General features: G+C 69.4%; 98 protein-coding genes, 2 tRNA genes and 5 pseudogenes (1 of these 105 running past the window's edge). 44 read left to right on the top strand and 61 right to left on the bottom strand.

The window, feature by feature from the left end; all coding sequences use genetic code 11:
* From IOE58_RS03220 to rpmH, 8 genes are all read right to left on the bottom strand, one after another.
* Positions 1-630 carry the 5' portion of a ParB/RepB/Spo0J family partition protein gene (locus IOE58_RS03220; protein WP_193864997.1) on the bottom strand. The gene continues 1152 nt to the left of window position 1, outside the view, so 630 of the gene's 1782 nt are visible here — the first part of the coding sequence; the start codon lies at positions 628-630; its stop codon lies beyond the left edge, outside the window.
* Between the two features lie 86 nt (positions 631-716).
* Positions 717-1580 carry a ParA family protein gene (locus IOE58_RS03215; protein WP_193865175.1) on the bottom strand — a complete coding sequence of 288 codons (864 nt, stop codon included), beginning with the start codon at positions 1578-1580 and terminating at the stop codon, positions 717-719.
* 52 nt (positions 1581-1632) lie between these two features.
* The gene (rsmG, locus tag IOE58_RS03210; protein WP_193864996.1) at positions 1633-2325 is read right to left on the bottom strand and encodes a 16S rRNA (guanine(527)-N(7))-methyltransferase RsmG; all 693 of its coding nucleotides are present in this window, start codon (positions 2323-2325) and stop codon (positions 1633-1635) included.
* An 8-nt stretch (positions 2326-2333) separates the two neighbouring features.
* A complete protein-coding gene (locus IOE58_RS03205; protein WP_431831690.1) occupies positions 2334-3065 on the bottom strand; it encodes a Jag family protein in 732 nt (243 codons plus the stop codon).
* A gap of 69 nt (positions 3066-3134) precedes the next feature.
* Complete coding sequence (gene yidC / locus IOE58_RS03200) at positions 3135-4241, bottom strand: membrane protein insertase YidC (protein WP_193864995.1); 1107 nt, start codon at positions 4239-4241, stop codon at positions 3135-3137.
* A gap of 86 nt (positions 4242-4327) precedes the next feature.
* A complete protein-coding gene (gene yidD, locus IOE58_RS03195) occupies positions 4328-4606 on the bottom strand; it encodes a membrane protein insertion efficiency factor YidD (protein WP_228018767.1) in 279 nt (92 codons plus the stop codon).
* Between the two features lie 11 nt (positions 4607-4617).
* The gene (gene rnpA / locus IOE58_RS03190) at positions 4618-4995 is read right to left on the bottom strand and encodes a ribonuclease P protein component (RefSeq protein WP_193864993.1); all 378 of its coding nucleotides are present in this window, start codon (positions 4993-4995) and stop codon (positions 4618-4620) included.
* Between the two features lie 26 nt (positions 4996-5021).
* Positions 5022-5159: a 50S ribosomal protein L34 gene (rpmH, locus tag IOE58_RS03185; RefSeq protein WP_193864992.1), complete on the bottom strand. Its 138-nt coding sequence runs from the start codon at positions 5157-5159 to the stop codon at positions 5022-5024.
* 426 nt (positions 5160-5585) lie between these two features.
* On the opposite strand from rpmH, the gene dnaA reads away from it, so the two are divergent.
* The 7 genes from dnaA (at position 5586) to IOE58_RS03150 (ending at position 16967) form a co-directional block, all read left to right on the top strand.
* Positions 5586-7286 carry a chromosomal replication initiator protein DnaA gene (gene dnaA / locus IOE58_RS03180; protein WP_193864991.1) on the top strand — a complete coding sequence of 567 codons (1701 nt, stop codon included), beginning with the start codon at positions 5586-5588 and terminating at the stop codon, positions 7284-7286.
* Positions 7287-7692: 406 nt separating this feature from the next.
* Positions 7693-8817 (top strand): DNA polymerase III subunit beta, encoded by a 1125-nt coding sequence (dnaN, locus tag IOE58_RS03175; RefSeq protein WP_193864990.1) that lies wholly within the window; start codon positions 7693-7695, stop codon positions 8815-8817.
* Positions 8818-8837: 20 nt separating this feature from the next.
* Complete coding sequence (gene recF / locus IOE58_RS03170; protein ID WP_193864989.1) at positions 8838-10103, top strand: DNA replication/repair protein RecF; 1266 nt, start codon at positions 8838-8840, stop codon at positions 10101-10103.
* Complete coding sequence (locus IOE58_RS03165) at positions 10100-10957, top strand: DciA family protein (protein ID WP_259890418.1); 858 nt, start codon at positions 10100-10102, stop codon at positions 10955-10957. The genes recF and IOE58_RS03165 overlap by 4 nt, the downstream gene beginning before the upstream one ends.
* A 378-nt stretch (positions 10958-11335) precedes the next feature.
* Entirely contained in the window at positions 11336-13432 is a 2097-nt protein-coding gene (gene gyrB, locus IOE58_RS03160) for a DNA topoisomerase (ATP-hydrolyzing) subunit B (protein ID WP_193864988.1), read from the top strand.
* Between the two features lie 97 nt (positions 13433-13529).
* Entirely contained in the window at positions 13530-16487 is a 2958-nt protein-coding gene (gyrA, locus tag IOE58_RS03155; protein ID WP_193864987.1) for a DNA gyrase subunit A, read from the top strand.
* A 3-nt stretch (positions 16488-16490) separates the two neighbouring features.
* On the top strand, positions 16491-16967 hold the full coding sequence (locus tag IOE58_RS03150) for a DUF3566 domain-containing protein (RefSeq protein WP_259890416.1): 477 nt from the start codon (positions 16491-16493) through the stop codon (positions 16965-16967).
* 18 nt (positions 16968-16985) lie between these two features.
* Here IOE58_RS03150 and IOE58_RS03145 read toward each other — a convergent pair whose 3' ends face one another.
* The gene (locus IOE58_RS03145) at positions 16986-17459 is read right to left on the bottom strand and encodes an aminoacyl-tRNA deacylase (protein WP_193864986.1); all 474 of its coding nucleotides are present in this window, start codon (positions 17457-17459) and stop codon (positions 16986-16988) included.
* 204 nt (positions 17460-17663) lie between these two features.
* Between IOE58_RS03145 and IOE58_RS03140 the strand changes: the two genes are divergently transcribed.
* The 3 genes from IOE58_RS03140 to IOE58_RS03130 all read left to right on the top strand — a co-directional run bounded on the left by IOE58_RS03140 (position 17664) and on the right by IOE58_RS03130 (position 18053).
* Positions 17664-17737 (top strand) — tRNA-Ile (locus IOE58_RS03140).
* Between the two features lie 20 nt (positions 17738-17757).
* Entirely contained in the window at positions 17758-17946 is a 189-nt protein-coding gene (locus IOE58_RS03135) for a DLW-39 family protein (protein WP_193864985.1), read from the top strand.
* 34 nt (positions 17947-17980) lie between these two features.
* Positions 17981-18053, top strand: a tRNA-Ala gene (locus IOE58_RS03130).
* 117 nt (positions 18054-18170) lie between these two features.
* Here the strand turns inward: IOE58_RS03130 and IOE58_RS03125 are convergent.
* From IOE58_RS03125 to IOE58_RS03105, 5 genes are read right to left on the bottom strand one after another with little or no spacing between them, the layout of a single operon-like run.
* Complete coding sequence (locus tag IOE58_RS03125) at positions 18171-19061, bottom strand: magnesium transporter CorA family protein (protein WP_193864984.1); 891 nt, start codon at positions 19059-19061, stop codon at positions 18171-18173.
* Between the two features lie 9 nt (positions 19062-19070).
* Positions 19071-19316, bottom strand: a complete 246-nt coding sequence (locus tag IOE58_RS03120) for a PIN domain-containing protein (RefSeq protein ID WP_193864983.1) — start codon at positions 19314-19316, stop codon at positions 19071-19073.
* A gap of 3 nt (positions 19317-19319) precedes the next feature.
* Positions 19320-20327 carry a ferredoxin family protein gene (locus tag IOE58_RS03115; protein ID WP_193865172.1) on the bottom strand — a complete coding sequence of 336 codons (1008 nt, stop codon included), beginning with the start codon at positions 20325-20327 and terminating at the stop codon, positions 19320-19322.
* Positions 20328-20332: 5 nt separating this feature from the next.
* Positions 20333-21622: a cupin domain-containing protein gene (locus IOE58_RS03110; protein ID WP_193864982.1), complete on the bottom strand. Its 1290-nt coding sequence runs from the start codon at positions 21620-21622 to the stop codon at positions 20333-20335.
* Complete coding sequence (locus IOE58_RS03105; RefSeq protein ID WP_193864981.1) at positions 21619-21873, bottom strand: hypothetical protein; 255 nt, start codon at positions 21871-21873, stop codon at positions 21619-21621. Before IOE58_RS03105 ends, IOE58_RS03110 begins: the two co-directional genes overlap by 4 nt.
* Before the next feature lie 291 nt (positions 21874-22164).
* Here IOE58_RS03105 and IOE58_RS03100 point away from each other — a divergent pair, with 291 nt between their 5' ends.
* On the top strand, positions 22165-23016 hold the full coding sequence (locus IOE58_RS03100) for a uroporphyrinogen-III synthase (RefSeq protein ID WP_193864980.1): 852 nt from the start codon (positions 22165-22167) through the stop codon (positions 23014-23016).
* A 786-nt stretch (positions 23017-23802) separates the two neighbouring features.
* Here IOE58_RS03100 and IOE58_RS03095 read toward each other — a convergent pair.
* Both IOE58_RS03095 and IOE58_RS03090 read right to left on the bottom strand, forming a co-directional pair.
* Positions 23803-25278: a SulP family inorganic anion transporter gene (locus tag IOE58_RS03095; protein WP_193864979.1), complete on the bottom strand. Its 1476-nt coding sequence runs from the start codon at positions 25276-25278 to the stop codon at positions 23803-23805.
* 402 nt (positions 25279-25680) lie between these two features.
* Positions 25681-26100, bottom strand: coding sequence for a MerR family transcriptional regulator (locus tag IOE58_RS03090; RefSeq protein WP_228018765.1), 420 nt, complete (start codon positions 26098-26100; stop codon positions 25681-25683).
* A gap of 84 nt (positions 26101-26184) precedes the next feature.
* Here IOE58_RS03090 and IOE58_RS03085 point away from each other — a divergent pair, with 84 nt between their 5' ends.
* From IOE58_RS03085 to IOE58_RS03045, 11 genes and pseudogenes are all read left to right on the top strand, one after another.
* Positions 26185-26682, top strand: coding sequence for a flavodoxin domain-containing protein (locus IOE58_RS03085; protein WP_193864978.1), 498 nt, complete (start codon positions 26185-26187; stop codon positions 26680-26682).
* Positions 26683-26966: 284 nt separating this feature from the next.
* Positions 26967-27977 carry a Gfo/Idh/MocA family protein gene (locus IOE58_RS03080; protein WP_193864977.1) on the top strand — a complete coding sequence of 337 codons (1011 nt, stop codon included), beginning with the start codon at positions 26967-26969 and terminating at the stop codon, positions 27975-27977.
* The gene (locus tag IOE58_RS03075; RefSeq protein WP_228018764.1) at positions 27971-29086 is read left to right on the top strand and encodes a Gfo/Idh/MocA family protein; all 1116 of its coding nucleotides are present in this window, start codon (positions 27971-27973) and stop codon (positions 29084-29086) included. Before IOE58_RS03080 ends, IOE58_RS03075 begins: the two co-directional genes overlap by 7 nt.
* A gap of 92 nt (positions 29087-29178) precedes the next feature.
* Positions 29179-30045 (top strand): annotated as a pseudogene (locus tag IOE58_RS14840) (DUF3100 domain-containing protein); the annotation flags it as partial.
* Positions 30046-30241: 196 nt separating this feature from the next.
* Positions 30242-30775 (top strand): hypothetical protein, encoded by a 534-nt coding sequence (locus IOE58_RS14140; protein ID WP_228018917.1) that lies wholly within the window; start codon positions 30242-30244, stop codon positions 30773-30775.
* On the top strand, positions 30775-31608 hold the full coding sequence (locus tag IOE58_RS14135; protein WP_228018810.1) for an NAD(P)-dependent oxidoreductase: 834 nt from the start codon (positions 30775-30777) through the stop codon (positions 31606-31608). The genes IOE58_RS14140 and IOE58_RS14135 overlap by 1 nt, the downstream gene beginning before the upstream one ends.
* A gap of 91 nt (positions 31609-31699) precedes the next feature.
* On the top strand, positions 31700-33157 hold the full coding sequence (locus IOE58_RS03065; protein ID WP_228018762.1) for an aldehyde dehydrogenase family protein: 1458 nt from the start codon (positions 31700-31702) through the stop codon (positions 33155-33157).
* 421 nt (positions 33158-33578) lie between these two features.
* Positions 33579-35120 carry a DUF3375 domain-containing protein gene (locus IOE58_RS03060; protein WP_193864975.1) on the top strand — a complete coding sequence of 514 codons (1542 nt, stop codon included), beginning with the start codon at positions 33579-33581 and terminating at the stop codon, positions 35118-35120.
* Positions 35107-35850: a DUF4194 domain-containing protein gene (locus tag IOE58_RS03055; protein WP_193864974.1), complete on the top strand. Its 744-nt coding sequence runs from the start codon at positions 35107-35109 to the stop codon at positions 35848-35850. Before IOE58_RS03060 ends, IOE58_RS03055 begins: the two co-directional genes overlap by 14 nt.
* Positions 35847-39200 (top strand): SbcC/MukB-like Walker B domain-containing protein, encoded by a 3354-nt coding sequence (locus tag IOE58_RS03050; RefSeq protein WP_193864973.1) that lies wholly within the window; start codon positions 35847-35849, stop codon positions 39198-39200. Before IOE58_RS03055 ends, IOE58_RS03050 begins: the two co-directional genes overlap by 4 nt.
* A complete protein-coding gene (locus IOE58_RS03045) occupies positions 39187-40401 on the top strand; it encodes a Wadjet anti-phage system protein JetD domain-containing protein (RefSeq protein WP_193864972.1) in 1215 nt (404 codons plus the stop codon). Before IOE58_RS03050 ends, IOE58_RS03045 begins: the two co-directional genes overlap by 14 nt.
* Before the next feature lie 80 nt (positions 40402-40481).
* Here IOE58_RS03045 and IOE58_RS03040 read toward each other — a convergent pair whose 3' ends face one another.
* From IOE58_RS03040 to IOE58_RS03025, 4 genes are all read right to left on the bottom strand, one after another.
* Positions 40482-41654: a toxic anion resistance protein gene (locus IOE58_RS03040; RefSeq protein ID WP_348981849.1), complete on the bottom strand. Its 1173-nt coding sequence runs from the start codon at positions 41652-41654 to the stop codon at positions 40482-40484.
* A gap of 125 nt (positions 41655-41779) precedes the next feature.
* Positions 41780-42679: a hypothetical protein gene (locus IOE58_RS03035; RefSeq protein WP_228018760.1), complete on the bottom strand. Its 900-nt coding sequence runs from the start codon at positions 42677-42679 to the stop codon at positions 41780-41782.
* Between the two features lie 68 nt (positions 42680-42747).
* A complete protein-coding gene (locus tag IOE58_RS03030) occupies positions 42748-43251 on the bottom strand; it encodes an SRPBCC family protein (protein WP_193865168.1) in 504 nt (167 codons plus the stop codon).
* A 36-nt stretch (positions 43252-43287) separates the two neighbouring features.
* Positions 43288-43989 (bottom strand): DUF899 family protein, encoded by a 702-nt coding sequence (locus IOE58_RS03025; RefSeq protein ID WP_193865167.1) that lies wholly within the window; start codon positions 43987-43989, stop codon positions 43288-43290.
* Between the two features lie 90 nt (positions 43990-44079).
* Here IOE58_RS03025 and IOE58_RS03020 point away from each other — a divergent pair, with 90 nt between their 5' ends.
* The 3 genes and pseudogenes from IOE58_RS03020 (at position 44080) to IOE58_RS03010 (ending at position 47540) form a co-directional block, all read left to right on the top strand.
* Entirely contained in the window at positions 44080-44754 is a 675-nt protein-coding gene (locus IOE58_RS03020) for a TetR/AcrR family transcriptional regulator (RefSeq protein WP_259890397.1), read from the top strand.
* A 268-nt stretch (positions 44755-45022) separates the two neighbouring features.
* A pseudogene (locus tag IOE58_RS03015) lies at positions 45023-46413 on the top strand (IS1380 family transposase).
* 236 nt (positions 46414-46649) lie between these two features.
* Positions 46650-47540, top strand: a complete 891-nt coding sequence (locus IOE58_RS03010) for an FRG domain-containing protein (RefSeq protein WP_193864970.1) — start codon at positions 46650-46652, stop codon at positions 47538-47540.
* A gap of 147 nt (positions 47541-47687) precedes the next feature.
* Here the strand turns inward: IOE58_RS03010 and IOE58_RS03005 are convergent, their stop codons facing one another.
* Positions 47688-49100, bottom strand: coding sequence for an IS1380 family transposase (locus IOE58_RS03005; protein ID WP_193864963.1), 1413 nt, complete (start codon positions 49098-49100; stop codon positions 47688-47690).
* Between the two features lie 266 nt (positions 49101-49366).
* On the opposite strand from IOE58_RS03005, the pseudogene IOE58_RS03000 reads away from it, so the two are divergent.
* From IOE58_RS03000 to IOE58_RS02990, 3 genes and pseudogenes are all read left to right on the top strand, one after another.
* Positions 49367-50299: pseudogene (locus IOE58_RS03000) on the top strand (ISL3 family transposase); the annotation flags it as partial.
* 113 nt (positions 50300-50412) lie between these two features.
* Positions 50413-51954 carry an IS1634 family transposase gene (locus tag IOE58_RS02995; RefSeq protein ID WP_119933836.1) on the top strand — a complete coding sequence of 514 codons (1542 nt, stop codon included), beginning with the start codon at positions 50413-50415 and terminating at the stop codon, positions 51952-51954.
* Positions 51955-51982: 28 nt separating this feature from the next.
* Positions 51983-52423, top strand: a pseudogene (locus IOE58_RS02990) (ISL3 family transposase); the annotation flags it as partial.
* A gap of 58 nt (positions 52424-52481) precedes the next feature.
* Here the strand turns inward: IOE58_RS02990 and IOE58_RS02985 are convergent.
* Entirely contained in the window at positions 52482-54113 is a 1632-nt protein-coding gene (locus tag IOE58_RS02985; RefSeq protein WP_193864969.1) for a M81 family metallopeptidase, read from the bottom strand.
* A 103-nt stretch (positions 54114-54216) separates the two neighbouring features.
* Between IOE58_RS02985 and IOE58_RS02980 the strand changes: the two genes are divergently transcribed.
* The 3 genes from IOE58_RS02980 to IOE58_RS02970 are packed head-to-tail and all read left to right on the top strand — an operon-like array spanning position 54217 to position 56435.
* Positions 54217-54498, top strand: coding sequence for a hypothetical protein (locus IOE58_RS02980; RefSeq protein WP_017823480.1), 282 nt, complete (start codon positions 54217-54219; stop codon positions 54496-54498).
* Positions 54495-54839, top strand: coding sequence for a type II toxin-antitoxin system RelE/ParE family toxin (locus IOE58_RS02975; RefSeq protein WP_193864968.1), 345 nt, complete (start codon positions 54495-54497; stop codon positions 54837-54839). Before IOE58_RS02980 ends, IOE58_RS02975 begins: the two co-directional genes overlap by 4 nt.
* A 57-nt stretch (positions 54840-54896) precedes the next feature.
* Entirely contained in the window at positions 54897-56435 is a 1539-nt protein-coding gene (locus tag IOE58_RS02970; protein ID WP_193864967.1) for an alpha-L-fucosidase, read from the top strand.
* A 7-nt stretch (positions 56436-56442) separates the two neighbouring features.
* Here IOE58_RS02970 and IOE58_RS02965 read toward each other — a convergent pair whose 3' ends face one another.
* From IOE58_RS02965 to IOE58_RS02940, 6 genes are all read right to left on the bottom strand, one after another.
* Positions 56443-57684 carry an ATP-binding protein gene (locus IOE58_RS02965; protein ID WP_193864966.1) on the bottom strand — a complete coding sequence of 414 codons (1242 nt, stop codon included), beginning with the start codon at positions 57682-57684 and terminating at the stop codon, positions 56443-56445.
* A gap of 143 nt (positions 57685-57827) precedes the next feature.
* The gene (locus IOE58_RS02960) at positions 57828-58517 is read right to left on the bottom strand and encodes a hypothetical protein (RefSeq protein WP_193864965.1); all 690 of its coding nucleotides are present in this window, start codon (positions 58515-58517) and stop codon (positions 57828-57830) included.
* A 350-nt stretch (positions 58518-58867) separates the two neighbouring features.
* Entirely contained in the window at positions 58868-59683 is an 816-nt protein-coding gene (locus IOE58_RS14740; protein ID WP_193864964.1) for a DUF3427 domain-containing protein, read from the bottom strand.
* 276 nt (positions 59684-59959) lie between these two features.
* Entirely contained in the window at positions 59960-61372 is a 1413-nt protein-coding gene (locus IOE58_RS02950) for an IS1380 family transposase (protein ID WP_193864963.1), read from the bottom strand.
* A gap of 75 nt (positions 61373-61447) precedes the next feature.
* Positions 61448-63715: a DEAD/DEAH box helicase gene (locus IOE58_RS02945; RefSeq protein WP_228018737.1), complete on the bottom strand. Its 2268-nt coding sequence runs from the start codon at positions 63713-63715 to the stop codon at positions 61448-61450.
* The gene (locus IOE58_RS02940) at positions 63712-64143 is read right to left on the bottom strand and encodes a (deoxy)nucleoside triphosphate pyrophosphohydrolase (RefSeq protein ID WP_348981847.1); all 432 of its coding nucleotides are present in this window, start codon (positions 64141-64143) and stop codon (positions 63712-63714) included. The genes IOE58_RS02945 and IOE58_RS02940 overlap by 4 nt, the downstream gene beginning before the upstream one ends.
* Positions 64144-64270: 127 nt before the next feature.
* Between IOE58_RS02940 and IOE58_RS14600 the strand changes: the two genes are divergently transcribed.
* Together IOE58_RS14600 and IOE58_RS02935 are read left to right on the top strand one after the other, a co-directional pair.
* On the top strand, positions 64271-64393 hold the full coding sequence (locus IOE58_RS14600) for a hypothetical protein (RefSeq protein WP_284690630.1): 123 nt from the start codon (positions 64271-64273) through the stop codon (positions 64391-64393).
* 184 nt (positions 64394-64577) lie between these two features.
* On the top strand, positions 64578-65414 hold the full coding sequence (locus tag IOE58_RS02935) for an aldo/keto reductase (protein ID WP_193864961.1): 837 nt from the start codon (positions 64578-64580) through the stop codon (positions 65412-65414).
* A gap of 90 nt (positions 65415-65504) precedes the next feature.
* On the opposite strand, the gene IOE58_RS02930 is transcribed toward IOE58_RS02935, so the two are convergent.
* From IOE58_RS02930 to IOE58_RS02915, 5 genes are all read right to left on the bottom strand, one after another.
* Positions 65505-66203 carry a hypothetical protein gene (locus tag IOE58_RS02930; RefSeq protein WP_228018735.1) on the bottom strand — a complete coding sequence of 233 codons (699 nt, stop codon included), beginning with the start codon at positions 66201-66203 and terminating at the stop codon, positions 65505-65507.
* 311 nt (positions 66204-66514) lie between these two features.
* The gene (locus IOE58_RS02925; protein WP_193864959.1) at positions 66515-67768 is read right to left on the bottom strand and encodes an ATP-binding protein; all 1254 of its coding nucleotides are present in this window, start codon (positions 67766-67768) and stop codon (positions 66515-66517) included.
* A gap of 228 nt (positions 67769-67996) precedes the next feature.
* Positions 67997-69235 (bottom strand): family 4 glycosyl hydrolase, encoded by a 1239-nt coding sequence (locus IOE58_RS02920; protein WP_431831689.1) that lies wholly within the window; start codon positions 69233-69235, stop codon positions 67997-67999.
* Entirely contained in the window at positions 69127-69486 is a 360-nt protein-coding gene (locus tag IOE58_RS14735; RefSeq protein WP_348981846.1) for a hypothetical protein, read from the bottom strand. The genes IOE58_RS02920 and IOE58_RS14735 overlap by 109 nt, the downstream gene beginning before the upstream one ends.
* Positions 69483-70253 carry a DeoR/GlpR family DNA-binding transcription regulator gene (locus IOE58_RS02915; RefSeq protein WP_193864958.1) on the bottom strand — a complete coding sequence of 257 codons (771 nt, stop codon included), beginning with the start codon at positions 70251-70253 and terminating at the stop codon, positions 69483-69485. The genes IOE58_RS14735 and IOE58_RS02915 overlap by 4 nt, the downstream gene beginning before the upstream one ends.
* 449 nt (positions 70254-70702) lie before the next feature.
* Between IOE58_RS02915 and IOE58_RS02910 the strand changes: the two genes are divergently transcribed.
* Complete coding sequence (locus IOE58_RS02910; RefSeq protein WP_193864957.1) at positions 70703-71827, top strand: carbohydrate kinase family protein; 1125 nt, start codon at positions 70703-70705, stop codon at positions 71825-71827.
* 124 nt (positions 71828-71951) lie between these two features.
* Here the strand turns inward: IOE58_RS02910 and IOE58_RS02905 are convergent, their stop codons facing one another.
* From IOE58_RS02905 to IOE58_RS02800, 22 genes are all read right to left on the bottom strand, one after another.
* Complete coding sequence (locus IOE58_RS02905; RefSeq protein WP_193864956.1) at positions 71952-72734, bottom strand: SDR family NAD(P)-dependent oxidoreductase; 783 nt, start codon at positions 72732-72734, stop codon at positions 71952-71954.
* A gap of 14 nt (positions 72735-72748) precedes the next feature.
* Complete coding sequence (locus tag IOE58_RS02900) at positions 72749-73486, bottom strand: glutamine amidotransferase (RefSeq protein ID WP_193864955.1); 738 nt, start codon at positions 73484-73486, stop codon at positions 72749-72751.
* Positions 73483-75300, bottom strand: coding sequence for an ATP-binding cassette domain-containing protein (locus IOE58_RS02895; RefSeq protein ID WP_193864954.1), 1818 nt, complete (start codon positions 75298-75300; stop codon positions 73483-73485). Before IOE58_RS02895 ends, IOE58_RS02900 begins: the two co-directional genes overlap by 4 nt.
* On the bottom strand, positions 75297-76997 hold the full coding sequence (locus IOE58_RS02890) for an ABC transporter substrate-binding protein (protein ID WP_193864953.1): 1701 nt from the start codon (positions 76995-76997) through the stop codon (positions 75297-75299). The genes IOE58_RS02895 and IOE58_RS02890 overlap by 4 nt, the downstream gene beginning before the upstream one ends.
* On the bottom strand, positions 76994-78115 hold the full coding sequence (locus IOE58_RS02885; RefSeq protein WP_193864952.1) for an ABC transporter permease: 1122 nt from the start codon (positions 78113-78115) through the stop codon (positions 76994-76996). The genes IOE58_RS02890 and IOE58_RS02885 overlap by 4 nt, the downstream gene beginning before the upstream one ends.
* Positions 78112-79053 carry an ABC transporter permease gene (locus IOE58_RS02880; protein ID WP_193864951.1) on the bottom strand — a complete coding sequence of 314 codons (942 nt, stop codon included), beginning with the start codon at positions 79051-79053 and terminating at the stop codon, positions 78112-78114. The genes IOE58_RS02885 and IOE58_RS02880 overlap by 4 nt, the downstream gene beginning before the upstream one ends.
* Positions 79054-79346: 293 nt before the next feature.
* The gene (locus tag IOE58_RS02875; RefSeq protein ID WP_193864950.1) at positions 79347-80066 is read right to left on the bottom strand and encodes a DUF998 domain-containing protein; all 720 of its coding nucleotides are present in this window, start codon (positions 80064-80066) and stop codon (positions 79347-79349) included.
* A 217-nt stretch (positions 80067-80283) separates the two neighbouring features.
* Positions 80284-81822, bottom strand: a complete 1539-nt coding sequence (locus IOE58_RS02870; protein WP_193864949.1) for an SDR family oxidoreductase — start codon at positions 81820-81822, stop codon at positions 80284-80286.
* Between the two features lie 197 nt (positions 81823-82019).
* The gene (locus IOE58_RS02865; protein ID WP_193864948.1) at positions 82020-82919 is read right to left on the bottom strand and encodes a dihydrodipicolinate synthase family protein; all 900 of its coding nucleotides are present in this window, start codon (positions 82917-82919) and stop codon (positions 82020-82022) included.
* A gap of 96 nt (positions 82920-83015) precedes the next feature.
* A complete protein-coding gene (locus IOE58_RS02860; RefSeq protein WP_193864947.1) occupies positions 83016-84215 on the bottom strand; it encodes a glycoside hydrolase family protein in 1200 nt (399 codons plus the stop codon).
* On the bottom strand, positions 84215-85099 hold the full coding sequence (locus IOE58_RS02855; RefSeq protein ID WP_193864946.1) for a carbohydrate ABC transporter permease: 885 nt from the start codon (positions 85097-85099) through the stop codon (positions 84215-84217). Before IOE58_RS02855 ends, IOE58_RS02860 begins: the two co-directional genes overlap by 1 nt.
* Before the next feature lies 1 nt (position 85100).
* A complete protein-coding gene (locus IOE58_RS02850) occupies positions 85101-86051 on the bottom strand; it encodes a carbohydrate ABC transporter permease (protein WP_193864945.1) in 951 nt (316 codons plus the stop codon).
* A 96-nt stretch (positions 86052-86147) separates the two neighbouring features.
* Positions 86148-87464, bottom strand: coding sequence for an ABC transporter substrate-binding protein (locus IOE58_RS02845; RefSeq protein WP_193864944.1), 1317 nt, complete (start codon positions 87462-87464; stop codon positions 86148-86150).
* Between the two features lie 82 nt (positions 87465-87546).
* A complete protein-coding gene (locus tag IOE58_RS02840; protein WP_193864943.1) occupies positions 87547-88446 on the bottom strand; it encodes a dihydrodipicolinate synthase family protein in 900 nt (299 codons plus the stop codon).
* Positions 88443-89195 (bottom strand): FadR/GntR family transcriptional regulator, encoded by a 753-nt coding sequence (locus IOE58_RS02835; RefSeq protein ID WP_193864942.1) that lies wholly within the window; start codon positions 89193-89195, stop codon positions 88443-88445. Before IOE58_RS02835 ends, IOE58_RS02840 begins: the two co-directional genes overlap by 4 nt.
* 134 nt (positions 89196-89329) lie before the next feature.
* A complete protein-coding gene (locus IOE58_RS02830) occupies positions 89330-90556 on the bottom strand; it encodes an amidohydrolase (RefSeq protein ID WP_193864941.1) in 1227 nt (408 codons plus the stop codon).
* Positions 90557-90640: 84 nt separating this feature from the next.
* Positions 90641-92353 carry a sugar phosphorylase gene (locus tag IOE58_RS02825; protein WP_193864940.1) on the bottom strand — a complete coding sequence of 571 codons (1713 nt, stop codon included), beginning with the start codon at positions 92351-92353 and terminating at the stop codon, positions 90641-90643.
* Positions 92350-93699, bottom strand: a complete 1350-nt coding sequence (ggh, locus tag IOE58_RS02820; RefSeq protein WP_193864939.1) for a glucosylglycerate hydrolase — start codon at positions 93697-93699, stop codon at positions 92350-92352. Before ggh ends, IOE58_RS02825 begins: the two co-directional genes overlap by 4 nt.
* Positions 93696-94760: an ABC transporter ATP-binding protein gene (locus IOE58_RS02815; protein ID WP_193864938.1), complete on the bottom strand. Its 1065-nt coding sequence runs from the start codon at positions 94758-94760 to the stop codon at positions 93696-93698. The genes ggh and IOE58_RS02815 overlap by 4 nt, the downstream gene beginning before the upstream one ends.
* A 48-nt stretch (positions 94761-94808) precedes the next feature.
* A complete protein-coding gene (locus IOE58_RS02810; RefSeq protein ID WP_193864937.1) occupies positions 94809-95690 on the bottom strand; it encodes a carbohydrate ABC transporter permease in 882 nt (293 codons plus the stop codon).
* On the bottom strand, positions 95687-96592 hold the full coding sequence (locus IOE58_RS02805; protein ID WP_259891014.1) for a carbohydrate ABC transporter permease: 906 nt from the start codon (positions 96590-96592) through the stop codon (positions 95687-95689). The genes IOE58_RS02810 and IOE58_RS02805 overlap by 4 nt, the downstream gene beginning before the upstream one ends.
* 2 nt (positions 96593-96594) lie before the next feature.
* Positions 96595-97908 (bottom strand): ABC transporter substrate-binding protein, encoded by a 1314-nt coding sequence (locus IOE58_RS02800; protein ID WP_193864936.1) that lies wholly within the window; start codon positions 97906-97908, stop codon positions 96595-96597.
* A gap of 160 nt (positions 97909-98068) precedes the next feature.
* On the opposite strand from IOE58_RS02800, the gene IOE58_RS02795 reads away from it, so the two are divergent.
* Positions 98069-99247 carry an ROK family protein gene (locus IOE58_RS02795; protein ID WP_193864935.1) on the top strand — a complete coding sequence of 393 codons (1179 nt, stop codon included), beginning with the start codon at positions 98069-98071 and terminating at the stop codon, positions 99245-99247.
* A 49-nt stretch (positions 99248-99296) separates the two neighbouring features.
* On the opposite strand, the gene IOE58_RS02790 is transcribed toward IOE58_RS02795, so the two are convergent.
* The gene (locus IOE58_RS02790; protein ID WP_193864934.1) at positions 99297-101009 is read right to left on the bottom strand and encodes a nuclease-related domain-containing DEAD/DEAH box helicase; all 1713 of its coding nucleotides are present in this window, start codon (positions 101007-101009) and stop codon (positions 99297-99299) included.
* A 303-nt stretch (positions 101010-101312) separates the two neighbouring features.
* Between IOE58_RS02790 and IOE58_RS14595 the strand changes: the two genes are divergently transcribed.
* The 3 genes and pseudogenes from IOE58_RS14595 (at position 101313) to ppk2 (ending at position 102783) form a co-directional block, all read left to right on the top strand.
* Entirely contained in the window at positions 101313-101435 is a 123-nt protein-coding gene (locus IOE58_RS14595) for a hypothetical protein (RefSeq protein ID WP_284690629.1), read from the top strand.
* A gap of 159 nt (positions 101436-101594) precedes the next feature.
* Positions 101595-101783 carry a DUF4352 domain-containing protein gene (locus IOE58_RS02785; RefSeq protein ID WP_412021040.1) on the top strand — a complete coding sequence of 63 codons (189 nt, stop codon included), beginning with the start codon at positions 101595-101597 and terminating at the stop codon, positions 101781-101783.
* Positions 101784-101904: 121 nt separating this feature from the next.
* Positions 101905-102783, top strand: a pseudogene (gene ppk2 / locus IOE58_RS02780) (polyphosphate kinase 2).
* Between the two features lie 31 nt (positions 102784-102814).
* On the opposite strand, the gene IOE58_RS02775 reads toward ppk2, so the two are convergent.
* Genes IOE58_RS02775 through IOE58_RS02765 form a run of 3 tightly spaced genes read right to left on the bottom strand, consistent with a single transcriptional unit; the run spans position 102815 to position 104474 of the window.
* The gene (locus IOE58_RS02775) at positions 102815-103219 is read right to left on the bottom strand and encodes a (deoxy)nucleoside triphosphate pyrophosphohydrolase (RefSeq protein WP_193864933.1); all 405 of its coding nucleotides are present in this window, start codon (positions 103217-103219) and stop codon (positions 102815-102817) included.
* Between the two features lie 5 nt (positions 103220-103224).
* The gene (locus IOE58_RS02770) at positions 103225-103827 is read right to left on the bottom strand and encodes a hypothetical protein (RefSeq protein ID WP_193864932.1); all 603 of its coding nucleotides are present in this window, start codon (positions 103825-103827) and stop codon (positions 103225-103227) included.
* The gene (locus IOE58_RS02765; protein WP_193864931.1) at positions 103824-104474 is read right to left on the bottom strand and encodes a hypothetical protein; all 651 of its coding nucleotides are present in this window, start codon (positions 104472-104474) and stop codon (positions 103824-103826) included. Before IOE58_RS02765 ends, IOE58_RS02770 begins: the two co-directional genes overlap by 4 nt.
* Positions 104475-104559: 85 nt before the next feature.
* On the opposite strand from IOE58_RS02765, the gene IOE58_RS02760 reads away from it, so the two are divergent.
* Genes IOE58_RS02760 through IOE58_RS02745 form a run of 4 tightly spaced genes read left to right on the top strand, consistent with a single transcriptional unit; the run spans position 104560 to position 111334 of the window.
* Positions 104560-105558 (top strand): dihydroxyacetone kinase subunit DhaK, encoded by a 999-nt coding sequence (locus IOE58_RS02760; RefSeq protein ID WP_193864930.1) that lies wholly within the window; start codon positions 104560-104562, stop codon positions 105556-105558.
* Between the two features lie 11 nt (positions 105559-105569).
* The gene (locus IOE58_RS02755; protein WP_193864929.1) at positions 105570-106310 is read left to right on the top strand and encodes a DAK2 domain-containing protein; all 741 of its coding nucleotides are present in this window, start codon (positions 105570-105572) and stop codon (positions 106308-106310) included.
* Between the two features lie 30 nt (positions 106311-106340).
* On the top strand, positions 106341-108770 hold the full coding sequence (locus IOE58_RS02750) for a glycoside hydrolase family 3 protein (RefSeq protein ID WP_193864928.1): 2430 nt from the start codon (positions 106341-106343) through the stop codon (positions 108768-108770).
* Between the two features lie 50 nt (positions 108771-108820).
* Positions 108821-111334, top strand: a complete 2514-nt coding sequence (locus tag IOE58_RS02745) for a glycoside hydrolase family 2 protein (protein WP_348981845.1) — start codon at positions 108821-108823, stop codon at positions 111332-111334.
* Between the two features lie 21 nt (positions 111335-111355).
* On the opposite strand, the gene IOE58_RS02740 is transcribed toward IOE58_RS02745, so the two are convergent.
* Together IOE58_RS02740 and IOE58_RS02735 are read right to left on the bottom strand one after the other, a co-directional pair.
* Entirely contained in the window at positions 111356-112489 is a 1134-nt protein-coding gene (locus IOE58_RS02740) for a glucose-1-phosphate adenylyltransferase family protein (RefSeq protein WP_193864927.1), read from the bottom strand.
* A 197-nt stretch (positions 112490-112686) separates the two neighbouring features.
* Positions 112687-113685, bottom strand: coding sequence for a helix-turn-helix transcriptional regulator (locus IOE58_RS02735; protein WP_193864926.1), 999 nt, complete (start codon positions 113683-113685; stop codon positions 112687-112689).
* Positions 113686-113828: 143 nt separating this feature from the next.
* Here IOE58_RS02735 and IOE58_RS14730 point away from each other — a divergent pair, with 143 nt between their 5' ends.
* Together IOE58_RS14730 and IOE58_RS02725 are read left to right on the top strand one after the other, a co-directional pair.
* Entirely contained in the window at positions 113829-114656 is an 828-nt protein-coding gene (locus IOE58_RS14730) for a mycothiol transferase (RefSeq protein ID WP_348981844.1), read from the top strand.
* Positions 114608-115147, top strand: coding sequence for a DinB family protein (locus tag IOE58_RS02725; protein WP_348981862.1), 540 nt, complete (start codon positions 114608-114610; stop codon positions 115145-115147). Before IOE58_RS14730 ends, IOE58_RS02725 begins: the two co-directional genes overlap by 49 nt.
* Positions 115148-115343 lie beyond the last annotated feature (196 nt).

Raw genomic sequence — 115343 nt, 5'->3', positions numbered from 1 at the left:
CGCCTGCTGCGTGCCTGCGGGATCGGCGGGCTTGGGGGAGGTGGAACGACCGGGCTTCGTCGTGGTGGACGTCGTGGCCCGGGACGAGGAGGTGCCCTTCTGTCCAGCAGTGGACGTGGTGTCACGGCGGGACTTCGATGCACCGGCCTTGGAGGTCCCCGCCTTCGATGCCCCCCCTTTCGACGTCCCCGCCTTCGACGCACTCTTCGTGGCGGTTCCCTGCCTCGAGGATCCGTCCTTGGAGGACTCGGACTCGGTGGCACCTGACCCAGCGGATGCGCCCGCGGGGGAGGATTTCGCGGTGCGGGTCCTTCGCGCGGGTGACGAGGTGCTCCTGCTGGTCGCCGTACCTCCGGCGCCGCGCCCGCGGCGCTCCGCGGCGGCGCGCGCCATGTCTCCGGCGAGATCCTGCTTGGCTGCGCGTTCGCGCTGGGGCCGGTCGGAGTCCGAGTGCACCGGTTCACCGGAGAAGAACATGTCCACCGGCCTGGTCGAGGAGCCCTTCTCCCCGGCCTCCGGCGAGGTGCGCGGGTGCGAACGGGTGCGCAGATCCTGGCCGGGTGCAGGTGCGGTGCCGGCGCCCGGGATCAGTGCGCCGAGGCCTCGACCGAGTCCGCGCTTCTGCGTCATGTGCGTCGTCCTTCCGGGTGGGTCGTCCACCGAGAGCAGGGGAACCGTTCCGCTGGGGGCGTCGTCGCCATCGGCGGATCGGGGGGTCAGGGGGCTGGGCGAATGGTGAGTTCGTGGGCTGCGGCGCGGTACGCGAGGGCGCCGCTCGACCCCGGGTCGTAGGTCAGGACCGTCTGCCCGTAGCTGGGGGCCTCGGAGATCCGGACCGAGCGCGGGATGGTGGTGGAGAAGGTCTGCTCCGGGAAGTGGTCGCGCACGTCCTGGGCCACCTGGGCGGCCAGTCTGGTACGGGCGTCGTACATCGTCAGCAGGATCGAGGAGACCACCAGCTCCGGGTTCAGGTGCTGGCGCAGCAGCTCGATGTTGTTCAGCAGCAGGGTGAGGCCCTCGAGCGCGTAGTACTCGGCCTGGATCGGGATCAGCACCTCTCGGGCCGCGACCAGGGCGTTCACGGTCAGCAGGCCCAGGGAGGGCGGGCAGTCCACCAGCACGTAGTCCAGGCGCGGGAGGCCGGCCGATTCGCGCTCGGCCAGCAGATCGCGGATGGCGCCGCGCAGCCGGTTCTCCCGGGCCACCATCGAGACCAGCTCGATCTCGGCACCGGAGAGGTTGATGGTCGCGGGCGCGCACAGCAGCCCCTCCATCTCGGGGACCGGCTGGATCACCTCTTGCATGGGGGTGGACTCCACCAGCACCTCGTACATGCTGGGCACGTCCGCGTGGTGGTCGATGCCCAGGGCCGTGGAGGCATTGCCCTGCGGGTCCACGTCCACCACCAGCACGTCCAGCCCACCCATGGCCAGGGCGGCCGCCACGTTCACGGTGGTGGAGGTCTTGCCCACCCCGCCCTTCTGGTTGGCCACCGTGATCACACGGGTGGCCTCCGGAGCAGCGAACTCGAGCCCTTCCAGCTCGCGGCGTCGAGCATGGTCACGGGCCAGTTCGCGCATCAGCGGAGTGTCGTCCAGACCGCCGCCTGCGGGCGCGGAGTCCTCGCGCTGATCAGCCACGTCGGCCTCCCTTCCTGGTCGCCTGGGGGGTGCGGAGCACGTGGACCACTGTAGTGGGAACCTCCACCTCGCCGTCCCCGTACCGCTCGATGCGGGCATCGGTCCCGCCCAGACGGCGCAGCACCGGGGCGGCCTTGTCGATCTCCTCCGCCGCGGAGCCGCCCTTCATGGCCAGCAGCGTGCCGCCCGCGGTCACCAGGGGCAGGGTCCACTTGGCCAGTTTGTCCAGCGCGGCCACGGCGCGCGCGGTGACCAGATCGAAGTCACGCTCGCCGTGCAGCTCCTCGGCACGGGCGCGCACCACCTCGATGCCCAGGCCCAGTTCCGCGTTCACCTCGTCGAGCCAGGTGGTGCGACGCTGCATGGTCTCGATCAGGGTGACGCGCAGCCCGGGCCGCGCGATCGCGATCACGATGCCCGGCAGTCCTGCACCGGAGCCGACGTCGGCCAGGGTGCCGACGGGCCGGTCAGTCGCGCCCACCTCGTCGATCGCGTCGGCCAGCAGGGCGCAGTTCAGGACGTGCCGCTCCCACAGCCGATCCACCTCGCGCGGACCGATGAGACCCCGCTCGGGGCCCTGCTCGGCGAGCATCCCGGTGAAGCGCTCGGCCAGGTCGAGACGGTCGCCGAAGAGCCGCTCGGCCGGGCCGCGCAGCTGCTCGGGAACGGTGGAGGAGGGGGCCATCCGGGACCTCAGGACGCCGGGTAGATCACGACGTGACGGTCCTTGCCATCACCGTCGGACTCCGAGCGCAGTCCCTCGCGCTTGGCGACGTCGTGGACGACCTTGCGCTCGAAGGGGTTCATGGGGCGCAGCGGCACCGGGGAGCCCCCGGACTTCGCCTGCGCGACGGCATCGGCGGCGAGATCCTCCAGGGACTCCTTGTGCTGGGCCCGGAAGCCGCAGATGTCCAGCATCAGGCGGGAGCGGTCGCCGGTGCGGGTCTGCACGGCCAGTCGAGTGAGCTCCTGCAGGGCGTCCAGCAGCTCGCCGCGCGGCTCGTTCATGCGCTTCAGCTTCTCGGCCCCGCGGATCTCCACGGAGGCACGGTCGCCGTCCACGTCGATGTCGATGTCGCCGTCGAGATCGGCGATGTCCAGCAGCTCCTCGAGGTAGTCGGCGGCGATGTCGCCCTCCTCCTCCAGGCGCTTCAGACGCTCCTGGCGGGACTCACCGGAGTCCTCGGCAGCCGGAGCACCTGCCAGGGCCTCCTGGTCGGCGGCGAAAGATGCATCACCGGTGGATGCGACAGCCTCAGCGGAGCGGGCGGGCTCTGGGGTGCCGGCGGCCTGGGCGGCCTCGCCCTGCTCCTCGAGGGTGATGATCTCGGCATCCATCGCGGTGGGATCCGGGGTGGTGCGGTCAGCGGCGGCGCCTGCGTGGCCGCCCTCGCCCGAGGGGGGCTGCGGGGTGGTGTCGTTCATCGGTGGTCCTCCTGGAATGCTGCGGGAAAAAGGATGTCCCGGGAGCAGCAGTGCTCCCCTCGGACACGGTCACTTGTGGCGCTTGGAGCCCTTCTTGGAGCCCTTGGATCCCTTGTTCAGGGGCGAGGTGGACGGCGCGGGCTTCTCCTGGGCGGCGCGGGCCTGCTGGGCAGCCCGGCGCTGCTCCTGCGCCTTGGCGCGGGCGGCGCGGGCCTGCGCCAGCTTCTCCTGATCACTGAGGCTCTTGTTCTTCTTGGGCTGCACGCGGATGGGGGCAGCCTCCTCGGGCTCCTCCACGACCTTCTTCTTCGGCGTGAAGTCCAGGGGCTCCAGGCCCTTCTTCTCGCGCTTGGCGTTGATGCGGGCCTGGCGCTGCTTCTCCGCATCGGAGCCCGGGGTGGGGGTCGCGCGGATGACGATGTACTGCTGGACGAAGGTCCACACGTTGGTGGTGAGCCAGTAGATGAGCACACCGATCGGCATGCCCGGTCCCGTGATCACGTAGATGAACGGGAGCATGTACAGCATCATCTTCTGCGTGCTGGCCATCGGCCCCTCGAGGGCTGCCTTGGGCATGTTGCGCATGGTCAGCTCCTTCTGGGTGATGAAGGTGACCGCGCACATGAGAGCGATGATGATGCCGGAGACGAGCTTGGTGGTCAGACCGCCGGCGCCGGACTGCAGGAAGCTGTCGGCGATGGTGACGTTGCCGAGGAAGGTACCGGTGTAGGCGCTGTGGGCCAGTTCCGGGGTGAGCGGGCCGAAGCCCTCACCCCCGGCGGCCTGGGGCAGCTTGGTGAACAGCACCCGGAACAGCGCGAAGAAGATCGGCATCTGCAGCAGGATCGGCAGGCACGAGGAGAACGGGCTGGCGCCGGCCTCCTTGTAGATGGCCATGGTCTCCTGCGCCATCGCCTGGCGGGACTCCGGGTCCGTCTTGCCCTTGTACTTCTTCTGCACGGCCTGCAGCTCGGGGCTGACCATCTGCATCGCCCGGGAGGCCCGGATCTGACGTACGAACAGCGGGATGATCAGGGTCCTGATCACCACGGTGAGGCCCACGATCGACAGCGCCCAGGTCCAGCCGGAGTCGGGGTCCATGAACACGGACAGCAGCCTGTGGAACTGCACCATGATCCATGCCACGGCCCATTCGATGGGATACAGAGGGTTCATCGGCCTGGTTCTTCCTGCCGCCCGGATGCGCATGACGTCCATGCGATGTGACGGCTGTGGGTCGGGGTTCTGGACAAGGGTAGGCCCTAGCGGGCCGGTCTCCGCAGTCGACGTGGATTGGTCCACATCCCCGGGGCGGGAACCGGATCGGGGCCGCCGCGGGTGAGCGGGTTGCAGCGCAGGATGCGCCACGCGGTGAGCAGGGTCCCCTTCACGGCGCCATGGACGCGCAGGGCGTCCATGCCGTACTGGGAGCAGACGGGGTAGAAGCGGCAGGCCGGCGGCGTGTACGGCGAGATTCCCACCTGGTAGGCCCGCACCGGCAGTGCCAGCAGGCGGCGCGGCAGGTGCCTCACGGTGCGCATTGAAGTGCCCATCAGAGCGCCGCCTCTCCAGCGGAGCGCCGGGAGAGCTTGCGGGTGGCTGAATCGAGCGCACCGGCCAGATCCGCCTCGAGCTGGTCGAAGGCCAGCGCATCGATGCCCGGCAGGGCGCGCACCACCACGGCGGCGGTCGGGGGCAGCTGCGCCAGCAGCGGCCGGATGATCTCCCGCATCCGACGGGTCACGCGGTTGCGCACCACGGCGTTGCCGATCTTCTTGGACACGACGAATCCCACGCGGGGTGCCTCCGGCCCCTCCGGCAGGAGGGCCAGATGCACGACCACGTGGGATCGGGCGCTGCGCACGCCACGGCGGGTGACGGCGCGGAAGTCGTCGCCGGTGCGGAGCCGGTGACGGGACCAGGGGGTCACGGTCCCGACGCTGCCGGCCTGCGGCCTCAGGCCGACAGTTCGCTGCGGCCCCGGGCGCGACGCGCGTTGACGATGGCGCGGCCTGCGCGAGTGCGCATGCGGGCGCGGAAGCCGTGCTTCTTGGCGCGACGACGGTTGTTCGGCTGGAAGGTGCGCTTGCTCATCGGTTCTCCTCGATCATGGGCACGGACGTGCCCCTCGCGGTGGCATGTGGTCTGCTGCGCGGACGGGCTGATCGGGCGCTCGCGCGGATGACGGAGCGGCTGCCGGGTGACCGGACCGACCAGGACGACGTCCCGGTGACGTCTACAGGTCGGCTCGCAGCGCTGACTGCACGATCCTAGGGGCGGGGCGTCGAGGGGTCAACGGCTGAGGCGCAGGTGAGCGCCGGTGTGGCCGGTTTCTCACTGCGCGCCGTATGCCCACGGGCGTCTCCACGGCGGTAGCGGACGGCGGTGAGGGGACGCACATCCCGGGAACCGCCCGCCCCGACCAGGTGCGGCCACCCGACGCCCCACACATCCACACCAGCGATCCACACGATTGTGGATCATGTGGAAAACTACCTGGACTGCTGCCTTCCACCGGAGATGATCATGAATGACACGCGGATCGACGTCGAGGTGATCTGGGACCGCACCCTTCAGATCCTGCGCCGTGACGAGACCGTGTCCCCCCGGGTGATGGCCCTGCTCACCCTGTCCCGACTGATGGCCGTGGTGGCGGACACCGCCCTGCTGGCAGCCCCCTCCACCTCTGCGAAGGAGCTGTTCGAGCACCGGATCGTGGACTCCCTCAAGAGTGCGCTCAGCGAGGCCGCCCAGCGCGAGATGCGCTTCGCGGTGACCGTGGACGAGTCCCTGCTGCTGGAGGGGGACGACGAGGATCCCGCCCCCGCCGGTGCGGTGATCTCCCGTCCCACCAGCGCCGGTGCACACTCTGTGGACAACTCTGTGGATGGTTCTGCGGAGGATGTCCACATCGGCCCCTCCGACGGTGGATTCACCCGTGCAGGCAGCGGTGACCGGTCAGGGACCGCAGGTGGCACAGGCAGCATCGCCCCGTCGGCCACCGCCGCGCACTCCTCGACCCCGCCGGCCCAGTGGGGCCCGAACTCGGCCCGGCCCATTAGCAGCACCTCCCCTGCCGGTAGCCGATCCCTGTGGTCCCCTCCCACCGCGGATTCCCCGGCGCCGGCACCGCGGGCCCCGCTCGCCGAGACCACGCTGGTGGGCGATTCGCGCCTGAACGGCAAGTACACCTTCGACACCTTCGTGATCGGCTCCTCGAACCGTTTCGCGCAGGCAGCCTGCTCGGCCGTGGCCGAGACCCCCGCCAAGGCATACAACCCGCTGTTCATCTACGGCGGCTCCGGCCTGGGCAAGACCCACCTCCTGCACGCCGTGGGCCACTACGCCCAGAGCCTGTACCCGGAGATCGTGGTGCGGTACGTGAACTCCGAGGAGTTCACCAACGACTTCATCAACTCCGTGCAGTCCGGCCAGTTCGGCAAGGCCCAGGAGTTCCAGCGCCGCTACCGCGACATAGACATCCTGCTGATCGACGACATCCAGTTCCTTCAGCGCGCACCGGAGACGATGGAGGCGTTCTTCCACACCTTCAACACGCTGTACAACTCGGACAAGCAGATCGTGATCACCTCGGACCTTCCCCCCAAGGAGCTGGGAGGCTTCGAGGACCGCATGCGCTCGCGCTTCGAGATGGGCCTGATGACCGACGTCCAGCCTCCGGATCTGGAGACCCGCATCGCGATCCTGCGCAAGAAGGTGGCCCAGGAGAACACCGGCGAGGTGCCCCACGACGTGCTGGAGTACATCGCCAGCCACATCGCCACCAACATCCGCGAGCTCGAGGGCGCACTGATCCGGGTCCAGGCGCTGCACTCCCTGTCCCGGCAGCCGATGGACGTCACACTCGCCCAGAGCGTGCTGAAGGACCTGCTCAGCCACGACGACGGCACCCAGATCACCGCCTCCACGATCATCGCGCAGACGGCCACTTACTTCGGTCTTTCGGTCGAGGAGATCATCGGCACTGGGCGCTCGCGGCGCCTGGTCTCGGCCCGGCAGATCGCGATGTACCTGTGCCGTGAGCTGACCGACATGCCGCTGATCCGCATCGGCGAGGAGTTCGGCGGCCGCGACCACACTACCGTGATGCACGCCAACAAGAAGATCAGCGAGCTGATGAAGGAGCGCCGCGCGATCTTCAACCAGGTCACGGAGCTGACGGCACGGATCAAGAGCTCCAATTCCAGCTCCCGGCACTGAGGGATCACACGCGGGAGAGGGCCCTGCTCCTCCCCAATGTGGACAACTCTGTGGATGGTGTGGACGGATTGGCATCCATGCAGGAGATGGTGTGCATGGCGGAATCACAGGAATCGGCTGTGAGGGCTTCGTCCTGCACAGTCCGACCACGCCGGAACGCGTGTGATTCACACTCCGTCCATCTGTCGCTCATCGGTGATGACCTGCGAGGACGGTGGTTGTCCACGGAATCCACAGCCGTGATGAAGAGGACTGCAGTTATGTGCTCGACGGGGATGTGGATGGGGCGCCGGGGGCGGGCACCAGGGAAGTCAAGGATCTCAGCCGGTGTGTCGGCGGAAGGGTCACGGAGCGGATACGCTGGGTCCCGATCGTGAATGACGACCCTTCCGAAGGAGTGGCAACGGTGAAGTTCCACCTCGACCGCGGCGTTCTGGGCGACGCCGTCTCCTGGGCCACCCGCACCCTCCCCGTGCGACCGGCGATGCCCATCCTGCAGGGTGTGCGGATCGTGGCCGACGCCGGCGGTGAGCTGCAGCTGTCCACCTTCGACTACGAGGTCAGCGCGCAGATCACCATCGACGCCGAGGTGGACCAGCCCGGCGAGGTGCTGGTGCAGGGCCGGATGCTCTCGGACATCGTGAGGGCCCTGCCCAACAAGGACGTCACCGTCGCCCTCGAGGGGACCAAGCTCCAGGTCCGCTGCGGCAGCGCTCGCTTCGCCCTGGCCACCCTGCCGGTCGAGGAGTACCCACAGCTGCCGGCCATGCCGCCCGTGGCCGGATCCGTCCCGGCCGACGTGTTCGCCGAGGCGATCTCCCAGGTGACCGTGGCCGCCTCCAAGGACGACACCCTCCCCCTGCTCACCGGCGTGAAGATCGAGATCTCCGGCGAGACCATGACGCTGATGTCCACCGACCGCTACCGGCTGGCGATGCGCGAGCTCACCTGGAACCCGGCCAGTCCCGGCACCGAGCTGACCGCCCTGGTGCGCGCCCGCACCCTGCACGAGGTGGCCCGTTCCCTGGCAACCGGGGGCAGGGTCGACATCGCCCTGTCCCAGGAGGGTTCGGCGAACCTGATCGGCTTCGAGGCCGGCGGCCGCCGCACCACCTCCACCCTGGTCGACGGCGACTACCCGCCCGTGCGCCGCCTGTTCCCCGACTCCACCCCGATCACCGCCGTGGTCGCCACCGGGCCGCTCATCGACGCGGTCAAGCGCGTGTCCCTGGTGGCCGAGCGCAACACTCCCGTGCGGCTCTCCTTCACCGAGGGTCAGGTGGCTCTGGAGGCCGGCGCCGGTGACGACGCCCAGGCCAGTGAGGTGCTCGAGGCGCAGCTGGACGGCGAGGACCTGGTGGTCGGATACAACTCCGGCTTCCTGCTGGACGGTCTGAGCGCCCTGGGCACCGAGTTCGCGCGGCTCACCTTCACCGACTCCATCAAGCCCTCCGTCATGGCCGGCCAGGAGTCTCTCGAGGGCAGCCCCAGCAGCTCGTACAAGTACCTGATCATGCCGATGCGGATCTGAGCGGCGGGGGTGACCCCTCCGTGCTGCTGACCTCCCTCGAGCTCACCGACTACCGCTCCTACCCCCGGCTGTCCCTGGCCGTGAAGCCCGGGATCACCGTGCTGGTGGGACGGAACGGCCAGGGAAAGACGAACATCGTCGAGGCCGTCTGGTACCTCGCCACCCTCTCCAGCCACCGTGTCTCCCACGATGCCGCGCTGGTGCACCGCGGCGAGAGCACCGCCATCATCCGCGCGAGCTTCCTGCGCGCCGGCCGCCCCCTGCAGGTGGACCTCGAGATCACCCCGGGCCGCTCCAATCGTGCCCGCGTGCAGGGCAGCGGCCTCAGTCGGCTGCGGGACCTGCTGGGAGAGGTGCGAGCGGTGCTGTTCGCCCCGGAGGACCTGGGCCTGGTCAAGGCCGATCCCGAGGGCCGGCGGCGGTTCCTGGACGAGCTGCTGTTCGTCATCGCCCCGCGCTACGCCTCGGTCAAGGCCGACTACGACCGGGTGCTCAAGCAGCGCTCCAACCTGCTCAAGCAGATGCGGTCCATGAGACGCGGCAGCAGCGGCCGGTCTGTGGGCGGGCTGGACCCCGCCGAGTCCGCCGAGTCCACCCTGGTGGTGTGGGACCAGCAGCTGGCCCGACTGGGTGCGGACCTGCTGCGTGCGCGACTGCACCTGGTCAATCGCCTGCGCCCCCATGTGGGCTACTCCTACCTGCGGGTCTCCTCCGACGAGGGTGCCGAGGAGTCCCTCTCCCTGCCCCCGGACCAGCGGCCCGAGGTGAACTCCCCGGCCGATGTCGCCTACCGCTCCGCGGTGCTCGACGAGCTCGGTGCCCTGCCCGGCACGCTCCCCACCACCGTCGAGATCCACGATGTGATGCTGCGGATGCTGGGCGAGAGGCACGACGAGGAGATCGACCGCGGCGTCACCCTGGTGGGCCCCCACCGCGACGACATGGAGATCCGTCTGCACGACTTCCCCGCCAAGGGGTATGCGAGCCATGGCGAGAGCTGGTCGCTGGCCCTGTCGCTGCGCCTGGGCTCCTACGACCTGCTGCGACTGGAGGAGGGGGATCTCGGCGACGGCGAGCCCATCCTGATACTCGACGACGTGTTCAGCGAGCTGGACGTGCACCGCCGTGAGCGCCTGGGACGCATCGTCACCGGCGCCACCCAGGTGCTGATCACCACCGCCAACGACACCGACATCCCCACCTCCCTGCACGGGGACATGCACCTGGTGGACGTGACGCTCGGCGAGGCGGTGCCGCGCAGCAGCAGCGCCGGGAGCAGCTGGTGAGCGGCCGCATGACTCCGCGCCGCGGCGGGTCTGCGCCCGGCGGTGGCAGCGCAGCTGACGGTAGGCGTCGCACCCCGCCCCCGACCCTGCCGCGACCGTCGCTGGCGAACCCCTACGACCTGTCCACGTGGCGCCGGGACGACACATCGGCGCAGCGCCTCGGTGCCGCGCATCTGCCGCAGGAGCCGCCGACCGAGCAGACCCGCGCCCAGCGCCAGGCGAGCTGGCCGGAGCCGGGTCCCGGTCCCGACCAGGGGGCCGATGACCAGCAGTGGGTCGACGACCGCGATCCCGAGCCGGAACCGCCTGCCTACGACCCGGTGGACCTGCCCACCCCCGCTGATCCCTTCGAGCTCGCCCGCCGCACCGTCAACCGCTCCCGGGCCGCGGCGCGAGACCGGGGCCTGTTCCCGATCTCCGCCAAGACCCAGGCCCGCGACGTGCGCGACCGATCCACTAGCGCGCCGGGCTACTCCGGCGCGCGGCCCGATCCCCGGGACCCGCAGGGCGTGCAGCTGGTGCTGCGCCGCGTGCTGGGCGACCTGGGATGGAGTGCCGGCATGAGCGCGGGACGCGTGCTCGAGGAGTGGGAGGAGATCGTCGGCGACCGGCTGGCTGTCCATTGTCGCCCGGTCTCCTTCGAGGACGGGGTGCTGGTGGTCAGCGCCTCCTCCTCCGCCTGGGCCTCCCAGCTGCGCATGCTCACTCCCCAGCTGATCACCACCATCGAGGAGCACGTGGGTTCGCACGTCGTCTCCGAGCTGCGAGTCACCGGGCCCGCCGCCGCGCAGCGCAGCTGGAAGAAGGGCCGCCGCACCGTCACCTGGCGGGGCCCGCGCGACACCTACGGGTGAGATCCCTGCGCGGCCCCGTGGCGGGAGATCACCCCTCGGCGCGTACCGGACCCCACGGGACGGCGTCCGAGTCGTTCCACGGGGGGTTCTCGGGCCTCCTGGGGGCACTTCCGCGTCGTGTTGTCCACATGATCGGGGCGTCGAATAGGTTCACGGGCCTGATTCCGATAGAATCGACCAGGTTCGACCGGCAACCCGGCGCACTGCTTCCTGTTCCCGGCCCCGAGGTCAGCGGCCTGTGGGCCCTCGCGCGCGTGCGCGAGGCGCGTCGGGCCGTTCGCGTGCCAGGCCAGGATACGTTCCGCGCCGCCACCAGGTCGAACTCCCTCGGCGCTCCACCGGAGCCGAGGGCCCCCGGACTGCGAGGAGCTGCACCACGTGAGCGACAGCGACCACCCCACGCCCGATCAGGCAGTGACCCAGGCCCAGGCCGAGCCCCCCGCGCCCAGCGCCGCGGAGAGCGCCGCTCACGCACCTGAGCACTACGAGGCCTCGGACATCACCGTTCTCGAGGGCCTCGAGGCCGTCCGCAAGCGCCCCGGCATGTACATCGGCTCCACCGGTGAGCGCGGGCTGCACCACCTGGTGTGGGAGATCGTCGACAACTCCGTGGACGAGGCCCTGGCCGGCCACGGCGACTCGATCGAGGTCACGCTGCTGGAGGACGGCGGCGTCAGGGTGGTCGACCACGCCCGCGGCATCCCGGTGGACATGCACCCCACCGAGGGCAAGCCCGCCGTGGAGCTGGTGCTCACCGTGCTGCACGCCGGCGGCAAGTTCGGCGGCGGCGGGTACGCCGTCTCCGGAGGTCTGCACGGCGTGGGATCCTCGGTGGTCAACGCCCTGTCCCGTCGGATGGAGGTGGAGATCCGCCGTCAGGGCCACGTGTGGCGCCAGGCGTACCAGCGCGGCATCCCCGAGGCCCCGCTGGACAAGGGCGAGCAGACCGAGGAGACCGGCACCACCATCAGCTTCTGGCCGGATGCGGAGATCTTCGACGCCACCGTGTTCGACGTCGAGGTGCTGCGCAAGCGCTTCCAGCAGATGGCGTTCCTGAACAAGGGCCTGGCGATCACCCTCACCGATCTGCGTCCCGCCGTCGTGGAGGAGAGCGAGGAAGACCTCGTCGACGTCGAGCTGGAGGGCGAGGGCGAGGACAAGCCCACCGGCCCCCCCACCTGGACCTACCGCTACGACCGCGGCCTGCAGGACTTCGTGGAGTTCATCAACAAGGCCAAGCGGGCCGAGGTGATCCACCCCGAGATCATCGCCTTCGAGGCCGAGGACACCGAGGTGAAGATCTCCGTCGAGGTCGCCATGCAGTGGACGGGTGCCTACTCCGAGTCGGTGCACACCTACGCCAACACCATCAACACCCACGAGGGCGGCACCCACGAAGAGGGCTTCCGCACGGCGCTGACGGCGATCGTGAACCGCTACGCCCGCGCCCAGGGCATCCTCAAGGAGAAGGACGCCAACCTCACCGGTGAGGACATCCGCGAGGGCCTGACCGCTGTGGTGTCCGTGAAGCTGGGCGAGCCGCAGTTCGAGGGCCAGACCAAGACCAAGCTGGGCAACGCCATCGCTCGCACCTTCATGGTCAAGGTGATGAACGACCAGCTGGTGGCCTGGATGGAGTCCCACCCTCAGGAGGCCCGCTCCATCGTCACCAAGGCGCAGGCCGCCGCGATGGCCCGCGAGGCCGCCCGCAAGGCCCGCGACGCCACGCGCCGCAAGTCCCCGCTGGAGACGGGCGGCATGCCCGGCAAGCTGCGCGACTGCTCCTCCCGCAACCCCGCCGAGTCCGAGATCTTCATCGTGGAGGGCGACTCCGCCGGCGGCTCGGCCGTCTCCGGTCGCGATCCGCGCACCCAGGCCATCCTGCCCATCCGCGGCAAGATCCTGAACGTGGAGAAGGCCCGGCTGGACCGCGCCCTGGACAACCAGGAGGTGCGCTCGCTGATCACCGCCTTCGGCACCGGCATCGGTGAGGACTTCGACGCCACCAAGCTGCGGTACCACAAGATCATCCTGATGGCCGACGCCGACGTCGACGGCCAGCACATCTGCACCCTGCTGCTGACCCTGCTGTTCCGCTACATGCGGCCGCTGATCGAACTGGGCCACGTGTTCATCGCGATGCCGCCGCTGTACCGCCTGAAGTGGTCCAACTCACCGCACGAGTACGTGTTCAGCGACGAGGAGCGCGATCAGCGCCTGGAGGCCGGCCGCGCGGCCGGCAAGCGGATCCCCAAGGAGAACGGGATCCAGCGCTACAAGGGCCTGGGCGAGATGGACTGGAAGGAGCTCCAGACCACCACCATGGACCGCGACGTGCGCACCCTGAAGCAGGTCACCGTGGACGAGGCCGCCGATGCGGACACCATCTTCTCGGTGCTGATGGGCGATGACGTCGACGCGCGCCGCCGCTTCATCCAGGAGAACGCCAAGGACGTCCGCTTCCTCGACATCTGACGGCCCGGGCGCCGCGCACCCCCGGTGCGCGCCCATCGGCCCGCCCCACCCGCTGCCCGTGGATCCCTCTGGATCCGACGCGAAAGGTCCTTCCCGCATGAGCGACATCCCGAACGACCCCACCACCCCCGAGGAGAACAGCGGCCTGCCCGCCGACCAGGGCGCCGGTGGGACCGGCCCCGAGCCGACGGGCACCCCGTCCGGCGCCGATGACGTCCTGCTGGAGGGCGCACCGGCCGGCCAGGTCGCCCCCGAGGGCACCACCCAGGTCACCGCCTCCGAGGCCGTCGATCGCACCGTGACGCTGGTGGACCCGCTGGACGAGAGCGAGGTCGACAAGATCAGCCAGGTCGACCTCAACCAGGAGATGCAGCGCTCCTACCTCGACTACGCGATGAGCGTGATCGTCGGCCGCGCCCTGCCGGACGTGCGTGACGGACTCAAGCCCGTCCACCGCCGCATCGTCTACGCGATGTACGACGGCGGCTACCGCCCCGACCGCTCCTTCTCCAAGTGCGCGAAGGTCGTCGGCGAGGTGATGGGCAACTACCACCCCCACGGCGACTCGGCGATCTACGACGCGATGGTGCGCCTGGTCCAGCCGTGGTCCATGCGGTACCCACTGATCCTGGGGCAGGGCAACTTCGGCTCCGCCGGTGACGACGGCGCGGCCGCCCCGAGGTACACCGAGTGCAAGATGGCACCGCTGGCCCTGGAGCTGGTGCGGGACATCGAGCAGGAGACCGTCGACACCGTCGGCAACTACGACAACACCATCCAGGAGCCGTCGATCCTGCCGGCCCGCTTCCCGAACCTGCTGGTCAACGGCTCCTCGGGGATCGCCGTGGGCATGGCCACCAACATCCCCCCGCACAACCTGCGCGAGGTCGCAGGGGCCGTGCAGTGGCTGCTGCAGAACCCCGAGGCCACCAAGCCCGAGCTGCTGGAGGCCTGCCTGCGGTTCATCAAGGGCCCCGACTTCCCCACCGGCGCCACCATCGTGGGCACCAAGGGCATCGAGGAGGCCTACCGCACCGGCCGCGGCTCCATCACTCAGCGCGCCGTGGTCAACACCGAGGAGGTGGGCGGGCGGATGGCCCTGGTGGTCACCGAGCTGCCTTACCAGGTCAACCCCGACACCCTGGCCCGCAAGATCGCCGAGCTGGTCAAGCTGGGCAAGGTGCAGGGCGTCGCCGACATCACCGACGAGACCTCCGGCCGCACCGGCCAGCGCCTGGTGCTCACCCTCAAGCGGGACGCCGTGGCCAAGGTGGTGCTCAACAACCTCTACAAGCACACCCAGCTGCAGGAGAACTTTTCCGCCAACATGCTGGCCCTGGCCGGTGGGGTGCCGCGCACCCTGTCGATCGACTCGTTCGTGCGCGAGTGGACCCGCCACCAGATCGACGTGATCGTGCGGCGCACCCAGTACCGCCTGCGCAAGGCCGAGGAGCAGATCCACATCTACCGCGGCTACCTCAAGGCGCTGGACGCGCTGGACGAGGTGATCGCCCTGATCCGGCGTTCCCCGGATGCCGACCAGGCCCGCGAGGGACTGATGGAGCTGCTGGAGATCGACGAGATCCAGGCCAACGCCATCCTGGCGATGCAGCTTCGCCGCCTGGCCGCCCTGGAGCGCCAGAAGATCATCGACGAGCACGACCGCCTGCAGGCGATGATCGAGGAGTACAAGGCGATCCTGGCCGATCCGGCCCGGCAGCGCAGCATCGTCTCCGAGGAGCTCGCCGAGATCGTGGAGAAGTACGGCGACGACCGCCGCACCCAGATCCTGCCCTTCGACTCGGACATGTCGATGGAGGACCTGATCCCGGAGGAGGACGTGGTCGTCACCATCACCAAGGGCGGCTACGTCAAGCGCACCCGCACCGACCAGTACCGGGCGCAGAAGCGCGGCGGCAAGGGCGTGCGCGGGGCGGCGCTGCGGGCCGACGACGTGGTGGAGCACTTCTTCACCACCACCACCCACCGCTGGCTGCTGTTCTTCACCAACCAGGGCCGCGTGTACCGCTCCAAGGGCTACGAGATCCCTGAGGCGCCGCGCGATGCGAAGGGCCAGCACGTGGCGAACCTGATGGCCTTCCAGCCGGAGGAGCGGATCGCCTCGGTGCTGTCCCTGGACACCTACGAGGACGCCGAGTTCCTGGTGCTGGCCACCCGCTCGGGCCTGGTGAAGAAGACCCCGCTGTCGGCCTTCGACTCCAACCGCACCGGCGGCATCATCGCCATCAACCTGCGCGAGGTGGATGGCCCCGACGGGCCCCGTCAGGACCGCGTGATCGCGGCCCGTGCCGTCAACAGCGACGACCACCTGCTGATGGTCTCCCGCAACGGCCAGTCTGTGCGCTTCCCCGCCGCCGACGACGTGCTGCGCCCCATGGGCCGCGCCACCTCCGGTGTGACCGGCATGAAGTTCCGCAACCAGGACGAGCTGCTGGCCATGGACGTGGTGCGGCCGGGCACCTTCGTGGTCACCGTGACCGACGGCGGCTTCGCCAAGCGCACCAGCATCGACGAGTACCGCCTGCAGGGTCGCGGCGGCCTGGGCATCCGGGTGGCGAAGCTGCCGGACGACCGCGGCCACCTGGTCGGTGCGGCCGTTGTGCAGGAGAGCGACGAGCTGCTGGTGGTGATGGAGCGGGGCAAGGTGGTGCGCTCGCGCGTGGACGGCGTGCCCGCCAAGGGCCGCACCACCATGGGCGTGGTGTTCGCCAAGCCCGACAAGGGCGACCACATCATCCTGGTGACCACCACCTCCGAGGCCGAGGTGGACGAGGAGATGGAGGCCGCTGAGGGCGCTGAGTCACAGGCCGCCGCTGGTGAGGCCGCGATCGCCGAGGCGATGGAGGGGACCGAGACCGCCACAGAGGCCGCCCGGGAGGACCTTCCGGCCGATCCCGATGGCGAGGCCGGTTCCGCAGATCCTGTGGAGGCTTCGCCCGCGGACGCGTCGCAGGGGACGGTCGACGGCGGCGATGATCTAGGCTCGGAGCCGTCCGACCCGTCGTCCGACGACGACACCCAGACCGAGGAGTGACCCGTGACCACGAGCAACGCACAGCGCGATTCGGCGTCGTCCGGCGGCTCCTCCAAGGGCGCCAGCCGCAGCCCCGTGAAGTCGGCCTCGGTCGGCAGCGCCAACGAGCGCGAGCGGCGCGGGCCGCGGCGCGTGCGCCTCACCCTGGCGCGGCTGGACCCGTTCTCGGTGATGAAGCTGTCGTTCCTGATCGCGATCGCGATCGGCATCTCCACCGTCGTAGCCGTGGCACTGCTGTGGAACCTGGTGGATGCCATCGGCCTGTGGAATCAGATCGACCAGCTGGGACGTGACCTCAACGGTGGCGACCCGCTGCCCTTCATGGATTTCTTCAGCTTCTCGAAGATGGTCAGCTACGGCACCGTGGTGGCCGTGGTGAACGTTGTGCTGATCACGGCGCTGGGCACCCTGCTGGCGTTCCTGTACAACCTGGTGGCGGCACTGCTGGGCGGGCTGAAGCTCACCTTCACCGACGAGTGAGACCGGGGTCTGTGGCCCTCAGTGCAGTTCGGTGACGTCCGCGACCTGCGCGGTCAGCGCTTCGAGGGTGGCCTCGGCGTTCACCGTGACGGCCACGCCGTGCGCTCCGGCGCCCAGGGAGATCTCGCGATCCGGGTCCCCGACCAGGGAGGCATCGGCGATGACAGGCCAGGCGGTGGTGGAGCCGAAGGGCGTGATGGTGCCGCGCTCGTAGCCGGTGGCCTGCATGGCCACGTCCTTGTCCGGCATCGACAGGCGGTTCACGCCCAGCAGGGAGCGCAGCTTCGGCCAGGAGATCTCCCGGTCACCGGGCACCAGCACGAAGAGGAAGTCGCCCTCGGCGCGGCGCACCACCAGGGTCTTGATCAGGTCGCGGGGCTGGAGGCCGCGGGCAGCAGCGGCCTCGGCCAGGGAGGAGACTCGGTCGTGGCGAGTGACGGTGTGGTCCAGTCCCAGGGACTCCAGGGCGGTGATGGCACGATGCTCGCTCATGGCCTCACCATAGGGGCGGATCTGGTCACGAGGGGCCGGCGATCGAACCGAGACCGGGGGACGGGGCCCGCTGTGACCTCCCGTACAACCATCCGGGCCGGTTGGACGTGGAGGCGGGAGGGGCTGTAGCGTAGTGCGTCGGTGGCACGCCGCCGCACGGTTCTCCGGGCCCGCCTTGAAGTACCGTGCAGGGATCGCCATCATGGGCCTATAGCTCAGTCGGTTAGAGCGCTGTCCTGATAAGACAGAGGTCACTGGTTCAAGTCCAGTTAGGCCCACTTCGAGGATCGGAGGACTCGTGAAGAAGTTCGCGCAGATCGCAGCAGTCCTGATCAGCAGCACCGTCGCCGGCGTTCTCGTCTGGCGCAAGGTGGAATCGGATCGGCTCCGCAACGACCTGTGGAACGAGGCCGAGGCCATCTCCGCCGAGCAGGACCAGGCACAGGCCGCCCCCAAGGCCCAGCCTGTTCCCGCGCAGCGGGTGTGAGGTCTACAATCGATCCCGCGCCACCGGCGCACCCGGGGACTTAGCTCAGTTGGTAGAGCGGTAGCTTTGCAAGCTTCAGGTCAGGGGTTCGACCCCCCTAGTCTCCACAAAGCAGCACGTCAGAGGCCCTCTCCCGTCAGGGAGGGGGCCTCTGACGTGTGATCAGCCGTTCGCCGGAGTGCGAGCCCTGCCCACAGCTGCGATGACGGGTCGCCGTCCCGTTCTCAGGACGAGCGCGCCACCCGGTGGGTGAGCACGATGGTCACCAGGACCAGCAGCAGCGGCAGGGCCACGCCGAGAGCGAGGAAAGCGCTGAGGGAGCCGATCCTGTCCACCAGCCAGCCGAAGTTCGTGCCGAAGAATCCCGCGGCCAGGTTCAGGGGCAGGAAGATCGTGGCCACGAAGGTGAGGCGCTCGCTGATGATCGTCCCCTGCTGCTGGAGCACGTCGCCCAGGCGGGCGTACTGCTGGGTGGCTCGAGAGCGCACGGCGTCCACGGCGTTCGCACTGCGACGGAGCTGACGACGTTGGCCGGACGAGAGGCACTGCGCCAGGTCCCCGTCCGGTGCCATCAGGCGGTGCTGGGTATCGGAGATCTCCTGGATGGAGAACAGGTGGTTGCGCAGCTCGGCGATGGCCTTGCGCTCCGGCGCGGAGGTGAAGCCGGCTGCTCGCACCTCGAGCCGCCGGCTCCGCTCGACCATGTCGTCCAGGACGTCCTGGGTGTGGAGAGCCAACTGGTGCACGAGGTCGATCACGATCGCCCACAGGTCGGGGCTCGGTGAGGTGCTCGGCGCGTGGAGGCGGTCCCTGATGCGGTCGAGGTCATCACCGTCGGCGACGATCAGCATCCCGTCGCGCGCCACCAGCAGATGGATCGGTGACGGATCGCTGTCGGCTCTGAAGGTGAACAGGAGCAGATGCGCGGAGGCTTCCCCGATGCTCAGGGCGGGCCGGCGCGGGGTGCGCCCGTGCCGGGTGTGGGCGCGGATCGAGTCCGCGAGATCCAGCTGCCCGGCCGCCCAGGCTGTCAGTCGTGTGTCGAATCCGCGGGAGAGCGCGATGAACTCGCCGTCCTGAGCGGTCCTGGTGTCGTCGTCCTGAAGGATCTGCATGGGTGCACGCTAGACCTGCTGCGAGGCCGAACCGGGCGCGAGGACGGTGATGCCAAGGTCCTGCGCGGCTTCTGCCATCCGGTCGTCGTCGGTGGCCAGGCCATCGACGTCGTCCCCCAGTTCGAGAGCGGTGGCGAGATGGGACGCGTCGAGGGACCGCAGCGCCACTGGATCCAGCAGCCCGGTGCCCGCCCGTGCCTCTGCCGCGACGGCGGAGGCTTTCTGCTTGAGCGCACGGATCGCGATCTCGGCCATGAGCTACATCGTAGAACGTGGGGTGGTCCCTGGCGAGGGTCCGAGCAGCTCCCGGACGTGCTCCACGGTGAACGCGGCCGCGACCGCTTTCTGCAGCCCGCGGCAGGTGAGCTGGCGAGGCTCGGTGCGCGAGGCGCTGAGCTCCACCTCGAGCAGCTGCTGGGCAGCGAGCTCCTGCCGATCTTCTGCGCCCGCAGCCCGGACCTTAGTTCCCGCCCCTGAGCGCAGGCGACGTACTCGCACCCGCCACCGGCCGTCCTCGAACGCGGCGGAGTCGATGCGGTGGTCGAAGCGGCCGGCCGGGCCCCAGTGCTCGAGGGCGGCACTGACTGCCACTTGCTCCACCGGTGCCAGGTCCGTGTACCCCCGCAGGTGCTCGGCCCCGATGAGCCCCCACATGTGGTCCTTGATCACAGCGACAGTGCTGTCGGCCTCGAGGTTGCCGTAGTACACGCCGTCGGGCACCACCAGAACGTTCGCCGCGAACCTGTCGCCACCCACGTGCGAGCACTCCCAGACCGACTCCGGCCACCGCGCGGCCAGGGCCGCCGCGACGGGCCGCCCGCGCACCGCACAGCACACGTCGTGCTGACCATGAGCGCACACCAGCAGCACCGGATCCCCGCTGAGCCGGCCCGCGTTCGCCGGATCAGCCAGCTCCGTCAGGGCTTCCGGGATAACCCGCAGGTCCTCATCGTGCCGCCAGCGGCCCCAGATCTGCCGCAGGTCCCCAGGCCCGGCCAGGTGCATCACGCCCCAGCGGCCCGAGGCGGCCCGGGAGCGCCGCCCGTGCCGACGGATCAGCAGGATACGGGCCCGCAGCGCCTGCGCTGCCGCGAACACCTGTGCGTACACCTCAGCATCGAGATCCAGGCCGTCGAAGCCGTTGGGTGGCCAGCCCCCGCGATGCTCGACCAGCACCCAGTACGTGCCGCGGGGCGCGGTGCCGGCGATTCCGTCACCGCGCTCCCGGGCGGCATCGGCGCAGCGGAATGCGTGCTGTGGTGGCAGAGGGGTCACGTCTCAGTGCCGGAAGGTGTACCGACCCCGGGGCGCACTTCCGCGGGGACAGCATCGGCCGGCACCAGCACGCCGGAACGCACCAGGCGCTCCACCAGCTCACGACCGGCCTGGCCCGCGGTGATCGAGTCACCGGCCAGCGCCGCCTTCACGTGCGCGAGCTCCTCCTCGGTGAAGTCCAGCCAGCCCACCCGCGTCCACAAGCGAGATCCGTCCAGCCGCGCATCCAGGTGGCCGCGCAGCACGAACCGGGACGATCCTGCATCGTCTGCATCGTCTGTGTGGGCTTGCAGGCCCCGCAGGGCGGCGAGCTGTGCGAGCGGTCCCAATGGTGCCGGGCGTGCCTGCCCCCGACGGGTGCGGGCCAGGCCGGCGGAGGGGTCAGCATCGTCGAGAACGGCCGCGATCTTCTCCCGCACCAGGTCCAGCACCTCCCTGTCGGGCCCGTCGGACCCCAGCGGGAGGCTCTGCCGCATCTGCGGATCCTCCCGCAGAAGCGCCAGTACGGACTGGGTGACCTCCTCGGCCACGGCGTACCGGGTCCAGTTATGGATGCCGAGGGTCACGTGGATGGAGACCTCGCCCTGCGCTGTGGCCGAATGCAGCCAGCCCCGCGGCAGGTAGAGGGCGTCCCCGGGTTCGAGCACCGCGTCGATGTACGGCTCCTTGGCGGCGGCCTCGGCGACCGCGTCCCGGCGGTCGGTCCAGGGCTGGTCCCGCAGGGGTGCCTCCAGCACGGGAGGGCGCAGCACCCATCGCTTGGTGCCCTCGATCTGCAGCACGAACACGTCGTGCACGTCGTAGTGGTCGTCGAAGCCCTGATTCTGCGGGGGCGTGATGTAGGCATTGGCCTGCACAGGATTGCCCAGCTCGTCGGCGAGATCGGCAGTGAAGGCAGCGAGTGGCTCCCAGGTGCGCTGCAGGGCCTGCAGCACCAGGGTGGCGCCATCACGGAAGTGCCGCCACAGAGCGGTGTCATCCAGCTGGTCGCCGATCGTGGCACCCACACCGGCGCCAGACGTGAAGGAGGACACCGGCAGCGTCGCCCCGTCCTTCGCGACGCGCAGGAACGGCGAGCGCAGACCGCGGCGGGAGATCAGCTCGTCGACCGCGGCGGAGGAGAACAGGTCGGAGAAATCGCTCGCTCCCCGCGTCAGCAGAGCCTTGCGCCCCCACACCTCGGCGGCGAACTCCTCGCGGCCGACGTCGATCAGGCGCGAGGCCAGCACCCCGGCCCCGTCACGGGAACCGGGGTGCTGGTCATCGGTCGAAGGACAGGTGGTCACCGATCAGCTCCACCGTCGGCGCCGCCGTCCTGCTGGCCGGGGACGCCGGAGGCACCGCCGTCGGCCGGACCCTCAGCACCGCCGTCAGCGCCACCGTCCTGCACGCCGGGAACGCCCGAGGCGCCACCGTCCGCAGGGCCCTCCGCGCCGCCGTCGGCACCGCCGTCCTGCACACCGGGAACGCCGGCGGCTCCGCCGTCGGCCGGGCCCTCGTTCTCGTTCTCCAGGGGATCCTTCGTCGTGTCGGTCATGCTTCCTCCTCAATCGGGGACATGGAGGGCGGGCCGTTCGGCCGACCGGTGCGCCGGCCATGGCCGATCATCACCGGGTACCCGGTGACCCGCCTCACAGGAGGCTATCGGTCCGGGCCGACGGACGGAACCGCGCGGACCGATCGTTTCAATGCCGCCGGCCCGTTCCCTGCGGTCAGCGCCCAGTCTCCTGCCGCCACCGGCCCGTTCCCTGCGGACGCCGGCCCGTTCCCTGCCGCCCCCGGCCAGTTCCCTGCGGACGCCGGCCCGTTTCCTCCGTACCCTGAGGTCATGACCACCTCTCCGGACGCGCACCGTCTCTCCGACGCCCTCGACGGCCGCCGTATCGTGCTGGCGGTGGACCGCCGCACGGAGGAACTGGCGGCCGCTCTCGAACGGCACGGCGCCGAGGTGTCGGTGGCCGCAGCCCTGACCAACATCCCGCACGTGGACGACGAGGCCCTGCTGTCCCGCACCCGGGAGCTGATCGCCGATCCACCCGAGCTGCTGGTGATCACCACCGGCATCGGGATGCGCGGCTGGTTCGAGGCGGCCACTGCCTCCGGGATCGCCGAGCAGCTGCGCGAAGCACTGTCCGGTGCCACGATCCTGGCGCGCGGCCCCAAGGGGCGCGGCGCGATCCAGCAGGCGGGCCTGACCGCCCACTGGGTGGCCGAGTCGGAGACCGCCGCGGAAGTCGCCGACCACCTGCGCACCATGGATGTCGCCGGGCGGCGGGTGGCGGTGCAGCATCACGGTTCGGGGGCCGACGGGCTCGACGAGCTGTTGGACGAGATGGGTGCTGAGGTGGCGAGCCTGACGGTGTACCGGTGGGGCCCTCCTCGCGACCCCGAGGCCGTGCGCCGCTCCGTGCACGACGCCGCGACCGGCCGGATCGACGCCGTGGTCTCCACCGCCGCGCCGGGTGCTGCCCGCTGGTTGGAGGTGGCCCGCGAGGAGGGCGTGCTGGACGGTATCCGTGAGCGAGCGCAGGCCGGCGACCTGGTGCTGGCGGTGGTGGGCCCGGTCAACGCGGGACCGTACGAGGACCAGGACATCCCCGTGCTGCAGCCGGAGCGGATGCGCCTGGGGTCGATGGTCAAGGCCATCGTGCAGCACTACGGGCAGCAGCCCCGCAGCTGACCCTCCGAGGTCGAGTGCCGAGGATCGGGGGTCGAGGATCGTGGGTCGTAGGTCGTGGACCGCGGGTCAAAGATCGATGTCCAGGCGCCAGCGAGCCCGGGGCTCGTGCGGAGGACCTGAGAGCGGAGCGCGTCTGAGAACCAGGATTGGTTCTCAGACGCGCGCGGGTCTCAGGAGCACGGAGATCGCTCCGGCGGTGCCGTCGGCGGGCCGGCAGAACCGTCGCTGCTCCCTCACTCTTTCCTATGACCTGCGCCTATGCGCACTCAACGCCCCCGGGCATCCCATGGTTGGAAAACGATCTGCGGCGCCCGACAGAGCGATCCCGTTCCCGGGAGTGGGGTCGATGACCGCGCGTACGCCCTGACGCGGCGTGCACCCAGCGCCACCCTGGCGGGAAGGCATCGGATGAATCCGGCGCGAACAGGACGTAAGCCCCCGCTGCATGGCGCCGCTCCGGGGGAGACTGTCTGTAATTCGATTGACACGCGGCGGAGACCGCTCTGGCCAAGACCGCTCCGTCGGCGCGCCCCACCCCAGGCCGCTGCCCGCGAGCGGATCACGAGAGAACCCATCTCCCATGGCCTATCGCGTGATCTTCAACCAGACTGGCTACCTCGGTCGAGGCGCCGTGCAGGAACCGGTGCCCGAGCTGCGCCGCCGCGGCTACACGAAGCGACGCCTTCGCCGACGTGTGCACCCCGGGCAACCCGCGGCCCGCCACCCGTGACGAGATCCGCGAGCTGTACGCCTCCTTGCTCTGAGCGTCTGCGTCCGCCCCTACTGTCAGTGCCCCTGCCCGAGGTTCCCCGAGAGGCGCTCCAGGCGCTCGGCACCGGCACCCTCGAGGCCGATGATGCGGGCCTCCTTGCCGCGGGCGGCGTACTTCGACTGCACCGCGTCCAGGGAGGCCACCGTGGAGGCGTCCCACACGTCGGCGTCGGTGAGGTCGATGATGACCGTCTCCGGGTCGCCGGCGTAGTCGAACTGGTACACCAGGTCGTTGCTCGAGGCGAAGAACAGCTGGCCGATCACCCGGTAGCGGCGGATGTCCACGCTGCCGTCGCCGTCCACATCGGTCTCCCACACCTTCTCGATGCGGGTCAGGTGCGCCACCCGCCGGGCGAACATGACCATCGCGCACACCACGCCCAGCACCACGCCGATCGCGAGGTTGTCGGTGACCACGGTCGCGATCACGGTGGTGGCCATGACGGCCGTCTCCGACAGCGGCATGCGTCGCAGCGTGGAGGGGCGGATGCTGTGCCAGTCGAAGGTGCCCACCGAGACCATGATCATCACGGCCACCAGTGCGGCCATCGGGATCAGGCCCACGATGTCGCCGAGGGCCACCACCAGGATCAGCAGGAACACGCCGGCCAGGAAGGTGGACAGCCGCGTGCGGGCGCCGGACTCCTTCACGTTGATCATGGTCTGGCCGATCATGGCGCAGCCGCCCATGCCGCCGAAGAAGCCGGTGACCACGTTGGCCACGCCCTGGCCCCAGCTCTCGCGGGTCTTGTCGGAGTGGGTGTCGGTGATGTCGTCCACCAGCTTCGCGGTCAGCAGCGACTCCATCAGCCCCACCATGGCCATGGCCAGGGCGTACGGGGCGATGATCCGCAGGGTCTCCAGCGTGAAGGGCACATCCGGGATCAGCAGCTGGGGCAGGGAGTCGGGCAGCTCGCCCTGGCTGCCCACATCGGGCACCCGCCATCCCGCCGCCACCACCAGCACGGTGAGCACCACGATCGCGATCAGCGGGGCGGGAACGGCCTTGGTGAGCCGGGGCAGGGCCACCAGCATCAGCAGGCCCGCGGCCGTCAGCGGGTACACCAGCCACGGCAGGTCCGGGCCGATCAGGTGCGGCAGCTGGGCGATGAAGATCAGGATCGCCAGGGCGTTGACGAAGCCGGTCATCACGGAGCGGGGGATGAACCGCATCAGCTTCGCCACCCCCAGCACCGCCAGCAGGATCTGCAGCAGGCCGGCCAGGATCACGGTGGCGATCAGGTGGTCCACCCCGTGCTCGGCCGCGACGGGAGCGATCACCAGCGCCACGGCACCGGTGGCCGCGGAGATCATCGCGGGGCGCCCTCCCACGAAGGCGATGGTCACGGCCATGGTGAAGGAGGCGAACAGGCCCAGCCGCGGGTCCACGCCCGCCAGGATCGAGAAGGAGATCGCCTCGGGGATCAGGGCCAGGGCCACCACCAGCCCGGCGAGGACCTCGGTCTTCAGTCGGCGAGGATCGCGCAGCACCTCGCGAACGCGGGTGGGCTGCTGCTGGGAGTGCTGCGGATGCGGTGCTCCGGAGTCGGGCGCGGCAGGATCGAGCGTGGGGGGGGAGGCGGGCCTAGGGTCCTCGGGGAGACGTGCGCGGGGGCTCGGGATGTCGGGCTGCGTCAGCGATGCGGCAACGGGTGCGGGCCGACGGGCCGGCCTGTCGGTCCGGCCGGAGGCCTGCAGACGGGAGATCTGCAGACGGGAGATCGGCAGACGGGAGATCGGCGGCGCTGTGCCTCGCGGCGCCATGACGGACCACGGGCCACGACGCCGACCCTCACGCTACGTCATGGTTGGGGAACTGTGCGTGCGTCGTGCCTCACAGGGGCTGCTTCGGCATGTGGGTCCGTCTCAGGGTGCTTCGGCGTGCGGGGTGCCTCAGCGGCCGGTCAGATCGCGCAGTCGGGCCAGGAACTCGTCGGCCATGACCACCTGCTTCTCCAGGGCTCGGCGTCGCTCGATCGCCGACTCCTCGAAGGCGCGCAGGCGGTCCACTGCATCGGCAGGTGCGTCAGCGGAATCGGACGCATTCGTCGTATCGGGCGCGGTCACGGCGTCGGTGATGTCCAGCAGCTCCTGCATCTGCTGGAGGGTGAACCCGAGCGGTTTCATCCGCCGGATCAGCAGGATCCGCTCCACATCGGCCTCGGTGTACAGGCGGAACCCGCCCTCGCTGCGGGCCGACGGGGTCACCAGGCCGATCTCGTCGTAGTGACGCAGCGTGCGCAGGCTCAGCTCGGTGCGTTCGGCAACAGCACCGATGTGCATCAGGTCCTGGCCGTCGCGCACTCCGCTCATGTGCCCAGTGTGCCGCACGCCCGCGCGCCGCAGATCGTCCCGGAGTCCCTCGACCCGGCCCCTCCCCGGTGCGATAGTGATCGCATGACCGTTCTCGTCACGTACGCCACCCACTCCGGCGCCACCCTCACGCTTGCCGAGACCATCGCCGAGACCCTGACCGCCGCAGGCGTCGCCACCGAGGTGGTGGACGTGAACGAGGGACCCGACCCCTCCCGCTACGACGCCGTGGTGCTCGGCACCGGCGTGCGCATCGACGCCGCCGAGAAGCCCGCCACGAACTGGGCCAAGACCCACCGCGAGCAGCTGTCCTCCCGTCCCATGGCCTTCTTCACCTGCTCCGGCTCCGCAGCCGATCCCGCCAAGGGCGGCCGCCAGAAGGCCGCCGACGCCTTCCTGGAGATGCTGGGCTTCTCCCCGGTGGCGGTCAAGAACTTCCCCGGCTGGGTGATCATGGACAAGATCCCCGTGCACGAGCTGCTGCTGCTGAAGTCCATGCGCACCCCCACCGGAGATTTCCGCGATCTGGACGCCGTGCGCGACTGGGCGCAGGAGTTGGCCCCGCTTCTGCGCAAGAACTGACCCGGCCGCTGCGCACGACACGAACCGACCAGGCTGCTGCTCGCGGGCTGACTCGGTTGCTGCGCAAGGATTGATCCGGCTGCTGCGTGCAGGCTGACCTGGCCAGCTCGGCCCCCGGTCTGGTTGCCGCACATGAACTGCGACGACGTCAACGTGAACGTGCACGGATCGGGCTAGGATCGATGGCGACGCCGAACCGGACGTGCAGCAGGCGCCGAACCGGACCTGCAGCCACCGACTGGCCCCGGCGAGCCCATCGACCCCTCCCGCGACGGAGAGATGACATGCCCCACCAGGACCCGACTCCGAGCAGAGGCCCAGCCGCCGCCCTGCGCGTCGGCATCATCGGCACCGGTGGGATCTCCCACCAGCACGCACCCGGCTGGCTCGAGCTCGGCGTGGACCTGCACTGCTACAGCCACTCCGGGGCCGATCGCTTCGCCGAGCAGTACGGCGCCACCGTGCACGGCACCCTGGACGAGCTGCTTGCCGCGGTGGACGTGGCGGACGTGTGCACCCCCACCCCGGCTCACGCCGAGATCGTCCACGCCGCCCTGGACGCGGGCGTGGACGTCGTGTGCGAGAAGCCGCTGACGCTGACCGCGGAGGACTCCCGTGCCGTCGTCGAGCACGCCGAGCGGGCAGGCCGCCACCTGTATCCCGCCCACGTGGTGCGCTACTTCCCCCAGTACGCCGCCGCGAAGAAGGCCGTGGAGAACGGTGCCGTCGGCACCCCCGCAGTGCTGCGCTACGAGCGCACCGGGGCGGCGCCGGGACAGGACTGGTACGCCGATGACGAGGCCTCCGGCGGCATCATCATGGACCAGATGATCCACGACCTGGACCAGGCGATCTGGATCGCCGGGCCCGTCAGCAGCGTGTATGCCCAGCAGTTTGCGGGGACGGGCCCCGACCTGGTGCGCACCGGCCACGTGGTGCTCACCCACACCGGCGGCGCCATCAGCCACTGCCGCGGCCTGTGGGGGCCGCCCGGCACCGCCTTCCGCTACACCTTCGACATCGCCGGGGACGCCGGCCGCCTCCAGTACGACTCCGACGGCGACCCGGCCGTGCAGCTGGACGCGGTGGCCTCGGCCCGCAGCCAGGGCGACGGCGGGTACCTGCCCGACGTCAGCTCCATGCGCAGCCCCTACACCGAGGAGATCCTCGAGTTCACCGCCGCGATCACCAGCGGTGCCCCCACGCGAGTCTCCGCGGCCGACGGCGCCTACGTCGTGGAGGTCTCCCGCGCCGCCCTCGAGTCCCTGCGCACCGGACGGAGCATCCCATGCTGAACGACCACGCCCATGACACCGACGCCGCCTCGCCCGGCCCCACAACCCCCGTCGGCGCCGTCACACCCGACGCCGCCACCTCGGCCGACGCCGCCTCGCCCGGCCCCACGAGCCCCCAGGCCGGACGCTTTAAGGTCGCGATCCTTAGCATCGCCCACACCCACGCCCACGCGTACGCCGCCGCCCTGGAGGCTCGCGGGGACGTGGACCTGGTGGTCTCGGACCCGGAGGGATACGGCGAGTACCGCACCCGGCCCGGAGGCCGCCTGGTCTCCTCCGACGAGGAGGCCTGGAACGCCTGGCCGGGCGGCCCCGACGCCGTCATCGTCACCAGCGCCAACGCCCACCACCGCGATCAGGTGCTGGAGGCCGCCCGCCGGGGCGTGCACGTGCTGTGCGAGAAGCCGCTGGCCACCACCGTCGCCGACGCCGAGGCCATGGTGGACGCGTGCCGCGAGGCCGGGGTGGTGCTGATGACCGCGTTCCCCGTGCACTTCGCTCCCGCTGTCGAGCAGCTGCGCACCGCGGTCGCCGAGGGTGCGCTGGGCCAGATCGTCGGCCTGACCGGCACCAACAACGGCAAGCTGCCCGGTGGTCGAGCCTGGTTCAGCGACACCGAGCTCTCCGGCGGTGGCGCGCTGGTGGACCACACGGTGCACCTGGCCGAGATCCTCGACTCGATGTTCGGCCTGCCCCGCACCGTCCACGCCGTGGCCAACCGCATCCTGTGGGCGGACACCGCCGGCGAGGGAGCGGAGACCGGCGGCCTGGTCACCCTCACCTACGACTCCGGCATGGTCGCCACCATCGACTGCTCCTGGTCCCAGCCCAAGGACGCCCCCACCTGGGGCGGGCTCACCCTGCAGGCCCTGGGCACCGGCGGGCAGATGCACATCGACGCCTTCGCCCAGCACGTCGGCGGCCAGGGTCAATGGCATCCCTACGGGCCGAACTACGACGCCCTGCTGATCGACGCTTTCCTCGATGCCGTCCGCACCGGCGAGGCCGTGGAGCCGACGGGGGAGACGGGCCTGCGCACCGTGCGCATCGTCGCCGCCGCGCAGGAGTCGGTGCGCACCGGGCAGCCGGTCACCCTCGAGAAGGACTGACCGGTCACCCTCGAGAAGGACTGAACCGCTGCTCGTCATAGGCAGCAGCATCCTCGGCAGGCAGCGCCTGCGGTCCCAGGCACGAGGCCACCATGCCGATCCGAGTCCGGGAGACGGACGTCCCTGGCGCATCCCCTCGTGCCCGCCTACGCTCCGGGGTAACCCTGCCGCAGGAACGGCCTGGTCGCGTCGAGGATGACCTGACCGCCTGGGGCCCGTCCCCGAGGAGCACCCCCATGGAGACCGCCCGCGGTTTCGCCAGGCTCTGGCCGCTGCACCTGCTGGTGCTGGTCGTCGGCATCCTGGCCCAGTTGATCGGGGTGCGCCGCATCCCCATCGGTATCGGCACCGTGCTGCTGCTGCCGATGCTGTACGCCTTCGTGATCGCCCTGCTGCTGAACCCCAACGTCGCGGGGTACATGAAGAAGGTGGTCTCCCGGGAGCGGGCCGCTGCTGCCGGGCCGCTGATCGTGGTGGCGCTGATGCCGTTCATCGCCCGCTTCGGTGCGGACATCGGCCCCGGCATCGAGCTGGTGATCAAGTCCGGGCCCGCCCTGCTGCTGCAGGAGATCGGCAACCTGGGCACCATCATCCTGGCGTTCCCGATCGCCGTGTGGATCCTGCGGATGGGCCGCGAGTCCGTCGGTGCCGTGCACTCCATCGCCCGCGAGCCGAACATCGCGATCATTGCCGACCGCTACGGGCTGCGCAGCGCCGAGGGCACCGGCGTGCTGGGCGTGTACGTGATGGGCACCCTGTTCGGCACGTTCATCTTCGCGGTGCTGGCCTCACTGTTCTCCACCTCCGGCCTGTTCAGCGTGGAGGCCCTGGCCATGGCGTGCGGCATCGGCTCCGGCTCCATGATGGCCGCGTGCGCCGGGGCCCTGTCGGCCGCTGACCCCGCCGCCACCGAGACCATCACGGCGCTGGCCGGCTCCTCCAACCTGCTCACCTACGCCACCGGCATGTACGTGAGCCTGTTCGTGGCCCTGCCGCTGGTGGAGTGGATGTACCGCTGGGCCAGGCCCGACGACCCCGGCAACCCGCCCACCCGTCGTGAGCGCCGGGCTGCCGCCGCGGCCGCCCACCCCGCCGCCACCGCCACCGGCCCGTCGGCCGATCCCACCCCCCCACCAGCGGGAAGGACGAGCTGCGATGACCACCGCCGACGCCACCCCCACCGGGCCCGAGCTGCCCAAGGACGACCTGTCCGACCTCGACTTCGCCGCCGGCGACGAGAAGCAGATCCAGCTGCTGCCCACCCTGCGCGACGTGGCCATCGTGTCGCTGATCGCGGTGCCGATCCAGATGCTCGCCACCGACCTCTCGGTGATCGACATCGTGATCGGCCTCGCGGTGCTGTACGTGATGTGCATCGGCGGGCTGCTGCTGACCAAGTACGTGCCGCTGCGCCTGCCGTCGGTCGCATGGATCTCGCTGGTGGCGATCCTGTTCACCCTGCCGATGCTGCCGTGGAGCGGGACGATCCTGCCGCTGGTCAGCGGGATCGACTTCCTGGCCCTCGCGGTGCCGCCGCTGGCGTACGCCGGCTTCGCGATCAGCCGCATGGAGCTGGACGTGATGTGCCGCTCCGGCTGGAAGATCCTGATCATCGCGCTGCTGGTGTTCACCGGCACCTACGTGGGCTCCGCCCTGATCGCCGAGATCACGCTGCGGGTCACCAGCTGATGAGCGCATTCGCCGTAGTGGGCCTGGGCCACATGGGCGGCGGCATGGCCGCCACCCTGGTGCGCGCCGGCCACCGCGTGCTCGGCGTCGACCCCGGCCCCGGCCCCACGCCCGACGGGGTGGAGCGCATGGAGCTGGCCGAGGCGCTCGCCGGGGCCCGCACCGTCGTGCTGTCCCTGCCGGGCACCGAGCAGGTCGACCAGATCCTGCCCGCCCTCGACCAGGCACCCCACCAGCTGCTGGTGATCGATGCCAGCACCTGCCCGCCGGACGACACCCGACGCCGCGCCGAGCACCTCGCCGAGAACGGCCACGTGCTGGTGGACGCCCCCGTCTCCGGCGGGCCCTCCGGCGCCGCCACAGGACAGCTGACCGTGTTCCTGGGCTGCCCCGAGCAGCACCTGCCCGCCGTGCTGGAGGCCCTCGAACCGCTGGCCACCAACGTGAATCACGTAGGGGAGGTGGGCGCCGGCAACACCGCGAAGCTGATGAACAACCTGCTGTGCGGCATCCACCTTGCCGCCGCCCAGGCCCTGCACGGCGTCGCGGAGAACTCCGGCGTGGAGCTGGAGCGCCTGCTGGCGGCGATCAACACCGCCTCCGGTCGCAGCGCCGTCACCGAGGTGAATCTGCCCCGCTGGGTTCTCACCGGTGACTTCGACTCCGGTTTCCCGGTGGGCCTGATGGCCCGGGACGTGGCCCTCGCCGCCGAGATGGTGGCCGAACAGGGCGCCTCCTCCCCACTGGTGGAGGCAGCCGAACGAATGTGGGCCGGCCTGCGCGAGCAGGTGGGCCCTGCCGACGACTTCAACAGGATGGTGACCACCCGATGACCGCCCCTGACCACGCCCCCGGACAGCACGACACCTCTGAGCAGGCCGACCCCAGCCGCCCGCCGCCCCCGCCCCCGCACTGTGGGCCCAGTTGCTGGGCTCCGACGCCGTGGGCAGCTGGATCGACGGCGTCGTGCACAGCGGCGACGGCGACGAGGTGCCGCTGATCGACCCCGCGACCGAGCAGGAGCTGTTCACCTACCGCGACGGCGGCGAGGAGGCCGTGGATGCCGCGGTGCGATCGGCCCGCATCGCGCAGCAGCGCTGGTGGGGGATGACCGCGTCGGACCGCGGCCAGGTGCTGTGGCGCATCGGCCAGCTGGTGCGCGAGCAGCTCGAGCCGATCGCACGGCTGGAGGCGCGCACCGGCGGCAAGATCCTGGGCGACGCCCGCGCGGAGACCACCAAGGTCGCCGAGATGTTCGAGTACTACGCGGGCTGGGCGGACAAGCAGCACGGCCAGACGATCCCCGTGCCCACCAGCCACCTCACCTACACCCTGCGCGAGCCCTACGGGGTGGTCGCCCAGATGACGCCGTGGAACGCGCCGGTGTTCACCGCCGGCTGGCAGCTCGCTCCGGCGCTCGCCGCCGGCAACGGTGTGGTGCTGAAGCCCTCCGAGCTCACTCCCCTGACCTCGATCGTGCTGGCTTCCCTGGTGGAGCAGGCCGGTGCCCCGCGGGGCCTGGTGGCGGTGATCGCCGGGCTGGGGCCGACGGCCGGGCAGCGCCTGGTCACCCATCCCGGGATCGGCAAGGTGGTGTTCGTGGGGTCACCCGCCACGGGCAGGCGCATCGCGGCTGCGGCCGGTGAGGCGCTGATCCCCTGTGTGCTGGAGCTGGGGGGCAAGAGCGCCAACATCGTGTTCGAGGATGCGGACCTGGACCGCGCCGTGGGCGGGGCGACCGCCGCGATCTTCTCCGGTGCCGGGCAGAGCTGTGTGGCCGGGTCCCGGCTGCTGGTGCAGCGCTCGGTGCATGACCAGGTGGTGGAGCGGCTCGGGGAGCTGGCCCGCAGCATCCAGCAGGGTGACCCGTTGGCGGCCGACACCCAGGTGGGGCCGGTGCAGAACCGCGCCCAGCTGGAGCGCATCACCGAACTGGTGGACGCCGCGGCCGGGACAGCGCAGGTGGTCGCCGGTGGTGCCCGCCTGGACCGTGAGGGGTTCTTCTTCCCGCCCACGCTGCTGGCAGGGGTGTCCAACACCGATCCGATCGCCCAGCAGGAGGTGTTCGGGCCGGTGGTCGCCGCGATCCCCTTCGACACCGAGGCCGAGGCGATCGAGCTGGCCAACGCCACCGACTTCGGCCTGGCCGGCGCCGTGTGGACGGGAGCCGTGGACCGCGCCCACCGGGTGGCGCGGCAGTTGCGGGCCGGCACCATCTGGGTCAACAGCTACAAGACCATCAACGTGATGGCCCCCTTCGGCGGCTTCGGCCACTCCGGCCACGGCCGCTCCAGCGGATGGGACGGCCTGCTGGAGTACTCCGAGCCGAAGGCCGTGTGGGTGGAGACCGACGACCAGGCGCCGCTGGCGTTCGGGTACTGATCCGCGGGCCGCTGAGCGATCCGAACCGAGTTCCGGGGGCCGCACAGCAGGGAAGAGCCCGGGTACCGCATAGGTTCGATGCGGTACCCGGGCCTCTCCGGGATTCAGTGCTTCGAGCAGTGCTCGCAGCAGTAGATCGCGACCGGGGCCCATAGCCCCCGTGGTCGGGCGCCGCCGCCTCGTTCATATTCGGCGACCGCGGGCAGCGCATGGTCGACGGCACCTTCGACCGCCGCGACGACTCCATCGTGTTCGAGGTGCTGCGGGGCCGGTGATTTCCGGGGTGGCCCACGTCTGTCGGTGCGGGTCCCTACTCTGTTCCTGGTGGAGTGATCCAGCTCCGACGCGAGTCCTGAATGCGCATGGTGCGCCTCTGCTGTGATGTTGCTGTGCCGCTCAAAGAACAGGAAGGAGACCGCTGATGTCCGCGATCGCCCGTGCACTGGAGAACCGGGACCTGTTCGGCGGGGAAGGCGTCCTCGCGCTGCTGCGAACCGACAACGCCCCTGTCACTCTCGGCCTCCTGGGAACGCATCTCGCGGGGGATGTGCGAACCCGTACCGCCGCTGACCTGTACGACCTCCTGTCTGCAGACCTCGCGGAACTGCGCTTCCACGGCATCGACCTGCCCCGCACGGCCCAGCAGTACTGTGCGACATGGGTAGAGCAGGGTTACCTCACACGCCGCGCTGCACGGACCGAACGGACGGAGGAATTCGCCCTCACCGAGAACTCTCAGAGCGCCCTGCGTCTCATCGAACAGCTGCACACCCCCCGCGATGCCGTGACACGCTCCCGGCTCACCCTGCTGACCGAACGGCTGCGCACCCTTGCCCGCGACACCGATGCTGACTCGGCTGGGCGGCTGGAGGCACTGCATACCGAGCGCGACCGCCTCGACGAGGCCATCGCACAGGTCATGGAACTGGGTGCAGAACCGCTTCCGGAGGCTCAGGCACTGGAGACGATCGACGAGCTGTACTCCCTGGCCTTGGACGTACCGTCCGACTTCACCCGGGTGCGCGGTGAACTGGAGAGGCTGCACCGGAGACTGCGCCTGGACCTGGTGGAGCACGAGGGCTCGCAGGGGGAGATCCTCGACCAACTGTTCCTGGGCGTCGACGCGATCGAGGACTCGGAGGCCGGACGCTCCTTCGCCGCGTTCCATGACATGGTGATCGACCCCGTCCAGGAAGCGAGGTTCCACGATGCCGTGGATGCGCTTGCCCCCCGTCCCTTCGCGCACCGGTTCGGTCGCGAACGGATCGTGTACCTGCAGTCGTACCTCGCCCGTCTGCAACGGGAATCCCACCAGGTGCGGCACGCCATGATCGACCTGTCACGGTCCTTGCGCGAATTCGTCCGCTCCCGGCAGTTCGAGGAGTTCCGGGCCCTTGCCGATCGGCTCCGCAGGCCCCAGCGCATCGGTCTGGAGATCGCGCCCCAGGTGAGGCCTCACACTAGGATCGGTGTGGAGCTGACGCTGTCGACCTTCACCCCGCGCTCGGTCGGCCAGCTGCATCTGCTCGTACCCTCGGACGTCACAGCGCAGGACGATCTCGAGCTCGCGTCGACCGAGGTGCTCGATCTCGAGGCGATGCGCGCAGCGATCCGTGAATCGGAGATCGATATGGCTGAACTGGTCGATGCAGTCGACGATGTCCTCTCTCGCCGCTCCACGGCGACTGTCGGTGAGGTGCTCGAGGAGCATCCTGCGACTCAGGGACTCGCCTCGATCGTCGGCCTGCTGGTCCTCGCCCATCGGCACGGTGAACGGGTCGAGGGGCCGTCCGACACCGTGGAGACGGTGCGATGGCGCCTGGTCGGGAGAAGAGCAGGTGCCGAGCGCGAAGCCGGTGTCGGACGAGCCGAACACAACGGCGGCAATGGCTGGCGCAGCGCTCGGATCAGTCGCAGCCGGTTCACCCGCCCCCTCGGAAAGGACAGTCATGTCGGAGAGTGACGATCGTGTGGTGCTGTGGCCCGGTGACCCGGGGACCCTGCCGCTGGACGTGCGCCGAGCACTGGTCGCGCTGCTGCGCGGACCGTACATCTCCTTCCGCCGTGATCCTCTGGTGTGGTCGGCGCTGCTGGCACACGAGGCGGTGGTACGGCGCCACCTCGGCGACCTGCTGCTGGATCTGGTGATCGACGCCGATGCCGAGGTCGCCTTCTCCCGCAACCTCGAGCCCGGCCCCGACTTCGACCAGGCCGTCCCGAGCGTGCTGCGGAAGGCACCGCTGAGCTTCATCGACTCCGCGCTGCTCCTCCACCTCCGGCATCTGCTGCTCCAAGGCGCTGCCCAACAGGAGCGGATGGTGGTGGGGCGCGATGAGATCGAGGCGCACATGCAGGCCTACGCCACCTCCTCCGGTCATGACCAGGCGCAGTTCGGCAAGAGGCTCACCGCGAGCATCAAGCGGATGCGGGAGTGGTCGATCCTGCTCCCCACGGACACCGACGATCGGTGGGAGGTGTCCTCGATCCTCGCGCTGATCCTGACCCCCGAGGTGATCGAGGGGATCGAGGTGGAGTACGAACGCCTGCGGCGCGGAGGGACCGGTGACCTGCCCAGTGCCGACGGGATGACAGAAGAAGACGCAGAGTCCGACGACGCAGATTCCGACGGGCCGGACCCTGACGAGCCGGACACCGATGAGACAGGTCTCGACGAGACGGAGAGCGCGACGTGAGCCAGACCAGCCTCGACCTCGACCCCACCGCAGCGGGAGTCTCCCATCCCGGGCAGATGCGACTTGCCCGCATCCAGCTGCACAACTGGGGCACCTTCGACAAGCGCCACGACCTCACCGTGCCCCGTGCAGGTCTGCTGCTCACCGGGGAGTCCGGCTCCGGGAAGTCATCGATCCTGGATGCCATCAGTGCAGTGCTCATGAAACCCGGTGAGACGCGCTTCAACGCCGCTGCCCAGGACGGACCGGCCGGTGACCGTGACCGCTCACCCATGAGCTACGTGCGCGGCGCCTACCGTCGGCATACCGACGAGGCCACCGGCGAGGTGCGCCCCGGCTACCTGCGGCAGTCGACGACTGTCTCCGGCATCGCGCTCACCTTCGAGGACGGTCTGGGGCGCGCCGTCACGGCGATGCGAGTGATGCACGTGGCGGGTCGTTCCGCTGCAGCCGTCGATCTCCGTTCCGCCTTCGTCCTGTTCGATCGGCCGACAGAACTGGCCGACGTCCTCCGACTGTGCGACACGGGCATCGATCGACGGCGCCTGAAGCAGCAGCTCTCCCCGCAGGCAGCCGAGGACAGCTACACCAGGTTCGGCGTGCACCTGCGACGGCTCACCGGGATCGGCAGCGAGGACGCCCAGCGGCTACTGCACCGCACCCAGGCAGCAAAGTCCCTGACCTCGCTGGACGACCTGCTGCGCGGCTTCATGCTCGAGACGCCATCGACATTCGCCCTCGCGGACCAGGCTGTCGAACAGTTCCGGGCTCTGCAGGACGCGCACGCCACCGTCATCGATGCGCGTGAGCAGATCGAGGCGCTGATCCCTCAAAGGGAGCAGTGGCAGGTCCACCGTGCTGCCACTGCGGAACAGGAACAGCTCTCCGCACTGCTGGCAGCCGTCGGGACGTACCGGTACACCCGCTTGGCTGAACTCGCTCAGAGTGACCTGAGCGCGAGCGAGATCGAGCTCGCTGCCGCCGCACACGAGCGGGACAGGACCCGGCGCGCGGAGGACGACGCCCGGGAGGCGGAGCGTCGTGCCCGACAGGCCCTCGATGACCGCGGCGGCGCCGCCCTGCAGGTGCTCGAGAGCCGGATCGAGCAGGCCGAGGACCGCCAGGAACGGGTTCGGAACCACATCGACCGCATCGCCCCGGTGCTCGACCGCCTCGGCTCCCCGATGCCAGGCACCGCGGAGGAGCTCGCCAGTGCCCAGGCCCAGGCCCAGCGCGAACAACAGCGCATCGATCACGAGACAGGTGGCCTGACCCGGACCTCCGGTCCCGTTCACGTGGAGCACGCCGAGGCCACACGGCGCAGGGACGATCTGATCGCGGAGATCCGATCCCTCAACGCTCGGCGATCGAACCTGCCGGCATCGTTGGTGGAGGTGAGGGACCAGCTCGCCGAGGCCGCCGGCGAGTCCCCGGCCTCACTTCCGTTCGCCGGCGAGCTGATGAACGTCCGCGATGAGCAGTGGCAGGGCGCCGTCGAGCGACTGCTGGCAGGACTCTCCACGACCATCCTGGTTCCTGAGCGTCTCTACCCTGCTGTGGCCCGGGCTGTCGATGCGCGGCACTGGAACCGGCGCATCTCCTACGAACGGGTTCGGGAAACGGATCGACACCGGCACGATGCCGGTGCGGTCTCGCATCGCACCGTCCTGTCCGTGCTGGAACTCGCACCGTCTCCCTTTCAGTCGTGGCTGCGGGGCCGCATCTCCTCGGGATTCCCGCACGTCCTGGTCGACGATGCGCAGCAGCTGGCTCGGCATGAGAAGGCACTCAGTCGCGCCGGGCAGGTGAAGAACCGTGATCGCCACATCAAGGATGACCGCCATCGGATCTCGGACCGGGACCACTGGGTCATCGGTACCGACAACGCGGCTCTGCTCGAGGTGCGCAGGCAGCAGCTCGAGCAGGCCAACGCGGAGATCGCGCAGAGTCAGCAACGCCTTGCAGACATGGAGCGGCAGCGGCGGGCCCTCCGGGACCGGGACCTCGACCTTGCTCAGCTGCTGCAGCTGAACTGGGAGGACATCGACGCCGTCGACGTCGATCAGCGCCTCGGGACGTTGCGGCAGCAGCGACAGGACCTGCTGTCCGACGCCGACATGGCCCGCCTGGAGGTCCTGCTCCGCACTGCTGGGGAGGACCATGCGCAGGCCCGGGACGATGCCGAGCAGGCTCGCAACCGGCACCACGATCTGTCCGCTGCGGTCGAGTCCGCGACCGCCGATCTGGAACGAGCTCGGGGGGAACTCGCCGATGCGCACCTTGACCTCGTGCATCGCGAGCAGCTCGATCGACGGGTCCGGGCCAGGCGGCGCACGCTGGCGCGTGAGCAACTGCCCGACGTGATCAGTGAGGTCTCCGGGCAAATCCGCGATGAGCTCGATCAGGTCAAGGACCAGATCCGCAGTGCGGAGAGTGCGCTGGCGCTCGCCCGCGCTCGGTACCTGCGTCAGTGGGCCGAGAGATCGGTGAACCTGGTCGACGACATCGCGGCCACCCCGGACTTCCTCGCGCAGCTGGGTCGCCTGGAGTCCGATCGGTTGCCGGAGTTCGAGCATCGCTTCCGGGACCTGCTGCGCACCCAGTCCCAGAACAACATCGGTCAGCTCCGCGCGGACATCGCGCACGCCATCCGCGACGTCCAGCAGCGACTGGGACCGGTGGATGAGTCACTGCGTGCCACCCCTTTCGACACCGAACGGCGCACCTGGCTGACCTTGATAGCCCATCAGCGTCTGAGCGACGAGGCGAAAGCGTTCCTGGGGGAGCTGATGGAGATCACCCACGGTGCTTTCCACCAGGACGATGAGAGCGTCACAGCGGCCGAGGAGCGGTTCGCGCGGATGGACCACGTCCTGCGCCGGCTGGGCTCCGCGGAGAGCGCAGATCAATCCTGGCGCAAGCGGGTGCTCGACACCCGTCGCCATGTGGAGTTCGAGGCGCGCGAGATCGACGCCGAGGGCATGGTGGTCGACGTGTACAAGGGGTCCGACGGGCGGTCCGGTGGCCAGCGGCAGCGCCTCGTGACGTTCTGCCTCGCTGCGGCCCTGCGCTACCAGCTCACCTCCAGCGCCGATGGGTTCCCGCCGTACGGTCTGGTGGTGCTCGATGAGGCCTTCGACAAGACCGATATCCACTTCACTCGGGCCGGACTGGAGGTCTTCCGCTCCTTCGGCTTCCAACTGCTGCTGGCCACACCCCTGAAGATGCTGCAGACGATCGAGGAGTATGTCGGTGGAGCGGCGGTCGTCTCCAACCCCACCGGTCGGGCCTCGCGGCTCTCGGCAGTCGCCTTCACCGACATGGGATCAGGTCCACATGCGCACACCTGAGGACGTCCGAGCGACCTTGCGCACCAAGTGGGATCGCAACCTGCCCGCATGGCTCGCTGAGCCTTCGAAGGCGACCGTGAGCGTGCCCCTGCACCCTCCCACGGCTGCGCAGGCACTTGCCGACCCGCCCGCGGTCTCCGAGTGGGTCCAGCTGTGGCGTCGCGCCCCCGAACCGCTGGGCCTCCACGTGCAGTGGGAGGAGCGCCGCTGGGCACACCTCGGCTCCCAGCGAGTCCCCGTGCGATGGGGTGCAACCGGTGCTGACGTGCTCACCGAGTGTGCCGGCGGACCGACCCAGGCGGAGGCGGAGCTCCTGCGTGTCCGCTACGAAGCGGCGGTGTCCCACCTGGCCCACCATGAGGAGACTCCCCACCTGGCCAATCATCCCGGGGTGGGGGGCGAGGCTCTGCGTCACTCGGTCGCTGCGGGGATGGACCGGTCGCGCGCGCAGTGGCTGCGGATGTCTCCGACAGATGCCGATCTGTCGATCGCGGTGGCGGCCTGGCTGTTGTCCCACCCCCGCTCGGGGCTGCGCATCCGCCAGGTGCCGTTCCCGGGTATGCACACGAAGTGGCTGCGGGATCACCGGTCACTGGTGAGCAGGCTCGTCGGCGCCGCCCGCGCCGACGGGTCGGAGGACCTCGGCCTCGCCTCGGACCCCGTCTTCCACGACGTCCTGGTCCTCGATCCCCGACTTCGACAGGGACACCCCGGCTTCCCTCGAAGCTGCCGGATCGCCGTGAGGCAGCTGCCTGATCTGGGGCTCACCCCCCGCGTGGTCATCGTGTGTGAGAACGCTGAGACCGTCCAGGTGCTCCCGGACATCCCCGAGGCGGTTGCCGTGAGCGGTTCCGGATACGCGATCCCCAGCCTGCTCGACGTGCCCTGGATACGAGACGTCCCGGTCATCTACTGGGGGGATATCGACGCAGACGGCTTCCGGATCCTGGACCGGGCCCGGCACCACCATGACGACGTCACCAGCATTCTCATGGATGCCGACACCCTCGAAGACCATCGAGCGCTCGCCGTCACCACGTCCGTGCGTCCGGTGGTCACGCTCTCACGCCTGACCGGGAGCGAGCAGATCCTGCACGATGAACTCGCCACGGGCGGCACACGGCTGGAGCAGGAACGCATCGAGCTCGGCTACGCGGTCACGCACCTTGAAGCGGCCGTGATGATTGACCGGTCATGCTGATCGATCAATAGCGAGATCGGTGGCCTTTCACTCCTGAGATGCTCAACGAAATCGCCGCTCGCGGCGATGAGAGGAGCTGATCAGTCCTCGATGCGCAGCAGGTCCGAGGCCGAGTCGATCTGGGCCTGCTGGGCGGGGGCTTGCTCCATGCGGCGCATGTAGGGCTGGGCTCGCTCCACCTGGTGCTCCAGGGCGTTGACGGTCTCCAGGAAGTTCTGGTTGGCCTGGGCGCGGAAGGTGTCGATCCCGTCCATGGTGGTGAACAGGTTGTCGAAGGCCTTCTGCAGGGTCTCGGCGGAGACGCCCGAGGTGGCGGCCTGCTCCTGGATCTTCACGGAGTTGTCGGCCAGCATCTGCGAGGTGCGCGCCACCAGCGAATCGGTGGTGGAGTTGACCGCGTCGATCTGGTCGAGCACCAGCTTCTGGTTCTCCAGCGCCTGCGCGGTGATCACCGCGGTGCGCAGTGCCGTCACCGTGGTGGTGCGGGCCCGCTCCACGCCCTGGGCGAGCTTGGTGTTGTTGTCCTCGATCAGGCCCATCGCCATGTACGCCTGCACGGTGACGGCGATCTGGGTGGCCACGTCCTGGCGGCGCTGACGCACGGCGAACAGCACGTCGCGCTCCAGGGCGTCGGCCGCCTCGGTGCGTCCCTCCGCACGGGCCTGCCGCGCCTTCTCCACCGCCCGATCATCCAGCAGACCCAGCAGGTGGGAGGCCTTCTGCAGGGCACCCAGGTCCTCCCACAGTCCGCGGCGCTCCACGGCCAGCTCCGCGTTGTCGCGCTGCAGCATCTCCTGGCCGCGGCCCAGGGCCGTCAGCACACCGTCGAGCTGCTTCTGGTTGGACTCGAAGCTGCGGAAGTAGCGCTTGGCGGCGCCGCGGCCGGGCAGGAAGCTCAGTGCTTTGGAAGCGAAGGTGTCCTCCTTGGGGGCCAGGTCCTCCATCGTGTTGCGCAGGTCCGCGAGGGACTTGGAGACCACTTCCTGGCTGCCGCCGGACTCCTTCGCATCACGCAGAGACTGCTCCATGAAGCGGGAGGAGGTGCCGCTGGTGCGCTCGAAGGTACGACGCGCCACCGCGCCCAGCGCGTTGACCTGGGCGGTGAACTCCTGGGAGTGGGGGTTCAGGGTGGAGATCTCCTCGAGCCACTGGTCGGCGCGGGTCTCCAGCTCCTTCTGCTGCTCGGCGGGCAGGTCGGTGAGCAGGGAGACGGCCTTCTCCTCACTGAGCTCCTCGACGGGCTCGGCGGGCACGATCTCCTCGGCGGGGTGGGGGCTGAAGCTTGTCCATGGGGGCCTCCTCAGGCTGATGGTCGCGGGGACAGGAATGGTCGGGCCGGTCCGTCGGCCCCGGCGGGGCGGTGGCGGACCGGCGGCTCTCATACGTCGATGATGGGGTTCAGGTGCTGATCGGCGAAACGGGTGCGCAGGAACTCGGAGTGCACCTCGAGGGAGCGGGACACCCCGGCCACCATGTCCTGCTCGATGCGCTCCACGCCGTCGGCCAGCACACCGAGCTGCTGGTCCACGGCCCGCAGGTTCTCCAGCGCCTCCTCGCGGGCGGAGCCGCGGAAGGTGACCAGGAAGCCGATGATGTCCTCAGCGGCGTCCACCAGCTCCGGGACGTACCGGGAGGCCATGCCCTCCAGCATCGTCACCTCACCGGAGGAGGGGCGCAGGGTCTGTATCGCCTCGGAGCCGGCCAGGGCGTCGATCCGCACCAGCAGCGCGTCGACGTCCTTCAGCACCTGCAGGGCTGTCGGGTCCGAGGCGCGGGCGCGCAGGTCACGGGTGCGTCCGCGAGTCTCAGCGGTGGCGTGCAGGATCTGCTCGAGCATCTCGCGGGTGGAATCGGGCACGTCGGCACCGGTGGTGAGCAGACGGGCCGGCTGCGGGCGCAGGGAGTACAGCAGGCCACCGGGGCCGCCCGCGGCCAGCACCCCCACACCGGCGGCGATCGCGGCGATCGGCCCGGCGATCACCCCGGCCACCCCGAGAGCGACCACGGCGAAGGCCGCCGCCGAGCCCGTCAACACCGGCACCCCGAAGGACACCAGGGGGTTTCGACGGGGGCCGGAGCGCACCAGCTCGGTCGAGCTGCCGGCTGCGGGGGAGTGGACCTTTCCCTCCAGGGGCTTCGGGGCCGGTCCCCACAGGTCGCGGCGCTCAGCCGTGGCCTTCCACGGCAGGTCCATGTCCCCGGGCAGGGCGGGGCGTGAGGGCGCGGCGGCACCCTCGGTGGTCGGCCGCTGGGCCGACGGGTCGTTCCCCTCGCTCACGTGCACCCGCCTCGTCTCGTGGTCGTGCGCAGGTTATCGCTTACTGCTGGGCGGAGGGTAGACGGGGCTCAGGCGTGGCTGGTCTCCACGGCACCGGCGAGGGCCTCGAGGGAGCGTTCCAGATGGTCGATGCCCACGGCCGGCATCCCGCCGATCTGCTCGATGATCTCGGGCGGGGTGGCGCTCCAGTCGTAGGTGAGGCGCACGCGGGTGTCGGCACCCGCGGGTTCGAGGTCGTACCGCCAGGTCCAGCCGCCGGTCTCCAGGATGCCGTCTGCGGAGTACTGGGCCGGTTCCCACGCGATGGTGCGCTCCGGCTCCAGGGCGATGACGCGGTTGTGCATCTCGTAGCGGCCCCCCGCGTTGACGTGGAACATCTCGATTCCGAACACCTGACCCACCTCCGTGATCGTGGCAGGCGACTGCTCCAGGCTGCCCCGCACCCAGTCGGAGGGTTCGGTCAGGTGATGACGGGAGGGATCCGCGAGCAGGGAGAACACCCGCTCTGGCGCTGCGTGGATAGTGCGCTCGGCTACGAGGTGGGTGAGTTCGGCAACGTCCGGCGCGGGGATTTCGCTCCGTGCTATGTCGCTGTTGCGCAGTGTCGTTCATGACTGCGAGGCCCCGTAGAGCCGAGCAACGTCGGGGGAGTCCAGCCACTTCTCATAGGTGGGGGACTGCGGCCAGCCGTCCGGGACGTCCTGCCAGGCCTCCTGACGGCCCCAGGGCAGCAGGTCCACCAGGGGGAAGGTGTGGGAGAGCTGCTCGGTGCCGCGACCGGTGGTGTGCCAGGTGCGGTAGACCTTCTCGCCGTCGCGCAGGAACACGTTCACGGCGAACCCGCCGCCGGCAGGGGCGTCCATATCGGCGCCGAAAGGGCTGTTGGCGGTGGAGTACCACTGCATCTGGTTGCCCACCTTCTCGCGGTAGGCGAAGGCCGTGTCGATCGGGCCCTGGGTGACGACCACGAAGCGGGCGTCGTACAGGTCCAGGAAGTCCAGGCGGGTGAACTGGCTGGTGAAGCCGGTGCAGCCCCCGCACTGCCACTCGGCATCGGGGTCGGGGTTCCACATGTGGTTGTAGGTGATCAGCTGCGAGCGGCCCTCGAACACGTCGGCCAGGCTCACCGGACCGTCCTTCGACTCCAGCGTGTAGTCCGGCAGTGCCACCATCGGCAGGCGCCGGCGCTGCGCGGCGCTCGCGTCCAGTTCGCGGGTGGCGGCCTTCTCGCGGATGCGCAGGGCGTCGAGCTCGCGCCTCCAGGTCTCGGCATCTGTGACGGGTGGGAGAGCGGTGTGCTGCGTGGTCATGACGACCCCCAGGTAGGAAGGGATAGAGTCCATGTGAACACCATCCACATTGTGTGAACACCGTAAACTTGCGGGGGAGGGGCGTCAATAGTGGGGACCACGTCCGTCGACGCGCGCCGCTACCACCACGGTGATCTGCGGGCAGCTCTCATCGCCGAAGGCCTGGAGATCACCCGCTGTGAGGGTCCCTCGGCGCTGTCACTGCGTGAGGTGACCCGCCGCGCCGGCGTGACCCCCGCGGCCGCGTACCGACACTTCCGCGATCGTGCAGCCCTGATGGGTGCACTGGGCCAGGAGATCCAGGAGCGAATGGCCACGCGGATGCGGGAACGGGGGCGGATGCGGGAACGGATCGGGGAACCGGGCGCCGCGAGCGGGACCGGCGCCGAGACGCCCGTGGAACTGGTGGCCCGGGCCGAGGCCGCGCTGCGCCGCCTGCGCGGGGTGGGGCTGGGGTACATCGAGTTCGCGATCGAGGAACCGGGCTGGTTCGAACTGGCCTTCTTCGGTGAGGCAGGAGGCACCGATCAGGTGCGGCTCGAGGAGGTGCCACCCTTCGCGGAGCTGCTGGCGGCGCTGGAGGAGTGCGTTACCAGCGGCGCTCTGCCGGCCTACCGCCGTCCGGGGGCGGAGTTCTCCTGCTGGTCGGCCGTCCACGGCTGCGCCGAGCTGATGGTGCACGGGCCCCTCCGCGGCTCAGAACCCCAGGTGGTGAGGCAGGTGGCTGAGCGCGTGGTGGACGACATCACCACCGGGATCCGCTGAGGCGGATCATTGCTTTGAGAGTGAGCTGGGAACGAGCATGAGTCGAAAGACGGCCTCGAGAGAACGATCCAACGGGTGTGTAGTTGCCTCGGACCTTTGTGAGGAATATCATAGATGTGATCACCGATCAGATCGTGAGCGCCTAGCCTCGGGCTTTCATCGTTGAGGTGTCCGAGGGGCGGGTCGTAATGGGTGAAGGTGCTCCTGAGCTGGAAGAATAGGGCTTGTCTAGAGTCCAGTTCATCGCAGTCCAAGGAGCACCTTCAGGGTGAATACTACCGGGTTGTATCCACGTCCTCAGGTTGATGTCGCACCGGTGCCCGCCGTCGGTCAAGCAGGCGGGATCCTGCTGACCCAGACGCTGCGGGCGACGGGCCTGACCACCGAGCTGTCCAGAGCCCTGGCGCCGTGGAGGAAGCAGTTCGCGCGGCACGACCCAGGAAAGATCCTCACCGATCTTGCGCTCATGTTGGCGGTCGGTGGGGACTGCTTGGCTGATGTCGCGACGCTGCGGGCGGAACCAGATGTGTATGGGCCTGTGGCCTCGGATCCGACGATCTCCCGCCTGCTCACGACCCTGGCCGGTGACGTCGACAAGGCCGAGAGCGCGATCAGCACGGCCCGCCGGAAAGCACGCAAGAACGCCTGGGCTCAGGCCGGGAACCACGCCCCCAACGCGAACGCAACGGCGAAGAACCCACTGGTCATCGACCTGGACGCATCGCTGGTGACGTCCCATAGCGAGAAAGAGTTCGCGAGGCCAACGTTTAAGAAGGGCTTCGGATTCCACCCGCTGCTCGCGTTCGTTGACCACGGCGCGGGCGGGTCCGGGGAGATGCTGACCTGCCTCCTGCGTCCCGGGAATGCTGGCTCGAACACCGCAGCCGATCACAAGCAGGTGATCGCTGATGCGCTGGCGCAGGTGGGGATGGGGTCCCGGCCGGGGCGGAAGGTGTTGGTCCGGATTGATGGTGCCGGCGGGACGAAGAAGACGCTGCAGGAGCTGGTGAAGCGGCGGGTCTCGTACTCGGTCGGATTCACCCTGCCCGCGAACACGCCGGAGCTGTTCCGCTTGATCCCCAAGCACGTCTGGGAGCCTGCCTACAACTCCGACGGCGACGTCCGGGACGGCGCGGATGTCGCCGAACTGACCGGGCTGCTCGACCTCGACGAGGACTGGCCAAAGGGGATGCGCGTCATCGTCCGCCGCGAACGTCCCCATCCCGGAGCGCAGCTGCGGTTCGATGACATCGACGGCTACCGGCTCACCGCGTTCGCCACCAACACCACCACGGGCCAGCTCGCGGACCTCGAGATCCGTCACCGTCGCCGTGCCCGCTGCGAGGACCGGATCCGGGCCGCGAAAGACGCCGGCTTACGGAACCTGCCACTGAAGACCTTCGCCCAGAACCGGATCTGGTGCCAGATCGTCGCACTGGCCAGCGAGATCACTGCCTGGATGGGGCTGCTCGGCTACGCCGACCAGCCCGCCCGGCGGTGGGAGCCCAAACGTTTGCGCCACCGCTTGTTCCAGGTCCCCGCGACCATCGCTCGGCATGCCCGGCAGCGGGTCCTGCATCTCTCGACCGGTCACGCTGGGCCCGGATCGTCCTGGCAGGCCACGCCCGCCTCACCGGCCTCCCCGCCCCCGCCGGATAGCTCCCGGCCCCGTCGCTGACCGCACTCCCCAAGGACCCTGGCACCGGAACGCCCGACCACCGCGACCGACACGCGGCGGACCGTCACACCCTCTTGCCAGAATCAGCTACGGACATCGGCCTCGACGCCCGACGCTGCCGCTCAGCAGCACCGTGAAAGATCGAGGCTAGTCAGCAGCACTGTAGATCAATCGCTCCGGTCTCACCATCTCAACTGAAGGCCAATGGAGTTCTATCGTGCTGATTAAGCCTAACGATCACTATGATTTGGTCGAGACTACCCTTAAGACATCGAGCGAGCTTCAGAGGTATTTTGAAGAGATTGAAGCTAAAGCAGACGAAGCTGGTTGCGATGTGTATTGGAGAGGTCAGGCGAACTCTGCATGGGCCGTGACATCCTCCCTCGTGCGTTTAATGGCGAATGACGAGCTCACTGATGCCGACTTGCAGAAGGTGGAGAACCGCATACTTGCGGAGTCTAAAGACTGGCTAGTCGCAGAGAGGCCTAAGCTCCGAAGTAATTTGGAATGGCTTGCATACCTGCAACACAACTGGGTGCCGACGCGGCTACTCGACTTTAGTCCAGACCCCTACATTGCCACGTTTTTTGCGGTCGAGGCCATGGACGAGGTGGATGGTCGGCTGTTTGCGGTGCTTCTTCCGCGCGATGATGAGGTTCTGGATGGAAGCGTCGATGTAAATATTGGAGATATCAAATCTGGGAGCATAAAAATTTTCAAACCCCGGGCGGAAGTCTCGCCTCGTCTTGCCGCTCAGTCTGGAGTTTTTCTTCTAGGAAAGCTCCCTTCGACGCAGGTGCATCGATGGGTATGGGATGAATATGTAGAGGAGAATAGGCAGATGCTCAAGGATGAGGTCTCGGCCATTATGTCCCTTCCTTTCTACTTTACTAACCCGGAGTCTGCGCGTCGCGCTGAAAGTAAAAGCGTTACAGCATATACTGCGAGAATTCATGTCAATAAGGCTTCGATTCGCCGTCAGTTGCGTAAGGCTGGTGGGGGAAGGTCGCATCTGACCCCGACGACACCCGTCACTCATCAAACCTGCTATCCAGATGTGGATGGCATGCGACGCTTCTCTAACCTCGATCTTTCATCGGGCTGGTGAGCGGTCGCGGTCGGCGTCGTTGCCGGTGTTCAGCTGCTGATTCTGGCATTCGGGTATGACAGATCGTCGCAGTGTCCGTTGCGGGCGGTCGGGTTCCACTCCCGAGAAGAGATGCTGCTGGTCGTAGGGACGGGCGGCCTTGCCGGATCAGGTCTGCGCGACGGCAATGCGGAGCCGGTTGACGCCGGTTAGGACGGTGCGGGCTTCGGGAGCGTGCTGGGCGAGGTGGAGGAGGTTGTGCCGGCTGCGGCGCACGAGGGTCGCGGGGATCTCGAACAGCCGTGCGCGGAGCCGTTTGGGCTCCCACTTCCGCGCATCATGGCCGGTCAGCGCGATGGTCTGCATCCAGGCGACGAGCTCGCTAGCGAGCTGGATGATCTGGCACCAGACCTGGTTCTGCGCGAAGCCCTGCAGCGGGAACTTCATCAAGCCCATGTCCTTGGCGTTGCGGATCCGGTCTTCGCATCGTGCGCGGCGGCGGTGTCGCAGCTCGAGCACGGGAAGTTGGCCGCGCGGGGTGTTGGTCGCGAACGCGGTGATGCGCATCCCCTCGTGATCGGTGATCCGCAGCTGCGCCCCAGGATGAGGACGTTCCTTCCGCACGATCACCCGCATCCCGGGCGGCCAACCCTGAAGATCCAGCAGCCCGGTCAGTTCCGCGACCCATGCTCCGTCGCGGATCCCGTCGGTGTCGGTGTCGTAGGCAGGAGTCCACGTCTTCGCCTCATCGATACGTTCCAGCAGGTCGGGAGTGTTCGCGGGGAGGGTGAACCCGACTGAGTAGGCCAGACGCTGCCCGGTCAGCCACTTGACGAAGTCCTTGGTGCCACCGGCTCCGTCGGTGCGGATCAGGACCTTCTTCGACCCCCTTCCGCCGGAGGAGAGCAGACCAGCCGGGAGCTGCGCAAGGGCCTGCCTGGTGATGGTGATGTGATCGGCGGCGGTGTTGGAACCGGCGTTGCCGGGGCGCAGGTGGATCGCCAGCGGTTCCCCGGTTCCTTCGCTGCCGTGGTCCAGGAAAGCGCACAGTGGGTGGTAACCGAAGCCGCGTTTGAACGTCGGTGCAGCCTGCTCCTTCTCGCTGTGGACGTTGATCAGGGTGGCGTCGAGGTCGATGACCAGCGGATTCTGCGCACTGACCCTGCGGACCGGGGAGTGGTCGCCGGCCAGTGCCCAGGCCCGTTCCCGCGCGATGCGGCGGGCCTGGGAGATCGCCTCGACCACGGCGGGTGCGTCCTCGGCCAGCGTGGTCAGGTTCCTGGAGATCGTTGGGGCCGAGGCGACGTCTCCGAACAGTCCCGGTTCGCATCGCAGCAGATCAGTATCCGAAGCGTGCTCGCCGCCGATCGCGAGAGTCATCGCGAGGTCCAGCAGGACCTTCGAGGCGTGATGCTCGGCCAGTGGCTTCGTCCACGGATCCAGAGCTTCACGCAGCGAAGGGGCGAGGCCGGTGGCGTGGATCGTGCCGGTCAGCAGCACCGCGCCCGCATGCGCGGCCGCCGGGACCTCAGCGATGTCCACGCGCGGACGGGGGTAGAAGAACAAGGTAGGGTGGGACACCTGAAAGGTGCTCCTTCCGGCCAGGGATTACGAGACTCAACACCCCGCATCATCCCAGGCCAGGAGCACCTTTCTTTATGCCGTCCGTCGGGCGAGACCACACCCCCGTGAAATCTCGAGGCTAAGATAATTATCAACCCGACCAGTTTGTAGGCTCTTCACGGTTCGTGGTGATGGAGAGCGTCGCGTCGCTGGCGTAGAACGGCCCGTGGTCCTGCTGTGATGGGTGTTGTCAAGACATCCACACCTCAGAGGACCACGAGCCTGTGCACGAGAATACTGGTCCGCAGCGTGATGCTGCGAGCACGATCTTCAACCTGCCCAACTACCACGTCATCGACGCGATCGACCTGCCCGACGGAGGGCGTCAAGTGGTGATCGCCTCGAGCGTCCCACCCGGGTGCCCGTCGTGCGGGGTGATCGCGACGAAGGTCCACTCCCGCCGCTCTCAGCAGGTGCGAGACGTCCCCGTGGCCGGGACGGTTCAGGTGGTGTGGGCCAAGCGGCGCTGGTTCTGCCTCGAGCCGGCCTGCGCCCGGCGCACGTTCTGGGAAGCCACCGACCAGGTCCCCCGATACGCACGCTCGACCACCCGGCTGCGCGATCAGGTCGTCTCTGCGGTGATCACCTCTGGCCGGGCGGCCTCGGAAGTCGCTCAGGCCCATGGCGTCTCGTGGTGGCTGGTCCAGGCCGCGCTGGCGGCTGCCGCCGTGGCCCTGCCTGCCGTTGACGAGGTGCCGGTGACGCGCCTGGGCATCGATGAGCACCGCTACCGGTCGGTGCGCTGGTTCCGCACCGACGACGGTGCCTGGAGACGGTTCGAGCCCTGGATGACGACCCTGGTCGACCTGACCACTGGGCAGGTCCTCGGTATCGTCGACGGCCGGGACTCCACCGCCGTCGGTACCTGGCTCGCCCAACGCTCCGAGTGCTGGCGGGAGCGGATCGAGGTCGTCGCCATCGATCCCTCAGCGGCGTTCCGCAAAGCACTGCGGACCTACCTGCCCCGCGCTGCGGTCTCGGTCGACAAGTTCCACCTCGTCAAGCTGGGAAACGACATGGTCACCACCGTCAGGCAGCGCCTCGCCCGCACCCACCACGGTCGTCGGGGTCGCAAGGACGATCCGGCCTGGGCGCACCGGATGCTGCTGCTGCGAGGCGCTGACACCCTCACCCCGCGCGCCTGGGAGCGGCTCGAGGCCTGAGTTGGACCTCTCGGGCCTGGTTTGAGAGATTTCAGTAGCGTTTCTGCTGGTCGTGGGGTTTCCAGGGTGGCTGGGTGGGTCACTAATTGGGGGTAGGGTCGGGGGTTGTGAGCCCGTTTCTGAGGAAGGTGACCACGGCGTCTGGCGCGACTGCCGTGCAGGTGGTCGCTAAGGAGGGTCGGCGGAACAAGATCCTTGAGCACCTCGGGTCCGCGCATACCGAGGCTGAGCTCGCTGTTTTGATGAGGGCCGGCCGGGACAAGCTCAATGCTGGTCAGGAGACTCTCGACCTCGGCTTGGAGCAGGATCCCCAGGCAGCTGTGGTGCGGTCCTTGCGGTCGCGCTTGCTGCTGGACGTGCTCCAGGCGACCTGGAGAGGGCTTGGTTTCGATGCGCTCGAGGACGAGGCGTTCTTCCAGCTCGTCGCCGCGCGTTTGATCTTCCCGACCTCGATGCTCGACTCCGCTCGCGTGCTGAGCGAGGTGGGGATCGATCCGGTGCATCGTTCAACGATGAAGCGCTGCCTGACCCGAATCCAGCAGTGCAAGTACCGCGACCAGATAGCGAAGAACTGCTTTGAACATGCCTCGACCAGCGGCGATATCTCTTTGGTGCTCTATGACGTCACCACGCTCTACTTCGAGGCCGAGCACGAGGACGAGCTGCGGAAGGTCGGCTACTCCAAGGAGCGCCGAGTGGATCCGCAGATCGTGGTCGGGCTGCTGGTGGATCGGGGCGGGTTCCCGCTCGAGATCGGTTGCTTCGAGGGCAACAAGGCCGAGACCACGACGATCGTGCCGATCATCCAGCAGTTCCAGGCCCGCCACGGTCTGGCGGACATGGTCGTCGTCGCTGACGCCGGGATGCTCTCCACCGCGAACCTGACCGCCCTTAACGAAGCGGGACTGCGGTTCATCGTCGGGTCGCGGCAGGTCAAAGCGCCCGGTGACCTCGCCAATCATTTCCACTGGCACGGTGATGCGTTCGACGATGGGCAGCTGATCGACACCATCACCCCACGTCACGGCAACACGAAAACCGACACGAAGCAGCACCGCCGGGAGCCGGTCTGGGACCCGATGGAGCATCCCGGGCATTGGCGGGCGGTCTGGGCGTTTTCGAAGAAGCGCGCGACCCGGGACGGGCACACGCTGACCGCGCAGGAGAACCGAGCCCGCGCTGTGATCGACGGGGACGTGACCGTGAAGTCGACGCGGTTCGTGAAGACCACAGCGGCCGGTCGCAGCCTCGACGAAGCCTCCCTCAAGCGGGCACGGAGTCTCGTGGGGCTGAAGGGCTACGTCACCAACATTCCCGCGACGGTGATGTCTGCGGCGGAGGTGCTCTCCAGCTATCACGACCTGTGGCAGGTCGAGCAGTCCTTCCGGATGAGCAAGACGGACCTACAGGCCAGGCCCATGTTTCATCGGCAGCGGGACGCGATCGAAGCTCACCTCACGATCGTGTTCACCGCCCTGGCAATGGCCCGTCTCCTGCAGGCCCAGACGGGGTTCAGCATCCGCAAGATCATCCGGACCCTACGGCCGTTGCAGGACGTGACCATCACCCTGGCCGGCCAGGACATCACGGCCAAGGCCGAGCTCACCGACGATGCCCGCACCATCCTCAAGGCCCTCAAGATGACTTGACACATGGGTCACTAAAGAGGTCCAACTCAGGAAGGACGATCCGGCCTGGGCGCACCGGATGCTGCTGCTGCGAGGCGCTGACACCCTCACCCCGCGCGCCTGGGAGCGGCTCGAGGACGTGTTTGGCACCGATGACCCCACCGACGAGCTCTCCGCCGCCTGGGGCATCAAGGAGCAGCTCCGCCGCCTGCTGGCCACCGACACCCTGGCCCAGGCCTGGAACGAACGGATGCGGATGGGCTACTTCGTCCAGATCGCGAACATGCCCGAGGCGACCAAGCTCTACGACACCATCGTGACCTGGTGGGACGCGATCGAGGTCCTCATCGTCACCGGCGCGACCACCGCCCGAGTCGAGGCAGCGAACACGGGCATCAAGAACATCAAACGCACCGGCCGCGGCTTCCGCAACGCCGAGAACTACCGGATGCGTATCCTGCTGGCCAGCGCCGCGAGACCCGCAGCGTGAATACCCGCCACAGCAGACCCATTCACCACGAACCACGAAGAGCCAGTTTGTAAGGTCATTAGCTCCGGTAGTCCTGTCGGACTCTTCTGGCCGACGGGGCAGGGATGTCGGCATCGAAGGGGATCATCGGCCGGTCGATCCGGGAGTGGCCCAGGCGCACCAGGTCCTGGTCCACACCGCCCGGGGTGAGCGCCAGCAGCCAGTCGGCGGCGGCCTCGTACTGGTCCGGCTCCAGGTAGCCCATCTTCACGGTGACCACATCGAACCCCGTCATCGACAGGCCCAGCCGGGCGAACATGTCGGCGGTGGCGAACTGGGAGCGGCGGGCAGTGACCACCACCGTCAGGCCCGACAACTGCTCGGCCCCCGCGCCCTGCCTGGCCCGGCTCGTGCTGCCCTCGATGTCGTCGCTGCTGCCGCTCGCACCTGGCGCGGCAGGGACCAGCACCCGCAGGGCTGCCGCACGCCCGGTCGCGGGGGAGTCGTCGAGGGCCACCACCTCGGCGCGCAGCGGCACCGGGCCGGGCTCACGGGCATCGATCCGCCCGCCCACCAGTAAGTCCCCGCGCCCACCCACGCCCATCTCCCACGCTGCCTGGGCCGATTCCGGGTCCACCAGGGACACCATCAGGGCGCTCACCTGCCCGGCCCGGATCTCCTCGCGCTCCAGCAGCTGGGCCAGGCAGTGGGTGGTGTCGTCGGCGCCGCCCGCGCCGGGGTTGTCCCCGGAGTCCGAGATCCAGAACGGCCGCTTCTCGCTGGCGATCGCCTGGTCCAGGCAGTCGGCGAAGCTGCCGGTGGGGGCCACGAACTCGAAGTCGTGCCGGGCCTCCCACACCGCGGTGGCCAGCTCCAGTGCGGCGGCGTCCACCGCATCCGCGTCGGCCCCGAAGGCGACGATCGCGGCCTTGCAGCGGTGCTGGTCGGCCCAGGCGAAGCCCACCCAGTACGACACGTCGGTCACGCCCTCACGCGCGGTGAGCTCGGGGATGCGGCCGTAGATGGACCGGGCCGGTTCGATGCGGGTGGAGGTCTTCTCCCCGGGCAGCAGCACCGGCACGTGCACCAGCGCCTTGTGGGGGAGCGGACCACCGGCCATGACGGCGGTGGTGGCGTCCACCAGGTCGCGCAGGCCCCGCTCGCGGGTCTCCCAGGCGTCGATGTGGGGAGCGTGACGGTAGCAGGTGAGCAGGTCGCAGGCGTCGAACAGGGTCTCGGAGACGTTGCCGTGCAGGTCCATCGCGGTGCCCACCACCACGTCCGGGCCGATGACCTCACGGATCGCGGAGATCAGATCGCCCTCGGCGTCCTCCAGGCCCTCCACGCTCATCGCGCCGTGGATGTCGAAGTAGAACCCGTCCAGCGGCCGCTCGGCGTGTGCGGCGGCCAGTCCCTCGCAGATCTCCTGCGTCCAGCCCTCGTACACCTCACGCACCAGCTGACCCCCGGGAAGGGCACGGGCGTGCAGGACGCCCACGTAGTCGGCAGCCTCGCGCAGCGCCTTTCCCGAGGCGGAGCCCCCGGTGAAGAAGGGGTAGCGGTCCAGGATCTGCTCGGTTCCGCGGCGCACCTCGAAGTCCTCCGCGGAGGAGCGGTACGGGGTGAAGGTGGAGGACTCGATGGCGATACCGGCGATGCCGATACGGGGCCTGCGAGGCTCAGACCTGTGGGGCTCGGTGCGACGGTTCATGAGGAGGCCCTCCCGGACTTAAGCGGTTGATGGCGGGTGGGGCCATCCTCGCAGCAGCAAGTGAGGTACACAAATGTGTACACGTTGGTGGTATCCTTTCGCCATGGCGATCACCCAGGTACGAACCAGCCGCGAAGCCCGCGAGGAGATCGGCGCTGCCCTCGCCCGGTTCCAGGTCGAGGGGGTGACGGCCGAGCCCCTCGTCTTCGGCGCGCACCGCAAGCCCCAGGCAGCCATCATCCCCTTCGAGCTCTACGAGCGTCTCGAATCGATCCTCGAGGACCTCGAACTCGCCGAGACCCTCGCGTCCCGTATGAGCCAGCCGTCCTCCGACAGCGACTCTCTCCTGACCGAGCTCGGCTTCGACCCCGCTGACTTCGCGTGAGCCTCCCTTTCCGCTGGATCCCGGCGTTCAAGGACGATCTCAAGGCGCTGCCGAAGGACGTCCAGAAGGCAGCGATCGAGATGCTGTTCTCGCTTGCACGCGGGGAGGCCAGCGGCGCTCCGCTCTACGACCACCCCGCCATCGGTGACCTCTCCGACTGCCGGAAGGTCTACCTCGACCCGGATCCCGAACACGCCACCAGGCCCCGATACCGCCTGGTCTATCGCGAGCGACACGGTGGGCTCCACGGGATGATGGTCGAGGCCATCGCCGCCGGTGAGCGATACGACATGGATGCTTACGTACGCGCCGCAGCCAACCTTGGGCCCACCTCCAGGTAGGTGCCACGACTCCCGATACGGTGGAAGGGCGCCCCCCCGACCTCGCAGGAGACCCTGATGATCAGCTTCGATGACCGCCACGGCCCCGAGGACGCCGCCCCCGCGAGCGCCTACCCCGATCTCACCGTCCCGGACTGGTACCGCGACGCCAAGTTCGGCATCTTCATCCACTGGGGTCTGTTCTCCGTGCCCGGCTGGGCCGATGTGCTGGACCGCTCCGACGTCACCGAGGACAACGCCTACGCCCGCCACCAGTACGCCGAGTGGTACGCCAACACCGTGCGCATCGAGGGCAGCCCCACCCGCGAGCGGCACCTGAAGCTGTTCGGGGAGGACCACGACTACGAGGACTTCGCCGACTCGTGGGAACCGATCCGGTCCAGCCCCGCCGCCATGGTGCAGCTGGCCCGCAAGGCCGGCGCGAAGTACCTGGTGCCCACCTCCAAGCACCACGACGGCTTCTGCCTGTGGGACAGCCAGACCACCGACTTCACCGCTGCCCACCACAAGCCGGGCCGTGACCTGATCGCGAAGCTCGAGGAGGCCGCTCGTGCTGCCGGTCTGCGCTTCGGCCTGTACTACTCCGGGGCGCTGGACTGGCACGAGAGCGACTTCGGGCCCATCACCTCCCACGAGGAGCTGTTCTCCTTCCGCCGCAATGACGAGGAGTTCGCGGCCTTCGCCGCCGCCCAGCTACGCGAGCTGATCGACAGGTTCTCCCCGGACATCCTGTGGAACGACATCGACTGGCCCGATGCCGGCAAGCACGACGGCCCAAACTCCCTGCAGCAGATCTTCCGCGAGTACCTCCAGAAGGTGCCCGGCGGCATGGTCAACGACCGCTGGGGCGTGCCCGTGCACGGCGTGGCCACCCGCGAGTACCAGGACATCGACTCCGTGCAGGACGAGGTGTTCGAGGCCACCCGCGGCCTGGGCCTGAGCTTCGGCTTCAACCACGACGAATCCGCCGAACACGCCCTGACGGGCGCTGAGGTGATCCGTCTGCTGGTGGACGTGGTCTCCAAGAACGGCAACCTGCTGCTGAACATCGGCCCCCGCGCCGACGGCACCATCCCCGAGCTGCAGACCCTCGCCCTGGAGGAGCTGGGCGCGTGGATCAACGAGTACGGCGAGGCGATCTACGCGACCCGCCCCTGGATGCACGAGGCCGTGAGGACCCCGCCGGAGGGTGTGCGGTTCACTCGCGGGACCGACGGCACCGGCCAGGAGCAGCTGCACGTGCTGCTGCTGGACCCCGAGGCCGGTGAGGTGCGGCTCAGCGCCGAGGTCTCCGCCGCGATCCGTGAGCTCGCCGAGGTGCCCGAGCGCGGCGAGAAGAAGGGCGCCGCCGGTGGCGCCAGCGACGGCACCGACGAAGCGGCCGGTTCGGTAGGCCCGGGTGAGCGGGAGGACGCCGACCGCGCGGACGACGCCCGCTCGGTGCCCGACGGTCCCGACCGCGATGACGACGATGACCAGCAGGAGGAGCCGGCCGCCGCCCACGTGGACGGCGACCGGGTGGTGCTCACGCCGGGTGATGCCAGCGATCCGGTGGCGGTGGTGACGCTGCCGGTACGGTCAGGCCCACTGGCTTGACCTCGGCTCAGTGCCCCGCGGGGATCTCCGGCCAGTCACGAACGAGATGTGCCTCGAGCGCGCGGTGACGGAAGCTGTACACCGCGCCGCGGTTGATGAGGCCGCGTGTCGTGTCCAATCGTCTCGCGAAAGAGGCGACCTGCGTCGAGTTGGAATAGCCCATCTCGCGGGCGATGTTCTTCAGCGATCGCTCCTCGGGAGGAAGAGCCGCCATCGCCTGGATCATCTGCTCCTCACGCTCCGGAAGCCGCTCGAGGATCCGTTCGACATGGGACAAGGCCTCACGCTTGGCCGTCCGCCAGCCGTGCAGCACCTGTTCGCGTGTGATGATCTCCGAGTCCCCGGCGTACCAGGCGTGGTAGCCGGCGAGCTGGAAGAGGAAGGGCTCGCCCTGGCAGAGGTCGAGAATCGCGTCCCGAGCATCGGGCTGCATCCCGATTCGAGTCGTGCCTCCCTCCCCATCCGGCACCGGCCAGCCGTCCATCACGAAGGACTGCAGAGCGGATTCGAGGTCCTTGTCGCTCAGCGGTGAGAGGACCCTACGGTCGAACCGACGACCGAAGGTCGCTCCTCGCCTCGCCGAAGCGATGTCCCAGAAGTCCGGAAGTCCGGTGAGGTAGACCGCGATCGGCAGGTAGCGCTCGATGGTCATGTTCGACGCCGTCCTGACGCCGACCCTGGTCGCTGTGACGTCCCCGAGGACGATGAGCAGCTGGGACAGCACCGCCTCGTCAGTGATGTTCTGGACCTCGTCGAGGTGGATCAGGATGACCGTGTCCTTCCTGGCCACCGCGGCCTCGCCGATGCGGATCATCAGCTCCCGTACCGCTGCGAACGCCTCCGGGGCCTCCTTCTCCCGCATCGCTATGGAGACACCCTTGGCCGAGATCGAGGTGACGCGGGAGAGCAGGCCGCCGATCTTCGCGTCGGCCTTGTTGAAGCCGATCTCGCCGGAGAGATCGACCAGAGCGCTCGCCAGGATCGACAGCGGGTCGGCACCGAGCGGAATGCGCAGCTGACCGGTCACGAGGTCCCCACGCTGCTTCGCGTCCTCCGTGATGTACCCGACGAGCGTGGACTTGCCGAGACCAGCCTCTCCCAGAATCAGGCGCGGTCGCTCCGACAGACCGTCCACGCGTCGAGGCCGCACGATGTCGACCCAGTCGTTGATCTCGTCATGCCGGCCGGCCCATATGGGTGGGACCACATCGGGCTGGACGCTGAAGGGACAATTCACGGAGCGGCGCATGTTGCTAACGTTAACAGCCTGGCGTGTCGCTGTTAACGTTAGCAACGCATGCGTGCCCTGCTAACGTTAACGGGACGTGCGGTCCCGATAGTTGCTGCACGGCGGGTGCGGTCTCCAGACGCATCCGCGCGGGGCGCACCGGGTCAGAACGTCTCGTACGTATCCTTCGCGACCGTGAAGCCCGTCCCAGTGCGGGTGTTCCAGCAGGTCATCCCGGAGGATTCGCTGGTGCAGGCCACGTTGCCGTTCTTCGCGGACTCCCCATAGGCCAGCTCCGCGGCATCACCGCTGGCGACGCTCTGCCCGCAGTCCAGCTGCGGTTCGCCCTCGGCGCCCACGCGCACGGCGAAGGGGGCGTCCTCGGTGCACTCGCCGCCGGTGTTGTTCTCCAGGAAGTGCTCCTCGAGGCTGCAGGAGACGTCATCACCGCTGAGTGTGCAGTGGATGTTCCCACTGGGGGAGACCAGGGCACTGAGCTCCTGCGCACCCTCGGGCGCGGGGGAGACCTCCTCAGCCGGTTCCTCCTCGGAGGGCTGCTCTGCCTCGGCAGGGGCCTCGGACTGCTCGGCGGTGGGGGTCTCCGGGTGCTTGTAGGAGCCCTCGTCCGGGGTGATCCACTGGTACCCGAGGAAGAGCCCCGCGGCCAGCAGCAGCGCCAGCAGCAGGCAGCCTCCGCAGGCCAGCAGGTTCCGGGTGCGGTTCGGGGAGTCCTCGTCGGGCGGTGCGGCCGAGCCTGCGAACAGGTCATCCGGTGGGGGAGCGGCGCGACCGGCACCAGGTGCGGGCGCGGCGGGGGGCCGGGGGTGATGCGCGCCCGATGGAGGCTGGCTCACTGCAGCCGACGGGCCGGTAGACGGCTGAGGGCCAGCGGTGGGAACTGGCTGGAACTGTGCGCCAGCGGCGGGCGGCTGGATCTCCGGGGACTGCGGGGCGGGCCCCTGCGGCACCACGTGGGGGCTGTTCACACGCACCCCGGGCGTAGCGGGGCGTGCCTGGTTCTGCGGGGGCCGGTTGTCTCCGGCTCCCGCCTGCGAGGAAGGCTCGGACACGAGCTACTCCTGTGCGTCGGAGATTCGGGGCGGCGGCCCGTGAGGGCCGTGCCGTCCTGCCCGCGGGCAGCGTGAGGGATGGTAGCGGGGTCTCCCACGCATGTGGAGGGATCGGGGCGATGCAGTGGGGTGGGTTACGCGGCGGCCTTAGCTGCGAGGAACAGCTCCACAGGCATCTCGCGGTCCAGTTTCCATACGATCTGCATCGGTCGAGAGCCCGTGCTGTGGTCGAAGCGGACCGTCCCCAGGCAGGTGTACGGTTCTGTCCCAATGTCGCCCGTCTTTGCTCGCCGTACAAAAAGGACGACGCTGGTCCCGAGTGCCTCGTGCTCGATGTAGCGCCGGCCAGTGGGGCTAGCGGAACTCGTCGTGCTCTGGGACTCCCAATGGAACGCGTCTTGGTTGATCGCGAAGTCCCGGTACATGGTGGTGGGAGAGTAGTCCGCCTCTGACTTCTTCAGCGTCACCATGAGGGCATCGGTTCTCATCGAGGGCAGCCATTTCACACCTTCACGGATGGAACCCGGCGATCCCTTGTCCAGGGTTCCCAGCCCGAGGCCGGCAAGGAGCTCCTCGCGCGAGTACCGGGAGTGCGAGCGCAATGGCGTCATTCCAAGGCTGCCCGGTAGGGGCTGCGGATTCACTCGGGATTCGATATGAAGGAACTCGAGAAGCCGGAGGATCTCCTCTACGACTCGCGGTCGCGAACGGATCATCTCAATGCCCTGCTCCAGGCCCGGCCCTTCGCTGGGCCAGAACGAGTAGTACAGCATCGATGCATAGAGCCGGTTCACCCCGTTGTCGACGGGTTCTTTCGTTTTGAGGAGCTCCCGGTAAGCCTGGATCCGGTCCGGATCATCCACATGGGTAAGCGCCCCCACGCGCCGGAGCAGCACATCATCGGTATCGCTGCTGACGACCGTTCGCGACGACGGGAAGGCCCAATCCACCAGAGTGGACCAACTTGAAGGCCTCTTTTGTCCTTGGAAGCTGCGGGTGGGAGGAGTGTAGACGTCGGCGAGAGAGCGCTCGGCTTCTCGCAGGTAGTTGCTAACCTCGATCTTTCATCGGGCTGGTGAGCGGTCGCGGTCGGCGTCGTTGCCGGTGTTCAGCTGCTGATTCTGGCATTCGGGTATGACAGATCGTCGCAGTGTCCGTTGCGGGCGGTCGGGTTCCACTCCCGAGAAGAGATGCTGCTGGTCGTAGGGACGGGCGGCCTTGCCGGATCAGGTCTGCGCGACGGCAATGCGGAGCCGGTTGACGCCGGTTAGGACGGTGCGGGCTTCGGGAGCGTGCTGGGCGAGGTGGAGGAGGTTGTGCCGGCTGCGGCGCACGAGGGTCGCGGGGATCTCGAACAGCCGTGCGCGGAGCCGTTTGGGCTCCCACTTCCGCGCATCATGGCCGGTCAGCGCGATGGTCTGCATCCAGGCGACGAGCTCGCTAGCGAGCTGGATGATCTGGCACCAGACCTGGTTCTGCGCGAAGCCCTGCAGCGGGAACTTCATCAAGCCCATGTCCTTGGCGTTGCGGATCCGGTCTTCGCATCGTGCGCGGCGGCGGTGTCGCAGCTCGAGCACGGGAAGTTGGCCGCGCGGGGTGTTGGTCGCGAACGCGGTGATGCGCATCCCCTCGTGATCGGTGATCCGCAGCTGCGCCCCAGGATGAGGACGTTCCTTCCGCACGATCACCCGCATCCCGGGCGGCCAACCCTGAAGATCCAGCAGCCCGGTCAGTTCCGCGACCCATGCTCCGTCGCGGATCCCGTCGGTGTCGGTGTCGTAGGCAGGAGTCCACGTCTTCGCCTCATCGATACGTTCCAGCAGGTCGGGAGTGTTCGCGGGGAGGGTGAACCCGACTGAGTAGGCCAGACGCTGCCCGGTCAGCCACTTGACGAAGTCCTTGGTGCCACCGGCTCCGTCGGTGCGGATCAGGACCTTCTTCGACCCCCTTCCGCCGGAGGAGAGCAGACCAGCCGGGAGCTGCGCAAGGGCCTGCCTGGTGATGGTGATGTGATCGGCGGCGGTGTTGGAACCGGCGTTGCCGGGGCGCAGGTGGATCGCCAGCGGTTCCCCGGTTCCTTCGCTGCCGTGGTCCAGGAAAGCGCACAGGGGGTGGTAACCGAAGCCGCGTTTGAACGTCGGTGCAGCCTGCTCCTTCTCGCTGTGGACGTTGATCAGGGTGGCGTCGAGGTCGATGACCAGCGGATTCTGCGCACTGACCCTGCGGACCGGGGAGTGGTCGCCGGCCAGTGCCCAGGCCCGTTCCCGCGCGATGCGGCGGGCCTGGGAGATCGCCTCGACCACGGCGGGTGCGTCCTCGGCCAGCGTGGTCAGGTTCCTGGAGATCGTTGGGGCCGAGGCGACGTCTCCGAACAGTCCCGGTTCGCATCGCAGCAGATCAGTATCCGAAGCGTGCTCGCCGCCGATCGCGAGAGTCATCGCGAGGTCCAGCAGGACCTTCGAGGCGTGATGCTCGGCCAGTGGCTTCGTCCACGGATCCAGAGCTTCACGCAGCGAAGGGGCGAGGCCGGTGGCGTGGATCGTGCCGGTCAGCAGCACCGCGCCCGCATGCGCGGCCGCCGGGACCTCAGCGATGTCCACGCGCGGACGGGGGTAGAAGAACAAGGTAGGGTGGGACACCTGAAAGGTGCTCCTTCCGGCCAGGGATTACGAGACTCAACACCCCGCATCATCCCAGGCCAGGAGCACCTTTCTTTATGCCGTCCGTCGGGCGAGACCACACCCCCGTGAAATCTCGAGGCTAAGCGTGTAGTCGCTGGCCGGGACCTCGTCCGGCTTGTGCTGGCGGACGTCGACCACCAGATCCTTGGTGCTGAGCTTCAGCTGCTTGCGGACGTTCTCGAGGACGATCTCCTCGGCCACGCGATCGAAGACGATCTGGGACCCCGGGGGGAGGAAGGGGAACCCGGCTTCGATGCTGTGCTCGAGCTTGTTCCTGGAGAGGCCGGTGAGTGCGCGGTACTTCAAGTCGAAGCGGAAGGCTTGGTTCTGGTGGCCGACGAAGTCGAGGACCGTCAGGACGGCCTTGTCGTCTGCGCGACGCAGCCCTCGCCCCAGCTGTTGAAGGAAGATCGTGGCGGACTGCGTTGGGCGCAGCATGAGGACCGTATCGATCATGGGGATGTCGAGACCCTCATTGAACAGATCAACGGCAAAGATGCAGGCCAGCTGGCCATCGCGCAGCCGCTCAAGACCGTGCCTGCGCTCCAGGGGCTGGGACTCGCCGGACAGAGCGAGGGCGGGGAGGCCAGCGTCATTGAACACCTGAGCCATGAAGCGAGCGTGGTCGACACTGACGCAGAACCCGAGTGCTCGCATACGGGTGGGGTCAGTGACCTTGTCCTGGACAGCAGCGAGAACCTTTGCAGCCCTCGCGGTATTGCCGGTGTAGAGCTTGCTCAATTCGTCGACGTCGTACCTACCGCGGGTGAAGCGGATGCTGCCAAGGTCAACCCCGTCGGCGATACCGAAGTAGTGGAAAGGTACGAGCAGGTCGGCACTGAGTGCGTCCCACAGGCGCAGCTCGCTGGCGACCCGTCCGTTGAAGAACTCCTGCGCTACATCGACCCCATCGGCGCGCTCGGGTGTGGCCGTGAGGCCCAGCAGCTCGCGAGGTGCGAAGTGCTCGAGCACTCGCCGGTAGGTCGCAGCTTCGGCGTGGTGGAACTCATCCATCACGACAATCTCGAAGCGCTCACGTGCCCAACGGTGGAGCCCATCAGGTCGAGCTATCGATTGGATCGATGCGAAAACATGCTGGCCTCGTACCGGTTTGGAGTTTCCGACGAAGAGCTCGCCGAAGCTCCCATCCTTCAGTACATCTCGGTACGTTCGAAGCGCTTGCTCCAGGATCTCTTTGCGATGCGCAACGAACAGCAGCGTCGGTCGCAGGCCAGGGGAACGGCATTGCCGCTTGTAGTCCAGAGCGGCAACCACCGTCTTGCCCGTTCCCGTCGCCGCAACGAGGAGGTTCTGGTGCCGCCCGTGCACCTCGCGCTCTGAGGTGAGATCACTGAGCATCGCCTGCTGATGTGGGTAGGGGCGAACATCGAGGTGGCTGACATCAAGGGATGCACTGGTGCTTCGACCGCTGTTCTGGGCGAGCAGAGTGTCGAGGTACGCGGCATCTCTTTCCGGGTCGTACGTGGCGAAGGCAGCGTCGTCCCAGTAGGTGTCGAAGGTGGACTCGAACTTGTCCAGGAGACTGGGAGTGGCCTGGCGAGAAAGCCGAACGTTCCATTCGAGTCCATCGACAAGAGCGGCGCGGCTCATGTTGGAGCTGCCGACGTACGCCGTGGTGTACCCGCTGGCGCGGTGGAACATCCACGCTTTGGCGTGCAAATGCGTGGACTTGGCGTCGTAGTTGACGCGAACCTCGGCATTCAGGGCCTGGACGAAGTAGTCGAGCGCCTTGCGATCGGTTGCTCCGATATAGGTAGTAGTCAACACCCTAATTTTGACCCCACGTTCGGCGGCGGCGCGGAGCGCATCCTCCAGTACTCGAATACCGCTCCACTGCACGAAGGCGCACAGAAGGTCGATGCGATCGGCACTCGCCATCTCGAGACGGAGCTCGGAACCCAGCTGGGGGTCCATACGCGAGTTGGTGAAGAGAGCAACGTCGCTCAATGGTGTGGATGGTCGAGGCAGGGCGGGTGCCGGCGGCTGACTCACGGAAGTCAGCATGCGCGGGCCAGGGACGACGGTCGCCGCGGGTTCCGATGGGGGGAGCGCTTGCAGAACACGGTTCGCAAGTTCCACCTGCTCTTCACGGGGCAGCGTGGCGAGAACCTGGCTGAGGGCGGTGGAGATGTGCTGTGTAAGAACGTGAGCCACGTCCGCGCTATCGACCTCAGCTGTCACCGGCACGAGTCCGCTGGAATCTGCGTCCCGCAGCAGATCGCTCATTCCCGCTGTGACGAGTAGTTCGTACAATCCCGGGTCGAGAGGGGCTGTGCTCATGAGGGTCGCTCCTCTGTGCGCTCGTTCCGGCTTAGTAGCTGGGGTAGGCGCGCAATGATGGGGATATCGCCAGGTGCCCAATCGAGTGTGTCGAGCCGATCCAGCGGGACCCAGGTCATCGCATCATGATCGGTACTCGAGCGGGGATCAGGACCGCAGAGCTCGACGTAGTAGCAGGCGAGCTCGATGGTCGTGGAGGCAACGTCGCCGATGCTGGTGTCGACGAGAGAACCCACAGTGACCTCGACGCCGAGTTCTTCGCGGAGCTCTCGTCTTAGCGCCTCTTCGGGGGACTCCCCACCTTCGACCTTTCCCCCGGGGAACTCCCACAGACCCCCGGCGCTACGGTCAGGGTTGCGACGAGCAGCAAAAACTGTGTCACCGCGCTGGATGATGGCGCCCACGACGTGGATGTGTTGCTCGCTCACGGGGTGCGCTCCTCTACAGATCCCGAACACATCTGATACTACGGACCAGCTCTCGCTAGCGGGCTCGTATTGCCGGCTACCGAAATTTTCCGCTCGAATGTTGGTTCTTCGTGCAATGCTCGCGGCCATGAAGCCATCGAAGCTGCTCACCACGTCGAATCTCGAGGTCGAGAGCCGTGCCATCGCCTACGAGAAGGTTGCCGGCCGCGAGGCCACCAACACCTGTGACGACGGCCCGGCACATTCCTGAGGCGTTCACGACTCCTGCCGAAATCCCCGGTACTGAGTTCATACGGCGCGCACTCGAGACCGGCGATCGGGCATGACCAGCGACGCCGGCCCGGCCTGCACCGACCACCTGGACGGCCCCTGCAAGCCCGCCCGCGCCGCGCTCTACGCTGGACCACACCCGATCCACCCACAGGAGGCATCGCATGACCGCGAACGTTCCCACCGTGTCCTTCAACGATGGCAGGTCCGTCCCCCAGCTCGGCTACGGCGTGTGGCAGGTCGAGGACGACGTCGCCGCCGACGTCGTCGTGCAGGCCATCAAGGCTGGCTACCGGCACATCGACACCGCTGCCGGCTACGAGAACGAGGGCGGCGTGGGCCGCGCCGTGAAGGAGTCCGGCATCGCCCGCCAGGACCTGTTCATCACCACCAAGCTCGCCAACGGCGACCAGGGCTTCGACTCCGCGAAGAAGGCCCTGGAGACCTCGCTGGAGAAGCTCGACATGGACTACGTGGACCTGTACCTGATCCACTGGGCCAGCCCTCAGCGCGGGAAGTACCTGGAGTCCTGGAAGGCCCTCATCGAGCTGCAGAAGGAGGGCAAGGCCAAGTCGATCGGCGTCTCCAACTTCCCGATCGAGCAGCTGGAGGAGATCATCTCCGAGACCGGCGTGGTGCCGGTGATGCACCAGATCGAGCTGCACCCCGAGTTCCAGCAGGGCGAGCTGCGCGCCTACCACGCCAAGCACGACATCGTCACCGAGGCGTGGAGCCCGCTGGGCCAGGGCGGCGACATCCTGAAGAACGAGGTCATCACCGAGATCGCCGAGGCCCATGATGCCGACCCCGGCCAGGTGATCATCGCCTGGCACCTGGCCATCGGCAACGTGGTGATCCCCAAGTCCGTGACCCCGGAGCGGATCGTCTCCAACTTCGCCTCGGTCGAGCTCGACCTCACCAGCGAGGAGATCGAGAAGATCAACGGCCTGGACAACCCCGATGGCCGCATCGGCGCGGACCCCGCGAACCCCGGGTTCTGATCACGATCCCGCACTGACCGGTCCATCCGACTGGTCCGGTGCACGCAGCGGCGTCGGCGCCAGAGCGTCGGCGCCGCTGCTGCGTGGGGGTCAGAAAGGGCGCTGCTCTCCGAGCCGCGTGCGCAGGAACTCCCGCTGCACATCCAGAGAGCGGGCAGCACCGCCGAGGACCTCGTTCTCGATGCGGTCCACTCCGTCGTTGAGAGCGGCCAGCTGCTCGTCGATCGCCTGCAGGTTCTGCAGCGCCTGCTGCTGGGAGCCCGGGGTGAACGAGGACAGAAAGCCCACGTTGTCCTCCACTGCGCCCAGCAGCTCCGGCACGTACCGGGTGCTCATGCCCTCCAGCAGCATCACGTCCTCGTCGTAGGGGCGGCGGGACTGCACCACCTCGGTGCGCATCAGCGCGTCGATCCGCACCAGCAGCGCGTCGGCACGAGCCAGCACAGGGCGTGCCGCATGGGGCGTGGAGCGGCGGTTCAGCTCCGCGATCCGACGACGCTGCTTCACTGCGTTGCTGACAGCGCCCTCGAGCAGGGCGCGGGTGCCCTCCGGCACCGCTGCACTCACCGCGCGCAAGGGCTGCTGAGCCGGTCGACGGTTGCGCAGCAGGTAGGCGCTGCCCCCGGCCACGGCGGCTCCGACGGCAACTGCGCCCAGAGCGGGCCCGATCAGGCCGGTGCCACCGACGAGGCTGCCGAAGCCGAACAGGAGGAACGTGCCGAGGGAGACGATGCCGCCGAAGAAGATCGGGACGTCCCGGGTGAGCCACTTGCCGCGACGTCGAGGCATCGCGGCCCCGCGACCGGTGGGCGGGAACACTTTCCTCCAGGGGCCGGGCGCGTGGGCAGGGGGGATCCGACGGCCCTGCCTGATCTGATGGCTGAGCCGCGACGAGACCGGTGGCCTGCGCTGCATGGGCGGACGTTCCCCTTCCTGGCCGAGGCCCGACGGATAGCGGGTGGCGTGCTCGGCCATGTCCAGGCTACGACCACAATCCGAAACCGTCCTGGGGGTTAACCCCCGTTCTCCTGGCAGTGGAGCGTGGGGTGAGGGTCATGCACCGTCAGTCGGCGTACGTGGGCCCCCGGGAGGTTCGATGCCTATGGGTGCTCCCACAGCGCGGAGATCGGCAGGCCCCACACCTGCTCCGTGAGCTGGCGTGTCTCCTCGGTGAGGCCGAGGACGGCGCCGCCGAGGAAGCGATCGCCCAGCCTCTGCGCCAATGCCCGGATCCCGCGGGAGTGCTCGGCGCGGAACGTCGAGGAGGCCTTCACCTCGATCAGGAACACGCGGCCATCGGCGAACTCGATCACCACGTCCACCTCCAGGCCATCGCGATCACGGAAATGGAACAGCTCGAACTCCTCGGCCGACCAGCCCCTCTGAGCCATCAGCTGGGCGACCACGAAGGCCTCGAGCTGTGCACCCAGCAGTGGAGCGGACGTGAGCTGCGACAGCTGCGCGGCTCGCAGCTTCGACAGTCGCGTGGCCAGACCGGAGTCGGCCACCGCCACCTTGTGCCTGCCTACTTCCCTCTTGGTGAGGTTCGCCCGCCAGGGCGGCAGGTCGTGCGTGAGGTACATCGTCGACAGGGCGTTCAGGTATCCCGAGACCGATGACCGTGGGATCGACAACTCGTCGGACAGCCGCGCCTGCACCAGCTCCCCGCCCTGGTTCGCAGCCACCATGCGCAGCACAGCAGCCAGCCGATCGCTCGACAGGCCCCGGGAGACATCCGCGACGTCACGGGTGATCACCCGGTCCAGATAGCTGTCGAACCAGGTGCCGTGGAGCCTGACCGGGAGGCGCTGGATCTCCGGGTAACCGCCGCGAAGGATCGCCTGGACGTACTGCTCCCTCGACCATCCGTGCCCAGCCCCGGTGAGGGCCCCGTTCGTGGTGCGGACCCAGTGGGCGAAGTCCTCCTTCCGGCCGGCGAGCTCCCCCTGGCTGAGGCCGAACAGATCAAGAGTCACAGCGCGACCGGCCAAGGAGTCAGGCGACCGCGACAGGCGCAGCAGGTCGGAGGATCCGGTGATCAGGAACCGGCCGGGACGGCGGTCCGCATCGATCGCCGACTTGATCGCCAGCAGCACCGACGGTTCGCGCTGCACCTCGTCGATCACCAGGGGACCCTCGCCGGCCTGCCGCACGAAGGCGCGCGGATCCAGCCGGGCCGATTCCCGCACGTCGTCGTCGTCGAAGCTCACTGCCACATGTGGGCGGGATCCGGCGACCATCGACGCCAACGTGCTCTTCCCTGCCTGGCGGGCACCCTGGATCACGACGGCAGGGAAGTGCGCGAGGAGATCCTCCGCCTGAGGAAGAAGGTTCCGCGTGATCAGCGATGTCATGGATCCAGATTAGCCGCGACCGGCGTTTCGCGACAGGTCTTGCCGGACACTCGCGAGAGTCAGGCCGGACGTTCGCGGTGTCTCTGCCCGGACGTTCGCGGTGTCTCTGCCCGGACGTTCGCGACGCTTAGACCGGACGTTCGCGGGATCTCTCGCCGGATGTTCGCGACGCCTGAACCGGCGTTTCGCGACCCAGCCCCAGCCCCCCTCAGGCCCGGCCAGCCCCGCTCAACCCCGCGCGAACAGCTCCGCGATCTGCGGGTGCCCCGCCTCGTACCCCTCCAGCAGCAGCCGCCCCAGCTCCGGGGAGCTCACCAGCGGATGGGTGGCGAAGCCTCGCCAGGCGGCATCGCGGGACCCAGTCACGGCGGCCTCCATGATCAGCCGCTCCGAGGACCGCAGCGCGGCCATCATGCCCAGTCGGCCCAGCTCCACGGGCGCCACCGGCAGCGGGTGCACCCCGTCGCCGTCCACCACGCACAGCACCTCCAGCACCGCATCGGCCGGCAGCTCCGGAACGATCCGCTCCGTGGCCGGGGCATGCTCTCGACCTGCGCCGATGTTGCCGACGTCCAGGATCATCCGTTCGGGGCGCCCGGTGGCGATCGCGGTCATCAGGCGCAGCGCCACCTCCTGGTAGCCACCGCCGGCCACGTCCTCCTCGCGGCGCTCCTCGTCACGGGACTCGGCCATGTACGTCGCCTCGCGCTGGTGCAGGGTCTCACGCCACAGGTCCAGGGGAGAGGAGCAGCATGCCTCCCCGCGGGCCCCGAGCGTGGCCTCCTCACCCGCCGCATAGAAGTCGCCCTGCTGCTTGGCCAGGAACTCCCCGCGGGTGGTCGCGGCCGCGGTGATCCGCTCGATGGCGGACGTGGTGTGCAGGTAGTAGTACAGGTACTCGTTGGGCAGGGCGCCGTCGGCCCGCACCCAGTCCTTGCCGATCAGTCGGGCCTCCTCGATCTCCTCGAGGGCGTCGTCGTCAGCCAGCAGGCCCGGCAGGCGGTCCTCGCCGTCGATCCGCACGGATCGCAGCCAGCCCAGGTGGTTCAGGCCCACGTAGTCCACCTCGGCCACGGGGGCGCCGGTGGCCGGGTCGTCGGCCACCACGTCCACGCCCAGCAGGCGGCCCACGCGGCGCACCAGTCCGATGGGGGTGTCGCAGATGCCCACCACGCGGTCGCCCAGCACGGTGCGCATCGCCTCGGTGACGATCCCGGCGGGGTTGGTGAAGTTGATGACCCACGCCCCCGGTGCGGCCTCGGCCACGGTGCGGGCGATCTCCAGGGCCACCGGGATGGTGCGCAGGGCGTACGCCAGGCCGCCGGGGCCGATGGTCTCCTGGCCCAGCAGCCCCAGGTTCAGCGCCACCCGCTCATCGACCGTGCGGGCCTCCGCGCCGCCCACCCGTACGGCGCTGAACACGAAGTCGGCGCCGGCCACGGCCTCGCGCAGGTCCGTGGTGACCACCAGGCGCGGCAGGGAGGCGGGGCGGCCGTCGGCCCCCGCGTCCGCCCGGCCGTCGGCCCCGCTCCCACCCGCCCGGCGGCCTGCAGCTCGGCGCCCATGGACTCGATCACGGCGGTGATGGTGCGCAGGCGGGACTCGTCGATGTCGTGCAGGGCCACCTCGTTCACGGTGAGCCCGGTGGCGCCGGTGGCCACGGCCTCGTAGACCAGGGGCACGCGGAATCCGCCCCCGCCCAGGATGGTGAGCTTCATGGCAGCAGGACCTCCAGATCCTCGTCGTCGTCCAAAGCCAGCTGATCGGCGGTGAGGGCCCGGTCGGTGACCAGGCCGGTGAAGCGGGACAGAGGGGCCACCTCGAGGAATCCCGAGCCGGGGAACTTGTCATGGTCGGCCAGCAGGTAGGCGCGGGCGCTCACGTCCAGCAGCCCGCGCTTGACGGAGACCTCGCTGGGGGTGGAGTCCAGCACGGTGCCGTCGGCCCGCACCCCAGAGGTGCCCAGGAAGGCGGAATCGACCCTCACCTGCCTCAGGGCCGATTCGGTGAGCGTGCCCACCAGGGACTGGTAGTTGGGGCGCAGCAGCCCACCGAGCACCAGGATGTCGATCCCAGGAGCGTCGGCCAGGGCCCTCACCACCGCGAGGGAGGCGGTGACCACAGTCAGCGAGCGGGTCATCAGCAGCGGGCACATGGCCGCCACGGTGGTGCCGATGTCCAGGGCGATCACGTCACCGTCCGCGATCAGCGCCGCGGCACGCTCGGCGATGAGGCGCTTGGACTCCGGTGCGCTGGCGGCCACGTGCTCGAAGGGGCGGGCGTCGGGCTCCGGCCGCACGCTGCCGCGCACCGTGCAGGCGCCCCCGCGCACTCGCCGCAGCAGGCCGCCGGCGGCCAGCTGCTCGAGGTCGCGGCGGATCGTGGCCTCGGAGACGGAGAGCATGCCGCTGAGCTCGCCCACCGAGACGGTGCCCCGGCGGCGCACGGCGGCGACGATGCCCGCATGACGCTCCTCGACCAGCATGCTCGAACCGTAGCACCGATCACGCAGCTCCGAGCAGGTTCGCGCAAAGGCGATCGAAAAGGTGCAGCTGCGTGCAGACTATGCGAGCATGGTCGCCCACGCCGCAGCACGGTCGCTGTCCATGACCTCCAGGAGGCACCCATGCGCCGCCGCACCTTCTCGGGTCCACTGCTGCCCTGGGCTCGATCGGCCTCGTTGCCGGCTGTGCCCCCGGATCCGATACGGGAGGGGGCAGCGGAGGCACCGACGGAGGCGGCTACGGTCCCGCGCTGCCGATGGTGATCCTGTTCCTGTTCCTCCAGCGGTACTTCATCCGCAGCATGCTCGAAGGAGCCACCACGTCATGACCACGCCCGAACCCGGCCGTCCCCACCTCGCCGCCCCCGCGCTCGACAAGCCGGGCCCGACTGGGGCTGACCCCGCCGGCAGCGAGCAGGGCCCCGCCGGCATTGAGCCCGAGCGCACCGACCCCACCCCGTCGGCCCCGCGGGCTGGGACCCCTGGCCGAGCAGCGCAGCCCCGAGGACCCGCCGCTGGACGTGCTGCTCTCAGGCACCGTGTTCTTCGACATCGTGTTCACCGGCCTGGACCGCCTGCCCGAGCCGGGCGAGGAGCTGTGGAGCAAGGGCATGGGCTCCAGCCCTGGCGGCATCGCCAACCTCGCCACCGCCGCCGCCCGCCTGGGCCTGCGCACCGGCCTGGTGGCCGGGTTCGGTGACGACGCCTACGCCGACTGGATGTGGCAGACCATGGCCGAGGAGGAGGGCATCGACCTCAGCGCCTCCCGCCGTTTCCCCGACTTCCACTCCCCGCTGACCGTCTCCATCGCCGCCCACGGCGACCGTGCCATGGTCACCCACGGCCACGACCTGCCCGAACCGCTCTCATCGCTGATCGCCAAGGCCCCCAAGGCCCGCGCCGCCGTGGTGGACCTGGCCGGGGAGACCAGCTGGTGGGCGGCCCTGGCCCAGGGCGGCTCCAAGGTGTTCGCCGACATCGGCTTCGACGAGACCGGCCGCTGGGACCGCAGCGACCTGGCACCCCTGGTGCACTGCCACGCCTTCACCCCCAATGCCGTGGAGGCCATGGCCTACACCCGCACCGACAGTCCCGACCGGGCCGTGCGGGCGCTCGCCGAACTCGTGCCGCTGGCTGTGGTCACCGACGGCGAGGCCGGCTCCTACGCGATCGACGGCTCCACCGGCGAGGAGGCCTACTGCCCGGCCGTGCCCGTCACCGCCATGGATACCACCGGCGCGGGCGACGTGTTCGCCGCCGCCCTGGTGCTGGGCACCCTCGCGCAGTGGCCCCTGGTAGAGAGGCTGAAGTTCGCCTCCCTGTGCTCGGCCCTGGCCGTGCAGCAGTTCGGCGGGTCCCTGGCCGCCCCCGGCTGGGGCGACATCACCGACTGGTGGCGCTCTCTCAGCTCCGCAGCAGATTCCGGGGACCTGCGCGCAGCCTTCACCCGCGACGGCTACCGCTTCCTGGACGGCGTGGTGCCCACCCACCAGGTGCTGGGCCGCCGCCGCGCCCAGGGCACCTTCGCCCTCGGCTCCGACGCCGGGCAGCACTGACCGAGCCCCCATGGCCTGAACGAATGGTTTCCTGCCCTCCGTGTCACCGCAGGCCACCAGGGGAACGTGAGGGCTGCTGCGGCTAGGCGCAGGTCCCATGCTCGCCTGCCCCGGCGCCGCGCACCTACCCGAGGTCGCCGGGCCCAGGCCCCCGTAGGAGCACGCCGCCGTCCACCGGGAGCGTGTGGCCGGTGATCCAGGAGGCATCGTCGGAGGCCAGGAACGCCACGGCCGCGGCGATGTCCTCCGGCTCACCCACCCGGCCCAGCGGATACATGTGCCGCATACGCTCGGACTCCTTGCCGTCCTCGCCCCACACGCGGGTGCGCACGGTGCCGGGCGCCACGGCGTTCACCCGGATCCCGTCGGGTGCGAGCTCGGCGGCCAGGTTCTGCGTCACCGAGAGCAGCCCGCGCTTCGCCGCGGAGTAGGGCGGGCCACCGAACGCCATCAGGGCATTCACCGAGGACACACTCACCACCGCCGCATGATCGCTGGCGCGCAGGTGGGGGAGTGCGGCCCGGGTGGCACGCACAGGCCCCAGGAGGTTCCAGTCCAGCATCCGCGTCCAGGTCTCGTCGTCGAGGTCATCGAAGGCGGGGTAGCCGGTGTCGTCGCCGCCGGCCACATTCGCCAGCACGTCCAGCCCGCCCAGCTGCTTCACCACCTCAGCCACGGCTGCGTCCACCGACCCGGGATCGGTGATGTCCATCTGCACCGCGAGGTGAGGAGCGGCGCTGGCCCCCGCCAGGGTCACGACCGTCGCGCGCGCGGCATCGAGATCGAGATCCGCCACGGCGACCTGGGCACCGTCCCGGGCGAAGCGTGCCGCGCAGGCCGCGCCGATGCCGTGGGCGCCGCCCACCACCAGCGCCCGCCGCCCGTCGAAGGTGCGATTCTGCCCCATTGTCCGGTCCCCATTCACCGCGCGAACAGTTTGACGAAGCCGCGCAGCACCCCGGCCGGAGCGCCGGCATCGACCTGGCTGACCTCCTCGATGAGATCGTCCATTTCGTCGGGGGAGAAGTAGCCGGCGTCCTTGTAGATGCGGATCCGCTGCACCAGGCCGGGCACGTCCAGCTCCGGGTGGAACTGGGTGGCGTACTGCCGGGTGCCCACGCGGAACATCTGCACCGGTGCCGTGGCCGAGCTCGCCAGGCACACGGCGTGCTCGGGCAGGGAGCGGACGCCCTCCTTGTGGCCGACGAACGCCGTGAACGAGTCCGGCAGGCCCGCGGCCTCCACCAGAGCATCGCGCCTGCCCTCCTCGCTGAGCCGCACGGTGACGGCGCCGACGGGCTCACCGTGGGTGCGGTCCACGATCGCCCCCTGGTGCACCCCGAGCGTGCCCACGCCGTAGCAGGCGCCGAGAAACGGCACGTCGTGCTCGATCACCAGGTCCAGCACCCGCTTCAGGTCGCTCTCGACCCGCTGCTGGGTGGCGCTCTTGGAGTCCTCCGGGTCCGAGGTGGTGAAGGGGCTGCCGCCCACGATCACGCCGGAGTACTCGGCCAGGTCGATCTCGCCCAGGGGTGCTGCCTCGAGGTGCACCCGCACCAGCTGGTCCGCGCGCAGGCCGGCGAATCGACGGAACGCCTCGTACTCGGCGTCGGCGGCCTCGTCCTCGAACCGGGTGGCCAGCAGCAGGAACGGTCTCATCCGCGCATCGTAGCCTCAGGCCGACCCACTGATTCACAGGCGGGCCGCTGGCCCTCGCGCAGGCGCCGCGACGGGTCCGGCACACTCTCCAGCAGCGCCCGCGTGTACTCGTGCCGAGGGCTGCCCAGCACCTGGTGCACGGTGCCCTGCTCCACGGCCCGGCCGCGGCGCAGCACCGTCACGTGATCGGCGAGCGATCCCACCACCGCGAGGTCGTGGCTGATGAACACGCAGGCGAAGCGCGCCTCCTCGATGGCCTCGCGCAGCACCTCGATCACGTGCGCCTGCACGGTGACGTCCAGCGCGCTGGTGGGCTCGTCGGCGATCAGCAGCGAGGGCTGCAGGATCAGCGCGCGAGCGATCGAGACCCGCTGCCGCTGCCCGCCGGAGAGCTCGTGGGGCAGCCGCTGCGTGTAGGACGCGGGCAGGCGCACCTGCTCCAGGGCGTGATGCACTCGCCGGTCTACGTCGGCGCGGCCCACCCCGCCCGCCAGGTGCAGGGGCTCGCTGATGCTCCACCCGACGGTGCGGCGAGGGTTCAGGGACGAGGCCGGGTCCTGGAACACCAGGCCGGCCCGCGCGTACACCCCGCGGCGAGCCGCCGGGGAGAGGCTGCGGGGGTCCGTCCCGTCCAGTTCGAGCACGCGCGCCTGGGCCGGGACCAGCCCCACCAGGGCCTTGCCCCATGTCGACTTTCCCGAGCCCGACTCGCCCACCAGGCCGTGGATCTGCCCGCGGCCGATCTCGAAGCCCACGTCGTCCAGCGCCAGGTGGGACCCACCACGCCGGTCGTAGCGGACCGACAAGCCCTCGACGCGCACCACCGGGGGCTCCGATGCGGCGGTCCCGCGGGATGGGTCGCTCTCGCCCTGCGTGGCAGCATCGTCGTCGCCCCGTGCGGCAGTATCGTCGTCGCCCCGTGTGGACGCACCGTCCTTCTGCTCGGCGCTCGACCGCGCTGACGCCCGCTCCAGGCTGGGCAACAGTCTCGGCACGGCCGACAGCAGCGTCTGCGTATAAGGGGCGGTGGGGGCACCGAGCACCTGCTGGACGGTGCCGGTCTCGCGCACCTCGCCGCCCTGCAGCACCACCACGTCGTCGGCGATCTCGCCCACCACGCCCATGTCGTGCGTGATCAGCAGGACTCCGATGCCGCGCTCGCGCACGATCCGGGTGAGCAGGTCCAGCACGCCGCGCTGGACCGTGACATCGAGAGCGGTGGTCGGCTCATCGGCGATCAGCAGCGCGGGGTCCCCGCTGAGCGCGAGCGCGATCACCACGCGCTGCAGCTCACCGCCGGAGAGCTCGTGCGGGTAGGAGGAGGCGGTGCGGTCCGGGTCCGGCAGGCCCACCGAGGCCAGCAGATCCCGGGTGCGCTGCGCGGCTCGGGGGCGGGATCGGATGTTCTCGCGCACCCCGAGCACGTCGCGGAAGACGGCGCTGACCTTCATCACCGGTGACAGTGACTGCCCCGGCTCCTGGAAGATCATCCCGAGGCCCCCGGCGCGGGTGCGGCGCATCTGCTGGGGCGACCTGCCCAGCAGCTCCTCGCCTCGCAAGCGGGCGCTGCCGGTCACCTGTGCGCTGGCGGGTGCGAGCCCGATGGTGGCCAGTGCCGTCATCGACTTCCCGGAGCCGGACTCGCCCACCAGGGCGGTGATCCGCCCGGCGCGCACCGTGAGGTCCAGGCCCTTCAGGATCGGCCTGCCGGCGATGGTGACCCGCAGGTTCCGCAGGGCCAGCAGGTCCGGGTCTCCCGTGGAGCCGGGATCCTGCGCGGGCCCGGCATCGGTGGCGCGGGTGCTGTCGCTCATGCCTTCAGGGTGGTGGTGAGGTAGTTCGGGTAGGCCGGGAACTGCCCGATCACGAAGTTCTCCACCCCGGAGCCGTGGATGAAGGAGTTCTTCGAGTAGATCAGCGGCACCACGGGGGAGTCCTCCATGATCCGCTTGTCCACGGCCGCCCACTTGGCGGCGGCCTCGTCGGCGTCGAGGGTGGAGGAGGCCTCCAGCAGTGCCGCGTCCACCTCCTCGTTCGCATACCGCGCCAGGTTGTAGTTGCCGTTGCCGATCTGGGTGGACTCGAAAAGCGGGGTGAGGTTGGCGTTGGGGGAGGGCATGTCGGGCTGCCAGGAGCTGAGCACCATGTCGTAGGCGCTGCCGTCGCCCGCGGTCACCTCGGACTGGTAGGCGTTGGCGTCCAGCGGCTGGATGGTGACGGTGATCCCGGCTCGGGTGAGGGCCTGCTGGATCGACTCGGCGGCGGCGGTCTGGGTGTCCTGGATGACCAGGCGCAGCGACAGGTCCTGTGCCCCGGCCTCGGCCAGCAGGCGCCTGGCCTCCTCGGCATCGCCGGTGGGATCCTCGGCGTACAGGTTGTACTCCTCGCGGCCGGCGATGCCCGGGGTGATCAAGGTGGTGGCGAAGTCGCCGGAGATCTCCCCGCCCTTCGCGGTGCGGTACGCCTCCTTGTCCACGGCGTACTGCAGCGCCTTGCGGACGTTCACATCCTTCAGGGCCTCCGATTCGGTGTTCAGCGCCAGGTACTCCAGTGCCCCGGGGCCCGAGGTCACTAGGCGATCGCCCACCTTCGGGTCGTTGCGGGCCTGCACCAGCTGGGCGGTGGGCACGAAGCTGGCCAGGAACCCGTCCTGGGCGTCGGAGCGGTCGGCGATGATCGACTGCGCCACCACGCTCGCATCCTGGGCCAGCGCGAACTCGATGGTGTCGGGGCCGCCGGTGCGGGCCTGGTCGGTGCTTGCGTCCCAGTGCTCGTTGCGCACCAGCACGGCCTTGGCGCCGGGGGAGTAGGACTCCACGCGGTAGGGGCCGCTGGTCACAGGCTGGGTGGCGTAGGTCTCCGGCTGGCCGGAGTCCTCCGGGACCGGGGCGAAGGCGGGGTTGGAGGCCACCCAGCCGAAGTCGCCGTAGGGGCGGTTCAGGTGCAGCACCAGGGTGAGGTCGTCGACGGCCTCGATGGAGTCGAGGTGCTCACCGGAGAACGGCCCCGCGTAGTCCTCGCCGCCCTCCAGCAGCACCTTGTGGTAGGTGAGGCCGCCGGTGAGCTCGGGGGCGAAGGACCGCTCCAGCCCGTACTTCACGGCGGCGGCGGTGATGGGGGTCCCGTCCTCGAACTTCAGTCCCTCCTGGAGGGTGAAGGTCCAGGTCTTCCCGTCCTCGGAGGGGGTGCCGGTGTCGGTGGCGAGGTCGGGGATCAGCTCGGTGGGGGCGTCCGGAGAGGTCTTCCAGGCGGTGAGGCGGCGCGCGGTCAGGCCCAGGGAGGTGATCGCGAGGCTCTGGCTGGTGGCCGGGTCGAAGCTCATCTCCTCGCCGGTGGTGTAGATGGTCAGGGTGCCACCGGTCTGACCGCCGCCGTCAGACCCGGAGCTGCCGGAGCTCCCGGAGCCATTGCCGGAGCAGGCGGCCAGGGCGCCGGTGCCGAGCATCACGGGGGTGGCCAGCAGGATGCTGCGGCGGGAGAAGGTCGAGCTGGTGCGGGGCGAGGTGCTCATGGGGATGTCTCCTGGGTGGTGCGGGACGGCCGAGGGATCGAGTGGGTCGAGCTGGTCGGGTCGGGGCCGGAGGGGTCGGAGTCGGAGGGGTCGGGCTCGCCCGTGCCGTGGTCGGACAGGGTGGTGGTGCGCCTGCCGGTGGCGGCAAGGCGCCGGTCCAGCAGGGGGCGGGCGAGATCCGCGCAGAGGTTCGCAAGCACGATCAGCAGGGAGCCCACCAGGGTGGTGCCCACGATCACCGGCAGGTCGGCGGTGGAGGTCGCGTCCAGCAGCAGCGCGCCCAGGCCCGGCAGGCCGAAGATCCGCTCGGTGATGACGGTGCCGCCCAGCAGTGCCCCGATGTCCAGGGCGATCAGGGTGGTCAGCGGGAGCGCGAGATTCCGCAGCGCGTACCGGTCGATCCGTCGTTCCGGAAGGCCGGCAGCCCGTGCGGTGCGCGCGTAGTCCAAGCCCAGCTGCTCGATCATCGAGGACCGCACCAGGCGTGCGTATACGGCGCCATTGAGGAAGGCCAGGGTGATCCAGGGCAGAACCAGGTGGCGGGCCCACTGCAGGGGGCTCTCGATGAAGGGCTCATAGCCGCCGCTGGGCAGCAGGTCCAGCTGCAGGGCGAACACCACCACCGCCAGCAGGCCCACCACGAAGGCGGGGGCGGAGGCCGCAACCACGGACACCCCGGTCACGGTGCGGTCCAGGATGCCTCCCTGGCGGCGGGCGGCCAGCGCCCCGGCGGCGATCCCGAACAGTGCCTGCAGCGCGACGGCGCCCAGGGCGATCGAGAACGTGACCGGGAAGCGGTCCCCGATCAGCTCGGTCACCGACTGGTGCAGCTGGAAGGAGTACCCCAGGCAGGGGGCGGCGCACTGGACGGCCACCTCGGCCGAGCCGAAGGTGCGCCCGGTGAAGATCGCCACCAGGAAGGTGCCCAGTTGGGCGAACCACGGCTGGTCGAAGCCCATGAAGCCGCGGGCGGCCTCGAGGTCCTCCGGGGAGCAGGGTTTGCCGCACATCTGCAGGGCAGGGTCGATGGGGGCGAGGTAGAAGATCGCGAAGGTGAGCGTCATGACCATCAGCAGCACCACCACGCTGCGGGCCGCGCGCTGCAGGGCGGGGATCATCGCTGTGCCCCCCGGGGATCGAGGGCGTCGCGCAGGGTGTCGCCGAGGATGTTGAAGGAGAAGGTCACAAGGAACAGCGCCGCTGCGGGGAACAGCAGGAAGGCGGGGTCCACCAGCAACCAGCTGATGGCGTCACCGATCGACCGGCCCCACGAGGGGGTGGGCGGCAGCACGCCGACGCCGAGGAACGACAGGGTGGCTTCGGCGCTGATGCGGCCGGGCAGAGAGATGCAGGAGTAGACGATCACGGTGGAGGCGACGTTGGGCAGCACCTGGTGCCGCAGCACGTGGGCCAGGCGTGCCCCCATCACGCGGGAGGCCACCACGTACGGCTGACGCACGATCACGCGGGTCTCGGCAGCGACCACGCGAGCGATGCCCGGCCAGCCGAACACGCCGATGACCAGGGTGAGCAGCAGGGCGCGTGGGGCCTCGAGCGGGAACAGGGCGCTGAGGGCGATCGCGAAGATCAGGAAGGGGAAGCCCAGGGTGACATCGGTGGCCACCTCCACGAGCTTCTCGACGAACCCACCGACGGCGCCGGCCACGATCCCGAGCACCACGCCGATGACGGTGGCCAGCAGGGTGGAGGCGATGCCCACCAGCAGGGACACCCGGGCGCCGTGGACCACGAGGGAGAACAGGTCACGGCCGGTGCCGGGCTCCACCCCGAACCAGTGGTCGGCGCTGACCCCACCGAAGGCTCCCAGCGGCGCGGTGTCGGGGCCCAGGGCCTCGGGGTGGTACGTGAACGGGTCATTGTCGGACAGTGCGCTGAGCTGCGGGGCGAACACCGCAGCGAGCACGCTCGCCGCGACGACCACGGCAGCGGCAGCCGGGACGGGCCGCAGGAAGGCGCGCCACACGGGGGTCCGGGCGGTGCGGTCGTCCAGCGAGACCGCGGCCTCGACCGGGAGAGCATCGCTCGTCGTCATCATCGTTACTTTCGGTCGCGCAAAGAAAAACTATGGGCAGTATGGCACTGCCCTACACGCCCATGAACATCGCGGGGTCACGGAGCGTCACAGATCACCCTTGATCGCCTCGAGGATCCGCAGTCGTTCAGCGGCGGTCAGGCCCGGGCCGTTCTCCAGCACCCCGACCACCCCGCCGCCGATGTGCTGGAGCCGAGGCCGGTGAGGTGCTGAGCGATCAGGCCGCGGGTGCGCTCCTCGAGCGTCGACAGCTCGGGGTGGGCGTGGGGTCCTTCAGCAGGGGCCCTGCCGGGGGATCAGCGCCGCAGCTCGACCGCGCCCACCAGCGCCATCACCAGCACCGGGATCCACACGGCGATCCGCTCGGTCAGCCCCATGATCCCGCCGGAGTCCACGGTCCCCAGCATCACCACCGCCGCCACCAGCGCGAGCGCGGCGGCCACCAGGCACATCACACGCAGGGGCCCGCGCAGTGACAGCACCGCCAGCGCCATCACCGCGATCGGGCTCACTAGGATCGCCGGCAAGGACACCAGGCTGTGCAGCATCAGGTCCACGTCCAGCGGCACCAGGCCGGTGGCCAGGGTGGACGCCCCGGTAAGCGCGAGCGTGCCGACTGCGGCGACCGCGAGGGGACGGGACCGGCGCCACCACGCCCCGGCCAGGCACACCGATGCCACCAGCACCAGCAGGCCCGCCAGCACCATCCCGCCATTGACCACCGCATGGGCGGGGGAGCACACCTCCACGGCCCCGGAGGGGTAGGGGATCGCGGTGCAGGTGGTCGAGCCGAGGTCGCTGATGGTCTGCCGCACGGGGTCGTAAGGGAGGGCGGAGAGGGCCATGCCGACCAGTTCGGCGGGGATGGAAACGGCCTGCCCGAGCAGGGCCACGGCCCCGACGGTGACCAGGACGGGCCGGCGGGTCGAGGCGGGGCCGGTCGCGGCAGGACGGGGTGTCGTCGGGCGAGCTGTTGACGCAGGGGTCGCCGTCGGGCGGGCAGAGGAGGAGGTCATGCTCGCCATCCTGCGGTGCTCCCGCCCATTCGACCAACGATCCGGGCTGATCTCCGACCAAGGGATGAGAGGGCCGCACCTGTCGGCCCTGCTCACTTCCCCGCACGACATCATCAGCAGGTGGGTCTTGCCCGAGCCCGCGCCAGTGGTGGAGCTGACCCTGTCATCCCGCTGGGCCACCCCGTCAGCGGGAGCCGTCAGATCAGTCCGCCGCGGTTCAGTCCGCGACGGGGGTGCCGTCCACTCGTCGCCCGGCTTCCTCAAGGATGTTCTTGGCCATGGACGGGAACACCACGGCGTGGAAGGGGAGGATCGCCGTCCAGTACGCGCGGCCCACGATGCCCGAGGGCATGAACACCGCCCGCTGGCGGTAGACGCACCCCTCGGGGGTGCCCTCCACCCCCAGCTGCAGCCAGGCCCGTCCACCGGCCCGCATCTCGGCGCGGAGGGTGAGGCTGCGCCCGCGCTCCATGGACTCCACGCGCCACCAGTCCACCGGATCACCCACACGCAGGGTGCGCGGATCGCGGCGACCGCGGGTCAGGCCCGGCCCGCCCACGAGCTTGTCCATCCAGCCGCGGATCCTCCACAGGCCTGGTGTGGAGTACCAGCCGTTCTGGCCGCCGATCGATTCGATCACGGACCACACCGTGGCGGGGGGCAGCGTCGAGGTCTTCTCCCGCGTGTCCGTGTAGACCGTCTGCCCCGCCCAGTCCGGGTCAGCGGGGATCGGGTCGGCGGGTTCGGCCGAGGCCGTCAGGTCCGAGTCCCACGTCACCTCCAGTGGCCCTTCGGCCTGTCGGGCGAGGGCCTGCCGGACGGCCGCCCGGTAGGAGGTAAGACCGCCGGGCGGATCCGGGATCAGCCGCGCCACTTCATGGTTGTCGGTGACCGCGTCCTCCGCGAGCGAGGCGGCCAACTGGATGGCGATACCCACCGGGATCGGAGTGACCAGTCCGATCCACACCCCGGACAGCTTCTGCGCCGGCAGGGGCAGGGGCACCACCCGACGCCTGGCCAGCCCGGCCTCCGCGGCGAAGTCGGTGAGCATGGAGGCGAAGGTCTGGGCGCTGCCGCAGCCGATCTGGGCACGTGCCTGCACCGGCTCCTCCAGCGCGCACGCGTGCAGGAGGTAGTACAGGACGTCACGGATCGCGATCGGCTCCCCCCGGTTGGCCAGCCACTTCGGGCCAGGCATCACGGGGAGCCGCTCGGCCAGGTGCCTGATCATCTCGAAGGAGATCGACCCGGTGCCGATCACCACGCCTGCCTCGAAGGTGAGGGTGGGCACCGAGCAGGCGTCCAGACGGCGTGCGACCAGTTCACGTGAGCGCATGTGGTCCGAGAGTTCGTCGACGGGCCGATCCGGGTGGAGCCCGGAGAGGTACACCAGCTGTTGCACGCCTGCCTGCTCCGCAGCCACGGCGACGACGTCGGCGATGCCCTGCTCGCGCTCCACGAAGTCTCCGCCGCTGCCCATGGAGTGCACCAGGTACAGCACCGTGTGGACCCCGTCCATCGCAGCTCGCACCTGGTCTGGTTCACTGAGGTCGCAGCGCACCAGGTCCACCTGATCGGCCCACGGGCGGTCGCTGAGGACCTCGGGTTTGCGGGCACCTGCCCGGACCTCGAAGCCGGCGGCCAGCAGTTCGGGGATGAGCCTCCCACCCACGTAACCGGTGGCCCCGGTGACCAGGACGGACCGGCCTGCGCCGGCGGGAGTGGACAGACTGAGCAGGGGCGAGGGTGCGTTCATGGGCCCACAGTAGAGCGCCTCTTCACAGATGAGGGTGTAGGAGCTGTCGGCGTGGCGGTGTCGGGATTGGCGTCCGCGCCTCGTGCTGCCGACCCCCGCCACGCCGACCCCGGCCACGCCGAGGCTCCCGCGCCAGGCCCCGCGCCGAGGGGACCGTGCAGGAGCCCCTGTCGGACGGGGCCGCGCAGGAGCCCCGATCAGAGGGGTCGGATCAGGTACGGCTCCAGCTCAGGCACACCACTGAGGGCCCCGGCCAACGCCTGGTCCGTCTCGGCAGGGATCTGCGCCATCGGCTTGCGGGCCTGCCCCACGTCCAGGCCACGGCCGCGCAGCACCGCCTTCAGGAAGGGGATGAACTCCCATCCGTCCATGCGGTTCCACACCGGCATCACCAGGTGCTGGAACCGTGTGGCCTCCGCCAGATCGCCCGCCCGGAACGCCGCGTACAGCTCCGCGAACACCCGGCAGATCACGTTGTAGGTGGAACCGATGCCCCCGTCGGCGCCCTGGGCGAGGGAGCCCAGCAGGGCGTCGTCGGCCCCGGAGAGGATCGCGAAGTCATCGGGCCTTTCGGCGCGCACGCGTGCCATCACCGACAGGTCGGCGCTGGTGTACTTCATGCCGTGCAGCACGTCCTGCTCAGCGAGCTCCAGGAAGAAGTCCGCCGGCAGCTTCCGGCCCGTCTGGCCGGGGATGTAGTACGCCAGCAGCGGCAGGTCCGTCTGCTCGCGGACTTCGCGGAAGTAGGTGGCCAGTGACTCGTCGGTGTACGTGAAGTAGGTGGGAATGTTGGCGCTGATGCCCGTGGCGCCGGCGTCGGCGGCCCTCCGTGCCAGCTCCAGGGTGTCGCGATGATCGCTCGCCGCCATGTGGAACAGGGCCGGACGACCGTCCGCCGCCTCCACGGTGGCCTCCAGGATCCGCAGACGCTCGGCGGTGTCGAGCAGGTAGCACTCTGCCGAGCTGCCGGTGACGAAGTAGCCGTCGGCCCCCTCCGCATTCAGGGTGCGCACCAAGCGCTGCAGCACCGGCAAGGACACCTCGCCGGCGCTGTCGTAGGGCGTGACGAGGGCAGGGATGATCCCCTGGAAGGTCATGGCTCAGCTCCGGTCCCGACCGATCCGCTCGGCCCGCGGATCTTCTGCCACGATTCTTCCGCCCGCCGAGACATCGGATGTATCCGATGGTCCCGATCAGAGGTCGTACGGCACCGGTATCCCTTGGCGTCGAGCGGCCGCCTCCATCCAGAAATAATCCCCCCATGCGCAGGGCTCATCGATCCCTCGGCCCGCCGGGTAGTAGTACAGCCCGCCTCCCAGCAGTCCCGTTCCCGCTCGGTCCGGCTGAGAGTACGGCTCCAGTGCAGCCTGCAGCCTGTCAGCGGCACCCGGGGGTCCTGTGGTGCCGTGTGGTGCTGACCCCTCCCAGGCAGTCAGCGCAGCCAGCACGATGGCCGAAGCAGAGGTGTCGGACGGCGTCTGCTCCCCCTGCGGCATCGAGAAGTCCCAAGGGGCCACCCCGGAGGGCAACGAATGGTCGAGGAACCTGCGCGCGAGCGCGGCCGCGTCCCCGCGCCACTGCTCGGCCTCATCCGGCGGAAGCCAGCCCTGGGCCCCCAGCATCCTGGCCGTCAGCTCCATCCCGTAGACGGTCCACGCCTGTGCCCGGGACCATGGACTGGTGGGGGAGTCCCCCTGGATCGTCGACGGGCCGCGCCGCTCGCCGGTGACCGGATCGATCTCGTAGCCGTGCAGCACCCAGCCCTCGGGCGTGGTGAGCAGCTCCCTCGCCGTGCGGGCATGACCGACGGCGACATCGGCCCAGGCCGGACGATCGAACTCGCGGGCTCCCCACAGCAGCAGCGGCAGGTTCATCCAGGTGTCGGCAATGAACCTCCCCGCGGGGCCGTCGTTGTCCCCGGGCTGGTCGATGTGTGCGCCGGTGGAGCCCTGCCAGCCGTGAGCACGCAGGAAGCGGCCCTCCGGGTTGTACCGCCCGGCCAGTGCCTCGCATGCTGCTGCAAGTGCTTCGCGGTACTGCGGCCGCACCCCGCTGCGGAGATCGGCGAGGGGCCCCAGGATCATCAGGAAGCCGAGGTCGTGGTCGAACTCGGGTCCACGGTCCATCACCAGACCGCACAGCTTCTCCTGCTCTGAGTCGAGCCGACGGCGCACCGAGGGGTCCTGGATCACCGCCTCAGTGAGGTGCAACTGGCCCAGCCAGAACCCCAAGGTCCAGGGCGGGGTGCGTGAGCCGTGCACGGCTCCCGCTGAGACGTCCCCGTCGATAGCGACGTACGGTGCGCCACCATCCGGCACCGACTCCAGCAAGGCGCGGGTTCGTTCGGCCATCGTCTCCAGGCGCGATCGGGGGTTCGAGGCCTCGGCGGGCATCACCCCTTCACCGATCCAGCGGTGAGGCCGGAGATCAACGTCTTCTGCACCAACGAGAACATGATCACCGCCGGGATCACGGCGATCGTGCCGGCTGCGAGGATCCCGCCCCAGTTGGTAGCGCCGATCGAGTTCATCACCTGGGCGATCCCGATCTGGAGAGTCTTGGAGTACTCGGAACTGGTGAGGATCAGCGCGTACTGGTAGTCGTTCCATCCCAGGATGAAGGCGTAGAGGGAGATCGCTGCCAACCCGGGCAGCGACAGCGGCAGGATGATCCGCCAGAACGTCCCGAACTTGGAGCAGCCGTCCATCGCTGCAGCCTCCTCGAGCTCCACCGGGATGGCGCGGTAGAACCCGGCCATCAGCCAGATCGCGGCGGGGATGGTGAGGGTCTGGTAGATCAGCACCAGCACCTCGCGGGTGTTGATCAGGTCCAAGGTGGCGGCGATCTGGTACCAGGGCACCATGATCATCGGGCCCTGGATCATCTGCGAGATGACGAGGAATGCCACCAGGGCCCGGGCCAGGCCGCCCTTGTAGCGGGCCAGGCCGTACCCGGCCACAGCACAGAACACTGTGGTCAGCAGGGCCGACATGATGTTGGTGGAGAACGTGTTGATGAGCAGCTGGGTCATGTCCATGCCGTCGGGTCGCAGCGCCCACCGGTAGTTGTCCAGGCTCACCCCCTCGAGGGAGAAGTCCGGGGTGGAGCCGAACAGCATCGAGTTCGGCTTCAGCGAGGAGAAGGCCATCCACAGTGCGGGCAGCAGGAGGAAGGCCATCAGCACGAACAGGGCGGTGTAGCGGCCGATGAGGTCCAGGGGCCTCACCCTCTTCTTGCGGGGGGCGATGACCTCGCCGGTGACCTGTGATGTCGTCATCTCAGGACTCCTTGTCTCGGAACAGCAGGGCGTACATGGCCGCGACCACGAAGATGATGACCAGGGCCAGGGTGGCCACCGCCCCGGCCATGCCGTACTCGAGCCGGTTGAACGCCCAGGTGTACACGTAGGTGGGCAGGATCGAGGTGGCGAAGCCCGGGCCGCCGTTGGTCAGGGCCCAGATCAGCTCGAACTTGAACCAGGTGGTGACCAGGGAGATCATCCCGGTGGTGAACAGGGTGCCGCGGATGGACGGGATCGTGACGTGGAAGAACCGCTTGACCCGCCCGGCGCCGTCCACCGCCGCGGATTCGTGGAGGTCCTGGGGGACGCCCTGCAGTGCCGCCAGCACCAGCAGGGTCACGAACGGCACTCCCTTCCAGGTGGAGGCGAACAGCAGCACCGGCCACACCCAGAACTCGGAGGCCAGGAACACCGTGGGCTGATCGAAGACCCCGAGCCGGGTGAGGAAGAAGTTCGCCAGTCCGGAGTTGGAGCCCTCGAAGATCCAACGCCAGATCACGCCGACCACCACCGTGGGAGTCACCCACGGCACCATCAGCAGCCCGCGCCACACGGAGCGAAGCGCGATCTTCGAGTTCAGGACCAGGGCCGCGAGCGTGCCGATCACGAGCTGGAGGATCACCGAGAGGAAGACCCAGATGAAGCTGTTGCGGACGATCCCCCAGAAGTGAGGGTCCTCGGTGAGGAGGCGTTCGAAGTTCTGGGCGCCGACGAACCCCGGGTCTGCGGTCCGGGCACCCTCGTCGGTCCACCCCATCCGCAGGGTCTCCAGCAGCGGATAGAACTGGAAGACGGCCAGGGTGATGAGCACCGGCAGCAGCAGGAGCAGCCAGAAGCCGGTCTTGTCGTACCAGCTGCGCATGCGCACGCCGCGCGTGCGGTGGCGCGAGGGTGGGGGAGCGGTCTGTCGGATGCTGGGGGAAGCCATGGTCTCTCTGGAGGCGGGCGGTCGTCGGCAGCGGATGGGAGGGCTGCCGACGACCACCTGGGGACGGGGCCTGGGTGGGAGCGGAGTCGCAGGCGGTCAGCCGGCGACCGAGCCGAAGCGCTCGCTCATCTTCTCCACGGCCTCCTCGGCATCGATCGACCCGGCGATGAACTCGTTGAAGATGATCTGGAACTCGGGTTCGATCGCGGGCTGGCCGGGGATCTTCTGGAGCTCGGTGCCGCGCTCGTCCGCGATCCGCATCTGCGCCTCGCAGTGAGCGATGTGGCCCTCGACCGCATCGGGGTAGTACTGCTCGATCCAGGGACGCAGGTCGTCGATCGTGATGTCGGTGGTGGCGGGGGCGTGGGCCACGGCGGTCAGGCGAGCCTGCCACTCCGGCTTGAGCAGCTCCTCCATCACCGTCCACCCGGCGTCCTGGTTCTCGCTGCCCTCGAACAGGGCGAATCCGGCGTTGGAGATCGGGACCGATTTGTCGCTGCCCGAGGGGCCCGTCGGGTAGGGAATCTGCACGGAGCTGCCCACGATCTCCGGGCTCAGCTCGTAGACGTTGGCGGTGAAGAACGAGCCCGCCGCGATCATCGCCGTCTCCCCGTTGGCGAAGGAGCGGAACATCTCCGGGTAGGCCCACGCCTTGTCGGCATCGGGCCGCAGGTCGTTGAAGGCACGCAGGTGGTCGAGGGTCTGCACCCACTTCTCGGTCTCCGGTTCGGCGTAGTCGCCGGGGTTGAAGCCGTTGGCGTAGGCCGCGGTCATGAAGGTGCGGAAGGCGAACCGGGGGTTCTGCATGGGGATGCAGAACCCGTAGGTGCCGCCCCCCGTCAGCTCGGTGGCGGCGGCCTCCATGTCCTCATAGGTGGCAATGCCCTCAGGATCGATCCCGGCTGCCTCGGCCAGCTCGCGGTTGACCACCAGGGTCCACGACTGCGCGGAGTACGGCAGTGCGTACAGCGAGCCGTCCATGGTGGAGTACTCCAGCGTGCCGGGGCGGAACAGGGAGGTGTCGATGTCGGCGGTGCGCTCATCGAGGGAGGCGAGCGCACCCATGGCGACCCAGTCGGTGACGTCCTGCGTCATCGTCAGATCCGGTGCGTCGTTGGCCTGGATGCGCACCGACAGCTGCTGCTGCATGTCGTTCCAGGACAGGAAGTTGTACTCGATCTCCGTGCCCTGCTCGCCCATGGCGGCCTTCAGATCGTTGGCGACCGCGGTCTCCGGATCAGAGGTGCCGGGCCAGATGAACTCCAGTCCGTTTCCGGAGCCGCCGCCTCCGTCGGAGCCACCGGATCCGGTGCCGGAGCCGGAGTCCTCATTCGGGGTGCAGGCGACGGCAGCGGCGGTGAGCCCGCCCGCGCCCATGATCTGGAGCAGTCGACGTCGGACGATGGTGTTCATGGTGCATCTCCTCGTTGAAGTACAGCGGAACTGGTCGGGCAGGGCGGGTGTGGGCGACGGGCGGGTGGCGCGGAACCGCGGGTCAGCGCGGGTCGATGAGGTATGGGGCGAGCTCCGGCTTCCTGCTCAGGCGCAGGGCCAGGGCGTCGTCCCGCTCGGTGGGGATCGCGGTCATGGGGGCACGGGCCTGTCCCGTGTCGAGCCCACGGGAACGCAGCACCGACTTCAGGAAGGAGATGAACTCCCAGTCGGCCATCTCCCCCAGCAGGGAGACCGAGACGGACTGCAGGCGCCGCGCCTCGAGCAGGTCCCCCTCGCGGAACGCTCGGAGCAGATCGGCGTAGACGCGGCAGGCGAGGTTGTAGCTGGAGCCGATCCCGCCGTCGGCGCCGTGGGCGAGGGAACCCAGCAGGGTGTCGTCGGAACCGGCGAGGATGGTGAAGCCGTCCGGCAGTGCGGCGCGGATCCGGGCCATGATCCCCAGGTCGCTGCTGGTGTACTTCATCCCCTGAAGCGTTCCGTCCTCGGCGAGGTCCAGGAAGAACTCCGCCGTGAGCAGTCGGCCCGTCTGGCTGGGGATGTAGTAGGCCAGCAGGGGCAGCTCCGTGTGCTCGCGCAGGGTCCTGAAGTAGGTGGCCAGGGACTCGTCGGAGTAGGTGAAGTAGGTCGGGATGTTCGCGCACACGGCTGCGGCCCCCGAATCTGCGGCCCGGCGCGTGTGCTCGATGGTGGAACGGTGGTCCGTGGCCGCCACGTGGAAGACCACGGGTCGGCCCTCGGCGGCCTGGACGGTTGCCTCGAGGATCTCGAGGCGCTCGCCCGTGGACAGCAGATAGCACTCCGCCGAGCTGCCGGAGACGAAGTAGCCGTTGGCCCCCTCCGCGTTGAGGGTGGTGACCAGGCGGTGCGTCAGTGCGGGCGAGACGGCGCCGTTCGGCTCGTAGGGGGTGATGAGTGCGGGGAAGATCCCGGTCAGACTCATGGCTGCTCCTCGGTGTCCTGGATTCGGGAGAAACGGGCCAGCTCGTGCTCGAGCTGGCGGAAGTGCTCTCGCATCGCTGCGCGGATCCGGTGCTCGTCTCCGTCGCGGAGGGCCTCGACGATCTCGCGGTGCTCCTGCACCCCCCGGGAGTTGCTGCTGAAGTCGAGGGCGTGGCGGGCGGAGTCGAACAGTCCCCAGAAGGCGCTGATCAGGTCCATGACCAGCCGGTTGTCGATGGGTTCGTACAGTGCTTGGTGGAAGGCCTCGTCGAGGCGGGGGTCGACGTCGCCCTCGGTGCTCGTGGCCTCCATCTCGGAGGTGATGCGCTCCAGCGCGTCGAGGTGCTCATCGGTCATGTGCACAGCGGCGCGCACGAGGAAGTTCTCCTCGATGACGGTGCGCACCTCGAGGATGTCGTTGAGGCCCTGGGCGCGGTTGAGGAGGTCGTAGGGGAGTGCCCGGACCACGGGGCGGATGCTGAACGTCCCGACCCGGAGGCCGACGCCGTGGACCACCTTGATGTACCCCAGGGTCTCCAGTCGCCGCACCGACTCCCGGACCGTGCTCTTGGAGACCCCCAGCTCGCTCGCGATCTGCCCCTCCGACGGCAGGTCATCCCCCTCGACCAGGCCGCGATGGGCGATGTACTGGCGGATACTGCGTTCCACCTGCGTGCCGAGCAGCTGCTTGCGTCCTTCTGCGCCGCTGAGGGTGAGCCGCCCGGTGGCGGGAGGGGTCGACGATGACATGGCCCGAGGTTAGCGGTTATCCGATATCTGCCAACAGATGACAGGGGTGCACCGTGACCTCTTTGTGACCTAAGCCTTCGAGCGGTGCCTAGACCGTCCGCTCAGTGCCGACAGCACGCGGCGCCGAGTGCCGCTCACACCTCGTCGGCCAGCAGCCCCAGGATCACCGCCGCCGCGGCCTCAGTGCCGGTGCGTAGGGTGGGCTGCAGGTCCGGGGCCCAGTGCGGGCTGTGGTTGGGCAGCACCTCGCTGCCCTCGGCGTACCCGCCGAAGCCCCAGTAGCAGTAGGGGACCCCGAAGGCCTCGGGGATGAGGGAGAAGTCCTCCGAGGCGGTGGCCGGGTCCATCTGCTCCACCCGGTCCTCGCCGAAGTGCGCGACCAGCGCGTCCCGAACCGCGGCCGCGACGGCCGGGTCGTTGTCGGTCACCGGGTACTGGGAGATGGTCTCGAATCGAGGCTCGCGCGGGGAGCGGGCGGCCTGGCACTCCGCGCGGACGATCCGCTCCATGCCCTCGACCAGGCGCTGGAGCACCTCCTCGCTGTAGGCGCGGAAGTTCAGCTGCAGGGTCGCGGTCTCGGGGATCACGTTGGGGGAGCTGCCGGCGTGGAGGGACCCCACGGTCACCACGCCGAACTCCTGCGGGGAGAGCTCGCGGGAGACCAGGGTCTGCAGGCTGGTGACGATCTTCGCCGCCAGCACCACCGGGTCCACGCCCAGGTGCGGCATCGAGCCATGGGAGCCGCTTCCGAACACCTCCACCGTCATCGACTGGGAGGTGGACAGCACCGGACCCTCCGCCACCGCCACCTTCCCGGATACGGGCTCGGTGAGCACGTGCTGGCTCAGGCACACCTCGGGACGGGGCAGTGCGTCCATCAGCCCGTCCTCGACCATGGTCTGCGCACCGTCCCCGAACTCCTCGCCGGGCTGGAACAGCATCAGCACGGTGCCGCTCCACTCCTGTCGGTGCTCGGCCAGCAGCTTCGCCGCCCCCAGGCCGGTGGCCACGTGGAAGTCGTGCCCGCAGGCGTGCATCACCGGCTGGACGACGCCGGTGAGGTCCTCCTGGGTGTCGGTGGAGGCGTAGGGCAGCCCGGAGTCCTCCCGGATCGGCAGGGCGTCCATGTCGGCCCGGTGCAGCACGGTGCGGCCCTCGCCGTTCTCGAGCACCCCCACCACGCCACCGCCGAGCTCGTGCACCTCGTAGCCGAAGTCGGTGAGGTGCTGGGCCACCAGGGCGCGGGTGCGCTCCTCGACCATCGACAGCTCCGGATGCTGGTGGAGATCCTTCAGCAGGGGCTCCTGCCAGGAGTCGATCGTCTCGAGGGTCTCGAGCATGGCGTCACTGAGCTGGGACATCGCACATTCCTCTCCGGGGTCTCCTTCCTGAGACTATCGGTGCGGGGCAGTGCGATCTGCCCGGTTGCAGACCGCCCGGTCCCCTCAGGCGTGCAGACCCACCCAGCGCGTCTGCCACGGGGCGAGGGTGACTGCCGCCCGGATCTGTGCGCCCGGATCCAGCAGGTCCCCGTCGGCCGTGGGCAGCTCCACCGTGATCTCCCTGTCGGTGACGTTGTGCAGGCACATCACCGCAGCGTCCCCCGTGCCCCGCTCCAGGGCGAGGACCCCGGGGTCGAGGCGATGGACGGTGGTGGGTGCGGTCGGTTCGAACGCCTCCTGATCGCGCCGCACCCGCATCAGGTGCCGGATGCCCTCCAGCACCCGTGCGCGACGGCCCTCGGGATCCGACAGCTCCTGGATCAGCTGCTGCGCATCCAGCTTCTCGCGGTTGATCGCACGGGGGTACCCCTGCTCCTGCACCCCGGCGGGCCAGCCGCGCGATCCCAGCAGCGAGTGGATGTAGATGCCCGGCACGCCCGGCAGCGCGAGCATGATGGCCTGCGCGGTGAGGAACCGCCGCACCGCGATCTCCTGGTCCTCGTCGGAGCCCGGGTCGCTGAGCGCGTCGAAGTAGTTGATGTTCAGCTCGTAGGGCTGGTCCGGCCCATCGCCCACCGAACGGGAGGAGACCAGCCCTCCGTGCTGCTCGACCCGCTCGGCGAGCGCGGAGATCTGCTGCTGATCGAGGAAGGCCTCTGCTCCGCGCACCCCGATCCCGTCGTGGGAGGCCAGGAAGTTGAAGAAGTGGGTGGAGTCGCTGGGGGTGGACAGCGATGCCGCCCAGTCGGAGAGCACCGTGGCATCGCCCGCGACGAAGCTGTGCAGCACCAGCGGCGGCAGTGCGAAGTTGTACACCAGCTGCGCCTCGTCGCGACCGTTGCCGAAGTAGGAGATGTTCTCCTCGTGCGGCACGTTGGTCTCGGTGATGATCGAGGTGCCCGGGGCCACCGCGTCCAGCACGTGCCGCATCAGCTGCACCACGCGGTGGGTGCGCGGGTGGTGGACCCCGCTGGTGCCGATCTCCTTCCACAGGTACGTCACCGCGTCCAGGCGGATCAGCGATGCCCCCCGCTCCACGTACTCCAGGAGGATCGTCATGATCTCCAGGAGCACCTCGGGGGTCTCGTAGTCGAGGTCGATCTGGTCCGCGGAGAACGTGGTCCACACGTGCTCGATGCCGCGGGAGGTCTCCACCGGGGTGAGCAGCGGGCTCGTGCGGGGGCGCACGATGCCGCTCAGATCGGTGGCCGGGTCGACGGTGCGCACGTAATCGCGGTAGGGGTGCTCGCCGCGACGGTACGCCTCGAACCAGGGGTGGGAGGCGGACATGTGGTTCACCACGGCGTCGAACATCAGCCGGAAGGAACCGCCCAGTTCTTCCACCTGGTCCCAGTCGCCGAGCTCGGGATCCACGCTGAGGTAGTCCGAGACGCTGAACCCGTCGTCCGAGGTCCAGGGGAAGAAGGGCAGCAGATGGACGGTGTCGACCACGTCCCCCACCAGGCCCGGCAGCACCCGTGCGAGCGTGCCCAGGCCCTTCTCGCCCTCGGAGCGGATGGAGTCGGCGTATGTGATCAGCACGGCGTCGCGGCGGCTGAACTGGTGCCGGCCGCCGGGCGCGCCCTCGCCGTCGGCGGGGGCTCTGTCACCTGCTGCGAAGCGGTCGGTCAGCTCCTGGAGAGCCCGGGCCACCCGGGGGCCGTGGTCGCCGTAGATGAACTCGGCATCCGCCAGGATCTTCTGGTGCACGGTCATCGTTCGAGGCTCTTCCAGCGCTGGTCCGTGATCCAGTCGATCGCGGCCATGGCCGACCAGGACTGCTGGTGGGAGCCCAGGGGCTCCCCGGTGCGCGGCTCGTAGTACTCGCCGAACTTGAGATCGGTGAGCTGCGTGAGCCCCTCGGAACGCACCAGGGCGGCGAACTCGAGATCCCCGCGGTCCAGGGCGGTGGAGGCGAACAGCCAGTTCATGATGGGCCACACCGGGCCGCGCCAGTACTCGGGCGGGCGCACCTGCGGGGAGTCCAGGCTGAGGGAGGGAGGCAGGCGGTACAGGTTCTCCGGGTGGCCCATCCAGGCCGGGCCCATCAGCGTCGATCGCTGGCCCGCCAGGAGCTCCTGGTCCTCACCGCCGCACAGCAGCAGGGAGAAGGACGCCAGCGAGGGCACCTCCAGCCAGGTCCGCTCGATCGGGTCGTAGTCACGGCACAGGCCGTCCTCGCCGACCGAGCCCTCGACGGTGCGGCGGCATGCCGCGGCACGCTCCCGCTCGGCGGAGGCGATGTCCGCGCGGCCGTGCTGATCGGCCAGCCGGGCCAGCGACTCCGCGGAGACCGCCAGCAGCGCGGTCATGAAGATGTCGCCGAAGCGGAACGACATCACCGAGGGCAGGGCGTCGTCGTCGAACGCCACCGATGCCATCTGCCGCACCAGGTGCAGGTAGCGCTGGTACTCGGTGTCACTGGGGCGCTCGGAGGCATCGGCGTGCTTGAGGTCGGTGCGGTCCATCTCGATCCGCTCAGGGACCTCCACCCGGTCGTAGATCGCATCGAAGCGGGGGGAGTTGTCCATGCCGGACTCCCACCCGTGGTAGATCTCCACGATCCCCGTCCCGCCGGGGTTGCGGGCGGTGGACAGCCACGAGTGCCAGCGGTGGAGGGGATCCAGGGCCTCGCGCACGAAGGCGTCGGCCACCGAGGCATCCTCCCCACCGCCCGCGTGGGCGATCCGGACCACCTTCTCCAGGCAGTAGGCATGCACTGGTGGCTGGCAGATCCCGGAGGACTTCACGCCGCTCGGGCGGGCCTCGGCCACGGCGGTGCCCCAGGTGTCGAACCCGGGGAAGTAGTCCACGTGGTCGGAGAACACGATGTGCGGGAACATGCCGGTGGACCACTGCGCATCGAGGATGGTGCGCAGCTCGCGGAGCGCTCGCGGCACGGACATGTGGGCCAGTCCCACGCTGATGAACGCGGCGTCCCACGACCACTGGTGCGGGTACAGGTGGGGCGCGGCGGTGACGAGGGTGCCGAGGTCGTTGTCCTCCAGCACCCTGCGGGCGGCGCTGTCGATCTGCTCCGGTGACGGTGCGGCGGTGGTCATGGCGTGCGTGCCTCTCCACTGTCGAGATCGAACAGCCGCACCGCCGAGGGCGGGACCGAAAGCTTGACCTGGTCGCCGGCGGCCACCTGGGTGTCGGCCGGGACCTGGACCTTGATGGAGTGCTCGCCGACGGTGGCCGTCAGCAGGGTCGCCGAGCCCAGCGGCTCCACCACCAGCACCTTCGCGGGGACGGTGTGCGGGTCGGCGGGATCGCCGAGGGTGATCGCCTCGGCTCGCACGCCGACGGTGTAGCGGCCGTCCTCGGCGCCCTCGGGCGCCCGGAAGCTGCCGCCGCCGATGTCGATCTGGCCGTCGTGCACGACACCGTCGACGAAGTTCATCGGCGGGGAGCCGATGAAACCGCCCACGAAGGTGTTCGCGGGGTGGCTGTACACCCGCAGCGGGTTGTCGAGCTGGGTGATCCGGCCGTTCTTCATCACCGCCACCCGGTCGCCCAGGGAGAGCGCCTCGGACTGGTCGTGGGTGACGTAGACGGTGGTCATGCCGATCTGGTTGACGATCTGCTTGAGCTCGGCCCGGAAGGACAGTCGCAGCAGGGCGTCGAGGTTCGAGAGCGGCTCGTCCATCAGCAGCACGTCCGCGTCGACCACGATCGCGCGGGCCACGGCCACGCGCTGGCGCTGGCCGCCGGAGAGCTGGGCGGGGAACCGATCGAGATAGGGGGTGAGCTGCAGCAGCTCGGCCGCCCAGTCCACCTTCTTGTCGATCTCCGCCTTCGACATGCCCCGCATGGCCAGTCCGAAGCCGATGTTGGCGCGGACCCGGCGGTGGGGGAAGACGGCGTAGCTCTGGAACACCATCGAGAGGTTCCGCTGGTGCACGGGCATGTACGTGACGTCGCGGCCGCCGATGGCGATGGCACCGGAGGTGGGGAGCTCGAGGCCGGCGATCTGCCGCAGCAGGGTGGTCTTGCCGCAGCCCGAGGGGCCCAGCAGGACCATGAACTCGCCGTCGGCCACGTGCAGCGAGACGTCGTCGTTGGCCCGCTCGTTCCCACCGGGATAGACCTTCACGAGGTTCTGGATGGTGATGTCAGCCATGGTGTGCTCCGTGGGGGTGTGTGAGGGGCGTGGTCGGGGTCGGGGCACTCATCGGATCGTCGTCCCCCACATGTTCAGCAGGTACTTGCGCATGATCGCGATGAAGATGATCGAGGGGATGATCATGGCGAGACCGCCGGCGAACCGGAAGGCGACGGGGGAGTCGCCCAGGGTGCTCAGCACCTGGGCCGGCAGGGTGCGGTTGGAGAACGTGAGGATGGTGGCGCCCAGCACCTCGTTCCAGCTGGTGACGAAGGTGAAGATGGCCGAGGCCGCGATGCCGGGCAGGGCCAGGGGCAGCACCACCCGCAGGAACGCCCCCACCGGGGTGCAGCCGAAGATCCGGGCCGCCTCCTCGGCGTCGATCGGGACGGACAGGAACACGCTGGAGGTGATGAGGATGGTGGTGGGCAGCGACAGGGCCGTGTGCAGCAGGATCACGCCGATCGGCTGGTCGTACAGACCGGTCGCCAGGAACACCTGGGCCAGCGGGATGGACAGCACCACGATGGGGAGTGCCCGGGTGAACAGCAGGAACAACTGGTACGGGTCCTTGCCCCGGAAGGCGAACCGGGCGATCGCGTAGCCCGCCGGTGCGCCGACCAGGCTGGCCAGCACCAGGGTGCCGATGCCGACGGTCAGGGAGTTCAGCGTGGCGGCGAGGATGCCGGTGGAGTTCAGGAACGTCGCCATCGTCTCGGTGGAGAAGTTCTTGGGCCACAGGGGCTGGGGGAACTCGTTCAGGCCCTGCCGCGTGCTGAACGCCGAGATCGTGATCAGGTAGATCGGCACCACCATGAACAGCGAGATCAGGATGCAGGCCAGCTGGATCAGTGCCCGGTTGAACTGGTGGCGCCGCAGCGGGCGCTTGTCCACCTCGATGGGGGCGGTGGTGGCCGTGCCGTGCTCGGTGTCCGGTCGAGAGGTCATCGCTTGCCCACCTGACTCTGGTCGCGGAGCACCCGCAGGTACACCACCGCGGTCACCATCGAGATGCCGAGGATGAGCAGGGCGTAGGCGCTGGCCACGTACGGGTTGGTGAGGAAGTTGTACCAGCGGTACGTCTCCCCCACGAGGAGCGGGAAGTTCTCACCCGTCAGCGCCTGCGCCACGGCGAAGGTCTGGAAGGCGAGGATCGTTCGGAGTATCAGCGCCACCTGCAGCGAGGGCTTGAGCAGGGGCAGGATCACGTGCCGCAGCCGCTTCCAGTAGTTGGCGTTGAACACCGCGGCGGCCTCGGCGTAGTCCTTGGGGATGCCCTGCATGCCGGAGACCACGATCACCAGCACCAGCGAGGTGGCTCGCCACAGCTCCGCGCACAGCACCGCGATGAACATGGTCGTGGTGTTCTCGTAGTGGAGCCAGGAGACCACCGGCAGGCCCACCCCGTCGAGTACGGAGTTGAGGTAGCCGCGGTCCTGGAAGATCGACAGCCACACGAGGCCGGCGGCCAGGTCCGAGACGGCCAGCGGGATGGCCCAGAAGTAGAAGTACATCCCGCTGAGCCTCGGCTTCTCCTGCAGCAGCAGCGCCATCGCGAGGGCGAAGGCGAACTGCAGCGGGATCAGCACCACGATCAGCAGCATCGTGTTGCGCAGGGCAGGGATGAACTTGTTGTCCCCGACCATCCGTTCCCAGTGCCCCAGCGTGAAGCCGCCGGAGGGATCGGAGAAGGCGGTGATGATGCCCTGCGCGAGCGGGTACGCGAACAGCAGCAGCATGAAGATCAGGGACGGAAGGATCAGCAGCAGCGCGGGGGAGCGCTTCCGGGCCCGCGAAGGGGAGGGCTGCGGGGCCCTCTCCTTCGCGGGTGCCGTCGTGGACACGGACACGATCAGCCCACCTGGCAGACGCCGTCGCCGGCCGGGTCCGGATCCCAGCAGGAGGCCTCAGCGGTGTCCAGCAGGGTCTGCACCTGCTCCGCCTTGCCCGGGATCACGGTGCCCGGGTCCCCGCCGTCCAGGCAGATCTCCGCGAAGCAGTCCTTGAACACCTGGGAGAGCTCGCCGTCCTGCTCGCCCAGGCCCACCGGCGGCAGGGCCACGATCGCGCCGTCGGCACCCTGCTGGGCGTTGACGGCGTCGAACTCGAGCTGGATCGCCGGGGGCAGCTCGGAGGGGATCTCCGCCTCCACCACGGGGAAGAAGGCGTTCTTCTCCAGGGTGGCGATCTGCATCTCCGGCTTGAGGAACTCCTCGATGACCTGGGCGGCCGTCTCCACGTCGCCGCCCTTGGGGATGGCGAGCCCGCCGATGACGAGCATGTAGCCCAGGCCCTGGGGACCGGTGGGGGAGGGGACCATCACCCAGTCGTCGGGGTTGTCCTGCGGGGCGCCGACGAGACGGGCGACGTGGTCCCAGGCCACCAGCACCTCACCGGAGGCCAACGGCTCCTGCATGAAGTCGTAGTTGGTGGAGGACGGGTTGCACTGGGCCCAGAAGTCCTTCATCCACTGCCAGCTCTCGATGGCCTCGGGCGACTGGAAGGTGGTGATGACGCCGCCGGTGAAGCTGGGCAGCTGGAACCCCTGGAAGAAGCGGTGGTACAGGCCCTTGGGGCCGGCGGGGAAGCCGAAGACGGGGGAGCCGTTGGCCTCGTTCGCCGCGGTGGCCCACTCCAGGACCTGCTCGTAGGTGAGGGCGTTGACGTCCGCTCCTTCGGGCAGCCACTCCAGGGCCTTCTTGTTGACGGCCATCACGTAGGAGGCCTGCATCCACGGGATGTACTTGGTGGTCTCCCCGCCGAGCTTGCCCAGCTCCAGCAGGTCCTCGGCGATGCCGGCGGCGCGCGCGGTCTCCACCAGGGCCTCGTCGATGTCCTCGAGGTTCTCCGCCAGCGGCTGCAGGTCGCCGTGGAGGCCGCCGATCAGGCCGAACTGAAGGTTCCCGGAGCCCACCTGGGAGGTGACCTGGGTGAGCATCTCCGGGGCCGTCATCGTGGTGTAGGAGACCGAGGTCGTGGAGACGTGCTCGGACAGGATCTCCTCGAACCGCTGCTTCTCCTCCACCGGCGTGAACTGGGTGGAGATCATCGCGAAATCACCTCCTCCGGAGGTGCTCGCGCCGCAGGCGGCGAGGGTTCCGGTGGCCGCGACGGCGGCGCTGGTGCCGAACAGTGCGCGGCGGGACAGGGTCAGCTTCGCCTTCATGACGTCTCCTTTGACGGGGTGCACGGCTGCACTTTTGTACGGTGACTGTACATTACTCCTGTGCCGCGCGCCACACCATGGCAGGAGGTCCTTCGCCCGATTTCGCCGCGGTGCGGGACGGGACCACAATGAGGTCCGCGGACAGGGGAGAGGTGAGACCGTGGCGGTGCACAGGGGCAACGGCAGTGTGGCTGCCTCCGGGGGAACTCTGCTGGAGATGATCCGCTCCACGCCGGAGGGCCTCACCCGGGCGGAGATCCTCGAGCGCACCGGGATGTCGCGCACCACGCTGGTGGCCCGGCTGGACTCGCTGCGCGCTGCCGGGCTCACCCACGAAGGTGCGACCCGCTCCTCCACGGGCGGCCGCCCCGCGCAGTACATCCGCTTCGACGACCGCGACAGGGTGGTGCTGGGCCTGGAGATGGGGCACCACGTGGTCAGGGCCGCCGTGCTCTCCGCCTCCGGGCAGGTGCTGGAGCGGGCGGAGATCCCCCGCCACGACTCCTCCCGGGTGCTGCGCGACGTCGAGGACCTGGCCGACCTGGGCCGCTCCCTGCTGGCCCGGCGCGCATCGGCCCGCCTGGTGGGGGTGGGGATCGGGGTGCCGGCCCCGGTGGAGATGACCAAGGGCGTGCTGTGGCGCTCGGTCGCCGTGCCGGAGGACTCCGTCCCCATCCTCGAGACCCTCGCCGACAGGTTCGGGACCCTCGTGGTGATGGAGAACGACGCGCGGGCCCTCGCACTCGGCGCCGCCGAGGACGCTGCCGCGATCGAGGAGGACGACGTCCTGCTGGCGCTGAAGTACTCCACGGGCATCGGCGCGGGCATCATCACCGGCACCCACATCATGCGCGGCGCGACGGGATCGGCCGGGGACATCGGGCACATGCGGGTGGGCTCCGAAGGACCCGTCTGCACCTGCGGCAACCGGGGCTGCCTGGCCGCCTACTCCTCGGGGAGGGCCCTGCTCTCACGCCTGGACCGCGAGGACCTGGTCGACGTGGACGACCTGGCCCGCTCCTTCGAGCTCGGGGATACCGAGGTGGTGGCCGCGGTGCGCACGGCGTGCACGGTGCTGGGCAGGGCCGTGGCCGGCCTCCTGCACGCGGCGAACCCTCGTGTGCTCTGCATCGGCGGTGAGCTGGGCCGGGTCCCCGGGGTCAGCGATCTGATCCAGGAGGCGATCCCGGTGAACTCGAGCGAGCGCGTCCACGGGGCCATCACGGTCACGGGCAGCGACCAGGAGACCACCCTGCGCGGCATCGCGGTGCTGGTGATGCGCGAGGCGTTCTCCGTGCAGCGCATCGACGATCAGCTGGCGGCACTGCCGACCGACTGATCCGGGACCAGTGGGCGACCGGGCGGCCGACGCCTGCCGATGGCGTCCCCTACGGCCGCCGAGCCGCGCCTCCGCCTGCACCGATCAGCCGGTCGGCCACCTGGTCTCCGACGACCGTGCGGATCAGCTCCGGGTCGCCGACCACGACCAGCAGCGACCTCGCCCGTGAGAGCCCCACGTACATCAGGTGGGGCGAGCGCTCCCAGTGCTGGAAGCCGTTGACGGCCAGCACCACCACCCGCCGCTCGAGGCCCTTGAAGTTCAGCACGTGCCCGTAGAACACGTCGGTGGCGGCGAAGAACTCGTCCCAGTACCCGCTGTATCCGGCGTAGTCGATGCGCTCGCGCTGCTCGGGGTGCCGACGCCCGGTGGTCAGCAGGGCGATCTCCCCGGGCTCCCAGCCCTCGTCGAGCAGCGGATCGATGAGGTCGTCGGCCGTGCTGATGGCGTCCTCGGTGGCGCAGGCGACGAAACGCACCGGCGCCCCCTCCTCCATCCGCGGGTTCTGCTCGAGCGGGGTGAGCGGCGCGAAGGTCTCGGCAATGGTGCGGGTGTTGCGCAGGTTGTCGTCCAGCGGGAAGGGGCTGAGGGTGATCGGCGCGCGGCCGTCCCGGTCGAACACGGACTGGTGCGCATCGGTGAACACGAACAGCACGGAGGCGCCGGTGTCCTCCGGCTCCACCAGGCAGGGGCGCAGGGCGTCCCACCACAGGTCCGCGAAGTCCTGCGCCTCGTCCACCACGATCGCCTCGAACAGATCCTCGACGGGCCGAGTCGAAGCGAGCTCCCGCAGCTGGGCGGGCAGGAACTCCTCGTAGTACGCCACCGCCGTACCGTCGAACTCCTCCTCTGTCTGAGCGCCCCAGCGGACCGGAAGATCGTGGAACAGGCCGACGTACGCGGGTCGGTCCTCTGCGGGCCAGGTGGCAGTGAGCAGCTGAAAGTGGCGTGCCAGGCCCCGCGAGTAGCACATCAGGGCGGTGCGCCTTCCCTCCCTGGTCAGGGCGCGGGCCTTCATCAGGGCCAGATGGGTCTTGCCCGATCCTGCTCCGCCCACCACCTGGGCGCGGTGCTGGAATCGCAGCAGGGCCAGGATCCGCTCCTGCTCGCGGGTGAGCTGGTTGCCGGAGTCCTCGATCTGGCGGGCCAGCAGCTGGTGGTTCTCGATCGCCGCCTCGGTGCGCCGCAGGGTCCTCACGGCGTGGTCGCGCTGGACGCCCTCCAGCGGGGACAGGTGGCTGCCGCCATGGCTGCGCAGCGCCGCCACGATGCGCTCGACGGCACCACCGCTGCCGGCGCCACCGCTGCCGCCCGTCCCCAGGTCCATGGCATCGAGCATCAGCGCCCGGGGCGCGTCCGGCACGTCCCAGTCGTCGGGCAGCTGCGACCAGGGCAGGGCCACCATGTGCACGCTGCGGCCGAGGGGGCGGGAGGAGCGTTCGTTGATGTGGCGCAGCAGCACGTGCCGGGCACGCTGCGCCTGCTCGACGGGGGAGGGGTGCAGCGCGCGCCTGCCGGAGCGGTCGCGCTGGAACCAGGTGCCGTCCTCGACGCCCACCCGGCCGCCCTTCACCTCGATCACCACCGTTCCGATCCCCGGCCACAGCACCAGCAGGTCGATCTCCACCTCGTGGGCGTCGTCGGTGATGCGCTGCCCGGCGATCATCGTCGCGTCGTGCGGCAGCTGGGCGGCCAGCACGTCCCAGACCACTCGTTCGGCATCGGAGGCGAAGGCGGGCTGAGGCGGGATCAGCTGCGGCATGCCTGCATCGTGCCAGGTGAAACCGCCCCGGCGCGGGAGTTCTGCATGATCGGGTCTCCCAGGGAGCTGATCCTGCCCGCTGCCGTGCTGACCGGTCGGCTCGCCGCGGGCTACCGTGCCGTGACGACCACCGTCCCGGGGCGCCCGACCGCGTGGGGCTCCCGGGAGTCACCGCCCCCGCTCCGACCCGCACCCCCGTCCCCAGAAAGGCCCGTCATGGCTCAGCCCCCGTACCCACAGCGCCCCCGCCCCGCGGCTTCCTCCTTCCCGATCATCCTGCCGGGCTGCTGCGGCTGTGGTGGCGTGGCCACGTTCGGCCTGATCGTCGTCGGCGCCATGACAGCGATGTTCGGCCTGGGAGAGCCCGCTTTCGAGGCGCAGCCCTCCGGCTCCGAGACCGCGGTGGTGCAGCAGATCGGCGAGTGAATCACCCAGGATTGATCGGTATCGACAGCTTTGTCCGCAGGCTTGTGCAGCAGTGGACTCGTCGCTCGACGGGATCCACGGGTGAGATTGAAGGGATGAGACTGACCGTCGCCCTCGGTCACGAGGAGCGAGTTCTCGATAGTCGGAGCTGACGGGACCGTGTATGCGGCCGACGAAGACGTGTTCATGGCCCTCGAGGATCCCCTGATCATGGAAGATGTGAACCCCGGGATCACCTATACGGGAACGCTGGTGTTCGAGGTGCCCGCAGGGCTGGAGTTCTCTGAGATCCGCTGGACGGACAGCTGGTCCAGCGATGAGCCCAGAGTGGTCATCCCTCTCAACTGAACTCTGCCGTGTCGCAGGGCGGCTCTCGCTGGGTTGATGGGAGACGCCCTCTCGACTTCCATCCCGCACCGATCAGGCCGTTCGCCGGACGACCGCCCAGTCCGATCCGTACGATCGGTCCATGTCGAAGACCGATCACCTCGCCAGTCCCGAGACACCCCCGAAGCTCGACAGGGCCGCGTACGAGAAGGAGCTCCAGCGACTGCAGTCCGAGCTGGTCGCCATGCAGCAGTGGGTGATCGAGAACGGCGAGCGGATCATCCTGATCTTCGAGGGGCGCGACGCCGCCGGGAAGGGCTCCGCGATCAAGCGCATCACCCAGTACCTCAACCCGCGGCACACCCGGGTGGTGGCCCTGCCCGCGCCCACGGAGCGCGAGAAGACCCAGTGGTACTTCCAGCGCTACATCCAGCACTTGCCGGCGGCCGGCGAGATCGTGATCCTGGACCGTTCCTGGTACAACCGCGCCGGGGTGGAGCGGGTGATGGGGTTCTGCACCGAGCAGGAGTACCACCGCTTCCTGCGGCAGGCCCCGGACTTCGAGCGGATGCTGGTGGAGGACGGCATCCGCCTGATCAAGTACTGGTTCTCGGTCTCCGACGAGGAGCAGGAGGCCCACTTCCGCTCCCGCGCGGAGGATCCGATGCGACGCTGGAAGCTGTCACCGATGGACGTGGAGTCGATCACCCGCTGGGAGGACTACTCCCGCGCCAAGGACGCCATGTTCGCCGCCACCGACCTGCCCGGCGCCCGCTGGGTGACGATCGAGAGCGAGGACAAGAAGCGCTCCCGCATCAACGTCATCCACGACATCCTCCAGCGCATCCCCTGACAGTACGTGGAGCCGCAGCGGATCGAGATCCCGAAGCGCCCCGCCGAGCGCGACACCCGCTACGAGCGACCGGCCCGGGAGCAGTTCCTGTACGCCGAGGACGTCGCGACGGCGCTGGAGCGCACGCCTCGCAGCGGGGGGAAGCGCAAGGCCGGCTCGAAGAGGTAGGCCCCGCTCGCCCGCCGGCCCCGCGTGCCCGTCAGCCGTTCCGTGCGCCCCGGGCGAGCATCCGCTCGATGATCGGAACGTCCCCCGGTGCCCACGACAGTTCGCCGAGCGCGCCCAGCGGCACCCACCGCAGCGCGTCGTGGTCGGTGCTGGAGGTCGGATCCGGCCCCAACAGCACCGCCTCGTAGCAGGCCAGATCGATGACGACCTCCCCGCCCGGCCCCAGGGGGACGCTGCTGCGGTCCACCAGTGCGCCCACCTCGATGTCGACCCCGAGCTCCTCGTGCACCTCCCGCACCAGGGCCTGCTGCGGGCTCTCCCCGGGCTCCACCTTCCCGCCCGGGAACTCCCACAGCCCGCCGGCGCTGCGCTCGGGGCTCCTGCGTGCAACGAGCACCGTGTCCCGGCGGCGGATGATCGCGCCCACCACGGACATGGTCCTCACCGTGCGCGCGCCGATCGTCGCACCAGGATGACCGCGCCCACCAGTGCGGCCACTCCCACCAGCAGGATGAGGCCGGCCGCCGCCACCACCAGGAGCACGCCGATGTCGGCCCCGCGCACCGGCTCATCCACCGACGGCATCGGCTGGTCGCTGAGATCAGCCGGTTCACCGAGCTCCCGGGTGAGCTGGGCCCGCACGTCGTCCTCCGTCTCGGCGGGGATGTCGCACCAGGTGGAGCTGTAGTTGCCGTCGGCGCCGCTGGCCCACACCAGCAGGGTCTTCCCCTCGGGGAGGCGCCCCAGGCCGCAGGAGGGGATGGCCTCGGCGGTGGTGAACCGGATCTCGCGGGACTCCTCGCCCTTCCACACCCGCTCCACCGCCGCGACGTAGGTGATGCCCCACTCGTCCGAGTCCCTGCCGGACTCACCCACGATCGTGATCTCCGCGATCATGTCGGCCTGCTCCACCGCCTCCTCGAAGCTGAGCGGCATGCAGTCGCAGGCCAGTGCGTACGGGATGCCCACCAGGCAGAACAGCACGACCCCGGTCAGCAGCACCAGCGCGCTGCGCACCCGGTCGACCGCCCGGCCCGCCGTCATGGCCGCCTTTGCGCGCGCCGGAGCACCGTCGTCACCACCACGGCCGTGAGGACCCGGTGGCCGATGCCGACCAGGACCAGCAGGGCGAGGCCCGCCGTTACCAGTGGATGATCGGGGAGCAGATCGTGGAACGCGAACGGCACCGGCCGGCCGGTGAGGTCCGCCGGTTCGCCCACCTTCGCGGTCAGCACGCTGCGGGGGTCGTGGCCGGCGTCGTCGGGGATGTCGCACCACGCCATGCTGTACATGCCGTTCTCCCCGCGGGCCCAGGCCAGCAGTGTGGTCCCGGTGGGGATGCGTCCCAGCCCGCAAGCGGCGATGTGCTCGGCGCTGCGGAAGATGATCCGGCGCCTCTCCTCGCCCTTCCACACCCGCTCGACCCTCGCGTCGTAGGCGACGCCCCCGCCGCCCACGATGGTCCCGGTGCGCCCGATGATGGTGATCTCGGCGATCAGGTCGTCCTCCGCGATCGCCTCGTCCACGGTGGTGGGCACGCAGCTGCAGGCCCGCGCGTACGGCGCTCCGGCCAGGGAGAACATCAGCACCCCCGCCATCAGCACCAGCAGCATCCGCGCCCAGTGCTGCGCGCTCGCCGACGGACCGCCGCTGTCGCAATCCCTGGCCGCCTTCATCGTCACCGCCCCCATGGACACAGCCTATCCCCGGGCCCTCCCCGCGCCCCGGGGGTGCGCGTAGCCTGGGGGTGACCGTGTCCGCTCCGGAAGGATTCCCATGCGACGCAGCATCGTCAACGACCCGGACGACCTGGTGGCCGAGGCCCTCGAAGGTCTCGTCCTCAGCCACCCCACCATGCTCGAGCTGGACGCCGAGCACCGCTACATCTCCCGCAAGCAGAAGGCCCGCGACAAGGTGGGCCTGGTCTCCGGAGGCGGTTCGGGCCACGAGCCCCTGCACTCCGGCTTCGTGGGGACCGGCATGCTCGACGTGGCGGTCTCCGGCGCCGTGTTCGCCAGCCCCACCGCACTGCAGGTCCTAGCGGGCACCAAGGCGGCCGATGCGGGCCGCGGTGTGGTCCAGATCGTCAAGAACTACACCGGTGACGTGCTGAACTTCCGCATCGCCGGTGAGATCAGCGGCGATGATGCCATCGACACCGAGATCGTGCTGGTCGACGACGACCTTGCCAGCGACACCGGCGAGGATGACGGCCCCGGCCGCCGCGGCACCGCCGCCACCGTGATCGTGGAGAAGATCTGCGGGGCCGCCGCCGAGAACGGCATGGACCTCCAGCAGGTGGCCGCAGTGGGCCGCACGGTCGCGCAGCGCTCGCGCACCATGAGCCTGGCCCTCGCCGCCGGCACACACCCCGGGGACGACGAGCCCCAGTTCACCCTGGACGCGGACGAGGTCGAGTTCGGCGTGGGCATCCACGGCGAGCGAGCCCAGCGGCGCATCCCCTTCACCGGGGCCGACGAGCTGATCGAGCAGCTGGTGGACCCGCTGCTGGAGGAGCTGGAGCTGGGCCGCGGCACCGAGGTGCTGGCGATCGTCAACGGGCTGGGCTCGGCTTACCCGCTGGAGCTGAGCCTGGCCGCGCGGGCCCTGCACCGTCGTCTCGACACGGACGGGATCACGGTGGGCCGCTCCCTGGTGGGCTCCTACGTGACCAGCCTGGACATGCACGGCGTGTCCATCACCCTGATGCCGCTGGAGGACGAGCTGCGCGAGCTCTGGGACGCGCCCGTCCGCACCCCCGCCCTGACCTGGTAAGGAGATCCGCCATGAATGAGAGCAGCACCAGCAGCACCAGCAGCACCGGCGCCGGCCGTGGCGCCACGCTCGGCGAGGACTTCGGTCGCGCCTTCATCACCCTCACTCACGAGACCCTCACCGCCGCCGCCGACGCCCTCGGCGATCTGGACCGCCGCGCCGGCGACGGCGACTTCGGCACCAACGTGCGCACCGCCATGAAGGGCGCCGCGACGAACATCGAGAACGATGCCCCGTCCAGTTACCGCGAGTGGCTCACCGCCATGTACATGGGGTGGCTGGGCGTGGGCGGCACCAGCGGGCCCCTGTTCGGCATGTTCTTCCGGGACCTCGCCAAGGCCGGGTCCGACCAGGGCCCCGACTCGGGCGAGCCCGGCTCTGATGCCACCGGCACGCCGACCCTCGAGCAGTTCGCGCAGGCGCTCGCCGACGGCCAGGCCACCGTGCAGAAGTACGGTGAGGCCAAGGTGGGGGACAAGACCATGGTCGACGCCCTGGACCCGGCCGTCGTCGCACTGAAGGACGCCGATGCCTCCGATGCCGCAGCCGCCCTGGCCGCGGCGGAGGAGGCCGCGATCGCCGGGGCCCGTGACACTGCCGAGTCCACCGCCAAGCGCGGCCGCGCCAGCTACGTGGGCGATGCCGCCAAGGGCGTGATCGACCCCGGTGCCGCAGCGATGGCCCTGGTGATCGGTGCCGCCCGCGCCGCAGCGGCGGGGGAGTCGAGCGTGGAGGCCGACTGGATCGGGTGAGGGCCCCGCCCCTGTACGACAATGGGTGCCATGACCGACGGCCTGCTGTCCCAGTCCTTCACCAGCGCTGCAGCGGACACCGACCGCAGCGTCGACCCCGACCTCGTCGCCCGTGCCCGCGCCATGGCGGCGAAGGGAACGGTGCTGCTGCGCAACGAGAACGACGTGCTGCCCTTCACCGCGGGCACCCGCCTCGCGCTGTTCGGACGCATCCAGAAGGACTGGATCGCGGTGGGCTACGGCTCCGGTGGCGACGTGAACCCCCCGTACGTCACGAACCTGCTGGACTCCCTGCGCGAGAGCGGGAGGGTGGAGGTGGACCTGCAGCTCGCCCAGCAGTACGAGGCCTGGTGCGAGCAGAACCCCGCCGACCCCGGCGAGCACTGGGGTGCCTGGCCGCGCCACTACCCCGAGATGCCGCTCGATGACGACGCGGTGCGCGAAGCCGCCGGCCGGAACGAGGCCGCCGTCGTGGTGATCGGCCGCGCTGCGGGGGAGGACCGCGACGCCGAGCTGGCGGGGGGCTCCTACTACCTGACGGATGCCGAACACGCGCTGCTGTCCCAGGTCACCGGAGCCTTCGACCGCACCGTCGTGATCGTCGACGGCGGCAACGTGATCGACCTCAGCTGGACGGAGAACTACCCGCTCGACGGCGTGATGATCGCCTGGGCGGGCGGGATGGAGGGCGGCCGTGCCACGGCCGACGTGCTCACCGGCGCGGTCGAACCCGGTGGTCGGTTGACCGCCACCTTCGCCCGCCGCTACCAGGACCACCCCTCCGCCGGGCACTTCGGCGATGCGGACGTCACCGCGTACGTCGAGGACGTGTTCGTCGGCTACCGCTACTTCGAGACCTTCGCTCCGGAGAAGGTGCTGTTCCCCTTCGGATCCGGTCTCGGCTACACCCGGTTCGACATCAAGCCGACCGGTGTCCATGCCGATGAGGGCACGATCCTGGTGCGCGCCCGCGTCACCAACACCGGCGACCGTCCCGGGGACGAGGTCGTGCAGGTGTACGTGCACAAGCCCTCCGGCGAACTGTCCCAGCCGCTGCGCGCCCTCGCGGCCTTCGGCCGCACCGGTGAGCTCGCCCCCGGGGAGAGCCGTGAGATGGAGCTGCCCATTGCCTGGGCCGATCTCGCCTCCTACGACGATGCCGGGGCCACCGGCCACCGCAGCGCCTACGTGCTGGAGGCGGGCAGCTACCGCTTCCATGTCGGGCACGACGTGCGCAGCGCCCATGACGCCGGCGGTGTCGACATCACCGAACTGCGCGTGGTCCAGCAGCTCGAGGAGGCCGCCGCGGTGGATCCCGCCCACGGCTTCGAGCGCATCGTGCTCGAGCACGACGAGAACGGCGACCCTCGGATCGGGTACGCACCCGTGCCCACCCGCACCACCTCGCTCAAGCAGCGCATCCTCGACCGTCTGCCCGAGGCCGTGGACCCACCCGTCGGGGACGAGCCCACCTTCGAGGAGGTCCTGGAGGGCACCGCCGGGCTGGACGACTTCATCGCCACCCTCACCCCCCGCGAGCTGGCCGACCTCACCTACGGCGACGTGACGATGGACAGCCCGCTGGGTGCCGCAGGCAACGCCGGGGCCCTCGGCGGTGTCAGCAGGGCGCTGCGTGACCGCGGGGTCATCCCCGCGATCACCACCGACGGGCCCTCCGGGATCCGACTGTCCACGCACGCCTCCCTGCTGCCCTGCGGCACCGCACTCGCCTCCACCTGGGATCCGCAGGCCGTCCAGGGGCTGTGCGCACGGCACGGCCAGGAGATGTCCCGCAAGGGGTCGGACATCCTGCTCGGCCCCGGTATGAACATCCAGCGCGACCCGCTGTGCGGCCGCAACTTCGAGTACTTCTCGGAGGATCCGCTGGTCTCCGGCCTCACGGGCGCGGCCCAGGTCAACGGCATCCAGTCCCAGGGACTGGCCGCCTGCCCCAAGCACTTCGCCTGCAACAACCAGGAGTTCAAGCGGAGCCAGGTCGACGTGCGGGTCTCGGAGCGGGCGCTGCGGGAGATCTACCTGCGCGGCTTCGAGCTGATGGTGCGCGAGTCCTCGCCGTGGGCGATCATGACCTCGTACAACAAGATCAACGGCGTATGGGGCCACTACCACTACGACCTGATCACCTCGATCCTGCGCGGCGAGTGGGGCTTCACAGGTCTGGTCATGACCGACTGGTGGATGCGGATGGCGCAGGACCCGGACTTCCCGGCCCTGCACGACAGCGGCTATCGCGTGCGCGCGGGAGTCGACGTGCTCATGCCCGGTTCGATCCACAGCCAGCAGCCGGTCAGGGACGAAGGCGTCCTGGAGAGCCACCGGGCCCAGGACGGACTCACCCTGGGCGAGATGCAGGAAGCTGCCCGCCACGTGCTCGGCTACCTCGCCGCAGTGCGCCCCCAGGGCCACCGCATGGGCCGTGGGGAGCGCGAGGAGCACTGACGCCGCACGGCACCCGACTACGCTCGACCATTCCGACCCAAGGAGCATCAGTGAGCATCACCCACCGTCCCCTGCACGACGACTGGACGCTGTCGATCGTCGACGGCCCCGCCCCCTTCGAGGCGCGCGACGTCCCTGCGACCGTGCCGGGGACCATGATCACCGACCTGCTGAGCGCGGGCCTGATCCCGGACCCGTACCTCGACCGCAACGAGCACGACCTGGCCTGGACCGGCGAGGTCGACGCCCGGTACCTCACACGGTTCACCTGGAGCGACCGGGGCGCGCAGCGGACGGATCTGGTCGCTGCGAGCCTGGACACCGCGGCGACCATCAGGTTGAACGGTAAACTCGTGGCGCAGGTCCAGAACCAGCACCGCTCCTGGCGATTCGACGTGCGCGAGCACCTCCTCGAGGGGGAGAACGAGCTGGAGATCCTGTTCGCCTCCCCGCTGCGCACCGCCCGGGAGAACATCCAGGTGCTCGGCGAGATGCCGTTCAGCGGCAACGACCTGCCCTACAACGCGATCCGGAAGATGGCGTGCAACTTCGGCTGGGACTGGGGGCCGGTGCTGGTCACCAGCGGCATCGCCGGGCCGATCGGCCTCGAGGAGTGGTCGACGGCGCGCCTGGGATCCGTGCGCCCGCAGGTCACCCTCGACGGTGAGGACGGCCTCGTGGACCTCGCCGTGGGCCTCGAGCGGGCAGGGGACGCCGCCCCCGTCACCGTCGAGGTGGAGATCACGGACGCCGACGGTGTCGTGGCCGCCACCGCGACCAGGAGGATCCCCGAGGACCAGGACGGCGCGGATGTGCGGGTGCGGGTGCCGCATCCTGAGCTGTGGTGGCCCCGCGGCTACGGTGAGCAGCCCCTCTACGGGATCGCGATCAGCATCCGTGACGGTGAGGGCGCGGAGCTCGACCGGACCGAGCACCGCATCGCCTTCCGCACCGCCCGCGTGGTCGAGGAGCCCGACGAGATCGGCACCAGCTTCACCTTCACGGTCAACGGCCGGCCCGTCCTCGCCAAGGGTGCCAACTGGATCCCCGAGGACTGCTTCCCCACGCGCCTGACCACGGACGACTACCGACGATCGATCATGGATGCCGTCGAGTCAGGGATGAACACGCTGCGGGTCTGGGGCGGCGGACTGTACGAGTCCGACGTGCTGTACGACCTGTGCGACGAACTGGGGATCCTGGTGTGGCAGGACTTCGCCATGGCCTGCGCGGCCTACTCGGAGCAGGAGCCGCTGCGCAGCGAGATCGAGGCCGAGGCGCGCGAGCAGATCGTGCGCCTGGCCTGGCCCCCCTCCCTGGTGCACTGGAACGGTTCGAACGAGAACGTCATCGGGTACTACACGTGGGGTTGGAAGGACAAGCTCGAGGAGGGTGCGGCCTGGGGCCTGGGGTACTCCCTCGACCTGTTCCCGGCACTGATGGCCGAGCTGGACCCGACCCGCAGCTATTCTCCCTCGAGCCCCTACTCCCGCGGGGACGTCTCCAAGCCGGGCAACCCCGACCACGGAACCATCCACAACTGGGTGGCGTGGTGGAGCGGTGACGACAACGACTACACCCGGTACCGCGACAACGTGCCCCGCTTCTCCGCGGAGTTCGGCTACCAGGGGGCAGCGAACTACGCCACGGTGGAGCGGATGGTCAGCGAGCGCCCTCTGCGCGAGGACTCCGAGACGATGCTGTCGCACCAGAAGGCCTCGGGCGGCCAGGACAAGCTGTACCGCGGCTTCGCTGCCCACGTGCCGGCACCGGTGGGCTACGAGGACTTCCACTTCACCACGCAGCTGAACCAGGCCCGCGCCCTGATCTGCGGGATCGGGCACTACCGGTCGCACTGGCCGGTGTGCGCCGGGACCCTCGTGTGGCAGCTGAACGACTGCTGGCCCGTGACCAGCTGGGCCGCGGTCGACGGCGACGGCCGCCGCAAGCTGCTGTGGTACGCCCTGCGGGACATCTACGCGCCCGTCCTGATCACCGTGCAGCCACGTGAGGACGGCGAGATCGTCTCGGTCGGCAACGACACGGACGAGCAGCTCGACTCGCGTCTGCTGCTGCGCCGCCAGGACCACACCGGCCAGGTGCTGGCGCGAACCGAGATCGATGTCGAGGTGCCCCCGCGCAGCGTGGCATCGGTGCGGATCCCGGAGGACCTCGCCACCCCGCAGGACGCGGACCGGGAAGTGCTCGTGGTGGAGTCGACCGAGGGCCATGGCCGCACCGTGCACTTCTTCGCCGAGGACAAGGACAGCGCCCTTCCCGAGGACGCCGTGGAGGCGACGGTCCGCCGTGTCGATGACGGGTACCAGATCATCGTGAGCGCCTCCGGCACTGTGCGCGATCTGTGCGTGCTGGCCGACAAGGTGGACCCGGACGCGGTGGCCGAGACCCAGCTGCACACCCTGCTGGCCGGGGAGACGGCAGTGATCATGGTGCGCTCCCGGGCGGATCTGGATCCGCAGGCGTTCCTCGCCCCCGGCGTCATCATGAGTGCGAACGACCTGGTCGCCCGCGCCCGTGGACGGGCGCGCGAGCAGCAGGACTGACCCCGCCCGGTCGGGCGGCGCTCACCCCACCTGCTCGGTGCGCACCACCTCGCCGGCACCGTTGATCAGGGTGACGCAGTCCCTGGTGCGGACCTCCATGGGGCCCTCCAGCTGTGCGCCCTCGTCGACGATGCACCCGCTCAGGTGCACGCCGGCACCGATGCGGGCCCCGTCCAGCACCACGCAGTCCTCGAGGTGGGCACCCTCCTCGACCTGCACCGACGGGCCGATCACGCTGTGCCGCACGACCCCCTTCACCACCGAGCCGGAGGCCAGCATGGACTCGGCGACGTCGGCGCTGCTGCCCACTCGTGCGGGCACGAGCTGCGGCGGGGCGGTGAAGATCGGCCACTCGGGATCGTCCAGGTCCACGCCGGAGCCGTCCAGCAGCTCCATGTGCGCGCGCCAGTAGGCGCTGAGGGTGCCGATGTCCTGCCAGTAGCCCTCCAGCCGGTGCTCGACCACGGTGTGGTTCTCGACGAAGTGGGGGATCAGGTCCTCCCCGTAGTCGTCCAGGCCGTCCTCTCCACCCAGCTCCTCCAGGGCTGTCAGCAGGGCCGGCCCGTCGAAGCAGAACGTCTCGGTGACCACGAGGTCCGTGGGCGGCTCCTCCGGCTTGTACCAGAACTCCTCGATCACGCCCTTCGTGCCCACCTTCACCACGCCGTAGCGGCTGGCGTCGCCGTCGTGGCGGGTGGTGACGATGGTGAGGTCGGCGCCGGCGTCCCGGTGGGTGTCCACCACGTCGGTGAGGTTCAGCGTGAACAGGTGATCGGCGCTCATCACCAGCACCAGCTCGGGTTCGAAGGAAGCGATCTGCCTGCGGAAGTGCCACAGGCTGTCGCTGTTGCCCTGGGGCAGGCCCTCCCCGGTGCCGCCGGTGAACGGGGCCAGGATCCGCAGTCCGGCGTGGGTGCGGTCCAGGTCCCAGGGCCGGCCGTTGGACAGGTGCTCGTTCAGGGCGTGCGGCAGGAACTGCTCCACCACCCACACGTCGCGCACGTGGCTGTTGGCCAGGTTGGACAGGGCCACGTCGATCAGCCGGTAGTTGCCCGCCACCCGCACCGCCGGTTTGGTGCGGTGGTCGGTGAGGGCGTCCAGCCGTGACCCGGCACCGCCGGCCAGGACGATCGCGAGCATTCGTGGGATGCGCATGGGGTTCCTTTCAGGTGCTGGGCGGAAAGGGATGGTGGTTTTGTACGCCCCGATGCTGGGGATCCACCGGAGAACCGCCACGATCCGGGGTCCGATCCAGCAATGGCCCGAACGAGCGGTAGGGCGGGTGCCCATTCAGGGGACGCCCGCGGCAGCGCCGCGTCACCCCCTCACAGATCATGCGGGACCTGATCGACTCACCCTGACCCCGGCTCATCCGGCCGTCGGCCCTTGTCCGCACCGTCGACGTCGCCCGCCACCTCACCCGCCCGCCGTGCGATCCACGTGAACTGCTCCAGCAGCTCGGGCGGGTCGATCACCTCGATCCGCCCATCCATCCAGGTCAGGTGCAGGGCGATCCCGCGCAGGTCGTTGCCTCCCGCCCGCAGCAGGCACGCATCTGGCCCGTCGGCCGTGAGGGTGCCGGCGCGGGCGGGCACCATGGCGCTCACCTGCTCGACCGGCAGGTGCACCCGCACCGTCACCTCCTTCGGGTAGGGACTCACGGCGATCGCCTCCCGCACGGCCTGCTCCACGTCACCGGTCTCGCGCGGAGTGAAGCCGAAGGTGCTTGCGTGCACCTCAGCCATGCGGTCCAGGCGGAAGGTGCGCCAGTCCTCGCGGTCCAGGTCCCAGGCGTACAGATACCAGTGGCCGTCCACCGCGAGCACCCTGTGGGGCTCCAGCCGGCGCTGTGAGCGCTCCCCGTCCCCGCGCCGGTAGTCCAACCGCACCCGCACCCGGTCCCGCACGGAGGTGGCCAGTTCCAACAGCACATCCGAGCTGACCTGCGGAAGGGCTCGCCCCACCACACCCATCGCCTCACTGACCGCCCCCACCTCTGCCCTCAGCGCCCCCGGCAGGATCCGCTCCAGTGCGGCCAGGGCCCGCAGCGCCTCCTGGTCCAATCCCTCGATCCCGGCGGCCGCCGTGAGGCGCAGGCCAACGGCGACCGCCACCGCCTCCTTCTCGCTCAGCAGCAGCGGGGGCAGCTCCCGGCCTGCCCCCAACTGGTATCCGCCGCCGTGCCCGTTCGAGGTCAGCACCGGGTAGCCGAGCTCGCGCAGCCGGTCCACGTCCCGGCGCACCGTCCGGGTGGTCACGCCCAGCTCCGCCGCGAGTTCCGGGCCGGTCCACACGCTGCGCGACTGCAGCAGGGACAGCAACCGCAGGGCACGCCGGGTCACATCGCTCATGGAAGGAGTCTGCCGCACTCTGAGGACAGAAACTGTCCGCACCAGCCGGGAGAGTGTGCCTCGAGCGGCCCATCCGGGTCGCAGAGCAGCCCCCCGGGTCGTCGGCCCTGCCGGCCGTTGACCGCGGACCGAAGGAGAGACCGATGCCGTTCCTCACCGCCGACGTGACCGACGAGCGCGATGCGCTCGCCACCTTCGTGAGCCAGCAGCTCCACCAGCTCGCCACCACCCTGCAGGGACTCTCCCGGGAGCAGCTGGCCGCCAGGCCCAGCGCCTCGGCATTCGACCTGGGCACCCTGGCCCGCCACTGCATCCGGGTGGCGGCGGATTACGTGCTCACGATCCGCTCCGCTCCCGAGTACCCCGAGCCGTCGGACTCCTCCGGTGACGCCGAGCAGGAGCAAACCGGGGTGGTCACGGATGCGCTGCGTCCCCAGGATGACGCCGACGGGCTGATCGCCGAGCTCGAGCAGACCGCCGAGCAGGTGGCCCAGGTGATCCGAGAGGCGGATCTGGACGTCCTGGTGCCGGTCCCCGAGGCGCCCTGGTTCACGGGGGAGGAGAAGTGGAACGTGCGCTGGTGCGCCCTGCACCTGGTGGAGGAGTTCGCCCGCCATGCAGGCCACGCCGACATCATCCGCGAGTCCATCGACGGCAAGGGCGCCTACGAGCTGAACGCCCGGGCCGACGGGGAGACCTGGCCACCGGCGGGCTGGGGACCGCCCTCCCACCCGGCTGCCGCCAACCCTGCTGCCAATGCCGCCGCCCCCTACTTCTCCCCGCCCACGACCGACCGCCACAGACGACCCACCACCACCCGAGGAGACCCGCCATGTCACCCACCGACCGCACCAAACCCGCCGGCAGAAATCCCGCCAGCAGCGAGCCCGCCGTCAGCCTCCACGCCGAGCTCGTCGAGCAGATCGACCAGCACGTCCTCGGCGCCGCACGCCCTCGACTCGAGGGCCTGACCGACCAGGAGTACCTGTACGACCCCGCCGGCGGCGGCCGGGCCTGGACCGTCCACCCGCGCCTGCCCGACCAGGACCTGCCTGAGGGTGCGATCCAGGGCGGCGCGGGGGACACCGTGATCGACTTCGCCTTCCCTGAGCCGCAGCCCGCACCGTTCACCACCATTGCCTGGCGACTGGGCCACCTGATCGTCGGGGTGCTGGCGGTGCGCAGCCACGCCCACCTCGACGGGCCGGAGGCCGATTACATGACCTGGGACTACGCCACCAACGCCGCGGAGGCCCTGGCCCAGTTCGACCGCGAGTACGAGCGCTGGATGAGCGGCGTGCGGGCCTGGAGCGAGGAGGACCTGCAGGTCCCCTGCGGCCCCGCCGAAGGGCCCTACGCGCAGCGCCCTCGCGCGGCGCTGGTGGCCCACATCAACCGCGAGCTGATCCACCACCTCGCCGAGGTCGCCGTGCTGCGGGACCTGTACGCCCACCGCAGCTGAGTCGGGCGGGGGCGGCGGCCCCGCGCCGGGGCGCCCCCCGGGGCGCCGGCCGCGTCGTCGTGGCCCCCGGGCTCCCCTTCGAATCCGTGGTTCCAGGAGCGGTTGTCATCGGTGCCGTCGCGGTTGTCCTCGCCGTTGGCCTCGTTGCGCTTGACCTCGTAGGTGGTGAGGTCGTGGAGGGTGAAACCGTCGTGGG

Source organism: Brachybacterium epidermidis, from assembly GCF_015209585.1.
GTDB classification, from domain to species: domain Bacteria; phylum Actinomycetota; class Actinomycetes; order Actinomycetales; family Dermabacteraceae; genus Brachybacterium; species Brachybacterium epidermidis.
This window is presented reverse-complemented; position numbering and strand designations above follow the sequence as displayed.

What these genes read in the sequence shown, in the direction of transcription:
- IOE58_RS02810 (WP_193864937.1), bottom strand. Translation starts at nt 95,690, where the DNA reads ATGACCTCTCGACCGGACACCGAGCACGGCACGGCCACCACCGCCCCC.
- IOE58_RS03205 (WP_431831690.1), bottom strand. Translation starts at nt 3,065, where the DNA reads ATGAACGACACCACCCCGCAGCCCCCCTCGGGCGAGGGCGGCCACGCA.
- yidD (WP_228018767.1), bottom strand. Translation starts at nt 4,606, where the DNA reads ATGCGCACCGTGAGGCACCTGCCGCGCCGCCTGCTGGCACTGCCGGTG.
- IOE58_RS03100 (WP_193864980.1), top strand. Translation starts at nt 22,165, where the DNA reads ATGACCACCTCTCCGGACGCGCACCGTCTCTCCGACGCCCTCGACGGC.
- IOE58_RS02845 (WP_193864944.1), bottom strand. Translation starts at nt 87,464, where the DNA reads ATGAACACCATCGTCCGACGTCGACTGCTCCAGATCATGGGCGCGGGC.
- rsmG (WP_193864996.1), bottom strand. Translation starts at nt 2,325, where the DNA reads ATGGCCCCCTCCTCCACCGTTCCCGAGCAGCTGCGCGGCCCGGCCGAG.
- IOE58_RS02865 (WP_193864948.1), bottom strand. Translation starts at nt 82,919, where the DNA reads ATGACCTTCCAGGGGATCATCCCTGCCCTCGTCACGCCCTACGACAGC.
- IOE58_RS02775 (WP_193864933.1), bottom strand. Translation starts at nt 103,219, where the DNA reads ATGTCCGTGGTGGGCGCGATCATCCGCCGCCGGGACACGGTGCTCGTT.
- IOE58_RS02850 (WP_193864945.1), bottom strand. Translation starts at nt 86,051, where the DNA reads ATGGCTTCCCCCAGCATCCGACAGACCGCTCCCCCACCCTCGCGCCAC.
- IOE58_RS02875 (WP_193864950.1), bottom strand. Translation starts at nt 80,066, where the DNA reads ATGACCTCCTCCTCTGCCCGCCCGACGGCGACCCCTGCGTCAACAGCT.
- IOE58_RS02815 (WP_193864938.1), bottom strand. Translation starts at nt 94,760, where the DNA reads ATGGCTGACATCACCATCCAGAACCTCGTGAAGGTCTATCCCGGTGGG.
- IOE58_RS02755 (WP_193864929.1), top strand. Translation starts at nt 105,570, where the DNA reads ATGAATGAGAGCAGCACCAGCAGCACCAGCAGCACCGGCGCCGGCCGT.
- IOE58_RS02800 (WP_193864936.1), bottom strand. Translation starts at nt 97,908, where the DNA reads ATGAAGGCGAAGCTGACCCTGTCCCGCCGCGCACTGTTCGGCACCAGC.
- IOE58_RS02985 (WP_193864969.1), bottom strand. Translation starts at nt 54,113, where the DNA reads ATGAACCGTCGCACCGAGCCCCACAGGTCTGAGCCTCGCAGGCCCCGT.
- IOE58_RS02770 (WP_193864932.1), bottom strand. Translation starts at nt 103,827, where the DNA reads ATGACGGCGGGCCGGGCGGTCGACCGGGTGCGCAGCGCGCTGGTGCTG.
- IOE58_RS14135 (WP_228018810.1), top strand. Translation starts at nt 30,775, where the DNA reads ATGAGCGCATTCGCCGTAGTGGGCCTGGGCCACATGGGCGGCGGCATG.
- IOE58_RS02970 (WP_193864967.1), top strand. Translation starts at nt 54,897, where the DNA reads ATGATCAGCTTCGATGACCGCCACGGCCCCGAGGACGCCGCCCCCGCG.
- IOE58_RS02835 (WP_193864942.1), bottom strand. Translation starts at nt 89,195, where the DNA reads ATGTCATCGTCGACCCCTCCCGCCACCGGGCGGCTCACCCTCAGCGGC.
- IOE58_RS02840 (WP_193864943.1), bottom strand. Translation starts at nt 88,446, where the DNA reads ATGAGTCTGACCGGGATCTTCCCCGCACTCATCACCCCCTACGAGCCG.
- IOE58_RS03120 (WP_193864983.1), bottom strand. Translation starts at nt 19,316, where the DNA reads ATGGCCGAGATCGCGATCCGTGCGCTCAAGCAGAAAGCCTCCGCCGTC.
- IOE58_RS03085 (WP_193864978.1), top strand. Translation starts at nt 26,185, where the DNA reads ATGACCGTTCTCGTCACGTACGCCACCCACTCCGGCGCCACCCTCACG.
- IOE58_RS03075 (WP_228018764.1), top strand. Translation starts at nt 27,971, where the DNA reads ATGCTGAACGACCACGCCCATGACACCGACGCCGCCTCGCCCGGCCCC.
- IOE58_RS02915 (WP_193864958.1), bottom strand. Translation starts at nt 70,253, where the DNA reads ATGCTGGTCGAGGAGCGTCATGCGGGCATCGTCGCCGCCGTGCGCCGC.
- IOE58_RS02925 (WP_193864959.1), bottom strand. Translation starts at nt 67,768, where the DNA reads ATGACATCGCTGATCACGCGGAACCTTCTTCCTCAGGCGGAGGATCTC.
- IOE58_RS02965 (WP_193864966.1), bottom strand. Translation starts at nt 57,684, where the DNA reads ATGCGCCGCTCCGTGAATTGTCCCTTCAGCGTCCAGCCCGATGTGGTC.
- IOE58_RS03090 (WP_228018765.1), bottom strand. Translation starts at nt 26,100, where the DNA reads ATGAGCGGAGTGCGCGACGGCCAGGACCTGATGCACATCGGTGCTGTT.
- IOE58_RS02900 (WP_193864955.1), bottom strand. Translation starts at nt 73,486, where the DNA reads ATGAGACCGTTCCTGCTGCTGGCCACCCGGTTCGAGGACGAGGCCGCC.
- IOE58_RS02930 (WP_228018735.1), bottom strand. Translation starts at nt 66,203, where the DNA reads ATGCCTCGACGTCGCGGCAAGTGGCTCACCCGGGACGTCCCGATCTTC.
- ggh (WP_193864939.1), bottom strand. Translation starts at nt 93,699, where the DNA reads ATGACCACCGCCGCACCGTCACCGGAGCAGATCGACAGCGCCGCCCGC.
- IOE58_RS03025 (WP_193865167.1), bottom strand. Translation starts at nt 43,989, where the DNA reads ATGACCACGCAGCACACCGCTCTCCCACCCGTCACAGATGCCGAGACC.
- IOE58_RS14735 (WP_348981846.1), bottom strand. Translation starts at nt 69,486, where the DNA reads ATGAAGCTCACCATCCTGGGCGGGGGCGGATTCCGCGTGCCCCTGGTC.
- IOE58_RS02880 (WP_193864951.1), bottom strand. Translation starts at nt 79,053, where the DNA reads ATGATGACGACGAGCGATGCTCTCCCGGTCGAGGCCGCGGTCTCGCTG.
- IOE58_RS02860 (WP_193864947.1), bottom strand. Translation starts at nt 84,215, where the DNA reads ATGCCCGCCGAGGCCTCGAACCCCCGATCGCGCCTGGAGACGATGGCC.
- rpmH (WP_193864992.1), bottom strand. Translation starts at nt 5,159, where the DNA reads ATGAGCAAGCGCACCTTCCAGCCGAACAACCGTCGTCGCGCCAAGAAG.
- IOE58_RS02870 (WP_193864949.1), bottom strand. Translation starts at nt 81,822, where the DNA reads ATGAACGCACCCTCGCCCCTGCTCAGTCTGTCCACTCCCGCCGGCGCA.
- IOE58_RS03105 (WP_193864981.1), bottom strand. Translation starts at nt 21,873, where the DNA reads ATGACCGACACGACGAAGGATCCCCTGGAGAACGAGAACGAGGGCCCG.
- IOE58_RS14730 (WP_348981844.1), top strand. Translation starts at nt 113,829, where the DNA reads ATGCCGTTCCTCACCGCCGACGTGACCGACGAGCGCGATGCGCTCGCC.
- IOE58_RS02885 (WP_193864952.1), bottom strand. Translation starts at nt 78,115, where the DNA reads ATGATCCCCGCCCTGCAGCGCGCGGCCCGCAGCGTGGTGGTGCTGCTG.
- IOE58_RS02895 (WP_193864954.1), bottom strand. Translation starts at nt 75,300, where the DNA reads ATGAGCGACAGCACCCGCGCCACCGATGCCGGGCCCGCGCAGGATCCC.
- IOE58_RS03145 (WP_193864986.1), bottom strand. Translation starts at nt 17,459, where the DNA reads ATGAGCGAGCATCGTGCCATCACCGCCCTGGAGTCCCTGGGACTGGAC.
- IOE58_RS02735 (WP_193864926.1), bottom strand. Translation starts at nt 113,685, where the DNA reads ATGAGCGATGTGACCCGGCGTGCCCTGCGGTTGCTGTCCCTGCTGCAG.
- IOE58_RS03045 (WP_193864972.1), top strand. Translation starts at nt 39,187, where the DNA reads ATGCGCACACCTGAGGACGTCCGAGCGACCTTGCGCACCAAGTGGGAT.
- IOE58_RS03125 (WP_193864984.1), bottom strand. Translation starts at nt 19,061, where the DNA reads ATGCAGATCCTTCAGGACGACGACACCAGGACCGCTCAGGACGGCGAG.
- IOE58_RS02890 (WP_193864953.1), bottom strand. Translation starts at nt 76,997, where the DNA reads ATGAGCACCTCGCCCCGCACCAGCTCGACCTTCTCCCGCCGCAGCATC.
- IOE58_RS02740 (WP_193864927.1), bottom strand. Translation starts at nt 112,489, where the DNA reads ATGCGCATCCCACGAATGCTCGCGATCGTCCTGGCCGGCGGTGCCGGG.
- IOE58_RS03055 (WP_193864974.1), top strand. Translation starts at nt 35,107, where the DNA reads ATGTCGGAGAGTGACGATCGTGTGGTGCTGTGGCCCGGTGACCCGGGG.
- IOE58_RS03215 (WP_193865175.1), bottom strand. Translation starts at nt 1,580, where the DNA reads ATGCGCGAACTGGCCCGTGACCATGCTCGACGCCGCGAGCTGGAAGGG.
- IOE58_RS02980 (WP_017823480.1), top strand. Translation starts at nt 54,217, where the DNA reads ATGGCGATCACCCAGGTACGAACCAGCCGCGAAGCCCGCGAGGAGATC.
- IOE58_RS02765 (WP_193864931.1), bottom strand. Translation starts at nt 104,474, where the DNA reads ATGGGGGCGGTGACGATGAAGGCGGCCAGGGATTGCGACAGCGGCGGT.
- dnaA (WP_193864991.1), top strand. Translation starts at nt 5,586, where the DNA reads ATGATCATGAATGACACGCGGATCGACGTCGAGGTGATCTGGGACCGC.
- IOE58_RS14140 (WP_228018917.1), top strand. Translation starts at nt 30,242, where the DNA reads ATGACCACCGCCGACGCCACCCCCACCGGGCCCGAGCTGCCCAAGGAC.
- IOE58_RS02935 (WP_193864961.1), top strand. Translation starts at nt 64,578, where the DNA reads ATGACCGCGAACGTTCCCACCGTGTCCTTCAACGATGGCAGGTCCGTC.
- IOE58_RS02760 (WP_193864930.1), top strand. Translation starts at nt 104,560, where the DNA reads ATGCGACGCAGCATCGTCAACGACCCGGACGACCTGGTGGCCGAGGCC.
- IOE58_RS02945 (WP_228018737.1), bottom strand. Translation starts at nt 63,715, where the DNA reads ATGAGCACAGCCCCTCTCGACCCGGGATTGTACGAACTACTCGTCACA.
- IOE58_RS03060 (WP_193864975.1), top strand. Translation starts at nt 33,579, where the DNA reads ATGTCCGCGATCGCCCGTGCACTGGAGAACCGGGACCTGTTCGGCGGG.
- IOE58_RS02825 (WP_193864940.1), bottom strand. Translation starts at nt 92,353, where the DNA reads ATGACCGTGCACCAGAAGATCCTGGCGGATGCCGAGTTCATCTACGGC.
- gyrA (WP_193864987.1), top strand. Translation starts at nt 13,530, where the DNA reads ATGAGCGACATCCCGAACGACCCCACCACCCCCGAGGAGAACAGCGGC.
- IOE58_RS02855 (WP_193864946.1), bottom strand. Translation starts at nt 85,099, where the DNA reads ATGACGACATCACAGGTCACCGGCGAGGTCATCGCCCCCCGCAAGAAG.
- IOE58_RS02905 (WP_193864956.1), bottom strand. Translation starts at nt 72,734, where the DNA reads ATGGGGCAGAATCGCACCTTCGACGGGCGGCGGGCGCTGGTGGTGGGC.
- IOE58_RS14600 (WP_284690630.1), top strand. Translation starts at nt 64,271, where the DNA reads ATGAAGCCATCGAAGCTGCTCACCACGTCGAATCTCGAGGTCGAGAGC.
- IOE58_RS02790 (WP_193864934.1), bottom strand. Translation starts at nt 101,009, where the DNA reads ATGCCGCAGCTGATCCCGCCTCAGCCCGCCTTCGCCTCCGATGCCGAA.
- IOE58_RS02750 (WP_193864928.1), top strand. Translation starts at nt 106,341, where the DNA reads ATGACCGACGGCCTGCTGTCCCAGTCCTTCACCAGCGCTGCAGCGGAC.
- IOE58_RS02830 (WP_193864941.1), bottom strand. Translation starts at nt 90,556, where the DNA reads ATGTCCCAGCTCAGTGACGCCATGCTCGAGACCCTCGAGACGATCGAC.
- yidC (WP_193864995.1), bottom strand. Translation starts at nt 4,241, where the DNA reads ATGAACCCTCTGTATCCCATCGAATGGGCCGTGGCATGGATCATGGTG.
- IOE58_RS03080 (WP_193864977.1), top strand. Translation starts at nt 26,967, where the DNA reads ATGCCCCACCAGGACCCGACTCCGAGCAGAGGCCCAGCCGCCGCCCTG.